General features: G+C 58.6%; 114 protein-coding genes and 11 pseudogenes (2 of these 125 running past the window's edge). 53 read left to right on the top strand and 72 right to left on the bottom strand.

Annotated features, from left to right (window positions below; translation table 11 throughout):
• The 5 genes from NKI68_RS00565 to NKI68_RS00585 form a co-directional block, all read left to right on the top strand.
• On the top strand, nucleotides 1–194 hold the 3' portion of the coding sequence (locus tag NKI68_RS00565; RefSeq protein ID WP_254544747.1) for an energy-coupling factor ABC transporter ATP-binding protein. It extends 661 nt beyond the left edge of the window; the window shows 194 of its 855 coding nt (coding positions 662–855); the start codon falls outside the window, past its left edge; it ends in the stop codon at nucleotides 192–194.
• Nucleotides 191–1180: an energy-coupling factor ABC transporter ATP-binding protein gene (locus tag NKI68_RS00570; protein WP_254544748.1), complete on the top strand. Its 990-nt coding sequence runs from the start codon at nucleotides 191–193 to the stop codon at nucleotides 1178–1180. The genes NKI68_RS00565 and NKI68_RS00570 overlap by 4 nt, the downstream gene beginning before the upstream one ends.
• Before the next feature lie 196 nt (nucleotides 1181–1376).
• On the top strand, nucleotides 1377–1886 hold the full coding sequence (locus NKI68_RS00575; RefSeq protein ID WP_254544749.1) for a hypothetical protein: 510 nt from the start codon (nucleotides 1377–1379) through the stop codon (nucleotides 1884–1886).
• A 4-nt stretch (nucleotides 1887–1890) separates the two neighbouring features.
• Complete coding sequence (locus NKI68_RS00580) at nucleotides 1891–2691, top strand: energy-coupling factor transporter transmembrane component T family protein (protein WP_254544750.1); 801 nt, start codon at nucleotides 1891–1893, stop codon at nucleotides 2689–2691.
• Nucleotides 2692–2767: 76 nt separating this feature from the next.
• A complete protein-coding gene (locus tag NKI68_RS00585) occupies nucleotides 2768–4006 on the top strand; it encodes a Zn-dependent hydrolase (protein WP_254544751.1) in 1239 nt (412 codons plus the stop codon).
• 37 nt (nucleotides 4007–4043) lie between these two features.
• Here NKI68_RS00585 and NKI68_RS00590 read toward each other — a convergent pair whose 3' ends face one another.
• Nucleotides 4044–5024 (bottom strand): quinone oxidoreductase family protein, encoded by a 981-nt coding sequence (locus tag NKI68_RS00590; protein WP_254544752.1) that lies wholly within the window; start codon nucleotides 5022–5024, stop codon nucleotides 4044–4046.
• Nucleotides 5025–5262: 238 nt separating this feature from the next.
• On the opposite strand from NKI68_RS00590, the gene NKI68_RS00595 reads away from it, so the two are divergent.
• Complete coding sequence (locus tag NKI68_RS00595) at nucleotides 5263–6021, top strand: IclR family transcriptional regulator (protein ID WP_254544753.1); 759 nt, start codon at nucleotides 5263–5265, stop codon at nucleotides 6019–6021.
• Nucleotides 6022–7465: 1444 nt separating this feature from the next.
• Here NKI68_RS00595 and NKI68_RS00600 read toward each other — a convergent pair.
• From NKI68_RS00600 to NKI68_RS00630, 7 genes are all read right to left on the bottom strand, one after another.
• Nucleotides 7466–8683 (bottom strand): acyl-CoA dehydrogenase family protein, encoded by a 1218-nt coding sequence (locus tag NKI68_RS00600; protein WP_254544754.1) that lies wholly within the window; start codon nucleotides 8681–8683, stop codon nucleotides 7466–7468.
• 123 nt (nucleotides 8684–8806) lie between these two features.
• The gene (locus tag NKI68_RS00605; RefSeq protein WP_254544755.1) at nucleotides 8807–9526 is read right to left on the bottom strand and encodes an ABC transporter ATP-binding protein; all 720 of its coding nucleotides are present in this window, start codon (nucleotides 9524–9526) and stop codon (nucleotides 8807–8809) included.
• Nucleotides 9526–10272: an ABC transporter ATP-binding protein gene (locus NKI68_RS00610; RefSeq protein ID WP_254544756.1), complete on the bottom strand. Its 747-nt coding sequence runs from the start codon at nucleotides 10270–10272 to the stop codon at nucleotides 9526–9528. The genes NKI68_RS00605 and NKI68_RS00610 overlap by 1 nt, the downstream gene beginning before the upstream one ends.
• Nucleotides 10269–11309: a branched-chain amino acid ABC transporter permease gene (locus NKI68_RS00615; protein ID WP_254544757.1), complete on the bottom strand. Its 1041-nt coding sequence runs from the start codon at nucleotides 11307–11309 to the stop codon at nucleotides 10269–10271. Before NKI68_RS00615 ends, NKI68_RS00610 begins: the two co-directional genes overlap by 4 nt.
• Nucleotides 11306–12229, bottom strand: a complete 924-nt coding sequence (locus NKI68_RS00620) for a branched-chain amino acid ABC transporter permease (RefSeq protein WP_254544758.1) — start codon at nucleotides 12227–12229, stop codon at nucleotides 11306–11308. Before NKI68_RS00620 ends, NKI68_RS00615 begins: the two co-directional genes overlap by 4 nt.
• 7 nt (nucleotides 12230–12236) lie before the next feature.
• Nucleotides 12237–13601, bottom strand: coding sequence for an ABC transporter substrate-binding protein (locus tag NKI68_RS00625; RefSeq protein ID WP_254544759.1), 1365 nt, complete (start codon nucleotides 13599–13601; stop codon nucleotides 12237–12239).
• 149 nt (nucleotides 13602–13750) lie between these two features.
• Nucleotides 13751–15439, bottom strand: coding sequence for an acetate--CoA ligase (locus NKI68_RS00630; protein WP_254544760.1), 1689 nt, complete (start codon nucleotides 15437–15439; stop codon nucleotides 13751–13753).
• A gap of 173 nt (nucleotides 15440–15612) precedes the next feature.
• Between NKI68_RS00630 and NKI68_RS00635 the strand changes: the two genes are divergently transcribed.
• From NKI68_RS00635 to NKI68_RS00645, 3 genes are all read left to right on the top strand, one after another.
• Nucleotides 15613–16587 (top strand): zinc-binding dehydrogenase, encoded by a 975-nt coding sequence (locus NKI68_RS00635; RefSeq protein ID WP_254544761.1) that lies wholly within the window; start codon nucleotides 15613–15615, stop codon nucleotides 16585–16587.
• Nucleotides 16588–16590: 3 nt separating this feature from the next.
• Entirely contained in the window at nucleotides 16591–17583 is a 993-nt protein-coding gene (locus NKI68_RS00640) for an FAS1-like dehydratase domain-containing protein (RefSeq protein WP_254544762.1), read from the top strand.
• Nucleotides 17584–17725: 142 nt separating this feature from the next.
• Nucleotides 17726–18787 carry a phosphotransferase family protein gene (locus NKI68_RS00645; RefSeq protein WP_254544763.1) on the top strand — a complete coding sequence of 354 codons (1062 nt, stop codon included), beginning with the start codon at nucleotides 17726–17728 and terminating at the stop codon, nucleotides 18785–18787.
• Here NKI68_RS00645 and NKI68_RS00650 read toward each other — a convergent pair.
• Both NKI68_RS00650 and NKI68_RS00655 read right to left on the bottom strand, forming a co-directional pair.
• Complete coding sequence (locus NKI68_RS00650) at nucleotides 18784–20388, bottom strand: class I adenylate-forming enzyme family protein (RefSeq protein ID WP_254544764.1); 1605 nt, start codon at nucleotides 20386–20388, stop codon at nucleotides 18784–18786. The genes NKI68_RS00645 and NKI68_RS00650 overlap by 4 nt on opposite strands.
• A 1-nt stretch (nucleotide 20389) precedes the next feature.
• Nucleotides 20390–21157: an IclR family transcriptional regulator gene (locus NKI68_RS00655; protein ID WP_254544765.1), complete on the bottom strand. Its 768-nt coding sequence runs from the start codon at nucleotides 21155–21157 to the stop codon at nucleotides 20390–20392.
• Nucleotides 21158–21585: 428 nt separating this feature from the next.
• Between NKI68_RS00655 and NKI68_RS00660 the strand changes: the two are divergent.
• A pseudogene (locus NKI68_RS00660) lies at nucleotides 21586–21830 on the top strand (transposase); the annotation flags it as partial.
• Between the two features lie 156 nt (nucleotides 21831–21986).
• Here the strand turns inward: NKI68_RS00660 and NKI68_RS00665 are convergent.
• A complete protein-coding gene (locus NKI68_RS00665) occupies nucleotides 21987–22325 on the bottom strand; it encodes a hypothetical protein (RefSeq protein WP_254544766.1) in 339 nt (112 codons plus the stop codon).
• A gap of 887 nt (nucleotides 22326–23212) precedes the next feature.
• Between NKI68_RS00665 and NKI68_RS00670 the strand changes: the two genes are divergently transcribed.
• The gene (locus tag NKI68_RS00670; RefSeq protein WP_254544767.1) at nucleotides 23213–24205 is read left to right on the top strand and encodes a ParA family protein; all 993 of its coding nucleotides are present in this window, start codon (nucleotides 23213–23215) and stop codon (nucleotides 24203–24205) included.
• Nucleotides 24202–24699: a DUF7970 domain-containing protein gene (locus NKI68_RS00675; RefSeq protein ID WP_254544768.1), complete on the top strand. Its 498-nt coding sequence runs from the start codon at nucleotides 24202–24204 to the stop codon at nucleotides 24697–24699. The genes NKI68_RS00670 and NKI68_RS00675 overlap by 4 nt, the downstream gene beginning before the upstream one ends.
• Nucleotides 24700–24827: 128 nt before the next feature.
• Here the strand turns inward: NKI68_RS00675 and NKI68_RS00680 are convergent.
• A pseudogene (locus tag NKI68_RS00680) lies at nucleotides 24828–26094 on the bottom strand (RNA-guided endonuclease InsQ/TnpB family protein).
• Between the two features lie 130 nt (nucleotides 26095–26224).
• Here NKI68_RS00680 and NKI68_RS23705 point away from each other — a divergent pair.
• Nucleotides 26225–26556: pseudogene (locus tag NKI68_RS23705) on the top strand (hypothetical protein); the annotation flags it as partial.
• A gap of 583 nt (nucleotides 26557–27139) precedes the next feature.
• Here NKI68_RS23705 and NKI68_RS00690 read toward each other — a convergent pair.
• The gene (locus NKI68_RS00690; RefSeq protein ID WP_254544770.1) at nucleotides 27140–27340 is read right to left on the bottom strand and encodes a hypothetical protein; all 201 of its coding nucleotides are present in this window, start codon (nucleotides 27338–27340) and stop codon (nucleotides 27140–27142) included.
• 249 nt (nucleotides 27341–27589) lie between these two features.
• Here NKI68_RS00690 and NKI68_RS00695 point away from each other — a divergent pair, with 249 nt between their 5' ends.
• On the top strand, nucleotides 27590–28042 hold the full coding sequence (locus tag NKI68_RS00695) for a protein-tyrosine phosphatase family protein (RefSeq protein ID WP_254544771.1): 453 nt from the start codon (nucleotides 27590–27592) through the stop codon (nucleotides 28040–28042).
• A gap of 215 nt (nucleotides 28043–28257) precedes the next feature.
• Entirely contained in the window at nucleotides 28258–28704 is a 447-nt protein-coding gene (locus NKI68_RS00700; protein ID WP_254544772.1) for a RidA family protein, read from the top strand.
• A gap of 225 nt (nucleotides 28705–28929) precedes the next feature.
• On the opposite strand, the gene NKI68_RS00705 is transcribed toward NKI68_RS00700, so the two are convergent.
• Nucleotides 28930–29214, bottom strand: a complete 285-nt coding sequence (locus NKI68_RS00705; RefSeq protein WP_254544773.1) for a hypothetical protein — start codon at nucleotides 29212–29214, stop codon at nucleotides 28930–28932.
• Nucleotides 29215–29332: 118 nt separating this feature from the next.
• Nucleotides 29333–30151 carry an IS5 family transposase gene (locus tag NKI68_RS00710; RefSeq protein WP_254544774.1) on the bottom strand — a complete coding sequence of 273 codons (819 nt, stop codon included), beginning with the start codon at nucleotides 30149–30151 and terminating at the stop codon, nucleotides 29333–29335.
• 73 nt (nucleotides 30152–30224) lie between these two features.
• On the opposite strand from NKI68_RS00710, the gene NKI68_RS23895 reads away from it, so the two are divergent.
• Nucleotides 30225–31037 carry an ATP-binding cassette domain-containing protein gene (locus NKI68_RS23895; RefSeq protein ID WP_254544775.1) on the top strand — a complete coding sequence of 271 codons (813 nt, stop codon included), beginning with the start codon at nucleotides 30225–30227 and terminating at the stop codon, nucleotides 31035–31037.
• Nucleotides 31034–32146: a flavin-containing monooxygenase gene (locus NKI68_RS00720; protein ID WP_254544776.1), complete on the top strand. Its 1113-nt coding sequence runs from the start codon at nucleotides 31034–31036 to the stop codon at nucleotides 32144–32146. The genes NKI68_RS23895 and NKI68_RS00720 overlap by 4 nt, the downstream gene beginning before the upstream one ends.
• Nucleotides 32147–32191: 45 nt before the next feature.
• On the opposite strand, the gene NKI68_RS00725 is transcribed toward NKI68_RS00720, so the two are convergent.
• The 4 genes from NKI68_RS00725 to NKI68_RS00740 are packed head-to-tail and all read right to left on the bottom strand — an operon-like array spanning nucleotide 32192 to nucleotide 34297.
• Nucleotides 32192–32809 (bottom strand): dihydrofolate reductase family protein, encoded by a 618-nt coding sequence (locus tag NKI68_RS00725; protein WP_254544777.1) that lies wholly within the window; start codon nucleotides 32807–32809, stop codon nucleotides 32192–32194.
• Nucleotides 32802–33371, bottom strand: coding sequence for a dihydrofolate reductase family protein (locus NKI68_RS00730; RefSeq protein WP_254544778.1), 570 nt, complete (start codon nucleotides 33369–33371; stop codon nucleotides 32802–32804). The genes NKI68_RS00725 and NKI68_RS00730 overlap by 8 nt, the downstream gene beginning before the upstream one ends.
• 3 nt (nucleotides 33372–33374) lie before the next feature.
• The gene (locus NKI68_RS00735; protein WP_254544779.1) at nucleotides 33375–33962 is read right to left on the bottom strand and encodes a dihydrofolate reductase family protein; all 588 of its coding nucleotides are present in this window, start codon (nucleotides 33960–33962) and stop codon (nucleotides 33375–33377) included.
• A complete protein-coding gene (locus NKI68_RS00740) occupies nucleotides 33959–34297 on the bottom strand; it encodes an ArsR/SmtB family transcription factor (RefSeq protein WP_254544780.1) in 339 nt (112 codons plus the stop codon). Before NKI68_RS00740 ends, NKI68_RS00735 begins: the two co-directional genes overlap by 4 nt.
• A gap of 157 nt (nucleotides 34298–34454) precedes the next feature.
• On the opposite strand from NKI68_RS00740, the pseudogene NKI68_RS00745 reads away from it, so the two are divergent.
• Nucleotides 34455–34774 (top strand): annotated as a pseudogene (locus NKI68_RS00745) (zinc ribbon domain-containing protein); the annotation flags it as partial.
• A gap of 488 nt (nucleotides 34775–35262) precedes the next feature.
• Here the strand turns inward: NKI68_RS00745 and NKI68_RS00750 are convergent.
• Nucleotides 35263–36597, bottom strand: coding sequence for a Cdc6/Cdc18 family protein (locus tag NKI68_RS00750; RefSeq protein ID WP_254544782.1), 1335 nt, complete (start codon nucleotides 36595–36597; stop codon nucleotides 35263–35265).
• Between the two features lie 777 nt (nucleotides 36598–37374).
• Here NKI68_RS00750 and NKI68_RS00755 point away from each other — a divergent pair.
• A complete protein-coding gene (locus NKI68_RS00755; protein WP_254544783.1) occupies nucleotides 37375–37893 on the top strand; it encodes a hypothetical protein in 519 nt (172 codons plus the stop codon).
• Nucleotides 37894–38558: 665 nt separating this feature from the next.
• Here the strand turns inward: NKI68_RS00755 and NKI68_RS00760 are convergent.
• Nucleotides 38559–38972 (bottom strand): winged helix-turn-helix domain-containing protein, encoded by a 414-nt coding sequence (locus NKI68_RS00760; RefSeq protein ID WP_254544784.1) that lies wholly within the window; start codon nucleotides 38970–38972, stop codon nucleotides 38559–38561.
• A 154-nt stretch (nucleotides 38973–39126) separates the two neighbouring features.
• On the opposite strand from NKI68_RS00760, the gene NKI68_RS00765 reads away from it, so the two are divergent.
• On the top strand, nucleotides 39127–39792 hold the full coding sequence (locus NKI68_RS00765) for a DUF7509 family protein (protein WP_254544785.1): 666 nt from the start codon (nucleotides 39127–39129) through the stop codon (nucleotides 39790–39792).
• Between the two features lie 383 nt (nucleotides 39793–40175).
• On the opposite strand, the gene NKI68_RS00770 is transcribed toward NKI68_RS00765, so the two are convergent.
• The 13 genes and pseudogenes from NKI68_RS00770 to NKI68_RS00830 all read right to left on the bottom strand — a co-directional run bounded on the left by NKI68_RS00770 (nucleotide 40176) and on the right by NKI68_RS00830 (nucleotide 46506).
• Nucleotides 40176–40406: a hypothetical protein gene (locus tag NKI68_RS00770; protein ID WP_254544786.1), complete on the bottom strand. Its 231-nt coding sequence runs from the start codon at nucleotides 40404–40406 to the stop codon at nucleotides 40176–40178.
• Nucleotides 40407–40826: 420 nt separating this feature from the next.
• Nucleotides 40827–41111, bottom strand: coding sequence for a hypothetical protein (locus NKI68_RS00775; protein ID WP_254544787.1), 285 nt, complete (start codon nucleotides 41109–41111; stop codon nucleotides 40827–40829).
• 130 nt (nucleotides 41112–41241) lie between these two features.
• A pseudogene (locus NKI68_RS00780) lies at nucleotides 41242–41742 on the bottom strand (zinc ribbon domain-containing protein); the annotation flags it as partial.
• 56 nt (nucleotides 41743–41798) lie between these two features.
• Nucleotides 41799–42359, bottom strand: a complete 561-nt coding sequence (locus tag NKI68_RS00785; RefSeq protein ID WP_254544788.1) for a hypothetical protein — start codon at nucleotides 42357–42359, stop codon at nucleotides 41799–41801.
• Between the two features lie 2 nt (nucleotides 42360–42361).
• Nucleotides 42362–42754, bottom strand: coding sequence for a hypothetical protein (locus NKI68_RS00790; protein WP_254544789.1), 393 nt, complete (start codon nucleotides 42752–42754; stop codon nucleotides 42362–42364).
• 331 nt (nucleotides 42755–43085) lie between these two features.
• Nucleotides 43086–43211: pseudogene (locus tag NKI68_RS00795) on the bottom strand (DUF955 domain-containing protein); the annotation flags it as partial.
• Between the two features lie 86 nt (nucleotides 43212–43297).
• Nucleotides 43298–43645 (bottom strand): DUF8013 domain-containing protein, encoded by a 348-nt coding sequence (locus NKI68_RS00800; protein WP_254544790.1) that lies wholly within the window; start codon nucleotides 43643–43645, stop codon nucleotides 43298–43300.
• Between the two features lie 42 nt (nucleotides 43646–43687).
• Nucleotides 43688–44698: a DUF6610 family protein gene (locus NKI68_RS00805; protein ID WP_368410894.1), complete on the bottom strand. Its 1011-nt coding sequence runs from the start codon at nucleotides 44696–44698 to the stop codon at nucleotides 43688–43690.
• 125 nt (nucleotides 44699–44823) lie between these two features.
• A pseudogene (locus NKI68_RS23720) lies at nucleotides 44824–45099 on the bottom strand (hypothetical protein); the annotation flags it as partial.
• A 55-nt stretch (nucleotides 45100–45154) separates the two neighbouring features.
• On the bottom strand, nucleotides 45155–45361 hold the full coding sequence (locus tag NKI68_RS00815; RefSeq protein ID WP_254544792.1) for a DUF8129 domain-containing protein: 207 nt from the start codon (nucleotides 45359–45361) through the stop codon (nucleotides 45155–45157).
• Between the two features lie 50 nt (nucleotides 45362–45411).
• A complete protein-coding gene (locus NKI68_RS00820; protein ID WP_254544793.1) occupies nucleotides 45412–45675 on the bottom strand; it encodes a DUF7389 domain-containing protein in 264 nt (87 codons plus the stop codon).
• A 62-nt stretch (nucleotides 45676–45737) separates the two neighbouring features.
• Nucleotides 45738–46157, bottom strand: coding sequence for an HVO_A0114 family putative DNA-binding protein (locus tag NKI68_RS00825; RefSeq protein WP_254544794.1), 420 nt, complete (start codon nucleotides 46155–46157; stop codon nucleotides 45738–45740).
• A 34-nt stretch (nucleotides 46158–46191) separates the two neighbouring features.
• Nucleotides 46192–46506, bottom strand: a complete 315-nt coding sequence (locus tag NKI68_RS00830; RefSeq protein WP_254544795.1) for a toxin-antitoxin system TumE family protein — start codon at nucleotides 46504–46506, stop codon at nucleotides 46192–46194.
• A gap of 101 nt (nucleotides 46507–46607) precedes the next feature.
• Between NKI68_RS00830 and NKI68_RS00835 the strand changes: the two genes are divergently transcribed.
• The 8 genes from NKI68_RS00835 (at nucleotide 46608) to NKI68_RS00870 (ending at nucleotide 51543) form a co-directional block, all read left to right on the top strand.
• On the top strand, nucleotides 46608–46760 hold the full coding sequence (locus NKI68_RS00835) for a hypothetical protein (RefSeq protein ID WP_254544796.1): 153 nt from the start codon (nucleotides 46608–46610) through the stop codon (nucleotides 46758–46760).
• Between the two features lie 240 nt (nucleotides 46761–47000).
• A complete protein-coding gene (locus NKI68_RS00840; protein ID WP_254544797.1) occupies nucleotides 47001–47600 on the top strand; it encodes an SRPBCC family protein in 600 nt (199 codons plus the stop codon).
• A 100-nt stretch (nucleotides 47601–47700) separates the two neighbouring features.
• A complete protein-coding gene (locus NKI68_RS00845) occupies nucleotides 47701–48309 on the top strand; it encodes a nitroreductase family protein (RefSeq protein ID WP_254544798.1) in 609 nt (202 codons plus the stop codon).
• Nucleotides 48310–48342: 33 nt separating this feature from the next.
• Nucleotides 48343–48708: a nitroreductase family protein gene (locus NKI68_RS00850; RefSeq protein ID WP_254544799.1), complete on the top strand. Its 366-nt coding sequence runs from the start codon at nucleotides 48343–48345 to the stop codon at nucleotides 48706–48708.
• Between the two features lie 222 nt (nucleotides 48709–48930).
• The gene (locus NKI68_RS00855) at nucleotides 48931–49089 is read left to right on the top strand and encodes a hypothetical protein (protein WP_254544800.1); all 159 of its coding nucleotides are present in this window, start codon (nucleotides 48931–48933) and stop codon (nucleotides 49087–49089) included.
• Between the two features lie 139 nt (nucleotides 49090–49228).
• Complete coding sequence (locus NKI68_RS00860) at nucleotides 49229–49834, top strand: flavodoxin domain-containing protein (protein ID WP_254544801.1); 606 nt, start codon at nucleotides 49229–49231, stop codon at nucleotides 49832–49834.
• Nucleotides 49816–50688 (top strand): hypothetical protein, encoded by an 873-nt coding sequence (locus tag NKI68_RS00865; RefSeq protein WP_254544802.1) that lies wholly within the window; start codon nucleotides 49816–49818, stop codon nucleotides 50686–50688. Before NKI68_RS00860 ends, NKI68_RS00865 begins: the two co-directional genes overlap by 19 nt.
• Nucleotides 50689–50694: 6 nt before the next feature.
• A complete protein-coding gene (locus NKI68_RS00870; RefSeq protein WP_254544803.1) occupies nucleotides 50695–51543 on the top strand; it encodes a DUF6920 family protein in 849 nt (282 codons plus the stop codon).
• A gap of 18 nt (nucleotides 51544–51561) precedes the next feature.
• Here the strand turns inward: NKI68_RS00870 and NKI68_RS00875 are convergent, their stop codons facing one another.
• A complete protein-coding gene (locus tag NKI68_RS00875; RefSeq protein ID WP_254544804.1) occupies nucleotides 51562–51957 on the bottom strand; it encodes a DUF7567 family protein in 396 nt (131 codons plus the stop codon).
• A 65-nt stretch (nucleotides 51958–52022) separates the two neighbouring features.
• Entirely contained in the window at nucleotides 52023–53369 is a 1347-nt protein-coding gene (locus NKI68_RS00880; RefSeq protein ID WP_254544805.1) for a hemolysin family protein, read from the bottom strand.
• 619 nt (nucleotides 53370–53988) lie between these two features.
• On the opposite strand from NKI68_RS00880, the gene NKI68_RS00885 reads away from it, so the two are divergent.
• A complete protein-coding gene (locus NKI68_RS00885) occupies nucleotides 53989–54849 on the top strand; it encodes a M48 family metallopeptidase (RefSeq protein WP_368410895.1) in 861 nt (286 codons plus the stop codon).
• Nucleotides 54850–55086: a DUF6199 family natural product biosynthesis protein gene (locus NKI68_RS00890; protein ID WP_254544807.1), complete on the top strand. Its 237-nt coding sequence runs from the start codon at nucleotides 54850–54852 to the stop codon at nucleotides 55084–55086.
• A 123-nt stretch (nucleotides 55087–55209) separates the two neighbouring features.
• Here NKI68_RS00890 and NKI68_RS00895 read toward each other — a convergent pair whose 3' ends face one another.
• The 7 genes and pseudogenes from NKI68_RS00895 to NKI68_RS23725 all read right to left on the bottom strand — a co-directional run bounded on the left by NKI68_RS00895 (nucleotide 55210) and on the right by NKI68_RS23725 (nucleotide 60084).
• The gene (locus tag NKI68_RS00895) at nucleotides 55210–55566 is read right to left on the bottom strand and encodes a DUF7568 family protein (RefSeq protein ID WP_254546457.1); all 357 of its coding nucleotides are present in this window, start codon (nucleotides 55564–55566) and stop codon (nucleotides 55210–55212) included.
• A 12-nt stretch (nucleotides 55567–55578) separates the two neighbouring features.
• On the bottom strand, nucleotides 55579–56070 hold the full coding sequence (locus NKI68_RS00900; protein WP_254544808.1) for a DUF7995 family protein: 492 nt from the start codon (nucleotides 56068–56070) through the stop codon (nucleotides 55579–55581).
• Nucleotides 56071–56416: 346 nt separating this feature from the next.
• Nucleotides 56417–57286 (bottom strand): hypothetical protein, encoded by an 870-nt coding sequence (locus NKI68_RS00905; RefSeq protein ID WP_254544809.1) that lies wholly within the window; start codon nucleotides 57284–57286, stop codon nucleotides 56417–56419.
• Nucleotides 57283–58233 (bottom strand): MarR family transcriptional regulator, encoded by a 951-nt coding sequence (locus NKI68_RS00910; protein WP_254544810.1) that lies wholly within the window; start codon nucleotides 58231–58233, stop codon nucleotides 57283–57285. Before NKI68_RS00910 ends, NKI68_RS00905 begins: the two co-directional genes overlap by 4 nt.
• A 61-nt stretch (nucleotides 58234–58294) precedes the next feature.
• A pseudogene (locus tag NKI68_RS00915) lies at nucleotides 58295–58862 on the bottom strand (hypothetical protein).
• Between the two features lie 69 nt (nucleotides 58863–58931).
• A complete protein-coding gene (locus NKI68_RS00920) occupies nucleotides 58932–59354 on the bottom strand; it encodes a DUF8025 family protein (RefSeq protein WP_254544812.1) in 423 nt (140 codons plus the stop codon).
• Between the two features lie 71 nt (nucleotides 59355–59425).
• A pseudogene (locus NKI68_RS23725) lies at nucleotides 59426–60084 on the bottom strand (DUF6735 family protein).
• Nucleotides 60085–60525: 441 nt separating this feature from the next.
• Between NKI68_RS23725 and tnpC the strand changes: the two are divergent.
• Complete coding sequence (gene tnpC, locus NKI68_RS00930) at nucleotides 60526–61959, top strand: IS66 family transposase (protein ID WP_254544814.1); 1434 nt, start codon at nucleotides 60526–60528, stop codon at nucleotides 61957–61959.
• 179 nt (nucleotides 61960–62138) lie between these two features.
• On the opposite strand, the gene NKI68_RS00935 is transcribed toward tnpC, so the two are convergent.
• Entirely contained in the window at nucleotides 62139–62510 is a 372-nt protein-coding gene (locus NKI68_RS00935; protein WP_254544815.1) for a hypothetical protein, read from the bottom strand.
• A gap of 223 nt (nucleotides 62511–62733) precedes the next feature.
• On the opposite strand from NKI68_RS00935, the gene NKI68_RS00940 reads away from it, so the two are divergent.
• From NKI68_RS00940 to tcmP, 5 genes are all read left to right on the top strand, one after another.
• Nucleotides 62734–62955, top strand: a complete 222-nt coding sequence (locus NKI68_RS00940; protein ID WP_254544816.1) for a hypothetical protein — start codon at nucleotides 62734–62736, stop codon at nucleotides 62953–62955.
• Between the two features lie 195 nt (nucleotides 62956–63150).
• Nucleotides 63151–63726: a hypothetical protein gene (locus NKI68_RS00945; protein ID WP_254544817.1), complete on the top strand. Its 576-nt coding sequence runs from the start codon at nucleotides 63151–63153 to the stop codon at nucleotides 63724–63726.
• Between the two features lie 64 nt (nucleotides 63727–63790).
• Nucleotides 63791–64024, top strand: a complete 234-nt coding sequence (locus tag NKI68_RS00950; protein WP_254544818.1) for a hypothetical protein — start codon at nucleotides 63791–63793, stop codon at nucleotides 64022–64024.
• 5 nt (nucleotides 64025–64029) lie between these two features.
• Entirely contained in the window at nucleotides 64030–64932 is a 903-nt protein-coding gene (locus tag NKI68_RS00955) for a hypothetical protein (protein ID WP_254544819.1), read from the top strand.
• Nucleotides 64933–65017: 85 nt separating this feature from the next.
• Nucleotides 65018–66052, top strand: a complete 1035-nt coding sequence (tcmP, locus tag NKI68_RS00960) for a three-Cys-motif partner protein TcmP (RefSeq protein WP_254544820.1) — start codon at nucleotides 65018–65020, stop codon at nucleotides 66050–66052.
• Here tcmP and NKI68_RS00965 read toward each other — a convergent pair.
• Together NKI68_RS00965 and NKI68_RS00970 are read right to left on the bottom strand one after the other, a co-directional pair.
• Nucleotides 66046–66909, bottom strand: a complete 864-nt coding sequence (locus NKI68_RS00965) for a radical SAM family protein (protein ID WP_254544821.1) — start codon at nucleotides 66907–66909, stop codon at nucleotides 66046–66048. The genes tcmP and NKI68_RS00965 overlap by 7 nt on opposite strands.
• Before the next feature lie 428 nt (nucleotides 66910–67337).
• A complete protein-coding gene (locus tag NKI68_RS00970) occupies nucleotides 67338–68327 on the bottom strand; it encodes a hypothetical protein (protein ID WP_254544822.1) in 990 nt (329 codons plus the stop codon).
• Nucleotides 68328–68680: 353 nt separating this feature from the next.
• Between NKI68_RS00970 and NKI68_RS00975 the strand changes: the two genes are divergently transcribed.
• Nucleotides 68681–68947, top strand: coding sequence for a hypothetical protein (locus NKI68_RS00975; protein WP_254544823.1), 267 nt, complete (start codon nucleotides 68681–68683; stop codon nucleotides 68945–68947).
• A gap of 202 nt (nucleotides 68948–69149) precedes the next feature.
• On the opposite strand, the gene NKI68_RS00980 is transcribed toward NKI68_RS00975, so the two are convergent.
• Entirely contained in the window at nucleotides 69150–69443 is a 294-nt protein-coding gene (locus NKI68_RS00980) for a hypothetical protein (RefSeq protein ID WP_254544824.1), read from the bottom strand.
• A gap of 147 nt (nucleotides 69444–69590) precedes the next feature.
• Here NKI68_RS00980 and NKI68_RS00985 point away from each other — a divergent pair, with 147 nt between their 5' ends.
• The 3 genes from NKI68_RS00985 (at nucleotide 69591) to NKI68_RS00995 (ending at nucleotide 72361) form a co-directional block, all read left to right on the top strand.
• Nucleotides 69591–69875, top strand: a complete 285-nt coding sequence (locus tag NKI68_RS00985; protein ID WP_254544825.1) for a hypothetical protein — start codon at nucleotides 69591–69593, stop codon at nucleotides 69873–69875.
• 420 nt (nucleotides 69876–70295) lie between these two features.
• Nucleotides 70296–70526 (top strand): hypothetical protein, encoded by a 231-nt coding sequence (locus NKI68_RS00990; RefSeq protein ID WP_254544826.1) that lies wholly within the window; start codon nucleotides 70296–70298, stop codon nucleotides 70524–70526.
• Nucleotides 70527–70939: 413 nt separating this feature from the next.
• Nucleotides 70940–72361 (top strand): ATP-binding protein, encoded by a 1422-nt coding sequence (locus tag NKI68_RS00995; RefSeq protein WP_254544827.1) that lies wholly within the window; start codon nucleotides 70940–70942, stop codon nucleotides 72359–72361.
• A 220-nt stretch (nucleotides 72362–72581) separates the two neighbouring features.
• Here the strand turns inward: NKI68_RS00995 and NKI68_RS01000 are convergent, their stop codons facing one another.
• Both NKI68_RS01000 and NKI68_RS01005 read right to left on the bottom strand, forming a co-directional pair.
• Nucleotides 72582–73547, bottom strand: a complete 966-nt coding sequence (locus NKI68_RS01000) for an alpha-ketoacid dehydrogenase subunit beta (protein WP_254544828.1) — start codon at nucleotides 73545–73547, stop codon at nucleotides 72582–72584.
• A gap of 2 nt (nucleotides 73548–73549) precedes the next feature.
• Nucleotides 73550–74536: a thiamine pyrophosphate-dependent dehydrogenase E1 component subunit alpha gene (locus NKI68_RS01005; protein WP_254544829.1), complete on the bottom strand. Its 987-nt coding sequence runs from the start codon at nucleotides 74534–74536 to the stop codon at nucleotides 73550–73552.
• A 154-nt stretch (nucleotides 74537–74690) separates the two neighbouring features.
• Between NKI68_RS01005 and NKI68_RS01010 the strand changes: the two genes are divergently transcribed.
• The 3 genes from NKI68_RS01010 (at nucleotide 74691) to NKI68_RS01020 (ending at nucleotide 78005) form a co-directional block, all read left to right on the top strand.
• Nucleotides 74691–75500 carry an SDR family NAD(P)-dependent oxidoreductase gene (locus NKI68_RS01010; protein WP_254544830.1) on the top strand — a complete coding sequence of 270 codons (810 nt, stop codon included), beginning with the start codon at nucleotides 74691–74693 and terminating at the stop codon, nucleotides 75498–75500.
• 168 nt (nucleotides 75501–75668) lie between these two features.
• On the top strand, nucleotides 75669–76892 hold the full coding sequence (locus NKI68_RS01015; protein WP_254544831.1) for a dihydrolipoamide acetyltransferase family protein: 1224 nt from the start codon (nucleotides 75669–75671) through the stop codon (nucleotides 76890–76892).
• Between the two features lie 111 nt (nucleotides 76893–77003).
• Entirely contained in the window at nucleotides 77004–78005 is a 1002-nt protein-coding gene (locus NKI68_RS01020; RefSeq protein WP_254544832.1) for an acetamidase/formamidase family protein, read from the top strand.
• Nucleotides 78006–78089: 84 nt separating this feature from the next.
• On the opposite strand, the gene NKI68_RS23900 is transcribed toward NKI68_RS01020, so the two are convergent.
• A complete protein-coding gene (locus NKI68_RS23900; protein WP_438267805.1) occupies nucleotides 78090–78344 on the bottom strand; it encodes a DUF7509 family protein in 255 nt (84 codons plus the stop codon).
• Between the two features lie 79 nt (nucleotides 78345–78423).
• On the opposite strand from NKI68_RS23900, the gene NKI68_RS01025 reads away from it, so the two are divergent.
• Complete coding sequence (locus NKI68_RS01025) at nucleotides 78424–79626, top strand: NAD(P)/FAD-dependent oxidoreductase (protein WP_254544833.1); 1203 nt, start codon at nucleotides 78424–78426, stop codon at nucleotides 79624–79626.
• Nucleotides 79627–80215: 589 nt separating this feature from the next.
• Here the strand turns inward: NKI68_RS01025 and NKI68_RS01030 are convergent.
• From NKI68_RS01030 to NKI68_RS01045, 4 genes are all read right to left on the bottom strand, one after another.
• Nucleotides 80216–81883 (bottom strand): sodium/proline symporter, encoded by a 1668-nt coding sequence (locus tag NKI68_RS01030; RefSeq protein WP_254544834.1) that lies wholly within the window; start codon nucleotides 81881–81883, stop codon nucleotides 80216–80218.
• 506 nt (nucleotides 81884–82389) lie between these two features.
• Nucleotides 82390–82677, bottom strand: a complete 288-nt coding sequence (locus NKI68_RS01035) for a hypothetical protein (protein ID WP_254544835.1) — start codon at nucleotides 82675–82677, stop codon at nucleotides 82390–82392.
• A 78-nt stretch (nucleotides 82678–82755) separates the two neighbouring features.
• Nucleotides 82756–83679 carry a zinc-binding metallopeptidase family protein gene (locus NKI68_RS01040; RefSeq protein WP_254544836.1) on the bottom strand — a complete coding sequence of 308 codons (924 nt, stop codon included), beginning with the start codon at nucleotides 83677–83679 and terminating at the stop codon, nucleotides 82756–82758.
• Between the two features lie 174 nt (nucleotides 83680–83853).
• Nucleotides 83854–84102, bottom strand: coding sequence for a hypothetical protein (locus tag NKI68_RS01045; RefSeq protein WP_254544837.1), 249 nt, complete (start codon nucleotides 84100–84102; stop codon nucleotides 83854–83856).
• Between the two features lie 541 nt (nucleotides 84103–84643).
• Here NKI68_RS01045 and NKI68_RS01050 point away from each other — a divergent pair.
• Complete coding sequence (locus NKI68_RS01050) at nucleotides 84644–84793, top strand: hypothetical protein (protein ID WP_254544838.1); 150 nt, start codon at nucleotides 84644–84646, stop codon at nucleotides 84791–84793.
• 546 nt (nucleotides 84794–85339) lie between these two features.
• Here the strand turns inward: NKI68_RS01050 and NKI68_RS01055 are convergent.
• A complete protein-coding gene (locus NKI68_RS01055; protein ID WP_254544839.1) occupies nucleotides 85340–86578 on the bottom strand; it encodes an MFS transporter in 1239 nt (412 codons plus the stop codon).
• 254 nt (nucleotides 86579–86832) lie between these two features.
• Between NKI68_RS01055 and NKI68_RS01060 the strand changes: the two genes are divergently transcribed.
• The 3 genes from NKI68_RS01060 to gdhB all read left to right on the top strand — a co-directional run bounded on the left by NKI68_RS01060 (nucleotide 86833) and on the right by gdhB (nucleotide 91275).
• Nucleotides 86833–89712, top strand: a complete 2880-nt coding sequence (locus tag NKI68_RS01060) for a bacterio-opsin activator domain-containing protein (RefSeq protein ID WP_254544840.1) — start codon at nucleotides 86833–86835, stop codon at nucleotides 89710–89712.
• 115 nt (nucleotides 89713–89827) lie between these two features.
• Nucleotides 89828–89971 (top strand): rubrerythrin-like domain-containing protein, encoded by a 144-nt coding sequence (locus NKI68_RS01065; RefSeq protein WP_254546458.1) that lies wholly within the window; start codon nucleotides 89828–89830, stop codon nucleotides 89969–89971.
• Between the two features lie 2 nt (nucleotides 89972–89973).
• Nucleotides 89974–91275 carry a glutamate dehydrogenase GdhB gene (gdhB, locus tag NKI68_RS01070; protein ID WP_254544841.1) on the top strand — a complete coding sequence of 434 codons (1302 nt, stop codon included), beginning with the start codon at nucleotides 89974–89976 and terminating at the stop codon, nucleotides 91273–91275.
• A 590-nt stretch (nucleotides 91276–91865) separates the two neighbouring features.
• On the opposite strand, the pseudogene NKI68_RS23730 reads toward gdhB, so the two are convergent.
• The 3 genes and pseudogenes from NKI68_RS23730 to NKI68_RS01080 form a co-directional block, all read right to left on the bottom strand.
• Nucleotides 91866–91952, bottom strand: a pseudogene (locus NKI68_RS23730) (hypothetical protein); the annotation flags it as partial.
• A gap of 17 nt (nucleotides 91953–91969) precedes the next feature.
• A pseudogene (locus tag NKI68_RS01075) lies at nucleotides 91970–92278 on the bottom strand (transcription initiation factor IIB); the annotation flags it as partial.
• 179 nt (nucleotides 92279–92457) lie between these two features.
• Complete coding sequence (locus NKI68_RS01080; protein ID WP_254544842.1) at nucleotides 92458–93429, bottom strand: deoxyhypusine synthase; 972 nt, start codon at nucleotides 93427–93429, stop codon at nucleotides 92458–92460.
• A 93-nt stretch (nucleotides 93430–93522) separates the two neighbouring features.
• Between NKI68_RS01080 and NKI68_RS01085 the strand changes: the two genes are divergently transcribed.
• Both NKI68_RS01085 and NKI68_RS01090 read left to right on the top strand, forming a co-directional pair.
• Nucleotides 93523–94266 (top strand): uroporphyrinogen-III synthase, encoded by a 744-nt coding sequence (locus tag NKI68_RS01085; protein ID WP_254544843.1) that lies wholly within the window; start codon nucleotides 93523–93525, stop codon nucleotides 94264–94266.
• A complete protein-coding gene (locus tag NKI68_RS01090) occupies nucleotides 94263–95495 on the top strand; it encodes an MFS transporter (RefSeq protein ID WP_368410896.1) in 1233 nt (410 codons plus the stop codon). Before NKI68_RS01085 ends, NKI68_RS01090 begins: the two co-directional genes overlap by 4 nt.
• Before the next feature lie 140 nt (nucleotides 95496–95635).
• On the opposite strand, the gene NKI68_RS01095 is transcribed toward NKI68_RS01090, so the two are convergent.
• Nucleotides 95636–96802 carry an MFS transporter gene (locus tag NKI68_RS01095; RefSeq protein WP_254544844.1) on the bottom strand — a complete coding sequence of 389 codons (1167 nt, stop codon included), beginning with the start codon at nucleotides 96800–96802 and terminating at the stop codon, nucleotides 95636–95638.
• 174 nt (nucleotides 96803–96976) lie between these two features.
• Entirely contained in the window at nucleotides 96977–97915 is a 939-nt protein-coding gene (locus NKI68_RS01100; RefSeq protein WP_254544845.1) for an NADP-dependent oxidoreductase, read from the bottom strand.
• Between the two features lie 201 nt (nucleotides 97916–98116).
• Between NKI68_RS01100 and NKI68_RS01105 the strand changes: the two genes are divergently transcribed.
• Entirely contained in the window at nucleotides 98117–99424 is a 1308-nt protein-coding gene (locus NKI68_RS01105) for an APC family permease (RefSeq protein ID WP_254544846.1), read from the top strand.
• Between the two features lie 137 nt (nucleotides 99425–99561).
• Here the strand turns inward: NKI68_RS01105 and NKI68_RS01110 are convergent, their stop codons facing one another.
• Genes NKI68_RS01110 through NKI68_RS23505 form a run of 4 tightly spaced genes read right to left on the bottom strand, consistent with a single transcriptional unit; the run spans nucleotide 99562 to nucleotide 102429 of the window.
• Nucleotides 99562–100434 carry a sulfurtransferase gene (locus NKI68_RS01110; protein WP_254544847.1) on the bottom strand — a complete coding sequence of 291 codons (873 nt, stop codon included), beginning with the start codon at nucleotides 100432–100434 and terminating at the stop codon, nucleotides 99562–99564.
• Nucleotides 100435–100489: 55 nt separating this feature from the next.
• On the bottom strand, nucleotides 100490–101227 hold the full coding sequence (locus NKI68_RS01115) for a helix-turn-helix domain-containing protein (RefSeq protein ID WP_254544848.1): 738 nt from the start codon (nucleotides 101225–101227) through the stop codon (nucleotides 100490–100492).
• A 43-nt stretch (nucleotides 101228–101270) separates the two neighbouring features.
• On the bottom strand, nucleotides 101271–102293 hold the full coding sequence (locus NKI68_RS01120; protein ID WP_254544849.1) for a YeiH family protein: 1023 nt from the start codon (nucleotides 102291–102293) through the stop codon (nucleotides 101271–101273).
• A 4-nt stretch (nucleotides 102294–102297) separates the two neighbouring features.
• Nucleotides 102298–102429 (bottom strand): hypothetical protein, encoded by a 132-nt coding sequence (locus NKI68_RS23505; protein WP_256562666.1) that lies wholly within the window; start codon nucleotides 102427–102429, stop codon nucleotides 102298–102300.
• 533 nt (nucleotides 102430–102962) lie between these two features.
• Between NKI68_RS23505 and NKI68_RS01125 the strand changes: the two genes are divergently transcribed.
• Entirely contained in the window at nucleotides 102963–103427 is a 465-nt protein-coding gene (locus tag NKI68_RS01125; protein ID WP_254544850.1) for a nucleoside deaminase, read from the top strand.
• Between the two features lie 28 nt (nucleotides 103428–103455).
• Here NKI68_RS01125 and sugE read toward each other — a convergent pair whose 3' ends face one another.
• The 3 genes from sugE to NKI68_RS01140 form a co-directional block, all read right to left on the bottom strand.
• The gene (gene sugE, locus NKI68_RS01130; protein ID WP_254544851.1) at nucleotides 103456–103779 is read right to left on the bottom strand and encodes a quaternary ammonium compound efflux SMR transporter SugE; all 324 of its coding nucleotides are present in this window, start codon (nucleotides 103777–103779) and stop codon (nucleotides 103456–103458) included.
• Between the two features lie 76 nt (nucleotides 103780–103855).
• Nucleotides 103856–104506: a phosphatase PAP2 family protein gene (locus tag NKI68_RS01135; RefSeq protein WP_254544852.1), complete on the bottom strand. Its 651-nt coding sequence runs from the start codon at nucleotides 104504–104506 to the stop codon at nucleotides 103856–103858.
• Nucleotides 104507–104550: 44 nt separating this feature from the next.
• Nucleotides 104551–104778: a hypothetical protein gene (locus tag NKI68_RS01140; protein WP_254544853.1), complete on the bottom strand. Its 228-nt coding sequence runs from the start codon at nucleotides 104776–104778 to the stop codon at nucleotides 104551–104553.
• 397 nt (nucleotides 104779–105175) lie between these two features.
• Here NKI68_RS01140 and NKI68_RS01145 point away from each other — a divergent pair, with 397 nt between their 5' ends.
• A complete protein-coding gene (locus tag NKI68_RS01145) occupies nucleotides 105176–105526 on the top strand; it encodes a DUF488 domain-containing protein (RefSeq protein WP_438267806.1) in 351 nt (116 codons plus the stop codon).
• 193 nt (nucleotides 105527–105719) lie between these two features.
• Here the strand turns inward: NKI68_RS01145 and NKI68_RS01150 are convergent, their stop codons facing one another.
• The 5 genes from NKI68_RS01150 to cydB all read right to left on the bottom strand — a co-directional run.
• Entirely contained in the window at nucleotides 105720–106412 is a 693-nt protein-coding gene (locus NKI68_RS01150; protein WP_254544854.1) for a ZIP family metal transporter, read from the bottom strand.
• A gap of 329 nt (nucleotides 106413–106741) precedes the next feature.
• Complete coding sequence (ddh, locus tag NKI68_RS01155) at nucleotides 106742–107677, bottom strand: D-2-hydroxyacid dehydrogenase (RefSeq protein ID WP_368410898.1); 936 nt, start codon at nucleotides 107675–107677, stop codon at nucleotides 106742–106744.
• A gap of 273 nt (nucleotides 107678–107950) precedes the next feature.
• Nucleotides 107951–108346 (bottom strand): hypothetical protein, encoded by a 396-nt coding sequence (locus NKI68_RS01160; protein ID WP_254544856.1) that lies wholly within the window; start codon nucleotides 108344–108346, stop codon nucleotides 107951–107953.
• 147 nt (nucleotides 108347–108493) lie between these two features.
• Nucleotides 108494–109657 carry a hypothetical protein gene (locus NKI68_RS01165; protein ID WP_254544857.1) on the bottom strand — a complete coding sequence of 388 codons (1164 nt, stop codon included), beginning with the start codon at nucleotides 109655–109657 and terminating at the stop codon, nucleotides 108494–108496.
• A 426-nt stretch (nucleotides 109658–110083) separates the two neighbouring features.
• On the bottom strand, nucleotides 110084–110333 hold the 3' end of the coding sequence (cydB, locus tag NKI68_RS01170) for a cytochrome d ubiquinol oxidase subunit II (RefSeq protein WP_254544858.1). It continues 752 nt past the right edge of the window; 250 of the gene's 1002 nt are visible here — the last part of the coding sequence; its start codon lies beyond the right edge, outside the window; its stop codon occupies nucleotides 110084–110086.

Here is a 110333-nt window from a genome sequence, read left to right on the forward strand (position 1 = left end):
GTGAACTGACCCACGTCGACGAGACGCGGGCGTTCTTCCTCGATGAGACGGACCACGGCGTTGCCCCACCGCAGGTCACCGAACTCGGTCTCGAACTGTCCCAGAACGGCGTCGACGGGTTCCGCATCCCGCTTACGCTCGACGAGGCCACCGTCGAATACGCCGGCGTGCTCCGCCGGGAGGCCACGCGATGATAGTGGACGGCGCGCGGAATCGGGCGCTCCGGTTCGACGAGGTCGAGTTCAGTTACGTACCCGGAACGAGAGTTCTACACGGGATCGATCTGACCGTCGACGCGGGCGAGTTCGTGACGATTATCGGCCAGAACGGGTCGGGGAAGTCGACGCTCGTCAAGCACATCAACGGGTTACTGACGCCGAACGCGGGCACCGTGGAGGTGACAGACCGCGACGGGACGACCTACTCGACCGCCGAACACCCGATGAACGTGCTCGCTCGGATCGTCGGCTACGTGTTCCAGAACCCGGACGACCAGATCTTCCACACCACGGTCCAGGAAGAGATCGAATACGGACTCAAGAACGTCGGCGTCCCGAAGTCGGAGCGTGTCGATCGCGTCGCGACGGTGCTCGACCGGGTCGGTCTCCCGGTCGACGGGAGCGAGAACCCCTTCAGCTTCAGCAAGGGTCAGCGCCAGCGGCTCGCGATCGCGTCCGTGCTGGCGATGCGTCCGCAGTTGATCTGCGTCGACGAGCCGACGACGGGCCAGGACCGGGCCGAGAGCGTCCGCATCATGGAAATCCTGCGCGATTACAACGAGCGAGGGCACACCGTCGTCGTCATCACGCACGACATCGCACTCGCGGCGGCTTACACGGATCGTGTGATCGCGATAAAGGACGGTCGCATCATCGCCGACGGACCGCCGGAGCGTGTGTTCCTCGACGCGGAGAACTTGGAGCAGACGAACATCCGTCCCCCCCAGATCACGCAGCTCGGACTCGCGCTCGCCGACGAAGCACCGCCGGGCGTGCTGGACGAGATGTGGCTGACGACCGGCGATGCGTTCGAGGACATCACGTCGTTTCTGGGACAGAGCGACCGGGGTGACCGGAGCGATCGGACCGACTCGGCCGACGTGACCGATCCGACGGTCCGAAACGGAACAACCGCGACTGATCGACAGCCGACCGAGCGCGCGGAGACGCGCGACGACTGAACCGACGACGAACACAACCGACGAACGTACACCAGACACGGAGACAATGAACGGAACTACCGACGTAGGAACCGAGGTACCGACTTCAGATAAGACGATCGCGGAAGGCACCGCACCAGGGCCACTCCCGGACAACCTCTACGGTCAGCTCCCGGACTGGGAGTTCAAGTTATGGCCCAGTTCGACCACGGTGATCATGGCGTCGCTGTTCCTGGCGCTCGGGTTCACCGTGAACATGCAGATCACGGAACGCATCGACACGGCGATGTGGGGAGGCATCTCCCCCCTGTGGGGACTGTTCTTCTTCTCGCTGTGGAACATGCCCGGGGCGATCTTCTTCGGTCTACCGGGGGCGCTCATCGTGGCCAACATCAACCCGATCGTCGCCAACCTGACCGCAACGAACCCGCTCGCGCCGACATTCTTCGCGACGAACACGCTGTACGCCGTCCCGATGGCACTGTGGGCGTGGTACTTCAAGCGTCCCGGGGAGGGACTCACCTTCACCCAGATATCGATCGCACACTTCCTGTCGATCCCACTCGCGGTCGTGCCGCTCGCGTTCATCTGGCTGTTCGTGCTGAACTTCACGATCGAGGTGATCGCGTTCTGGTTCGTCGCGTCCGCCGTGTTCGGCTGGGCCGGTATCTTCGTCTCGTACCCATTCGCGAAGAAGCTACTCGAATCCGGCGTCGTCCAGCGGTAGCGCGATGAAGTCACTGTTCCAATTTTCGGGCGGCGATTCGTTCCTCCATCGACTCGATCCACGTCCGAAATTCCTCCTGGTGCTCGCGGTGCTAGCGTACGTGCTGTTGTTCGAGCGACCGGTCTATATGCTCGCGGCATTCCTGATCGTCATCGGTATTATCTGGGCGTTCGGCCGTATCTCACCGCTGGCGTACGGGAAGCTATTGCTCCTGTTCACGCCGCTCATCGCGGCCGTCGCGCTGATCCAGGGGCTGACGCAGCACCCGCCAGACGCGACGACCGTGATCGGGATCGGCCCGGTCGGCCTCTCCGACGTCGGACTACTCCTCGGCGCGAGCATCGGCATGCGACTCGCCACGATGGGTCTGACGTTCATGATGTTCTCGATGACGACGACGCCAAAGGACGTCGGCCTCGCGATACACAAGATCGGCGTTCCATTCCGGTACGCATACCTGGCGACGTTCGGTCTGCGGTTCCTCCCGATGATGCAGGAGGACCTCCAGACGATACAGAACGCCCGGGCCGTCAGAGGGGACGTGGACGTGGGATCGCGAAACCCCTTACGGCGGTTGAAGAGCCTCCCGATGTCGTTCTTCCCGCTCGCGGCGAACTCGCTCAGGCAGAGCAGCGAGACGGCGAAGGCCCTCGAACTTCGGGGGTACGGTTCCTCCGAGCGACGAACGACAGTGTTCGACCTCTCGTTGACCGGCCGGGACTACGCGACAACGGGTGTCGCAGTCATCGTCATCGCGGCGGTCGTGTACGCCCGCGTCGTCCTCGGCCTGGGCGGACTCGGGTAATGGCTCCCCGGATCCGAACGCGGATAACGGAGACGGCAGCATGTAGCGAACGACGAACAGAACGGAAGCAGTAGACATGACGAACGAAATCGTGATACGAAAGGACCGGCTCTGGGATTCGATTCAGGCACTCGGTGAGATCGGGGAGGTCGACGGAGCGATGATGCGCGTGACGGGGAGCGACGCGGACAGGCGCGCGCGAGATCGGGTGGTCGGGTGGTTCGAGGCGGCGGACATGGACGTGGCCGTCGACGCGGTCGGAAACATCGTGGCACGCCGGGTGGGACGCGTCGACGCCCCGCCGGTCGTCACGGGGTCACACATCGATACGGTACCAGCGGGCGGGAAGTTCGACGGGACGGTCGGCGTACTCGGCCCATTGGAGATCGTGCGAGCGTGGAACGCGGCCAATGTCGAGACCGACCGACCGCTCCACGTAGTCGTCTTCACGGAGGAAGAGGGGACGAGATTCGGCACCGGCCTCCTGGGCAGTCTCGTCGCCACTGAACGGCTCCAGGCCGATAAGGCGCTGGCACTCGAGGACGAGGACGGAGTCACGCTCGCGGAAGCGTTGCGGTCGATCGGGTACGACGGGACAGCGGAGCTCGGGTTGGCCGATGCCGCCGCCTTCATCGAGATGCACGTCGAACAGGGCCCGATTCTCGATCGCAGCGATACTGCCGTGGGAATCGTGGAGACCGTTGCGGGCATCACCCACCACCGGGTGACCTTCGAGGGTGAGGCCGATCACGCCGGCAACACGCCGATGGCGATGCGCCGGGACGCGTACGTTGGGGCCGCCGAGTTCGCCCTCGAACTGGAACGGACCGCGCGCCGACACGCCGAAACGTCGAACACCGTCGGCACCGTTGGCAAGTCGAAGGTCACACCGAACGGGACGAACGTGATCCCAGGCCGTGTCGAACTCGGAGTCGACATCCGAGATACGGACGACGAACACCTCCACGAGACGGTTTCCTCGGCCAGGGAACACGCCCGGGCGATCGCGTCGAAACGGGAGTTGAGCCATCAGTGGCAATCGCTCTTGGAGGTCACCCCTACGGAATTGTCGCCGGACATCAGCAACCGACTCGTCGAAGCAGTGCAGAACTGTGGACACACGTACCGACGGATGCTATCGGGCGCGGGGCACGACGCGATGAACGTCGCCGCCGTCGCTCCTGCCGGCATGCTGTTCGTTCCGAGTAGAGACGGCATCAGCCACAGCCCCGAGGAGTACACGTCGCCCGAGGACGTCTACATGGGAACTCGGGTCCTCGAGGCGGCGTTGCGCGAGTTGACGAGGAGCGGGTAACTGTCGGCGGTCGCCCGCGGCGGCGGATCGGTGGACGCTACGGAACGAGTACGATTTTCCCGGCGAAGCTATCCTCGACGACGGCGCGCTGGGCCTCGGCACCGTCGTCGAGATCGTACGTCCGAGCGATGTTGACGGTCAATCGATCGGCGTCGAGGAGGCGAGCGAGTCGCTCGAGCACCTCATCGATGTTCGGTTCGTTGAACATGTCCATCGGCTGGATAGTGAGATCCTTTCCGATGGCTGCGGTGAGGTCCTGGATAACGGGTGAGTCGTAGTTACCGCCGATCGCGACGACCGTTCCCCCGTACGCGGAGACGTCGATGTCGAACTGCATGTACTCGCCGAGCATGTGATCGAGGACGACGTCGACGCCGCGCTCGGACGACTCGATCACTGCGTCCTGAAGGCCTCTCTGATCGTACTCTAGTACGACGTCGGCACCTAGACGCTCGACTATCGGCCTGTAATCGTCTGACGTGGTGGCTATGACGGTCGCACCGATGGTGGCAGCGAGCTGGACGGCGATGTGGCCGACCCCGCCACTTCCCCCGTGGATCAGGCAGGTCTGCCCAGGTTCGAGTTCACCGAAGTGAAAGAGTGCGCGCCACGCAGTGATGCCGACGAGACCGAGACCTGCTCCGATTTCGAACGATACTCCGTCAGGGAGTCGGGCCAGGCGGTCCTCGCGAGCGACGACGAACTCGGCGTAGGTCCCCTGACGGTCGCCACGAGCGCCGCTGACGTTCAGGTGTGGGATCGTCCCGAAGACTCGATCGCCGACATCGAATCGGGTGACGCGCTCACCGACCATTTCGACGACACCTGCCACGTCGGATCCGGGGATGAGCGGGAGTTCATCCCCCCAGAGCCCCTGCCGCCGCAACGTGTCGCACGGATTGACGCCGATGGCACGAGTCTCGACGAGTACTTCGTCGGCATCCGGCGTGAGCTGCTCTACATCTTCGAGTTCGAGGACGCTCGGGTCACCAAACTCGTGGTACCGAATGGCACGCATATGTGTAGACAGACGGCGAACGGACTTAGCGTTACGTGTCCAGAGGTCGCGGTGAATACGGACGACCCTCCGTTCGATCAGAGACTCCCGCTCGTCGCCGGAGATATCCGTTCGATAATATCGAACGGTCGTCTCTGCGGGATCGGGCGTATTCCCTCGAGAGAAGCCGATTCGTAACAGGACGCTGTCGCGATAGGACGGGAACAACTAATACACAGTGGGCACGAGTGGGTTTACCATGGAAACGAAGCGCACCATCAAGTCGGTCGAAACGATGTTCGATATACTCGAACTTCTACGAACTCAGAACGGCGCTCGACTGACCGACGTCGCAGACGAGTTAGGGATGGCGAAAAGTACCGTTCATCAGTACCTTACCACACTCGAGGTACGCGAGTTCGTGGTCAGGGAGGGGGACGAGTACCACGTCGGGTTGCGATTTCTGGATTACGGGGAGTTCGCGCGAAGTCGCAACCCGGTCTACGACCTGGCGAAAGAATCGGTGAGAGAGCTCGCCGAGCTGACCGAGGAGCGGGCGCAGTTCGTCATTGAGGAGCACGGGAGGGGCGTGTACGTCTACATGGCGGTCGGCGATCGAGCGGTCAAAACCGACTCTCGTATCGGCAAGCGGGTGTTCCTTCACGCCACTGCCGCCGGGAAAGCGATCCTCGCTCATCTTCCGGACCGACGGATCCGTGAGGTGTTCGACGCCCCCGGCTTGGAACCCGTAACGGAACACACGGTCGTCGACCCTGACGAACTCCGCGAGGAACTCGAGGAGATCCGCGACCGCGGTGTCGCCTACAACAATCAAGAGGACACGTTGCGACTGCGCGCGGTCGGTGTTCCGGTGATGGATGCGGACGGAACCGTTCTCGGGGCACTGAGCGTGTCCGGACCCACACACCGGTTCAAGGGTGAGGTTCTCGAGCGGGAGATCCCCGATCTCCTGCTCGGCATAGCCAACGAACTCGAACTCAACATCGAGTACATGTGAGGTGAACCCGCACCGTACGTGATAGAGGTTTTCATTATCTTACCACGCTACGGGAGTCTTCCGATTGATGGGTGCGGCAAATTCGCACGATTCGGCTCGTACTGTACCTGCTCGGTCGTCCTCGGACTGCGTTATCGCCCGATAAATGTAGTACATTTCAGAACAGATTGCAAAGATTTATTTCGACAATATCGAACTCCTATTTCTATTCCATTCGAATACCCGCCTCGCCTCGCCGACGGCCCGGACGATCTCCTCGCGTCTCCGCCGATAAGTTATCCCTCGTAAGACTATCCGTCGTTCCGTCGCCAGACTGACGATCGCGACCATCTCTGTGAAGGCGCTGTAATCGGTACTGTAGAGCATTGACGGTCGGATACGGTAAGACAGTCGCCCCCATCTAACGGATGGAATAACATTAGTATAGATGTTACGCAAATTCGTTCCCGTCTGGTTTCTATGGGGGCAGGTAGAATAGCTTGTCGTAGACAAAAGACGCTGTATCTGTGACGTTACGTGTTTCGGGTGAATCCTGGCCAGAGCGCCGTCGTGGGGCTGGTGTCGTCCGGCGTCCATCTACTCACACGTGCCGGTTCGGCTACCTGCTCGGCACCGGAGGGATGGGGTTCAAACAGCCCGGGATCTGCGTTGTGGGCAGTGGCGCACAGGCAGTAATCACGCTCTTCTACCCTCTCACCAGCCCCGGACCACGCCGGTTACCAGCGGCATTTCGCGTTAGAAGTCGTTGCTCTATCTATGAAACCGCTCGATCGAGCAACCACGCGCTCGAGGCCATGGGCAGAGACATCGCATGTGACCACAAATAAACCTAGATAACGGTGGTGTTTCAACATATGTCCAATCATATTAGGGATTGGATTGATTATTAACCACGGTAGATCACATGGCGTCGGGCGATCTCGCGTATACGAAGAGAGGGTGAATCGATATGGCCCTCCTCTGCGCGCCGGTGAGCCCTCCTACAATGCCACTTGTCAGCCTCGTATCGATCTTTCGTCTCCCAGATCCGGTCGTAATTCCTGTAGTAGCTCATCGGTTTACCGCTCCGTTAAAACAGCGTATTCATCTACTCACCGAGCAATTAGTAATAAGTTTACTACTGGCTTTGTACGCTCACGTGGCGCAGTGGGAAGATCCCTGGGGGCCACGAACCTCGAAGAGCGTCGCATGGCTTCGCCCGTATACGAACCACATCGGTAGAGCGAACGCTCATCGTTTCACTGAGGTCGCTTGACCACGATGCATCTTCGAGGACTCCATACCGTGTTGCCACACACTCACGGCGATACGGAATCGGCTCGCACAGCGTGAAAATACTGCTGTCTGAGTAGTGGCTCCAGATGTATCCGTGTTCTCGCCTGGAAGGACGAGTCGACTGGCAGCGCGGAACGAGTTCGCTCGAACCAACCCGGGGCTGATAATGCTACTTGTCGTAGGTGACGATCGGGTCGAGTTCCGCCGAATCAGGGTTCTCGAACGCCGCTCGCGCGATGGTGCGTTTGTGGACCTCGTCGGCCCCGTCGACGATGCGGAACTGTCGGACGGTCTCGTAGAAATCGGCGATCGGGAGGTCTCTCGTCATCCCGTTGGCCCCGCAGAACTGGAGCGCGTCGTCGATGGCGGCCTGCGTGACGTTCGCCGCGAACACCTTCGCCATCGACACCTCGATGCGTGCCTCGTGTCCGGCGGCGATACGGTCGGCGGCGGTCCGAACGAGCGAGCGGGCGGCTCCGATCTGCGCGTAGTGTTGGGCGATCCGATGGCGCGGGTCCTGCTTGTCCGCCAGCGACGACCCAAATCCCTCCCGTTCGGAGAGGTAGGCGACCGTGATGTCCAGCGCCCGCTCGGCCATTCCCGAAAAGCGCATGCAGTGGGTCAAGCGGGCCGGACCGAGTCGTTCCTGAACGTGTTTGAACCCCATCCCCTCGGTGCCGAGCAGGTGTTCCTCGGGCACGCGTACGTCGTTGTACTTGATCTCGGCGTGACCCTTTCCGACGAGTTCGCTGCCGAGGTGGGGGATGTTGCGCACGATTTCGACGCCATTGGCCTCTGCGGGAACGATGAACACCGAACAGGCCTCGTAGGGATGGGCGTCCAGGTCCGTCCGGGCGAACACCAGCAGGAAGTCGGCTCGGAGACCCTGCGTGGTGTACCACTTGTGGCCGTCGATGACCCACTCGTCGCCGTCCCGCTCGGCAGTCGTCCGTATCATCTTCGGGTCCGAGCCTGCGCCCTGCATCGGTTCGGTCATCGAGAAGGCAGACTTGACATTACCCGCGACCAGTGGGTCGAGGTACTGCTCTTTCTGGAGGTCGTTCCCCTGTAGTTCCAGCAGGTGCATGTTCCCCTCGTCTGGGGCGTCGATCTGCATCGCCACCGGTCCGAGCAGCGACCGGCCGGCCTGCTCGAAGACGGGGAGCGCGTCGCGGAAGTCGACCCCCATTCCGCCGTGTTCCTCGCCGATCTGCGGGCAGTAGACGCCGTACTCGCGGGCCGCCTCACGGAGGTCGGTGACCGTCCCCTCGGAGATCGTCGTCCCGCCCGTGAGTTCGCGCTCTCTCGGGAGGACTACCTCCTCCATTAACGCCTCCGCTCGCTCCGTTAGATCCCGCGCTTCCCTCGAATCGTTAAACGATATCACATCTCACGATTCAGGCACGTGGATAGTAAAGCCTACCGATACCTCGCTCAGGGAGGTCGACGTAGCACCGGACCCAGTTAAACGAGACGAAATGCCGACGCGCGTTGGCATTTCGGCGAGGACTCATCCTCCACCGATGATCTGCATCAGTTCCTCGTCCTCCTCGATCGAGCCCGGATCGTCCGTCTCGGCGATGATCTCGCCTCGTTCGATGACGTACAGCCGATCGACGACGCCCTGGACGTGGCTCAACTGAGATTCGGCGACGAACACCGACGCGCCGAGTTCGCTTCGAATGAGCCCGATGCTCTCGCGCAGGTCCTTCTTGATGCTGGGTGCGAGGCCCTCGAACGGCTCGTCGAGGAGCACGAGATCGGGCTGGGAGACGAGGGCGCGCGAGACCGCGACCATCTGCTGTTGACCGCCGGAGAGCTTCCCCGCGTCCCGGTCGAGGAACGCCTCCATCGCGGGAAAGACGTCGAGGACCATCGCGAGACGCTCGCCGGTGTCGATGTCGGACTCGTCGTCCGACCCCCACAGCGCCATCTCGATGTTCTCGCGGGCCGTCAGCTTCGAGATCAACTGTCGATCCTCCGGCGCGAACCCGATCCCGAGTCGCTTCCGTCTGTACGTCTCGTAGGTGGTGATGTCCTCGCCGCGGAACGTGACCGACCCGTGGTCGAGATCCCGGAGCCCCATCACCGTCCTGAACGTCGACGTCTTGCCCGCGCCGTTCCGTCCGACGATGGCGACGCTCTCCGCCTCGTCCACGTCGACGTGGACGTTTCGAAGGACCGAAACGTCCTCGATCGTCGCCTCGATGTCGTCGAGTTCGAGCAGCATCATTCCTCACCTCGGATTCGACGCTTCACCGTGGAGTCTTTGAGGACCTCCTCCGGCGTGCCGTCGACGAGCTTCCGTCCCTGGTCCATCGCGAGTACTCGTTCGGCGTACTGGGCGATGAGTTCCATGTCGTGTTCGATGAACAGAACTGCCGAGTCGGTCGTCTCGAAGTACTCCTGCAGCCGGTTCATGATCTCGTGTTTGTTGTCGGTGGCGACCCCGCTGGTCGGCTCGTCGAGGATGAGCAGCTTCGGCCGCATCGCGACGCTCATGCAGACGTCGAGGATCTTCTTGTCACCGTGGGGGATCGTCTCCGCCTTCGAGTTCCGGCGGTCGGCGAGGCCGAACCGCTCGAGCAACTCGATCGCCTCCGCCCGGCTCTCGTCCTCCCAGAGGAGCACGGAGAACATGGAGTTGTTCCGTCGCTCGCGAGAGAGTACCGCAGAACGAACGTTCTCTACCAGCGTTAGGTCGTTACACACCTGAGGGAGCTGGAACGACCGGACGAGTCCGCGCCTCGCGCGGTCGTGGACTGGGGCGTCGCCGAGCGTCTCGCCGGCGAAGATCACCTCGCCGTCCGTCGCTTCGAGAACGCCGGTAAGCAGGTTCACGAACGTCGTCTTCCCGGCCCCGTTCGGGCCGATGATACCGACGATCTCGCCGCGCCGTATCTCGAAATCCATCTGGTCGACGGCCGTGAGTTCACCGAACTTCTTGGTCAGTCCCCGCGTCTCGAGGACCGTCATTCTCGTTTCCTCCCTTCCATCAGTTCGCTCGCTTTCCGTCGAATCCGTCCAGTGATTCCCGCCACTCCGCCCGGTTCGAACACGATGATGAGAAACAGGATCAGTCCCATTACGAAGTGCCAGTACTCGGTGAACTGCTGGGCCTCCGAACGGATGAGGATGAACGCTCCCGCGCCCGCGATCGGCCCGAAGAACGACCCGATGCCGCCGAGGACAGCCATGAATGCCAGCTCGCCGGACTGGGACCAGTGGAGTACCGACCCCGGCGTGATGTGTCCATTGAGGAAGGCGTACATCGCACCGCCGACCCCGGTAAAGATACCCGAGACGATCGTCGCGTACCAACGGTACCGCACGACCGGAATCCCGATGGCACGGGCTCGGTCGGGACTGTCCCGAATCGTCTTGAGCGTCAGCCCGAACGGGGAGTTCATGAACACCCACATCAGCGCTATCGAGGCCAGAAACGACAGCAGGACGACGTAGTAGAGGACGCCCTGGAGGTAGCCGCTGTACCCCCAGACCGCGACGTAGTCGATACCGGCGACGGTCGGCGATGCGATCGGAACCCCGTCCGTCCCGCCGGTGTAGGTGTACAGTTTCACCGTAACGACGTACAGGAGGAAGCTCAGCGCGAGCATCAGCAGCGCGTAGTACACCTCGGTGTGCCTGACCGAGATGTACCCGATGACGACCGCCAACACGGCCGCCGCGAGGATTCCGATCGGGAGCAACACGAACAGTTCGCGAATCTCCGTGTACCGGAGAACCAGACCGATCGCGTACGCCGACCCGCCGAAGAATGCAGCGTGACCGAACGACAGCAGTCCGGTGTAGCCGAGGAGTACGTTGAACGCGACCGCGGCGATCGCGAACGCGAGTATCTGCGCCGTCAGGAAGACCTCGAACTGTCCCGTGACAGGGAGGTACGGCAGTACCAAAGCGAGCGCGACGAGGCAGGCGGTCACGAGGCCGAAGGGGGTCGTGAACCCGTCTCGAACGACGCCCGCGATTCCGGTGTCGGTGTCCTGGCTCATGCTTTGATGTCTCCGTACAGACCGGTCGGTTTGATCAACATCACGGCGGCCATCAGCAGGAACACGATCGCCAGCGCCAGTTGCGGAACGTAGTAGGTACCGAACGCCCGCATGAAGCCGATGAGCAGGGACGCCGCGATCGCCCCTTTCAGACTACCGAGTCCACCGATGACCAGCACCGCGAACGCCAGGATGACGAACTGGAGCGAGAGTCCGGTAGTCATGGACGCGTTCGGCAGGTACAGCGCGCCGCCCAGCCCCGCCAGCGCGACGCCGATGACGTACACCTTGAGGTGGACCGACCGCGTGTCGATGCCGGTGACCCCCACGATCTCGGCGTCTTCGGCCATCGCCAGCGTGATCTTGCCCAGGCGCGTCTCCTCGAAGAAGTAATAGAGGGTGACGGCTACCACGGCGGTTACGGCCGTCGCGAAGATCGGCCACAGCGGATAGGTGAAGCCGAACAGCGTGACGCCGCCGAGGAGGTCAGACGGTGCCGTCGCGCTCACCGGCTGACCGCCCCAGACGAACTTCATCCCGTCTTCCAGCATCAGGATGACGCCGAACGTCGCCAGCAGCTGGTAGTCGTCCTCGAGACCGTATATCGGCCTGAACATCGTCCGTTCCATCGTGAGTCCGACGATCGAGACGATCGCCGGAACAACGACGAGTAACCCGACGAGGAGTGCGACGAGCAGCACGCCACCGCCGACGGATCCGCCGAGCGCGCCGACGATTCGCGTGATGATCGTCGCGGACACGTAGGCACCGAGGACCAGAAACGCGGCGTGGGCGAGGTTCAGGAAGTTGAGCATCCCGTAGATTATCGAGAGACCGGTTCCGAGCAGGAACAGCACCGCCGCTAGGAACAGCGCGTTCAGGACGATCGGCAGCTGCTGTGTGAGTAGTTCGGTGACCATCGCCGGATCAGATGCTGTTGAGCCACTCGCCGGTCGTCTTGTTGACGGGCGGGTTCACCTCCTCCTTGGCGATCCAGACGGGATCTCGCAGCGAGATGTTCTCACCGCCGGTGTCCGAGAACCCCCAGAACGACGGTTCGACCGCGTTGTGACTCCCTCTGGGAACGCTGAGGAAGCCGCTGGCCGTGTCGAAGCCGATGCCTTCCATCGACTGGACCCACGCGTCCTTGTCGGGATACTCCCCGCTGAGCTTGTAGGCCCGCTCGACGGAGTGGACGTACGCGTACAGCGCCTGCCAGGCGTGAAAGGCACCGTGTGCGTACGGCGACGCGTTGTACCGTTTCTCGAAGCTGGCGACGAACTCCTCGTGGAGGGAGTTCCACCCCAGAATACCGTACGGGAAGTGTGGACCACGGGCCCCGAAGAGGAGGCCGTCCGGGACCTGATCCGGCGCGTCGGCGAAGATGTGCGTTCCGCCGCTGAAACAGGGGAGCGTGTCGTCGAACAGGCCTCGGCCGTTGGCCTGCGTTATGAAGTTCACCAGGTCACCCCCCCAGAGGCTGGAGAAGAGGAAGTCGGGGTTGCTGTCGTTGAGGGCAGTGATCGTCGAACTGAAGTCCTCGTTAGGGAATGGTGTGAACCGCGACTCGACGACCTTGACGTCGATGCTGAACGCCTCGATGGCCTTCGTGAACAGGTTCCAGTTGTTCCGGCCGTAGGCGTAGTCCTGGTTGACGCCGGCGACGGTCTTGACGTCTGGGAGCGCGTTCTTCAGGACTAACGCCGCGCCGACGGCGTCGGTCGAACTGCTCGCACACGTCCGGAACACGTACTTCGGGTCGGTGACTGCGCTGTCGAACAACTCCGTCGTCCCCGTGTCCCAGATGATCGTCGGCTGGCCGAGTTCTTCGGCGATCGGTCCCACCGTGAGGGCGTTCGCACTGGAGATGAACCCGACGATGACGTCATAGTTCTCCTGGGTGGCCAGTCGACGGTACAGTTGCGCGACGTTCTCGTTGTTCTCGTCGTGCTCGTCCATCTCGATCTTCTGCTTACCGAGGATCCCGCCGTTGCCGTTGATCTTGTCGACGATCATACGCGCCGCCTGCATCATCGGCTTGCCGAAGACGGCCGCCGGCCCGGAGGTGAATCCTACGCACGCCATCCGTAGCGGTTCGCTGGGTATCTCACCGCCGCCGCCGCCTCCACCGTCACCGCCCGTGTCTCCCGCCGGGTTGGAACAGCCCGCCATCGACGCTGCGATCGTCGCGGCACCGGCCCCCTTCAGGAACGTCCGTCGGTCGACGGGAGGGTCGAGAGGAGGGATTCCCCGCTTCACTATGTCGCCATCCGGCTTGAGCGATGGTCGCATAAAACATGGCTATGGTAGTATCGTTAATAAATGTTCCTTATGCTGAATTTACACGATCCGTGACAGCTCGATGAACCGAGCGTCAGCCGAATTCTATCGCCGAGCGGCCGGCTCGTGGACGGATGACGACGGTTCGTAGGGTGTCGGCGTCATCCCATCGTTCTCTCCCGCTCCTCGAGTGACGTCCGACGAACTTTCCCAGAGGTCGTCTTCGGGAGTTCGTCAATGAACTCGATGGCACGGGGGTACTCGTACTCGGCGAGACGATTCCGTACGTCCCGTCTGAGCCTCGCTTTGATGTCCTCGCTCGGTTCGTATCCCTCCGCGAGGACGACGAACGCCTTCGGCACCTCCCCGCGCTCGTCGTCGGGGATCCCGATGACGCCCGCGGCGGCGACCGCATCGTGAGTCGCCAGCGCCTCCTCGATCTCGACGGGACCGATGCGGTAGCCCGCACTGATGATGACCGTGTCCTTTCGGCTGTGAAACTCCACGTACCCCTCTTCGTCCATCGTACCGAGGTCTTCGGTGAGTAGCCATCCGTTTCGGACTTTTGTCGCCGTCTTCTCCGGCTTGTTCCAATACTCCTTGAAGCACACCGGGTTTCCCTCGTAGCGAACCGCGATCTCTCCGGTCTCGCCGGGGGCGACGGTCGGTTCCGCCGTCTGCGGATCGACGATCTCGAGGTCGTGACCCGGCGCTCGCCGGCCGATTTTCCCCTCACTGGATTCGACGAGCTTCGTGCAGTCTCCCGCGACCATGTTCGCTTCCGTCTGTCCGTACGCCTCGTGGACGACCGCACCCCCGAAGACGTCCTCGGCCCAGTCGACGATGCTCTGACCGAGTGACTCGCCACCGCTGGGGATACACCGGACACTGGAGACGTTCCACCGATCGGGGGCCTCCAGTTGCTCCATCATCCGCAGCGCCGTCGGTGGCGCGAAGTAATTCGTCACGTCGTACCGCTCGATGATCTCCATCGCCGTCTCCGGATCGAATTTCTCGTCGGCCGTGTAGGCGACGACGGGCTGACCGTAGAACAGCCCGGGGAAGACGACGTCGAACAGCGTCGCGACCCACGCCCACTCCGACGGCGTCCAGAACACGTCGCTATCGTGCAGTTCCAGATTACAGAATCCAGTGATGAACAGCGGGAGGGTCCCGAACAGGACCCGGTGGGCGTGCAGGACGCCTTTCGGGTCGCCGGTCGTCCCAGACGTGTAGATGATGATCGCGTCGTCCTCCGCGTCGGTCTGGACAGTCTCGAACGTCGAGGCGTGTGATCCAACCACGTCGTCGAAGGTCGCTTCGTCGCCCTCTGACGTGACGTCGCCGACGGCTACGATGGTTTCCAGCGACGGAACGTTATCGACGACTGTCCGAAGCGTGTCGACGTTGGACTCGTCCACGACGCACGCGCGTGCGCTCGCGTCGTCGAGCCGATACTCGAGAGCGTCGGTTCCGAACAGCGTACTCAGTGGGACGGAGACGGCCCCCACCTTCCAGGCAGCGACGTGCGCGACGACCGTTTCAGGACGCTGACGCGTGTTTATCCCGACACGGTCACCGCGTTCGACCCCTTGGTCCCGGAGGTAATTCGCGACCGCGTTGGCCGTCTCGCGGAGTTCCGAGAACGTATATGTCTCCTGCCCTCCGGCCCCATCGTCGGCGTAGAGCGCGACGCGGTCGCCGTCCTCGGTCGCCCAGCGGTCGCAGACGTACGTCGCCATGTTGAACGACGCCGGGACCTCCCACTCGAAGGCGTCGAGCAACTCGTCGTACGAGTCCCACTCCCGCTCGTAGAAGTGGTACGCGTCGATTCGAGATCGTTCCGGCATGCGTTAGCCAATGACGATCCGGATTATACAACTTCCGGTGACGCTTCCGCGGTACCGACGACGACCGTCGCCGACGTCACGGCGTAAGTATAAGTACCTGACCGGGTATTCTCGTTCAGAGGGTCATGCGAGCATCAGTCATACCCGAGACTGGCGGACCGGAGGTCGTGACGGTGAAGGACGTTCCAGTTCCCGACGTCGGTGACGACGACGTCCTGGTCGAGGTGAAGGCCAGCGCCGTCAATCACACCGATATCTGGATACGCCGCGGCTACGAGGGCGACCCGCCGATCGTCACCGGGATCGACGTCGCAGGTGAGATTGCCGAGGTCGGTGCGGACGTCGACGACTTCGCGCCCGGCGATCGCGTGGTACTGTACTGGAACACGACGTACTGCGGCGAGTGCGAGTTCTGCAACGACGGCGAGACGACGATGTGTCGCGACTACGGCGGCCTGGGCGTCAAACGCGACGGGGGGCACGCCGAGTACGTCGCCGTCGAGGCGAAGCACGCGGTTGAACTCCCCGACGGCGTCTCGTTCGAGAAGGCCGCCGCGGCCCCCTCGAACTTCGGGACCGCGTGGCGCGGGCTGCTCACCCGGGCCGGCGTCGGCCCGAGCGACGAGGTGCTCGTCCTCGGCGCGAGCGGTGGCGTCGGCCACGGGGCCGTCCAGATCGCTGCACACGCCGGGGCGACGGTCTACGCCGCCAGTTCCTCGGAGGAGAAGGCCGAACGGCTCCGCGATCTCGGTGCGGAGTACGTTATCGACTATACCGAGACGGACATCGACGACGCGATCGCGGACCTCACCGGTCGCCGCGGCGTCGACGTCGTCTTCGAGTCGGTCGGCGGCGAGACCTACGAACGGGCGGTGCGAAGCCTCGCCCGTGGCGGCCGACTGGTTACCATCGGCGCGACGACCGGCGACGCCGATCAGGCGATGCTCCCGCACGTGTTCTGGAAACAGCTCGAAGTAATCGGCGCGACCGGTGCGACGATGGGCGAGTTCGAGGATATGCTTGAGGCGTTCTTCGACGGCGACGTCGAACCGATCGTCGACTCGGTCATCTCGCTCGACGAGATACCGGCGGCCCACGAGCGACTGTCGAGAGGCGACGGATTCGGAACGATCGTCGTGAGGCCGTAGTCGATGCCGAATCGGACGCTAGACCGACTGGTTGATCGCGTCGGCGACACCGTCGAGTCGGTCGATGGACTGACGGTCGAGGCCGGTAAGGTCGCCGAGTTCGCGGCCGCGGTCGGCGACGATGATCCCGCGTTCCGCGACCCAGATGCCGCGACCGGCCGCGGGTTCGACCGGCGACCCGCACCGCCCACGTTCACCCGGTCGGCGATGTTCCCGCGATACCGTCCCGACGGCGTCGGTCGCCTCGGGTTCGACCTCGGGTTCGACATCCGGTACGAACTCCACGGCGAGCAGGCCTATGAGTTCGCGCGACCGGTGTTCGTCGGCGACACGCTGTCGGGGACGACGACGTTGACCGACGCGTACGAACGCGAGGGACGACAGGGCGGGACCATGACCTTCGCCGTCCTGGAGACCGAGTACGTCGACGAGAGCGGGGCGTTGGTCGTCACGGAGCGGGAGACGCTCATCGAAACGGACGGACCGGTGGTGGAGAACGATCACACGCGCGAACCGATCGAGCGGGACGCGACACCAGACGGGGCGAGCGTCCGGCAACCGGACCTCGGATTCAAACCGGTCGTATCGGTCGACGACGTCGAGGTCGGTGACGCCGGCCCGACGGTCATCGTGGAGGAACTGGTTCCTCAGGACTTCGTCCGGTACGCCGGGGCGAGCGGCGACTTCAACCCCATCCACTATGACGAACGGTACACGCGCACGCTCGGGAACCGGAGCGTGTTCGGCCAGGGGATGCTCGTGGCCGGCTACGCCGGTCACCTCGTCACCGACTGGTTCGGGGTCGCCGCGATCCGACGGTTCCGGACCCGGTTCACCGCCCGCGTCTGGCCGGGCGACACGCTGACCGTAAGCGGGGAAGTGACCGGCGTGGACGCGCCCGAGGTGACCGCTGAACTCACCGCGACCCGCCAGACGGGGCAGACGGTCCTGGTCGGAGACGTCACGGCGGCGATTCCGCCGACGGATCGCACGTGATGGCGCAGGTGTCGAGCCCCAAGCGTCGCTACGGTCGCACCCCACATAGTTTAGTGGACGGGGGGAGAGTCGGAGAGCAGACGTACGAGCATGTATCGAGTTACCTCACGGCAATCTGTACGTTCGTTCGACGGGATCGACCATGAGTGACGAGTACCTGGACAGGATCGTCGACGAGGCGGCCCTGTCCGAGTACCTGGATTCGGAACTCGGCTCCGAGACGCTATTTCAGGTGACTCGTCACCGGGCCGGCCACTCGAACGAGACACTGTTCGTCACGTGGGGCGAGCGCGAACTCGTCCTCCGTCGGCCGCCCCCTGGAGCGACGGCCGACACGGCCCACGACGTACTCCGTGAGTACCGGGTGGTAGATGCGCTCCAGGAGACCGACGTTCGCGTGCCGCGGACCGTACTCGGTTGCGACGATCACGACGTCATCGGGTGCGACTTCTACCTCATGGAGCGGGAACGGGGCGACGTTCTCCGGGAGGACGAGCCTCCTCGGTTCGCGACGCCGGATCACCGACGCCGTGTCGGGGAGGAACTCGTCGACCGGCTGGCGGAGGTCCACGCCGTCGACTACGAGGCGGTCGGGCTCGGCGACTTCGGGCGGCCCGAGACCTACATAGAACGGCAGGTCGACCGGTGGCACCGGCAGTTCGACTGGGCCTTCGACGTCACGGCGTCCGAGCGGGGCGTGCCGACGATTGAGGAGGTGGGGAGCTGGCTCGACGACAACGTCCCGGAGTCGTCACCGAACGCGCTCGTCCACGGGGACTACAAGCTCGACAACGTGCTGTTCGGGCTGGGCGTGCCGCCGAACATCGCCGGCATCTTCGACTGGGAACTCAGTACGCTCGGGGATCCGCGGTTCGACCTCGGCTGGTTGCTCACTTACTGGCGGGATCCAGGCGACTCCGAGGCGGCCATCCCGGAACTGATCCCGACGTTCACTGATCGGGACGGCTACCCGACCAAGGGGGACCTCGTCGAGCGATACGAGGACGCTACGGGAACCACGTTCGAGAACGGCCGTTTCTACCGCGTCCTCTCGGTATACAAGCTCACGGCGCTCTGCGAGATGTTCTTCCGCCGCCACCTGGAGGGGAACGCGGACAACCCGATGTACCCGAAGATGCGCGAGCGTGTCCCCGCGATGGCCGACTGGGCGATGCGGATCGCCGAGGGCGACGAGCCGATCTAGCGGTTCAGGTCGTACCCCCGCTCCCGATCCCAGACGTCCGCGGCTTCGGTGTCGAGAAGCTGATCTTTCCGAACCTTTCCCGCCGGGGACCGCGGCAGGTTCTCCCGGATCTCGACGTACCGGGGGAGCTTGTGGTACGTCAACTGCTTCTCGCAGTGCTCGCTGACGTCGATCGGACTCAGCCGCGCTCCCTCCTCCGGAACGACGACCGCTTTGATCGCCTCGTCGTCGTTCCCCGTCGCCACGCCGAAGACCGCCGACTCCCGGACTGCCGGATGGGTGTCGATGACGGTCTCGATCTCGAGCGAGGAGATGCGACCGGCGACGCGGCCGAGGTGGATGGTGTTCGTCTTGCTCGCGACGAAGTAGAGGTAGCCGTCCTCGTCGACGTAGCCGACGTCGTTCGTGTGGATCCACTGGTTCCGGCAGACCTCGACCGTCAGTTCGTCGTCCCCGTCGAACCCCCGTAACATGGTGTTCGGGGTAGTTGGACGGATGAGGATCTCGCCCGTCTGTCCCGTGGGGACTTCCCAGTCGTCCTCGTCGACGATCTTGATCTCCGCGTAGGACACTGGTTTACCGACGCTCCCCAGTCGCCGGTCGCCCGGTCGGTTCGACGTAGCTAGGGTCGAACTCGGCGTGATACCGTAGGCTTCGAGAACCGTCACGTCGAACCGCCGCTCGAAGTTCGCGATCATCGTCTCGTCGCTCCCGAAGCCGAACCCGTGACCGACGGCGTGCGTCACCGGGGTCTCATCGTCGCGCTCGTGCTCCTCTCGGTTGTACAAGACGGACAGCATCCGACCCAGGTAGAGGAACACGGTCGCGTCGTACTTCCGGGTCCACTCCCAGAACCGCTCGCCGTCGAACTGCTTCTGGAAGGCGAACGTAGCGCCACTGATCAGCGCTCCGGTGACGCCCATCTGCATCGGATAGCTACTGTAGAACGGAAGCGTCGTGAAGATACAGTCGTCGCGAGCGAGATCGAGGAGATCACGGCACGATTCCCTCCCGGTGTTGATGTAGGAGTAATGGGGAAGTGTGACGCCCTGCGGGTGCGTCCGCCGGTACCGCTGTACGTAGATGACCGAACAGGTATCCGACCCCCCGACGTCTACGTCGGGTGGCGCAGAACCGTCGCCCGAGAGCAACAGATCGAAATCGCGGTAGGGTTGGTCGGGATCCCCCTCTCCGGCAAAGAACTCGGTGCTGATCGTGGTCGTATCGCCTCTGACGTCCCGGTACGCCGACTCGGTGTCGGCGTCGAGAATCACTACATCGGCGTCGGTCGCCGAGAGGACGTACTCGAGCGTCTCTCCGGTGAACCGGGTGTCGATGGGGGCGGCGACGGCCCCGATCTTCGCGAGCGCGAAGACGGCGTACAGGTACTCCGGACGGTTGTACATGTAGAGACAGACCGCGTCTCCGGCGGTAACGCCGCTCGAGAGCAGTCGGTTTGCGATCGCGTTCGCTCGTGAGTCGATCTCTTCGTAGGAGAATTCCGTGTCCTGGTACCGGAAGAACGTCTCGTCGCCGTGCTCTGCTGCGCGTCGCTCCAGGAGTTCGCCGAGCGTCCGGACCGAATCCGATACGGCGGCCATCTCACTTCCCCTCGTTTTGAAGCCGTTGCTCGAGGTCGCCGACCGTCTCGACGAGCCTCTCGCCGAGGTTCTCCGGGTGGTTTCCCGCGAAGTTACGTGAATGACCGAAGACGCCGATCGCGTGGCGTCTGTCGTCCGCGTCGCGGAATCCGACGCCGACCGAGAGGATACCGAGTACCGCCTCCCCCTCGCTGACTGCGAAGCCGCGTTCGCGAACCGCCTCAAGTTCGACGAGGAGATCCCCGACGTCGGTCGTCGTCCGTCGCGTCTGCCCCGGGAGGCCATGGTGGTCGGCGACCCGTTCGACGTACTCGTCGGACGCACCGGCGAGAATCGCCTTCCCCAGCGCGTGCGTGTGGAGGTACGAACGCTTTCCGACGCGCCCGTACGTGGTGGTCGCGCCCTCCGGAGTCGCGTTCTCGATGAAGTATCCACGACCGAGTTCTTCGGTGACCCACCACGTCGACTGCGCTAACTCGTCTGCAACGGCCTGCACCGTCCCGACGACCGATCGCTTGATGCCGGTCATGTTCTTCGCCGCCGTTCCGTGGGTCAGAAAGCGGAGCCCGAGTCGATAGGTCCCGCCGTCGTTCACGAGGTACCCCTCCATCTCGAGCGTGGCCAGGTAGTTGTGAACCGAACTCTTCGATAGATCCAACTCTTCGGTCAGTTGCGCAGGTGTCGCACCGCCGAGTGCCTGCAGTCGGTTGATCAATTCAAACGCCGTCCGAACCGACTTGACCTGCCGTGATGGGGTGTTCGCGAGCATTGCACGATACATCGAGGCAGCGTATATATCACTTTTTCTAATCGTAAATAGATCTAGATAAGATGGGGGTATGAGCAGACAAATTAATCCACATATAGTAATAAGTTTCACTTCACGGTGTCTCACTGGAACGTGTATCGATCTGAAAACACAGTGCTCTTACTACGGGGCCCGTCCCACGACCGTTCGTCAGATCGTCTACTAATAGTGGATACGTCTGATATCGTACTGTATATAGTATCCGCATACACTGGACTCGGTTAATCTCTTCTCCGTCATTATTCGCGCGCCCTTTGACGGACGTATCGATCCATACAGGGCCTATACCGTGCGCATAACACACGTATTTTTGTTAGATCAATTCGCTCGGGCCGCAGCTCAGCGGTATATACAGTAACCATGACAAACCTTCGGCTGAGATAGTCAAGGAGTACAACTACTGCTGGGAAATCGGAAGCGGCTACCAGTCAATCTAGCGGTTCATAGCCCCCACAACCTCGAAGCACTTTGGGTTTCGATCTTCTATTTCGCCTGCGCCTGTCTGCTGTACTTGATCTGGCGAGCCGTCGATTTACCCGTGCAGGTAGAACAGACCGCCGAGTACAAGCATCCTCCGATCGTGACGACCGACAACACATTGACGTTGCTGAAGAAGGAGGCCGGGATCAGATAGCGAGAGTCTCAACCCGAGATAGCGTGATTTTCTGATTGGCAACGCTATTGGGGTCCTCAGAGAATCACTGACCTAGTCGTTAGCGCGAGACAGGAAGAAGCGAATGAGAGGTAATCTGGAGCCGTTCCCGCTCACTGATTCGCCCCAGACCGCACATCACAGCCCCGCTACACCCGCTGTAGCCGAAACTTCCGCAACTGACAGTTCTGGACGAAGCAAGACCGACAGGCCATCCTCCGCTACGTCGACCAGCAAGTAGACACCGTCCTCGACGAAGGCGACGACCCGTTCCCGGCGTTCCGCGACCGCGTGATCGTCTACGTTCTCGCCCTCTTGGGCGTCCGCGGCGCTGAAGTGTTCCGCGACCCCGCCGCCGACCGCCGCGAGGGGCTGCGCCACCAATCGGTCGAGACGACCCACCAGGCGTATCACGACGTCCAAGCGGAGGAGACCGCCCGTCCCGTCGACGACATCCTGAACAGTGAATAGCGACACACCGCGTTTCCGCTGTATTTGGGAAAGCGGAAATCCTTCGAGCTGGTATCAAGAGTGTGCCTTATACACCAATCTCGTGATCAGAGAAAACAGGAACCAATTATCAATCTCCATTTCGTAGACGGAAGCTACCGCTTGTACTGCGGTATAAACCGTATAAAGCTATACTATTCACCAACACCTCGTCAGAGGAGGGAGGCTCAATCACCATAAGCTGTCGTGGGAAGCTAAACTCGATGGTACGCAGCTGATTGGAGATGCACCTAACGAATCGACGAATGGGCTCATAGCCGTCTCTTTGTAGAGGTCAGCAAGATCATACGTGATGGGACGATCCTTCTCGGAATTCGTAGTCAGTTTGAACCACACCAAGTGGGAAGAGGTATTCAGAAGATAGTTACTTTCGAGGAGAAAGATCGACTGTCGTTGCCCTAATTTGCCCACCCTACAGCGAGAGGGCCATGTACCTCGTTGATTAGCCCAGAGATTAAAACAGATATCTGTTACAGATAGCTGTAACAGGAGTCAATAACAGATATTTCGCATCGATTAAAAATTCCGCATGCAATCAGTGCTGGGTTATGATTTTGAACCTCCTTCAATAGATAACAGATATCCGTTGCGTTACTTCGTACTGGAGATCTGTTCCGACAATCAGTATTACTAATCTATAGCAGAAATCAGATACAAAAGTCTGTTACAGAGAGCTATAACAGATGCCAGTGCTAAAAATATGGGATGAGTTACCGAGTCAGTCAACAGAACTAATCGCCATACAGGACGTAATACAGACGTTGAGGACAGATAACCGTACCAGATATCTGTTACAGACATGTGTGACTTACGTCTGACACAGATTTATGGCATCGTGAGTGTATCCAAGGAATATGATAACGGCCGTGGTCTACTCCGAATCAGGCGGGACGTTCAAAACCACAATGACGGCCAACATTGCGGTCGCATTAGAGCGAATGGGTCAGAACACGCTCGTGTTCGATCTTGATCCACAAGAGGGAAATCTCACGAGCCTCTTCGATGTTGGCAAGCATCGAAGTGACCCAGATGCAGACAACCTCGTTAAGCACATCCTCGAGATGCCGGACGGCGACTTTCACGATCTGATTGAAACCTCGGCGGAAGGCGTCGACATTATACCGAGTCACGACATGCTCGGGGACTTCACGTCAAACCTGGAGCAAAAGATCTCGTATGAGACGGGGATGAAGAACATGAGTCGTGACGAGTATCCCCGATTCGAACTCCTGTACAAGTTACTCTGGGAGCGACAACAGCTCCACGAACAATATGACGCTATCCTTATCGACCCGAACGCGCGAGCGGAAGATCTGCTCTACAACGCCATTTACGCACTACGGACACTCGTCGCACCCGTCAAGCCAGCGGGCAAGGGGAACCTGAGCCTGGAGGGCCTCGACGAACTCGTCGGGAACATGGAGAGGCAACTGGATATCGAGATCGGACTCTCGTGTGTCGTTCCCTCGGGCGTCGGTCAAACTAACGCCCACCGACAATACCAGAAGCAGTTCGAAGATACAGAGGAGTTCGCCACACCAGTCACGATCGGCAACCGCGAAAGTCTCATGGACGCAATGTGGGAAGCCCGAGGGTCGGCGTTCAAGGTAGTCGAGGAGCGCTGGAAGACCTTCGAAAGAGACGGCGAGATGGTGAGTGACCCCGGTCAACGACGAGTGCGTGACAGGGAGATCGAAACGCTACGGACGCTGTACGAACTTGCCTGGTTCATCGCGACCGAAACGTTCGGGGTCGACGTCGATCCCGTGCTGGAACTCGAGATTCAGGACTACGAGAAGAAGATCATCGATCTACGGGAGGACACACCGGAGGTGACACCTGCATGAGTAACTTCAAATCTGGATCTGGCAATCTCGATTTCGGTAGTAGCGACACGAAGAAAGATGATGACACCGCCACCGCGGAAACCACGCAGACACACGTCGAGGGAGATGAAGACCCCGAACCAACGCCAGCGGACCAACCCACATCAGCCTCGCAAGACGGAGCATCATCTGATCTGGGGAGCATGTCCGATCAACCAGCATCGGACCGAGTATCAACTGAAGAGTCGACAGCGTCTGAATCTCCTGTCGAGCAGTATCCGTACTTCGTCCGACGGAGTAACGTCGGGGATGAGCGCGACACGCGTCTTGAGATCCACGTTCGAGACAAAGTCGCCAACCAAGAAGCCACGTTCCGAAATGAACTCGCCGAACAACTCGGAGCAAGCGAGGTTTCGAAAACGGATGCCCGTGAGTTCGCCCTTCTCGCTGCGTTTCATCACCCCGAGCGCGTTGCTGAATTGATGCGGGATGAGGGGTTCGGCGCCCTCGGTTGAAATCAAGGAGGCATCGACACTTCGTTTGACACTGGGGGGGTTGAGGGGGATGGCTCCGTTTGTGATCTCGCCTTACTCCATTGACATCCACCCACGACTGAAGCCGTGGGATTCCTCTCGTGGGGGTCTCAGTCGGTCTGAGACACTCCTAGAGCGACATTCCCACTCGGTGCGGTACTCTGGTTTGTGTATTCCTCGTTGGCCGTTGTCTCCACGATGGAGGACGGGCTATGGTGCTCCCGCCAACTGTGATTGTTCCACTTGAGGTACACGGGCCGTGCCATCGACCCTACCGTGTTGTTCTGCCGTCCCAGGAACGATTCGCTCGCTACGAGGTCAGCGTGCCCCTCGAAACCACACGGACACGTCAACGAGTCCTCGTGGCGAACGGTTGCGTCGCGTTCGCCGCACTCGGGGCACTCTTGACTCGTCCACGACTCGGATTCTTCTTCGACCGTGATGCCGTATTCCTCACACACGTCTTCGAGGCGGTTGATGAATCGGCGGTACGCCCAGAAATTGTGTGTTTTCTCGTTCACACGCGGCGACCAGTGCGTCGAGAGAACACCCTTAATGTCCCCGACATACAACGTTGAAACGCCCTCGTCGTACAGGCGTTCTACGAGGTCGCGGACGAGGTTGTCCTGGGCGTGGTCGCGTCGGTTCGTGCGCTTCCGGTACAGGCGGTCAATGCGCTTGCTGGACTTGCGCTGATTTTCGAGAAGCGACTGGTAGTACGCGATTTGTTCCGTGGTTTCACGGAACTCCTCGAACAAGTCACGCCCCTCGTACAGGAGTTGTTGGCCGGTCGTTATCGTGCAGGCGACGAGGTTGTTCGCGCCAACGTCCAGGGCGGCTTCTTCTGAAGCCAGTGGTGAGTCCAGTCGAGACGTGTCGATAGTGACTGGTTGGAAAGCCCTGAACGTGTCTGCGAGTCTGTCGTACACGATTTCGAGTCGGCCCTGCTCACCGCTCCACTTCGGGTCGCCCGCAATTTCAACACGAAGGCGTTGATTCTTCGATGGTGTACTGGTCGTTTCGGACGTAGGTGCGAAGCACTCGTCCGTCTTCCTCGTTGCCCCAGTATCCCGGTGGTGACGGTTTCTCATCGAGTTTCCCGGCGTGGTATTTCTCATTGCTGGAGAAGAACGACCGCCATGCAGACGAGTTCTTGCGGATGATTTGTTGGGCGACACTACTGCTGAGGACGCCCTTGTATTTGCCTTCGAGACGACCGGTGTCGGCATCCCAGACGCTATTGTCTTCGAGGAAGGCTTGGCGGCGAGCATAGCTCGTCTCGTTCCAGAGACTTGCAGAAGCGTCCAACCAGCGTTTGAACACCTCTTGCTCCTTCGTGGAGCGAGGGTGGACGTTGAACTGGTTGGTTCGCTTCATTAACCAATAGTACGAAATGTTGGTTTGTAAAGGTATGGATTGACGTTGGAGACTCGGGCTTGCTATCGCTCGTGGGTTGTGTCGTTGTTTGTCGGATTCATCCCACGACTTTAGTCGTAGGCTTTCTCCTCAACTTTCTGTAAGCGGCGGGACGGTGAAGACCACCGCTCAAGTCATCGATGGTGCGGTACTTGTGGCTGCGAAACTCCATAGCGGGCGCGAGGCAGACCTCAGAGATGTCCTCGCAGTTGCCGAAGAAATCGACCTTGATACCGTCACGCCCATCTTCTTCGGGGCGACCGAGGTGCTCTTCGAGATCAACTGAAACACGGACTTTCGATCTTAGAAAGCGAAGATCTCAAGCACGGATTCAGAAGCGATTTCGGTGTGTCGACAATATCTACGGAAACCGTCGCGTCTCTCCGACAATATCTGTCGGAGCAGGTAGAGCGACTGGGTTAACGTATTTGATACCTGATTCGCGTCACGGTACGTGGAACTCAGTTTTACCCATTCTCGAAATCTGTACTCCGTCGGAACGAGACGTCCACTGATTGCTTATAAAGGCGAGATCCGGGTCTCAGAATTCCTATTTACACATCGATGACGGGGGGTGAGTTCGACGAGTATTACACTCCGACGGTGGAGGGGAGAATCCAGGGAGGGTTACACATCGACGACGGGGCGTCAGACGTGCGGCTTACACATCGATGACGGGGGGCGTGAACCTGATAATTGGTTGGAAATGGCCTTGTTAAAACCCTTGAGCAGTGAGAGGTATCAACGGTCGTGCTGCATACAGGGCGCGAGTCGGTCAATAGAGACGAATGGGGACCAAACCTGTCGAGAGGTCAGGAATCGGACTCGCGGACGAGCCCCGGGGCAAGCGCGACGTAGTGAAGCGTCCAACAGTCCGACCACTTTGTGCCCACCTCGTGCCCGTACTCGCAGAGAATGTTCGGGCCATCCAGCCCATCGAGTCCACAGCACCCCGAGGTCCGTTCTCGCTTCTCGTGGAGCCAGATATTGATCACATCGGCGTTGTTCAATATGAACTGCCCAACGTGGTCCTTACGGGGTTCTCGTCCGACGTTGCCACGGTGTAACTACCCACCGGTAGATAGTCTTCGCCCGCATACTCCTCGAGCGACGTTACCCACGGGTTCACGAGTACGGACGAGTCGGTGAGTTTGCTGACTGACGCTGTCAAAGCCGCCTCACACTCACCGCACTTGAAGACGACCATTGGTTAGACGGTTGTAGAATACGCGTGGATATATCTTGAGCGGGGGTAGGCTCGGGTAAATCTACCGAACTCTGAACGACTCATACACCGAATCCAAGGCTGCTGAATACAGCCTCTGAGTCGGTCACGGCATTCCTAACAGGAAAAAGCAGCTCTAACTACCCGTGCTGAATGTATAACGCGAGTCGGTCACACTCTACAGTGAATGGATATTTGTATTCTACCCGCCAGAACATCGAAAAAGAACGCATGTCCGAAATCACCGTTCGCCCCAAAGGGTACGTCGAAGACTGCCCCGTCATCCGTCAGATCGGCGAGCGAGACCTGTATCTCGGGAACAAGCACGCGGCAGATTCCGGGCAGCACAACCAGTCGTTCAGGTACGTCGTTTCGGTCTCGACAGACGACTATCCATTGACGACACATCATCATCCGCTGGACGACGGACCGGGTAACGACTGGACGGCATTTGAACGGGCTGTTGATACGGCGCTTACGCTCTACCAGCAAGACGGCTCGGTTCTGGTTCATTGCAAAGCGGGCATTTCCCGAAGCAGTACGGTTATCGCGACGGTGCTTGCTGCTGAGGAATCCCGACAGCTCCACGATGCGCTCTCGATTGTCCTGCAAGCCCGGCCAAGCGCAACGCTCCATCCTGCCCTCCACGAGCTGGCAGTCGTGTACCTAGCTGCCCGAACCTAAGTCCAATCTGCTGAACTCATCCCCTATATCTCGCACGGCACCTGTGACAGGGGCTGGTGAGGTTTCTACGACCGTGCTGAATAGAGAGCGCGTATCGGCCACTGGCCATTCGCCTTTTGGTGAGGAATCGGATTGATAGATACAGACGAGCGTTACAACGCTCAGCAATAGTTACTCAAATGGTTTTACCCTACGGAGCATTCACGGATGTATTGATGCGCAAAACGGTCGTTCTCCCGAAGTGGCGTGAGTCTCCGTCTGAGACGCTTGACGAGCCCAACAGCGCGTATGCCACTATCACACATCACGATGGCTACAGGCGCGTCATGTTCTCTGGGGGAGTGAGTGTTGACGGTGATCTAGCTGAACAGGTAAGAACCGTCTTAGAGCGCCGTCAAGCGGCGCTCCATGATTTCGGAGGGAGCATGGACGATATCGTAATTACCCGGTACTACGTGCGTGAAGACCACCTCAACCGGACAACACAGGCTTCGATTCACGAGGCCCGCGACGAGTTTTTCGATCGACCACACTACCCAGCCAGCACGATGATCGGGACTGGATCACTGCTGGTCGAGGACGCACTCGTCGAAATCGAAATCGAGGCAGAAATCCCTGACGAGGATTGGGAGACAGACGTGCTGACAGAGGAAGATCCTTGACAGAAGGTACACTTACCTACCGACAGATTCGTCGCTACCAGCCTGAAGCGAACGATGATCGTCTGCTGCATACACGCTCTGAGTGTTGCACGCGGCTACTGGCAGTGACTGGAGAGGTCTCTGTGGGAGTGCTGCATACAGGGCGCGAGTCGGTCAGGAGACGGCGCTCTCACTCAATGCATCGGCTCGGGAACCACGACCGGTAAATCGATCCACGATTGACGACTACGACTCGGGGGACGCCCCGACCGCGTCAGAGATCGCCTGGAGGTCGGCCTTCCTGAACGTGGAGTCGTCCGCCGCCTCCAGCGACTCTGCGACGCCGACCTGCGCTCGGACGAGTCGGCGCATCCGCGTCGTCGACGGTCGCCTCGCCTCGTCGACGTCGACCTCGAGCGCCTCACAGATTGCCTGTAGCTCCTCCTTCGTGAACGACGCCTTGAACTCCCGTTCGAAGCGACCCGTCGCCGCTCGAATCGCGTTCCGCATCTCGTGGACGGTCGGACTCATGAGTCCCCACTCTCCTGTTGCCACCCTCAAGCTTCCTACTCGGTAGCACCGAGCAGTGCAGAAGATGCAGATCGGATGTGATCGCTGACCATTGTTGGACGTATCCTCTGTTGAACGTTCAGAGTGCCTTGTCGATGTTGTGCGTGAGATAGCCAACAACGAGTTCACGGAACTGCTTCCACCAGTGTCGTGAGCGGACGAATGCGCCATATTTCCGTTTAATGCGGGAGTTCACCGTCTCGTTCTTACTACGTTGTCCGTAGAGATCGGCGTCCAGTCGAGCGTTCCACGCCTTAAGAAGCGACGAAAACTCGCAGTGCTTGATGAGCGGTCGAACACCAGTCTCACGGGCTAACGCGCGAACCTTCTGGTCGTCATATCCCTTATCTCCCGGGAGAATCGCTACTTCCCCGGTATTCCGCTTGATGAGCGACGGCGCGATTTGCGAGTCGTGTTTTCGTGCCGTCGTCACGTGTACGTCGAGAATCGCGTTCGACCTCGTGTCTACGAGAAGTGTGACTTCAGCTGCTGAATCGTCAGCTTCGTTCGCTTGGTGGTGTTTCGAGGCGTGACTACGGTCGACCCCGGAAGCGTCGATCCCGACGACACCGTTGGTTGGGAAGAGTGTGACCGAGAGATTGAGCAGGACGCGCCAAACCGCCATATCGAGCCGATTGAACGCCTTACATAGCGTTGAGGGTGACGGGAGTTCGTCCAGATTGATGGCTCTCCGAATCCGAGGCATCTCGATGAGTTCGTCTAGAAGCGTCCGGTACGTCGTATTGTTCCGAACCTTGAGACAGAGCAAGACGATATGCTGGTGGAGCGTGTACCGTCGTTTCGAGAACTTCGAAGAGTAACGAGCGACAGCTCGGCGTGCCAAGTGCATCGCTTGCTCAATAAACCGGAGCAACCGCGAATTCGGGAGGACTGCCATCCGGTCAGACTACCGGACCAACCTGTAACTCTCTGAGGATTTAAACAGATCCGTCTATATATATGGTCCCAGAATGAGGGGTGATGATGCCTTCCATACGGCTGTCGTACCGACAGTCGAGATGACTGAACCGCTGACGACGACTGACGTCGACAATAGGGCAGCGACTGACTCCAAGCGGGCGATTTCGGCGCCTGATCTTGAATTTACCTATCATAACGGGACGACAGCTATTCGGAACGTGACCCTCGATATTCGAAAAGGTGAGTTTTTCGGACTCCTCGGCCCCAACGGAGCGGGGAAAACCACGCTAATCAAGCAACTCGTCACGCTCCTGAAGCCAACTGTGGGTCGTGTAACTGTCAACGGCTTCGACGCCGTGGAGCAGCCCGTCGCCGTGCACAACACTGTCGGGTATACCGCGCAGGACACTAGCGTCGATCTTGGACTCACTGCCAGAGAGAACCTCCAGTATGCCTGTAAGATGTACCGACTCGGCGGGATCGTCGTGGTCATCCTGATCGCCGAGTTGTTTAGTTTCGTCTTCGTCGCGTTCTCGAACATCGTTGGGCTCGTGACGCACTGCTCGGACGCGACCGCGCTCATAAGCAACTTCATTGCGCTCCCGTTGGTGTTTCTGAGCTCGTCATTCATACCGAGGTCGCTCCTTCCAGCGTGGATCCAGACCCTTAGCGCGTTCAACCCCGTGACCTACGGAGTGACTACAATCCGCACCCTCATGCTCGATGGATGGATGTGGACGACGATCGGGCCAGCCATCGTCGTGCTCGTCGTGTTCGATCTCGTACTCGGAGGATTAGCTGTCGTGTTGCTCCGCCGCGCCACAGATAGCGAGACTACGCCGAGCGTACGGGGACACCGATGACGACGAGAGCCACACAACACGTCGAGACGGTCGTGATCGGTGGGGGACAGGCCGGGCTGGCCATGGGCTACTACCTCGCACAACACGACCACTCATTCGTGATCCTTGACGCTGGGAGCCGCGTGGGCGACGCCTGGCGCGATCGCTGGGATTCACTCCGGCTGTTCATTCCGGCCGGGCTCAGCAGCTTGCCGGGAATGCCGTTCCCCGCTGGGAACGCCTACTTCCCCACCAAAGACGAGATGGCCGACTACTTGGAGTCGTACGCCGACCAGTTCGACTTGCCGGTACAGCTCGACACGAGAGTCGAGTCGCTCACTCGCAACGGCGATCGCTACGTGCTGGATGCCGACACGCAGCGCATCACGGCGGATCGTGTCGTGGTGGCGACCGGGCCGTATCACTACCCAAACATCCCCGGGTTCGCACCGAAACTTGCCCCGTCGATTACCCACCTTCACTCGAGCGAGTATCGGAATCCCGACCAGCTGCCTGAGGGGGACGTGCTCGTCGTCGGTGCTGGCAACTCGGGGGCCGAGATTGCCATCGAACTCGCCGTTGACCGGCGTGTTTGGCTCTCCGGGCCGGACACCGGACATCTCCCGAAATGGGATGCCGATGATCTCCCTCGCTGGTTGTTCTGGTTCGACGGACGTATCTTCAGGTGGCTGTTCAGCGACCTCCTGACTGTTGACACGTGGCTCGGTCGAAAGCTAAAAGCGCGCGGTCAAAAGGGGGGCGATCCGTTGATTCGTCTCACACCCGATGACCTCGAACAGGCAGGCGTCGAGCGGGTCCCCCGAGTTGAGGGGGTGGTAGACGGCGCTCCGCGTCTCGACGATGGGCGACGCCTCGACGTGGACACCGTAATCTGGGCGACTGGTTTCCGCCCGGACTTTAGCTGGATCGAGGTCCCAGGGCTGAGCTGTGAGGCTGACGGCTCCCCCATCCACGACCGAGGCGTAGTGGAAGATGAACCGGGCCTGTACTTCCTCGGCCTGCCCTTCCAGCGGTCACTCCTCTCGGCCACGCTCGTCGGTGTCGGTGCTGATGTGCGGTATCTCGCCGCCCGCATCCGAACGCGGGCCGACGCTGGCGAGACCGAATGATCCATCTCGTACGCCTCAGCGTCGGTCAAGCGTCGGCGTCGTCGATCATTCGCCGTCTTCCTCCTCGGACGGCTCGTAGGTGAGCACGACGACACCCGAGCCGACCGCCGCCGTGTCGACGAGCTTCATCGTCGTCGGTGCGGTCGCGCCCCTGAAGAGGCGCTTGCCGCTGCCTTGGACAACCGGGTGGACCAGCAGCCGATACTCGTCGACGAGGTCGTGCTGCATCAGCGTGTCCAGCAGCGCTCCACTCCCGACCATCAGGATGTCCTGTCCGGGCTGTCGTTTCAGCGCCGCGACTTCGTCGGTGACGTTCTCCGTAATCAGGCGTGCGTTCCACTCCATCTCGTCCGTAGCCAGCGTCGTCGATACGATGTGCTTGGGGACGCTGTTAATCCAGTCGGCGTACCCAACGTCGTCCGTCATGGAGGGCCAGACGGCGGCTAGGCCCTGGTAGGTCACGCGTCCCAGCAGCAGTGCGTCGAACTCGGTGATGTGGGCTTTCGAGTGGCGCACCAGTTCATCTGGGTCCTCCCAGAACTGCATCTGCCACTCCGATTGCTTGTCGAAGATCCCATCGAGGGTGACCTTGTTTTCGACGACGAGTCTCCGTCCGTTTGACTGCTCACGTGTGCTCTCGTCGGTCGTCCCGGTCTCACGCATCGGCTTCCTCCACGTCCGTTGCTGCCGGCTGGTAGGTGAGCGAGACGACGCCCGTGTCAAACGTCTTCGAATCGGCCAGATTCAGCGCCGTCCGTTTACCGCCTGTCTCGAAGAGACGCTTCCCGTCCCCGAGTACCAGGGGATGGACATTGAGCACGAGTTCGTCGAGGAGGCCGTAGTCCAGCAGTGACCGGACGAGCGTGCGGCTGCCGACGATCCCGATTCCCTCACCTTCTCGTTGCTTCAGCTCGGCTATTTCTTCTTCGACGTTCCCGGCGATGAGCGTCGAGTTGTTCCATTCGACGTCCTCTAGCGTCGTCGAAACGACGTACTTTGGTACGTTGTTGATGAACTTCGCGATCGGATTGTCGTCGGGTTGCGTGGGCCAGAAGGCGACAAGTTCCTCGTATGTGACTCGTCCCAACAGTAACGCATCCGACGACGACATTCCCGCCGCGTTCGCCTCGTCCAGCTTTGGGGTCGAGTAGGGTGGCGACCACTCCTCGGGCGATTCCATCACGCCGTCTATGGACACGGCTTCGGTTGCGACTAACTTCCGCATCGTTCAGACCTCCTCCTCTGTGGCCGGCTCGTAGGTGAGTACGACGACGCCCGAGCTGAACGCCTTCGTGTCGACGAGGTTCATCGTCGTCGGCTCGCTCGCGCCCTCGAAGAGGCGCTTGCCGCTGCCCTGGACGACAGGGTGGACCATGAGGCGGTACTCGTCGACGAGGTCGTGTTCCACGAGCGTGTCCACGAGTTCCCCGCTCCCGTTGACGAGGATGTCCTGTCCGTCCTTCCGCTTCAGCGCGGCGACCTCCTCGGCGACGTCACCGTCGATGATCGTGGAGTTGTTCCACTCGGCCTCTTCGAGGCTCGTCGAGACGACGTACTTTGGGAGGCTGTTCATCCAGTCGGCGAAGCCCGTCTCGTCCTCTCGATCGGGCCAGGCGTCCGCGAACGACTCGTAGGTCGTCCGGCCCAGCAAGAGCGCCCCCGCGTCGAACAGTTCGGCGTGCTTGTACTCCTGTTGTTCTTCACTGAAGAACTGGAAGGACCACTCCTCCGGCGCCTCCATGACCCCATCGAGGGTCAAGAACTCGGAGACGATCAGGGTTCGCTGTGATTCGGTGTGGATGTTGCTGTCGGTCATTCTTCGTATTCCTCTAGATGGTCTGCGAGCGCGTCGAACCGGTCCTCCCAGAAGACACGGTATCGGGTGAGCCAGCCGAACGCGGCCGAAAGCGGCGCGGCGTTCAGGTGGGCGCGGCGAACGCGACCGTCCTTCTCGATGTCTATCAAGCCGGCGTCCTCCAGCACATGGAGGTGCTTCGAGACGGCGGCGAGTGAGACGTCGTGCGGCTCGGCCAGTTCGCTGACGCTCTCGGGCTCGTCGGCCACCTGTTCGAGGATAGCCCGACGGATCGGGTGCGCCAGCGCCTGAAAGACCGCGTCGAGATCGAGATCGTCCGGTAGTCGTTCAACCATCCAGTTGAATGGATGCTGGACGAATACTTAACTCTTCAGTTAAACGTCTCCATTAGGCCGTCTGTCAGTTTTTCTTGGAGTTGGTAATGTCTCCTTCGCATTGATTTCTGCGGGGCTATCTTTCTGCGAGGAGAGAATTCCGCCGTTTACGGCGGGCGTGAACCCGATGTACACGTCTCAGACGTGCCACTCGTGCCACCGCATCGGTCGGCGGGAGTCGCAGGCAGAGTTCCGGTGTCCGCACGCCGACTGCCACGTTACGACGTTTCAGGCCGACATCAACGCTTCCGCGAATATCGCACGACGGGTTGACCCGTGGGGAGAGAGCGTCCCGCTTGACAAGGCGGAACGCGATGACTCGCCTCGGGATGGGAGCGGTAGTGACACCGCCACGACTCACCGTGAGAGAGCGAGACATCCTCGCAGATGACGCTCACGGCGTTCCAAGAGTCGGAACCCTCTGCCAGCGACGACTGACTGGTATCCCCCATGCAGGGGAAGCCTCGCCGTTTACGGCGAGGAGGATGTCACCGATGCAGACTAGATCGATAGATCGACTGCCGACATTACGTTTGGTAGCGGGGGGTGTCCGCAATTCTTCTGTGAGTCGAAAGGGACCCACGAAGACTGTTCAAATATGTCTTTTGAACATCGTCAGACGGTCGTCAGACGGGGGGTGTCCGCAATTCCAGTCCCTGGCAGGAACGGGGGGCGTCCGCAATTATTCCCCTATTCAGGGCCTACCAAGCCGATTTCCGTGGTGGTAGAAGTAGTGACTGCAATATTCTTTCTTAGGCTAATCAAACAATAGTAATCGGACAACGGGGGGTGTCCGCAATTATTGGTATTGCAAGCCATACCGATCCTCCTTTCGTGGAGCGATGGAGCCAGTATAAAAAGTCGCCGCAGGATAACGGGGGGTGTCCGCAATTCTGGCGGGCTAGGTATCAACCAGGTGCTCTTGGTTATTGGGTTTCAGAGGCGATCTCCTTAGCGATATGCCCGTAGGTCGGTGCGTAATTGTCGTCGTTGAGTAGGATTTCGATCGTTTCGTCTATCGGAATCGATAGCGCGGCCTCCCACCGCTCGCCACCACGGCTACCACCCGTCACCTTATCCATATTGATCACGCCCGTCAACTTTAGATCTTGGAGTCTGTCACGCATCCGGCGCTGCACGAGGGGAGTTTCATCCACGGATTTGGCGTACGTCGAGTAATAATCGTGAATCTGGTTCGTCCGCGCTGGCGTTTTGCCCCGCGCTTCGAGATACAGCAAACCACACAATGTGAGGAGATCGTCCGAAGTATGGTCGTCAAGCATATTCTTGATATAGCTCTTGTTCACCTCTCGTTGGGCCTCCTCGACGTGGTCTATCGTGACATGTTCTGCTCGTTCGTTGTGCGCTATCGTTGCCGCTTGTCCGAGCAAATCGATCGCCTGTCTCGCCGACCCACGCTCACGCTCAGCGTTTTCTGCACACTTCTCAATAACTGACTCAGAGACGACTTCGCTCTCGATACTGACGAGCTGGCCATCTTCGTAGACGAGTTCAGTATTGGTGAGACCTTTCGCTGCTCGTCGATAGAGTATACTCTTTAACTGGTCAATGGTGTAGGGTGGGAAGTCCACCTCTGCCTCGTACAGAGCGTCCTTGATCCGAGGTGAGAGCTTCGATTTAAATCGTCGATCGTTCGAGATTCCGATGACTGAACATCCGATATTGTCGTCCAACTCTTCGGACGAATACGCTCGCGGAAGCTTATAGAGAATATTTAAATCATCGTCTTGATCGTCCCTGATTCTGTCAATTTCGTCAAGAATATAGATGTATGTCCCCCCACGCTCGTTCATAACGTCGAATAAGTCAGAGTAGAGGTTATCGAGCGTCTGTCCCCGAGGCTTCTTCCGCAGGCCTTTTAGCTCCTTCAACGCTGTTGTCAACACGTGATACGATTTATTTGCTGAATTGCACTCTATGTAGACAATAGTTACGTCTAGCTCCTGCTCTTCAGCGAATTCTGTGAACTGGTCACGTTTAAGTCGCACTGCTGCCGTCTTCCCTTGGCCGGGCTTCCCATAGATGAACAAATTGCGAGGGTTCTCTCCTCGAGCGGCTGGTTCTATCGCGCTATGGATCGAGTTGAGTTCAGACGTGCGTTCTGGCATCGTCTCGGGCTTCATCTTATCCCCCTGGAATACGTCACCATTTTTCAACACAGTTGATGTTGTTGAAAATTCTTTCAACCCGGTCTGCGAGGAGGACGTCTTTTGCGGGTCGGACGTATTCTGGTCAGCCATATACAGGTCATCGGGAGAGAGGTACATAAAATCTGGTGTCCGGAATGTCCGTATTGTCCGGGATTGGGCGATGTTTAATACGGGGGGACGGGGGGTGTCCGCAATTTTCAGCAGGCGGTACTACCACTATTTGGTAAGAGAAACTCCAGAGGAAGACAAGGGAAACAGAGAAGATTGCTAGTATAGAGATCTATACGCTAGGTATCGGTAGGTTAGACGAAGAGCCGTTTCTGGTCTAGAACTCCTTCTTCTAGTCTTCTAGAAAGAAAGCTAGTATAGTAGTAATATCGTTTATGGTATCGGTATTTATTGCTCCGAAAGACATCTAGAATCGCGTTCTAGTAGCTGAGGCTAGGCTAGTGTACAACGAAATTAGGGAGGTTCACGGCCTCTACGGGGCAGTAACTCTCATTCCATGAAATCAGCTACTGAGAACGACTGATGTGCCTCGTAAGGTACATCGTAAGACGCCAAATTGCGGACACCCCCCGTCCCTCCCTTTCCCTTCATCTACTAGTTCGTTTGATAAGTTAGGAATACGAACCGCCTCTGTCTGACGTACCCGTCTTGCCAGTCGCGTGTAGATCAGGACGGATCAGGCCATACAGCATGCAGATATCACGGGGATGTTCCGTGGACGAACAGAGGGCGGCTAGACGACTGCCGTCACATCGATCATCACGCATTGAACCCGTGTTCTAAGATGATCTCTCCCATCGAGTGATCCAGCAAAAACGTTGATAACTGGTGAATAGAACTATGACACTAACTCACTGTATGGCGTCACTTCACATCACTGACTGTGCTGACTACGATACCTTCGCCCGCTCGTGGCACGCCCACTCTCTCGACCGGGATGATGTGTCGCTGGCGCCCGCTCGCGATCGGGGGCTTATCAACGAGGACGAGACGCGATTGTTCTGGCAGTTACTCGGCCAGCTCGCTCCTGATGAGCTGTTGTTTCGCTTACCCGAGTGGCTGGCCGAGGAGAAAGTCGGCTTCGTCGAGGGAGGCGCACCGACGGTATTTGTTGGTCGGATCGAACGCGAGACGGACAAGGCGATTCTCGTCGCTGAATCAGCGGCCGCCCGCCCACTCGCGAAACTCGCCCATCGCATTCATCATCTTGAGGAAGCGCTCGAGACGCTCTCGGAGGCTGATCCAGAACGGCGGGCATGGTTGTCGAAACGCCGTGAGACAGCGCGACGAGAATTCGAGCAGCGTGAGGATGTCAGTGGTCTTCGCGAGGGATGGCTCCCAAAAAGCCAACTTTGTAACGTGATCAGACGGGTCTGACCGGACTTCATCTCCACCGATGGGACCGTCTTGAGCGACACTTCCTCGTCCTGGTCGGAGATGGGAAGCAAGCGTAGCGACTACCGGCCCCACGCCTCGTCGAAGTACTTGCTCACAACTGATCTGGATGTGGTCAGCGATGTCCCTACTCTGTGTGGAGATGAGAGCGCACGTGGAACGTTGCGTACTGCGTTTCGCCTATCTGGTTCCGACTTCGCTCACGAGCTGCTGAATCGCTTGTACTGTAAGTAGTGAGGAGGATCCTAGGATGACCCTAGGTTTCACCCTCTTGGACTGTCCTACCGTACGACTGTCCACAGTTGCACTGACGAGCCCTGATCGATGGTACTCTTGATCGTTTCGTCGGACAGGGTGCGTTCTTGAACCAGAAACACGTGCTCCGAGCATTCCTCATAACGGCCGTGCTAATGTACGAAACGGCCGACAAAGACACAGCTACAGATGAGGACGAGGGGGTTGGTTACGCAGGGAATCGACGAGCACCAGGGTCCAGCACACCGAGACAACTCGCTGGGTGACAACATACCCTCTACTTAGCGAATAGTTGATGAGTGGTTATTTCTAATATCAGTGTAGGGGCAGAAGAGTGCTTCTTCCGTCGTCGATAGATATTGGAACTCCAACACGATATCCTATGTCGTTGACTATTGATAGTCCTCGAAGACATCTTTTTCGTGGGTTATCGACGCAACCGCGAGATCGATGAGTCGCGCCCCGAGCCCACTGATCGCATAGTATGAGTAGGGCTGATGTCTGTCAGGATCGGTCTGCTTCCAATTCGTGATCAGGTTGGCCTCCACGAGCGTGTCGAGATGCGTATGGAGCGCGTTTCCGCTTCGCCCGGTGAGCGTCGAGAGTTCTTTTGCACTCATCCCATCGGCGTCACGTAGCCGATAGAGGATGGCGAACCGAAGTGGGTGAGCCAGCGCCTTGAACCGATCTATGAAATCAGCGAGTTCGTGTGGGTCACTGTCGTCGAGCAGCTCTGCGGTGACAGCAGCTATCAACTGCGCTGCTGCAGTTTCCTCCTCGTCGGCTTCCGCTTGGGTGCTTGCCATGTAGACTGATACACGGTCAATAGACAAGAAGGTAACGACTGTTACTTTCTTCAACACAGCCGGTCTACAGTGGTCGTAGCTCGAGAAACGAACAGATGGCTTTTTACTCGTATTCGCAGTAGTGGTTAGTATGCGTGAGTATGATGGACGGCCAATGCGAGAGGTTCTCCTCGAGCGGCTACCTGCCCCTGCCTTTGCGGACTTCCTTGTGTATCTCATGGGTCCCTACACGACATTCGAACTGGACTACGTTCTCGCACCAGAGACGGAGTCAGAGCATCTCAAGGCTGATCTCGGCGCGTTCACAGCTGCTGACCGGGCATTTATCGCGGAGCTCGAAGCGCTCTGTTCGGAGCTTCGTGCCGATCCAGGCGTGAATGCGTTCATCGCGACGGATCCTGCCATTCCACTCCCCGAGGATGAGAATGCGACCGCTGACACCCCGACGATGAACGCGATTGCGCAGTCGAAGGCCTTCGCTGAAGCCAGCAATGCGGTCGGGTTCATTCTCCCGATTGCTGGCGTCCGAGACGGCGTGAGCGCTGAAATCGGCGCCGTCTTGGAAGCGATGGATCTCGAAAACGATGATCCGAGCCCGCCGGTAAAGGATCCACGGCGCTTTCGCATCTTTGTCGAAACCGGGATCACGAGTACTACAATTCACGCGACAGAAGACGAGTACAGCGTGCCGATCGTCGAATACGAGACGAAAGGGCAACTGCGGAAAGAACTCCACGACTTTGTGACGGATGTCGCCACGCTCGAAGCCACGGGAATTCTCCCGTCGGTCCAGGACGAACTCACACGCGATCATGTCTAATCCGTGGCACTCGTCTGCTAGTGATGGGACTGACGTCGATACATCGCGCTCATTACTAATCCCCGAGTGAACAGCCAAAATGCAAAAATTCGTACTGGTTGGCGTGACGATACACGCGAACGATCGTCACTAACCAGCCGGCGACCTCAGTGAGAAGGCCCAGTGCAGCGGGATGAAGCACATCTACTTCTTGTACCGCCTTCGGCGTCGTGCCGACACTCCTCCTACACCGTGGTCATGGTCCTTCTCGAGAGTGTGCCTCTTCTCTCTATTGCACTCGCTCGCATTCGACTGTGCCTCTCTGAGAACGATCAACGGTGAGGCGTCGATGGACCCTCCGGATGAGCACGAGCGTAAGACCGCCGTCACTGGGGACGCCGGTATCAGCCCGGAGTGAGATAGAGGCGGTCGTTGACTTCGTAGAGATAGCCCCGACTGAGCAATTGCGTGAGCGCGACGTCCGCTTCCGCCTCGGTAAACCCCTGATTCTGCAGTACGTTGCGTGCAATCGCTTGACGCATCCCCTCGGTCTCTTGCATGGGCGCTTTGAGCTGCGCAAGTGCGTCGCTGGCGAGCGAGCCGAGTGGGGTTTGTCGTGATGAGGTAGGGTCCATGGGCGATCGTGGGGAGCGGGTAGATCGGCTAGTTAGATGATTGCGTACTGTACTCTCTCGGGCAACACGTCTTGAAGCTTTGGCCATCCACTACTCGCACACTGCGGCCCAGTAGGGCACGTTCTCACGGCTATCGTGTCATCCCGTCGATGTGTTCGTCCTCTCAGCCGTCTGTGGCGCTGCCGATCGCTCTCTGAGGGGTATGCGGACATGACGGGGGACCGTGTTGGTGACGGAGGTACCCCACGTTGCAAGCGAAAAACTGGCGAAAACGGTGGCATGAGCCAGTCTCTCTACGATCTAGAGACGGTGGCTGCGTCGTTACCTCCATAGGCTGTCGGCAGCCACGGATACTCATTCGGCCGTGACGGGCCTCAGACACACCCCCCACGTCCGCTGCGATGACGATAGTGGCCGTGGTCACTCGTACCTCCTAGTCAGTCGGTGCGCGAAGAACGCCGTTGTCCGCTTCTCAAGGTGCAGCTGGACGTCTTGCGGTTCACCGTCGATCTCAAGCCCGGCGGTATGAACCGTATACATCCCGCGGACGTGCTCAAGAAACGCCGAGCGCACTGCCTCGACCGACTCGAAGTCGGTTGCTGATCGACTCACGAGGAGGTTTCTGGCGTCGTGGAACGTCTGCTCGCGAACGGTCTCGAAATCAGGGTGCCGCTCCTCGTCGGCTGACGGCTTGTCTGCTCGCATGGGTACTACCGTTCACACTCTTCGTTGACATCCTCCCCGGCGTAAACGCCGGGAGACGCACGGCGTCTCCCGAGCCTCGCCTCACGTCGTTCAGCGAGACGCCGGGGGCTCCTCGCGGTGGGAATCTCGCTTACCGACCCACGGAGGCAACTTGCGGGTTCGTATGCTCCTCGTTGGGACAAGAGCGTGGTGACTCCGACCAGTTGTGGTCGTCCCACTTGAGGCATACAGGCCGTGCCATCGGCCGTGATACCGTCGTTTACCGTTCCAAGAACGTCTCGGACGTCCCGAGAACCGAAGGTTCTCGGGGGCACGCAAGACGCGTCGCGTCTTGCGTACGCCGTAAGGTCCGCGTGCCCCTCGAAGCCGCACGGACACGTCAGCGTATCGCGGTGGCGCGTCGTTCGGTCGGTCGAACTACAGTTCGGACACTCTTGGGAAGTCCACGCTTCGACCGGATTTCGACCGTGATGCCGAACTCCTCGGCAGTACAGGCGAGCCGCTTCACGAACGCCCAGATGTGGTGCGTCTTGGCGTTCATCTCCACCGTCTCGTGTGTGTCGAGTACGTCGTTGAGAGCGCCGACGTACACCGTGGAGGTGCCCTCGCCATGCAACCGTTCGAGGAGGTCGACTCCTTTTCGGAGTCGCGACAGAGGTTGCTCGTCTCTCACCTCTAACCAAGGATTCAATCAGGGAGATACTGTTGGCGCAACTGGGCCACGTACTGCGCGTCCCAGCTCTTGGTCTCGACGTAGTAGGTGAGGGCGGCCCTGACGTAGCCGACAGGCAGGATATCATGCGTTGCGAGCGTGCAGAGGATGTGCGGTGTCGTGAAGAGTATATTCCGGTCGTTGAGGGCGAGGGTGATGAAGAGGTAGTTAGTCGTGTTGAACTCGTCTGTGATGAACAGATCTGCCTCCAACTCGTTCGCTAGCCAGATCCCCTCGGATTCTCCGCGATCGAGTCCGTAGTCGAGTGGATCGTCGGTCCGGTTATCGACATCGTGTGTCGTCAGATGGTGTGCTGCCTGGAGGACGAGGTCGGCGGCTGCAGACAGGAGATCACCGCTTCCTGTTGCTTCGGTGATCTCTCCGAGGACACTCGCGGGTGTGTGGATGTCGTACGCGATGAGGAGTGCTTTGAGTGGATCTGCACCAGAGGGGGCCGTTAGACGGTTGTCGACGACGGGAGTGGCGAGATTCAACAATACATTGGTGTAAACAACGGCAACGGCGTTCTCCGACATCGTCAGGCGTGCGACTCGTCATCGGAGTCAGACGAGGGAGTGTCCGTCCATTCGGGGATCTCGCCGTCGTAGAAGACATCATCGCTCGGAAGGGTGTCCTCGAGCTGGGGTTCGGCAGGTGTCCGGTCGACCGACGCCCGGAGGAGTTTCATTCGCATTGCTTCCTCGCGCCCAAGGACCGCTTCGACGGTGTTGTAGTCGACGCGGTCATTGTAGTACGCGTCGCTAAGACGCCGACGGAACTCCTCGTCATGTGTGAGGGTTTCGAGTTCATCCTCGAGAGCGTCGATGAGAAGACGGGTCCGAGAGATATCGAGGATTTCAACGACACTGTCGGCACGCTCAATGAGAGATCTCGGGGCGTTGAAATCGACTCGTGTTTTCTCTTCAGCCATCATTCCATGTGTAGATTCTACACATACTTAATCTCGTTGCCGTCCGTCTCAACTGGCTCATCGTAGCCGTGAGTAAATAATTTCGGGAAACAGCTCAACGGCAATGTACTACAGGAGGACACCTCTAGTTCCAGTACCTCACAAAGTATCCTCGGCAAAAACGTAGCCCACATTCGAACTAGGAGTCGTCCCCTTGGTTTTCCGTGTCGAGTGTCCTGTCCGGGTGTACTTATACGGCCGCGTCGTAGCGAGCGCCATGACCGGCGACGATGAGCCAACCCAGCACTGTGAGATGGCTGCTCCTATCGATCTCGAGGGTGCGCTATCGAGGGCTGGCATCGAACACCTCGAGGTCGTCAACGAGGTCGTCGATCCATGCTTCGATCGTACTGTGCATCTCGTCTGTTCGCGTGTCGGTCTCCTCGAAGGAGGCCGACGAGTCGCTCGTCGTAGCCATGATGTTCTGAAAGTCGCCTTCCTGCGATTGCTTCGATTCAGCCCGCGCCGCACCCCTGACGGCGCATAAAAAACTCGTGACGGCGGTTAGCGGAGGGCGGCGTTCTCATCAGCGAAGCCGACTGTGACGAGGTAGTCGAGAAATGACTCGAACTGGTTGATGTCGCTGGGCCTGTCGGTCGCGAGGTGGCATACCCACTCGATGGCCCACTGGAACACCGGATCAGTGCCGCCCTTGCCGTGGATATACCACCAGCGGGCGGCCTTCAGCGCGACGAGCGGATTCGTCGGCGGCTGCTCGGTCGCGAGCGCCTGCGTAATCGACCGGGGTTCCTCGGGGACATCTTCTGGTTCGACCTCAGCTGACTGGCTGTTCGCTCCGTCGACTGGAATTGCATCGATCGAGACGTCGCTCGAATGCTGTTGTTGGCTCACGGAAATCACCATCTCGGAGGGCGCGAAAAACGGGTCGCTGCATCAGGCAGGCGGGAGGTAGACGCTCCGATCACCGGCGATCTCCTCGAGGTTGTTCCGATGCCGGTGCGAGAAGTAGCACTCGTAGCAGCAGTACCCACAGACTGCTCCTGTGTCGTACTCGGCGACGTATGGGCCACGATCAGTCGTCCAGACGTTGGCGCGGCACTCGGTACACGCCGCGCTCTCGATATCGCCTCGCGTGGGCCCGGAATAGGTGAGTTCGGTCTCGTCCGCCTGGGGTGTCGGATCGGGCCAGACGCCGTGGTCCTGCCAGAATTCTTTGAGCCGGCTGAGGCTATGCCGGACTGTCTTCCGGACCGTGACGTGGTCGGCGTCGCGACCGCTGTCGTCCCAGCCGTCGGCTGTCCAGAACTCGCCGAACTGCGCGCCGCGATGCAGACCATTCCAATCGAGGCCGACGATGTCAGCCGGCGGGTCACCCGTCAGCGTTGGCTGGGTGAGCTGCTCCACGACCTCGAGTTGCTTGGGTGGACTGCCACCAAGGATGTGGACCCGACGGCCACGCCAGTCGATGGGATCGGAGAACTCGCGTGCAGGTGTGTCCGCATACCCTCGCGAGTACCCAAGCACCATATCGTCGGGAACCGCCTCAATGGCGGCCCGGCATTTCGGGACGATGATGAACTCCGTCTCGGGCAGTCTCTCCTGGAGCTCTCGAATCGTGTCGACGTACGACTGTGCTTCTGCAGCGTCGTAGGCGTCACCGATGATACCCACGTCGGGTTCGTACTCGAGCGCCCGCTTGACGTACCGGTCGAGGTCTGGATTCCGAAAATCGTTATCGAGCATTCCGACCGGGCACTCGAGGGTCTCGAATTGCAACTGCTGATACGTGCAGTCCTCGCGAAACCCAGGGAGGAAGCCGAGGGTCAAAGCATCGAGCGCAAACGGAACCCGATGGAGGAACGCCACGTACACCGCTTGTCGGGCGTCAGAGTGTGTCTCAGTAGAACTGTTGCTAACTGGGTCTGCGCTGTCGCGAATAGCCATGAGGAGTTTCCTGCGGGACTCCGTCGCCCCGCAGGGCTCTCCGGGGCAAGATAGACCTCGCTAGTATTAACTAACGGAAGTAGTAAATGGTACTGCGTGTTGGTTAATCTCCGAACAGACTGCATCGCTGTCTTGTCATCTGTGAGCGTCTGTTGATCGGCGTCAGTATCCGCGAAGAGCGTCGACTGATCTCCTGTTGAGAAATGCGCTACTTCTGGCCGGTCGTCGACGCCGAACTCACTAGCCGCGGGGCGATCGAGCCGCGATTCGCGGTCGCGATGATCGACGTCTGCACCGAAGTCCTCGAGCGAGGTCTCGACGCTCGTCTCGGTCAGTTCGAGCTGGCCGTCCTCACCGAACGCAGTCTGTCGCTGAATCACAATCTCGGGTCGGTCGCTCATCTAGTTCGAAGCCTCCACCTCTGATGGCGTCGACAAACAGCCCGTGAGCGTCCATTTAGGTGTCTTCTGACCGAAGCTCGCTGGCTCGGTCATCGAGCCGGCGAAGGATTTGGAACCGTTGCTGGTGAGCGTTCTCGTAGGCAACGCACGCTCGCAGCGTCTCCATGTCGTTGATCGTCGCGATGCCGGCGTTGATGAGTCGTGTATTCGGTGGGTCGAGACGCTGTTCTGGGGACAGTTCGCTCGAATCTGGGTCGCTCACTCCTGGTCGCCTCCACGCCTCCTGAGGCGACGAAAAACAGCACCCGCCCGCTACTCGTCGTCTCCTGGTTGGATCTGGCGAGCGTCCTCGGCGAGGTCGTGGATGTACTCGCGGAGGGTTTCCATGTCCTCGAGCGTTTTCGCCTTCACTTTGGCCGTGAGTTTATCCTGATCGCGGGTGCCTGTACCGCGAGTGAGCTTCACGGTGAGTGAGACGCCGACATCGCTTCGTTCGACGTACTCGGTTCGGTTCGTGCGTTCTTCACTGGACGACGATTCAACTGCTCGACTTGGTTGTTGCTTCGAGTCAGACATTCGTTCTCCACGAGAGCCCTCTGACAGCTCTCACACCCCTTCAGAGGGTGAAAAACACGTGGCTAGTCTGCGCTAGCGGGAGTGCTGTCTACGTCGATGTCGTCGAGAAGGGGATAATCGATGTGCATCTCGATTTTATCGAAGGGGACAACTGGCTGGATCGCTCCCCCAGGGCCTCCCTCCTTGAGTTCGAGGATACCCAATACCTCCAGCTGTTTCAGGTCTGCATGGACATCAGAGACGTCGCGGTCGACGAGTCGTGCTGCCTCCCGCATACTTGAAGGGCGCTCTTTGGCGATCGCCTGAATGAGATTGAGGCGCAGTGGGGTGAGGCTGTCGACGAGATCATCATAGGTTCCGAACTGGAGTACTGCATGCTCATCGCTTTCGTCCAGTTCCTCAGCCTCGGCAGCCTGAATGAACTGGAGCGTATCCTCTCGGAGCTGTGCTCGGTCGCCGACGGTGATGTGAAGCGTGGTCATGTTCGGGTGTGTTGGATGTGTGTTTTGTCTTCTGTCAATAGGGACGTGGCGGGTTGCCACCAATGGTGTCCCAGTATTCGTCAGCACTGGCCCAGAACTCGACGACGAGTTCTTCCATACCGGGGAAATCGACGTCTGCGTCACCGGCAGCGGTGTGGAGTTCGTGGCCTTTGGTGTCTTCGTGGGCGTTGTCGTAGCGGATGAGCGTTAGGTCTTGCAGCGTTCCCAGATGAAGGGTGTACTTCCAGCCGGACGGGTAGACATCTGTATCGGTCGTCCGTCGGATGACGACGTTCTCGACGAGTCCGGCTTCGACGTGGGTGTAGCGGTGCGTGAGTTCGTGGCCCATCCCTCACCCGTTGGGTAGCCGCCCAACACTATAAGTGTGTTGGGAACATTCCCAACAGCTACTCAGACGATTGTGGGATATCACTATCCTGCTATGGGGCGATGGTCTCAGTGGTCGCTGGAGGGCTTCTCGCGACGTGGATCGTCGTCGAGATTCTCCTTCTCGATCAGCCCTCGTGGACGTTGACCGAGGCAGTCTACTTCGCGATCGGGGTAGCCATGGTGGCGCTCGGGGTCATTCATGGATGGACGTAGGCGAACAACACGATGTGAGGTCGTAGATTCCCGAACGACAGGAATCAGCGGCTAGATCAAGGGACGTTCCACACGTATTTCCACTCGAGACGAAAAATCATGAGAACAGCCCACGAATTCGGACGATTCAGGTCAGACACTCCGGGCTTGGATACGGCACGGCCATGGCGACGACGCATCCGCAGAACGGCCGGGGCTGCACTTCTCGGGGTCGCTTACTGGACGGTGGTCCGCCCGCGGATGATGAACTGGGGCGCGACGCCGGCGGAGGTCGAACGGTCACTCCCGGGCGACGACCTGCTCCCGGACGCTGACGCCGAATCGACAATGGCGATCAGTATCGAGGCGCCACCCACCGATATCTGGCCGTGGCTGCGCCAGCTCGGCCAGGAGCGTGGCGGGTTCTACAGCCACGAGTGGGCAGAGAACCTCGTCGGGCTCGACATCCACAACGCGGACACCATCGTCACGGAGTGGCAGGACTTAGCTGTGGGCGACACGATTCGGCTCGGCAGGGCCGATCGATACCCGGACGCGACGCTTGAGGTCGCCGCACTCGACCCCGAACGATCGCTCGTCCTACTGACGCCCGGCGACCCGGCGTGGTGGGTCTGGTCGTTCGTGTTAGAACCGGTCGACGAGACGACGACGCGACTGCTCGTCCGGTCGCGCATCCGCCTGCCGGAGAATAGACTGGTCCGCGTCGCTGCCCAGTCGGTGCTCGAGCCCGTTACGTTCGTGATGACACACGGGATGCTTCGAGGACTTCGATCGAGAGCCGAGCGACTCGCAGCATCGCAGACCAGGCCAGTCATCGCTACTCGGGACGTATCCACATGATACCTATCCCGTCAATAGTTCATGAGGCACCTGGCCATTCGCGTGTAACGAGAATCTCAGTGGGTATCTATCACGGTATACGACAGAGATTGTAGTACACATGAGCGCTACTGACCTCAGTACAGACGTTTGGGACGTCGATGAGAACGGATTCCCGGCCGATGCACCGTTCGAAGATCGTCTACGATTCCTGCTCCGATATTCGATCCTCGCGCCATCGAGCCACAACTCCCAGCCGTGGTCGTTCGCCGTCGACGGTGACACCATCCACATCCACGCAGATGACTCGCGCTGGCTCGAGGTCGCAGATGCGGGCAGGCGCGAGCTCCACATCAGCCTCGGCTGTGCCCTCGAGAATCTGTTGATCGCTGCTGCTCGGTTCGATTTCGGCTTCACCGTCGAATATGGGACAGACAAAAGCGACGCGGTCGTCTCCGTTCGATTCGACCCCGCCGTCGCCCCCGACCAGTCCGACGACGTAGCGCTCTTCGAGGCGATCACTACACGGCGGACGTCCCACCAGGTATTCCTGGACCGCGTGATTCCGTCGTCGACACTTGATCAGCTCCGAGCACTCGTTCGCGAGGACGACGTCGACCTCCTGCTGATCGATGATGAGACGCGGAAAGAGAAAATCGCTGAACTCCAAGTCGAAGCAGACGAACGGCAGATGGCCGATCCAGCGTATCGGCGGGAACTCGGTCACTAGGTTGGCATCGGTGCGCTCGGTGCCCCGTGGCTCATGGCCCGCATCGGACAGCTAGCCGTGACGTATCTCGACCTCGGCGAGCGGGAGGGAGCAAAGAATTCGAAGCTCATCACGAGCGCACCCACGGTCGCCCTACTGACGACACCCGACGACTCGGTCGAAGCACACGTCCGGACCGGGCAGGTCTTCGAGCGACTGATGCTCGCCGCCACGCGAAAGAGCGTGGCCGTCCACCCGATGAGTCAGATACTGGAGCGACCGGACCTGAAGCGCGAACTGGCCGAGGAACTCGAGATCACGGACGCGACCCCGCAACATCTGTTCCGGCTGGGATACGCCGAGGACGACGATGAGGAGACACACACGCCCCGCTGGCCGGTGACGACGGTGCTGCGATAGTACGGCGGACAAACTGTACTCCTCTCCCGAACCGGAACACAGATTCGGGATGGCAGATCAACGAGAGTCCGAACGTCCTCTCTCAGATGATCAGTCCCTCCCTCAACAGTTCGTCCCGATGGACTACTCCGTGTGACGCGTCCCCGAACGACGCCAGCGGTGGCTCCCGGTGGCGACCGTGTCCACGCCGGGACTGTAGTAGCAGATTGGATCGCTGTCCGGGTGGTCGAGGCGGATAGCTTCGGGCGGGTGCTGTTTGCTGGTTACACCTTCGAAGTCGCTGCGTTCACCTTCGTGGGCGAGGTGTTGCTGATTATCTGGCTGCTCGTCTACGGGCGTCGGATTCGCGGGGACGAGGAATCAACGTCCACGGTGCCCTGAGTCGGCTCGCTCGCTATAGAGAGTACACCTCAGTCAGGGCCCTCCCAACCAGATTGACATCTGAGTCCAGTTCTCCTACCCTGAGAATCGAGATGCTCGATTATAGTCATCTGAGTCCTATCAGACCCTAGTGAACGTTATGGCATCGATCCTCGTATTCTATGGAACCAGTCAAGGACAGACCGCCAAGATCGCCGACCGCATCGTCGGCGTCTTGCGTGACCGCGGCCACACCGCCGAGGCCATCGACGCCGGGCAGCTCTCTGACGACTTCGAACTCACCGAGTACGACGCCGTTCTCGTCGGCGCGTCCATCCACGGCGGCAAACACCAGCCCGAAGTCCGGACGTTGGTCACCACCGATCGCGAGGACCTGACCACGCGGCCGACGGGGTTCTGCCAAATGTGCCTGACTGCCACCCGACCGGATGAGGAGAGTCAGGCCGAGGCCGCAGGATACGTCACCGCGTTCGTCGAGGACACCGGCTGGCAGCCGGATCGAATCGTAATCTTCGGCGGCGCGCTTCGCTACTCGGAGTACGGGTTCCTCAAGCGGCTGGTGTTGAAACAGCTCACCAAGGACATCACCGGGGATACGGATACGTCCCGAGACTACGAGTACACCGACTGGGACGAGGTCGAGACGTTCGCCGCCGACTTCGCGACGTTCGTCGAGGAACAACTCGGCATCGTCGCGTCGGTTTCGGACGCCCAGAAGGGGGTCGAATGCCGACCGGTCGAGTGACAGTACCACGCCCGTACGTCCTCGGGTCGCTCGCAACCATCGCGCTGACGCTAATCGCGACGGTCGTCGGGCTGTTCGTGCCCAGCTTCTACCGTGATGCACCGGTGCTCCTTCCGCAGGTCTACGGGCAGGACCTCCTGACGCTCGTCGTGGCTGTGCCAGCACTCGCCGTCTCGCTGTACTTCGTCACACGTGGCTCGCTGCGAGCGTACGTCGTGTGGCTCGGGGTGACCGGCTACCTCCTGTACACCTACGCCTCCTACGCATTCATGACCGCGTTCAACGAGCTGTACCTCGTCTACGTCGCGTTGCTGTGGCTGACGCTGTTCACGTTCGTCGGCGGGATGGTCCGCCTTGACGCTTCCGTTGTGAAGCGAGCGGTCGGTGAGTTGCCAGTCCGGTCGTACGTGGCGTTCCAGCTGCTGCTGGTCGTCCTGATCGGGGTCCTCTGGCTGTCCGAGATTCTCCCAGCCACGTTCGCAGGGACCACCCCGCCGAGTATCACCGAGGCGGGGCTCCCGGTGAACGTCATCTACTCACTCGACCTCGGCATCGTCTTGCCCGCATTCGCCCTCTCTGCGTACTGGCTGTGGAAGAGACGGGCCTGGGGGTATGCCCTCACCGGCGTCCTCCTCGCGAAGATCGTGACGCTCGGCGGGGCGGTGCTAGCAATGGCCGTCTTCATGATTCGTGACGGTCAGACCGTCCCGCTGCCGCAGCTCGTTATTTTCGGGCTGCTGACCCTGGTGAGCCTCGTGCTGATGGCTCGGTTCATTCTGTCGATCGATACAGAACACAGTCCAGCCGCCACGAGGCCGTTCACCGAGCCCTCAAGTGAACCCGGGATGAGATAACGAATCATGCGGCTCAAATCGGTTCTGAGCGTGCTTGGTCTCCTCGTGGTCAGCGTCGTAGCTGTCGTCCTCGGCGGCAAGGCTCGTCTCGAGCGAGTTAACTCCCAACTCGTAGACGAACTGCTCGCTGCTGCCACCACGCGCTCTGATCACGTCTTCACGAAAGACGATCTCGACGGACTCCCCGAGCCCGTGCAGCGATACCTGGATACCGTCCTCACCGAAGGGCAGCCGTACGTCCGAGCGGTGCGCCTGCGGCAACACGGTGAGTTCCGCCTGGGCGACGCGGACGCACCGTGGAAACCACTCGAAGCGACCCAGCACGTCACGACCGCCCCACCAGGATTCCTCTGGGATGCTGTAATTGAGATGGCTCCACTAGTATCGGTTCGCGTTGTCGATATGTACAAGGATGGAACAGGCGCGTTACGCGCCAAGCTCCTCTCGACGGTTCCCGTTGCAAACGCCGACCCAAGCCCAGAGCTGGACGCTGGAGAGTTGATGCGGTACCTGGGCGAGAGCGTCTGGTATCCGACCGCTCTCTTGCCGAGTGAAGGGGTCGAGTGGGAGCCGATAGACGAGCGCTCGGCTAGGGCGACGCTCGAACATCGCGGAACGGCTGCCTCGCTGGTGTTTTATTTCAACGGTCGGAACGAAGTGGAGCGGGTATCCGCCGAACGGCCGTACCGGAAGGACGACGGCACGTACGAATCGACGCCATGGACCGGGTACTGGCGAAACTATCAGGTCAGAGATGGGGTTCGGATTCCGATCGACGGAGAAGTCGAATGGCATCTGCCGGAGGGCGATCTGCCCTATTGGCGAGCAACCGTAGAGGAAATCGAATACACGTGATAAGGTGGATATCGGCCGTTACGCCAAGTGAGACACGTCGGCAGGTTCTTCGATGTCAGCGAATTCACCGCGCTCGACCGGCTCCCAGTCGTCGCCGGGTTCGGGACTCCACCAATCGACCGTGTAGGCACCCGGTGCGCCGAGGATCTTCACCTGAGCCGACCCGTCAGGCAGGTCACGACGAAGTTTTTCGTCGACGTGGAGATTCCAGGTCGTGTCGGTATCGAAGCAGGCGAGGACGGCTTCCTCGTAGCCACGATCCTCATGTGATTCCTGGAGTTCAACCTGTGTGTTGCAGTCCCTGCAGAACACGCCCTCAAAGGGAATGTGGCTGAACACCTCGTGCCCGCAGACTGGACTCCAGAGGAACTCGAACAGTGCTTCGCTGTGGCGGTTGAGTACTTTGCGGGTCATTGTCAGAGCAGGCCTGGTTCACCCGGGACCTTCTTTGCCCGGATACAAACGACACCGCGTGAGGACTAGTCCTCTTCAGTGGTCTGTTTCTGAGATCGCTCTGGAGGTTGAATCACGAGCCGTTTAATTCGCGCGTTGTCGATGGCGTCGACGCGAAGGACGTACCCATTCTGCTCGATCTCATCAGCCATCTCGGGTTCTCGCCCGAGTCGGCTAAAGACGAACCCACCAATTGTCTCGACTTCATCGGTCTCGAACTCGACGCCAAGCCGTTCGTTCACTTCCCGGACTGGCACGCCGCCGTCGACGACGTACGTACCGTCGTCTCGTTCCTCGATTGTGGGACCCTGCGGTGCTGTGTCGAATTCGTCTCGGATGTCACCGACGATCTCTTCGAGAATGTCTTCGATCGTGACGATCCCCTCGAAGACGCCCCATTCGTCGATGACGACGGCGATCTGCCCCCCACCGTGCGTCTGAAACTCGGCGAGAATCGCGTCGATCCGTCGCGTTTCGGGAACGACGAGGACGTCGCGTGCGAGGTCGAGGGCAGTGACCGTGTCGTCGTGATCGGTGTCGGTTTCGCTCGCCTTCAGGATGTCCTTCGCGTGGACGAATCCGATCGGCTGCTCCCCGTCCTCGTCGAGCACGATATACCGCGTGTAGGTTCCGCTGGCGGCAACAGACCGGAGTTCCGAGAGAGTCATGGACGCAGAGACGGTCTCCACATCGGGGCGTGGCACCATGATTTCGCGGGCGATCGTGTCGCCGAGTTCGAAGACACTCTCGATCATCTCGACCTCATCGAGATCGATCTCTCCCGTCTCTTCGGAGCGAGTGAGAATCATCAGAATTTCTTCCTCGGAATGGGTCTCTTCGCCTTCTGCCGCTGGCGAGACACCAAACAAGCCAGTGAAGTAGTTGGCAGTACCGTTGAAGACGATGATACCCGGGATAAACACGTAATAAAAGAACTTCATGAGTGGGGCAACGAGGAACGCCACTCGCTCGGCTTCCTGAATGGCGAACGTCTTGGGGGCGAGTTCACCGAATACGACGTGGAGGAACGTGATGAAGCCGAATCCCAGCGCGAATGCAACAAGATGAATCGCCTCCGCGGGCAGGAGTTCACCGAGAATCGGTTCGATGAGTGCTGCCACAGCCGGCTCGCCGATCCACCCGAGGCCGAGTGACGAGAGCGTGATTCCGAGCTGACTGACTGCAAGATAGCCATCCAGATTCTCGATAGCATCCTGTACTATGCTCGCACCAGGCTTCCCGCGGTCGACGAGTGCGTTCACTCGGGTCGGCCGGAGCTTCACGAATGCGAACTCGGCGGCCACGAACACGCCGTTCATGATGACGAGGAAGAACGCGAGAAGCAACCCACCGACGGAGATCAGGTCTACCATACCCTTCATTGTCCTCTGAGTGACTTGTAGGGGATGGATACAGCGTCGCGCGACACGACTACGCTCACAAAGCGCTACTCGTCCGCTTATACGGATTAGGCGAGAAACCCCACGACTTGAGTCGTGGGATGAATCGCCGCACGGTTCGCAACCGCTGAAACCGCAAGGTTTGAGGTACCTCCGAGTCCTTCGCGGGAGAGGAGTAACGGGGGCGTGGCACTCCTAGCGGCGTGTCGGGTCGTCAACGTACGTTCCCAAACCAGCGTAAACGCGCGTGAGAAGCCCACGACTGAAGTCGTGGGAGAACATCACACACTCGAGGATTTCCCCCGGAATTACCGTGCTCGACAATGGATATGTGGACACGATCCTTCGACGACACAAGCATCACAACGGAGGCGTCTGGGATTTGAATTGAGGTAGAGTTCGAGCTCTGTCCCGAGTGCGGAAATCTTCAATATAGTAGTATCGCCCACCCCTGACGACCTATCCGAATGCGCAGTCTGTGGCGGCGATCTGAGTGACGTAGAGTCAGACAATCTAATCGAGTTGTGTAGCCGGTTTTATACACCCGCCTCTGTAATCAACCCATATGAGACATTTCGGGCTCAAGATCCGGATGGCATTCGTCGGCGCTATCCTCGCGGCGTTCTATCTCGTCGCCGTCACCGCGGCGATGGTGGTGTTCGGCCAGGGCGTCCTCCCGATCGCTATCGTCGGCAGTCTCCTCCTCGTCGGCATCCAGTACAAGATTGGGAAGTGGGCCGCACTACGGAGCGTCGGTGCCGAGGACCTCCCCGAGAGCCAGTACTCGCAGATCCACCAGTTCGTCGAGCAGGTCTGCCGCAACAAGAATATGGAGAAACCGTCGCTGAAAATCGCCAACATGGGCGTGCCGAACGCGTTCGCGGTCGGCCGCCGCGGCAACGGTACCGTCGTCATCTCCCGGGAGCTCATCCAACTGCTCGACCGCGACGAACTAGAGGGCGTCATCGCCCACGAACTCGCGCACATCGACAATCGCGACGTCGTCACCATGCAGCTCGGACAGGGCATCGCCTCGATCGTCGCCATCGTCGCCCAGTACGTCGTGCTCTTTACGGGCGATAATGATCTCGCGGACTTCTTCCTCGCCATCGTCGTCGGCAACATCGTTCAGTTCCTCGTGATGATCTTCGTGCTCGCCATCTCACGGTACCGCGAGTACGTCGCCGACGCCGACGCCAAGGACGTCATCGGGCAGGGCGAACCGCTCGCCCGTGCTCTTGAAAAAATCCAGCAGGGCAATCAGCACGCCCGCAAGTCACCCCGGAATACCCAGCGGCATCGCGGCCGCCCCCGCGGCAACCGGCGCGGCGACGCGAATGTCGACCAGCAGGTGAGCGCGCTCTGTATCTCCAGCCCCGACCGTGGTCTCCTCCAACGGATCGTCTCTACGCACCCGCCAATGGAGAAGCGCATCGAACGGCTTCGCTCGTAGATGCCCGGGATACGCGAACTCCTCGCGGTCGTCCTCGGCGCTGCGCTCGGCGTCGCGCTCCTCGCCGCGCCGCGAACCATGCTTCAGTTGTCCGTGTTCGTCAACCCGAATCGCCGACGCCGTGGTGACTACGGCACTGACGAAGCAATCCCTGACCGGTGGATGTGGGTCGCCCGTGGGCTTGGTGTCCTCTGTCTCACAATAGCTGCGTTCATCGCCTACCAGACGTACGCTTAACCACTCTGTCTACCAGTTTGGGGACGCGGATTGAAGACCTGTCTCGAGCTGTAAGTACGCCTCTTCCGATTTTTCCGTGTGGAATCGACCATCGACTCTCGCTAAATACTCATCAAGTACAGGTCACTGCTCGGCGCTGTAGACGATGCGCGAGGGCGCTTCGTAGCCACAGTCGGGGCAGTTGAACCATCGCTGCACGTTCGCCCCATCAGCTGCCTTCTCGCCGACGAGAACGTCGTCATTCGGGCACTCAGGACAGCCCAATTTGGGGGTTGGTCTGTCTCGAAGTGCGTCCCGAAATACTGTCTCCTGCTTCGTCTCGAAACCACGCGACCAGACCGGGTAGCCGTCGACGAGGATTGCTGCCCGCCACTTGTACCGGTATGAGTCCGGTACACGATGGAGAGTGGTTCGGGCTCCAGTCTCGGTGTTTCGATACGCGAGCGACGGGGTGCGACTCTCCCGTGTCCAGTTGGTGATTCGGGGCGTCGGTTAGAAGTGGACGTCGGCAGGCACGATCCAGAGGTTCTTGCTTTCCTCCAGGATTCGATCCAACTGCTCGCGATGGCGGATGCCGCTCGCGTGCTCGGTGTACAGGAAAATCGTCGGGCCGTCGTACGCACCGACCTGGTGGAAGGCGTGCCGGGCGAGGTTCTCATCGCGCATAATCTCCTGGTCTGAGAGTTCGTCGATGGCTTCCTTCACCCGTTCGAGATTGCGCTCGAACTCTTCTTTCGTCGCTTCCCACCCTCGGTCGAGTAGGTCCTGCCCGCCATCTGTGTCAACTGGTGCCGTGGTCGGGAGATCGCCCCACCGCGCCTTGCCCGCGACCGTCGTGTCCTCCTCGTCGAACGTTACATAATAGTCGAACACGGTGAAGGAATGCGGGTCCGCGCCCACCAAGCGGTCGAACACCGTCTTTCCGGTGGCCAATGCGTCGTCGTATGTCGATGCCTCTACCAGAGTGTAGATGACAATGTACATCTGCTTTTCACTTTTGCTGCCGACGACCGCGACTACGCTCCGCGTCACTGTACGCTGCGCCGATACCCCTTGCCGGCGCTCGAAAAACCTTGCAAGATTACACGCTCGCTAGGCGTCGTTTTGTTCCGCTCCAGTTACCTCCTCGACGGCGATTGTCAACTTCCCAATTCTGGGTTCCAAAGCAGTGCGTTTCGCAAAGTTGGCGGACAGCCTGTGAATCCGGTACGGTCGCACTAGTCGACGGTGTCGCTACTTGGAGTGTTACCCTACGTTGTTCTCGAGGGCATTTCCCTGCTGCCGCACCCCTCGTGAGACGGAAAACAACAACCGCGGCGGGCGCGCCTAGCTACCGGAGTCGAATCGTATCCCCGTTGCGCTCGAGAATCTGCTTTGCAACGAGTCGGGCAATCGCGTCGTCGACGGCACCTTCTGGATTGTCCGAAAGCGCTCGCACAGTCGCGAGGACTCGCTCCCGGATTGTTTCGACGTCGCCGATTCCATCGTCAACAGCCCCCAGCACAGTGTATTCGACTTCGAACTCTGTCGCGAACTCTGCAATACGAGCGGTGAACGTGTTTGGAAGCCCGGACAGTGAGGTCACCGCCATCTCGATCGCGAACAGCGGGTGCGAACGGTCACGAATCTGTCGTGCCTCCGTTGAGCCGGTATTGAACGATCGCTGTTCGTCAATTTCGGTCAGAATTACCTCGTAGTCCAACCCCCGCTGGGCGTACGTCCGCATGTCTTCGATATCGCGTCGACGACCACTCGCCAGGTCACCACCGGAGACTGCTTTCAGCAAAAACATATCCTCATCGGCGAGGACGAATGCCGTCGCGTGATTTCCTGCCCAGAACTCCTCCGCTCGGTCGTGCATCCGGTCGGTGATCCACACTTTCCCGACGACTTGCCGTTCGAAGATATCGATCTGGAAACCACGCTCCTTGTGATGCAACTCGACAGTTTTCCCGACACCATCGAATGATTCAGTTGGCTCGCCGACGACCGCGAATTCCTGCGACGTGAGCGTCTGGAATACGTGTTCGAACTCGGAGACGATTCCGAGCGCCAGATCGATATCCTCGGTCTGGTCCTTCAAGCCCCGAACTGTCATCGCAGACCCCCCGAGGAGGTACACCGTCACGGATTCCGAAAGCCAGCTGTCGAACTCCTCGAGAAACTCTTTGATCGCTTCGCCGCCTTTGAACACGGTCATGAAACTTCGTACTGCTCTTTGAGCGCCGTAAATTCTGCTTCACTCGGGAGGATGACAGGGGATTCCTCCGAGGCGTCGAACTCTCCCTCAAGTGGCCGATACATCGCAGCTACTGCAGATTCCAAATCGTACCACGTTGCAGTCTCCGTCAGCGTCTCCTGGTCGATGTCCAGCTTCTCGATCAAGAGCATTGCATAACTGACGCGGCGGGACCCGCTATCGAGGACGAGCGTGTGGCACACCACCTCGGCAGGTGTGAGTTCCTCGTTGGGGGCATACCAGAACGCGGGTTCGCCGGCGAGGAAGAACTGCAGGCCGTACGCTGCAAACCGAGCGAGTCCGGTCAGTTGCCAGTCGGAGGCGGACTCGAGTGCATCCGTATCCGTGGCTGTCTGGACGCGGACGAGTGCCCGCTTCGGATCACACCATTCGACGGTCGAACTCGGCGCGAGTGCCCGGACTCGCGACCGGTGTTCGTGTCGCACGACAGCGTGCGCGAACGCCAACAGCGGGGAGAGGTCCTCACTCAACGCGTACTCCGGGCCGGACGGGGACAACATCGCCCGATGCTTAAGCGGCGACAGGGCCTTGTGAACGCCCTGCCGAGTAATGTCGAGTCGCGCTGCGATCTCGGACACCGAACGGGGCTCGTCGAGATACCAGCACACCCGGAGCGTGGCCGGCGAGAGGAGGTCGGCCCACTCGACGTGGCCGAGTTCCGCCTGGAGGCTCCGGTACGCTTCGACGACCGAGTGATCCGCGACATGGACCTGCCGCTGGTTGTTGGGACCACGGCGTTCGACGAGAAGCCCTGCTTCCAGCAACTCATCGAGGACGTCGTAGAGGTGTATCTGCGAATACCCAGTGTCCGTCGCGAGCTCAGCTGCCGTCGCGTCCCGGCCGGTACTCAATGCGTCAATGACGGCGAGTCCGGCCTTGGTGAGCATCTGTGTCTACTCTAAATCCTATTCGTATAAATACGTTTCTGGATTTAGGTTGACGAATCTGTTATTCGGCGACGAGATCTGCGAGCGCGTTCTCTAGCGTCCCGTGGAACTGCCAGCTCGCCCGCTCGAAGGCCTCGTCGGTCGGGCCGTCCCAGCGGGGGACCCCGGAGTGGTCGCTCACCTTGATGGTCCACTCGGCCGGCTCGTCGAACGGGTTCTGCGTCGGAAGTTCCACGACGTAGAGGAACTCCTCGTCGCCGTGGATGCCGTTAGCTGGGTTCTCGACACCGTAGCCGAGCAGGAACACTGGTTGGTCCAGATGCTCCATGTTTGCCGGTTTGGGGAGATCCGCTGGCTGCGCTGCGTCGATCGTTCGCTCCGTCTCACCGTCTAGGTAGAGTCCCATCGTCGAGAGCTTGTCAAGGAATACGAACGTTGCAGCCGTGTAGCCCGGCCCGCGCTCGGTACAGGTTGCATCGAGGAGGTCTTTCAGCTGTGCGAGGTTCCGGAGGACGCTCGTCGGGTTAGCCGCCAGAATGGCGGTAGACTTGTGCAACGCGGTCGTCATGGGCTGGTTCGCTAGTCTGTTCGACTCGTTGGACAAATCGGAGTTGACTCTGTGTCGACATCGATTTTCCCAGCGCGTGTGCGCCGGCGATGGGTGCCGGCGCACAAAAACGAACTCGATGTACCCTATTTCAGGAGTCCACCAACCACTCGACGGTAATCGTCAGATTCCCCGACTCGTAGTCGGCCTCGAAGTCGACGGTAAACGCGTCCGATTTGGAGGCGGCGTGGTAGGCTCGATGAAACTTGAGTGAACCAGTCGCCTTGAAGTGAAAGAACGCGGCTGCGGTGTAGGGCTCGCTTCGGGTTTCGATCTGTGTCTCGACTGAGGCAGGGAGCGCGATCTGTGGCATGTCGGTGTCGATGCCTGCTGCGAACGCCTTCGCCTCCTCGACGGTCGCTTGCGAATGCGCTGGTGTCTGGCCGGTCAGCACGTCCACTGGTGTCTCTGTGTCGTCGGTGAACAGGACGTCTTCGAAGGTCTGTGTCCCGAGAACCGCGTCGGGGCCCAACTCGCAGTCGTGGAACGGATCGTCGGCTAGTTCCTCAGTCATGGAATCATGAGCCCACGAGGGCTCAGTCCTTCCAGCCCTCGAAAAACAGCAGCTGCGTCGAAGCAGGTTGTCTACGAGTGGGTCAGACTCGCCCTTTCGAACGTTGCTTCCCCAGTCGAGATGAGCAACTCCTGCCGATCGCCGACCCGTTCAGCGAGCTTCCGTTTTAGATACTGTCTCGCCGTCGACGGCGTGAACACACCCTTATCGATCATGTCGCCGACGACATCCTTGAGCGCCTGAAACTGCCCCTGCAGTTGGCCGTCACCGACTGGCTCACTATCGTCCCAGTGCACAGTGGCGAGTGCGCCGTTCCCGACCGTCTCGCCTTGCTCAATCATCCCTGAGTCGTACTGCAGACCGAACCACAGCGTCCGATACGCGGTCACCTCGAAGGTCGACGACACCACGAAGAACGCCTCGTGATGGAGGTAGTCGAGGTGGTCGGCCACGATCTCGTCGAGTGAGAGGCCTGTCGCTCGAGGCTTCGGCTCGACGACCGTCTATGGTTGGTCTTCGCCAGCGAGGTAGCCGTCGACAGCGTCTGTCTCGAGGCCATCGGCCAGTTCCGCGAGCAGCTGTTTCGCCCACTTGGTGTTTGTGTCGTCACCGCCGAATGGCGTCGCCGCCGTGATGCGGTGCTTCAGTTTGAGGTTCGCAGCTCCCCACTGAGAGTAGTGGAGTGTGTACGTGCCGTCGGTTCGTACGCAACGAGTGCACGATGTCCCATGGTAAAATCGCCTCACGGAACGATGCTCGTGTAGAGTCGCCCCGTACCTCTCTGGGAATGATAAATCAACAATAAAAGCTGATATTATTTTGATATTTACCGCGGGGATCTGCCCTGACTACTGATTCGAGCTATGGATCCTCAGAGAAATCGGGGTAGGAGATCGGGTCGTTGTTCAGCGGAAGAAGTGAATCAAGAGTATATAAATGAATTATCATTGTTTTTACCTAAACTGGCAGGCAGCGTCCGATTTTGACGAAACCTGAACCCTATGGGGTATGGTATGTGTTTAGCCCGAACTGATTTCGCCACTGTCTCATAGGAAGCGCACAAGCCGGGCTGTATGTACTGGCGGCAGGGTTTCGTGGTGATCCACAGGGATGGGCTCCGCGGCGGAGCCCATCCCGTCACCCCTGCTGTCATCGCTGGTAGGTGGGATCTGTGAACGGGGACGATCTCACCAAGGAGGAACTGCTTTCTCGCTTTCTTCAACTTGAGCAGCGGGTCGAAGAACTCGAACAGGAACTCACTCAGAAGAACAAGCGGATCGAAGAACAGAACGAGCAGATCGAGGAACTCGAAGCACGGCTTCGCAAGTACGAAAATCCACACACCCCGCCCAGCAAACGACGGTCGGCGACCCCTCGGTCGCCGACCTCGGACAGTGACGAGGACGACGATAACGTCCGTACTGACGGCGGAACACCGGGTCGGAACGACGGACACGATCCAGAGTGGCGAACAGTGTCTGATCCCGATGAGGAAGTTGAGGTCACCTGCGACTGCTGTCCAGAGTGTGGTGAGGATCTCGACGAGTCGGTGGGCGTCAGCCCCCGACTCGTCGAAGAGATTCCCGATCCACAGCCGCCTGTCGTCACCCGGTACAACCGTCACTGCTACGAGTGTGAGTCCTGTGGAACCGCAACTGTTGCCTCACACCCCGACTGCCCCGATGAGGGGCAGTTCGGGGTGAACGTCATCGCACAGGCCGCACTCTCCCGGTACGAGCAGCGACTTCCCTACCGGAAGATCGCTGATCGCTTCGAGCAGCTCTGTGGGTTGGAGCTTTCGGGCGCGTCCGCGTGGCACGCGACCGAGCGCGCTGCGCGCGGCGCTGCGATACAAAAAATCCGTCGCCACATCCAGGACGCTGATGTCGTCCACGTCGACGAAACCGGCGTCAAACGTGACGGTGACCAAGCGTGGATCTGGACGTTCAGGACGGCCGAGCACACGCTGTACGCCGTCAGAGAGAGCCGTGGTCATGATGTTCCCGCGGAAGTCCTCGGTGAGGACTTCGCGGGAACGGTCGTTTGTGACGGCTGGACGGCGTATCCGGCCTTCACCAGCAACCTCCAGCGGTGTTGGGCCCACTTGCTCCGTGAGGCCGAAGACGTCGCCGACGACCACAAGAAGGGAGAGCGGATTCACCGATCTCTCAGGCAGATGTACGTCGGTCTCCAGGCGTGGCTGGAGACCGACCCAACAGTCCGTGAACGGGCACAGATGCATCGGTCTGCCCGGGCCGAACTCACCTCGCTCGTTGAGCGGTCAGAGACCGACGGAGCAGTGGCAACACTGCTCGGGAAGATCGAAGGTGGGCTCGACCACTGGCTCACCTTCGTCGGTGAGCCAGCGGTCTCACCGACGAACAATGCTGCCGAGAACGCGCTTCGTGAGCCGGTCGTTCTCCGGAAAATCATCGGGACGCTCCGTAACGACCATGGAATGTTCGTCCACGAGACGTTGCTGTCCCTGCTGGCGACGTGGCGCCAGCAGGGACGCAACCCCTACGAGGAACTCAAGCGAGTTGCCCGAGACAACGAGATGATTTCACGGGCGCAAGCTGTGCCGGTTGTCGAGCCCTCGGGGTAAACACATACTCGTGGTTTAAATCGGGGGTCGAGGAAAATAGCGCGCGTCAGATGAAGAGTGAGATGAGGCCAAGAACGAGCGCGGTGTATACCACAGCGAACACGGCGAACGCGAGGATAGTCAGTGTCGTTCGAATGTGCGCTCTGGCGTGTTCTTGAATTGTCGCACTGTGCATATCTTCACTGAACACTGTCGGCTGTCGGGCCAACCCTGACTACTTTCCCTACAAATTCACTCCCGTCCTCTTCACCTTCTCCGTCGACTTTGAGTTTGATGTCCTTCCATTCCACTTCTCCGAAGCCACCTTCAGTGCAAACGATGGTTCCTGAATCTGAGGTGATAAAGCCACTTGCGTTGGTACTAGGTGACTCGCTCAGAGTGATGTCGTAGTATTCGCTAGCCGTTGGGTCTCCATTGAAGTACGTGTTTGTGGTGAAGTGGAACTCGATTATCTCACCCGAATCAAGTCTGAGGTGGTGGGGGTCTTGATACTGGCTTCGGTTGTGGTAGAGGTAGGCACGCTCCGCTCCAAAATCCCTGTCTCCCGTCATTGGTTAACTCTGACTAGGAAGGCTACTGTCATAAATCGATGATACGTATCGCCGTCGCGACTGCCTTCTCGACATCTTTGCTTCGAGTTTCTGTGTTCTCTGAGTGAACCAGTATCTCCGACTCCTCGGTTGTCTTCACTGCGGAAGTGTGGAGTGATGAGGTGTGCGGCAGTAGACGACACGTAATCCCATACCGTTGCTCGGTGTCGACCTTGTGGATGTCATGGCACAAGCGCGGTTCGCCGCGATGCATCAGCGCACGCTGGCGATACTCGAACAGCTCGCCTTCGAAGGGTTGGTCGAGAAGCGTGAGGTCCGGGCACGCGAGTACTTCGAGGGTAGAACCCACCAGTACGCCCCGCCAGACATGACATCCGAGGAGACAGCAGCGGCGTACGGGCTAACTGATGCTGGTCGCGAGTGGGTCTCTGAGCACGCTGACTGACCAGCCAGCGGACTTGCTGGCCAGCTTTTCGGCACGTAGCTCACGAAACGTCCTCTCTGTTCAGCACCGTGCTTTGAGCGCGTCACTGGGAGCGCCCAGATATTCGCATTCACGAGTGCGTCGGACAGTCCTCTACTTCGAGTAAAATCTCAACCGTTTGCGAAGCTTCATCCCGGTACTCCCACACACAGCAGTATGGCTCGCTGGGAGGAATATGAAGTTAGCATGACTGAGCTGCGGCTCCAGTCTTTCAATCGGCCAGAGCCCATCTTCATGCATCCGAGATTAGCCCCTCGGATAGACCGCATTGATGACTTGTACAAGCAATACGATGCTCTTGACAACTCCTTCTCCGACGAAGCCGCCGACCTCATCCGGACTCTTCAAGACGAACTTCGTTTGCTCTTCGTGGTCGCGAATGCCGCGTTCAAACACAACTGTGGGTGTATCGTCTACTGGGAGCTGTTTAGACCTGAACTCTGCACGAAGGAACTGTTAGACCAAATCACGAGTACACCGAGGCCTGAAACGCTTGAATCGATGCTGTATCAATCGGGGGTACTAGGTGGGAACATAGTTGGAGACATGAAGAAAATCAGAGGGACTCGTCACGGATTCGCCCATGATATGAGTGTTAATCTTGACTGGGATGGGGAGCTTCGGGAGATGGCTGTTCTTGCGATGCACATCATTGACATCCTATACAGCTTCGAACCGCGACAGCGAATTGATGATTCTGACTTCTCCTGGACGAATCCCGATAGCTGGTAAAATATACTCGCGCGTATATAGAAAGGCCGACACGTTTACTTCTGTGTAGTTCTCGTGTTGATGTATGAGCAACGAGGGAGCTCAGTTGGCACTCGGTATAGGCGTCCTCGGCGTGCTGGCGGTCTCGGGGGCGGGAGCAACGCTACTTGAAACAGGGGGGAGACTCTGGTCTGACCCGACCATCGGTCCACTGCTTCACTGGCTCGGGAACATCGTATTCCTGGCTGTGGTCTATAGCGTGATGGCTGTGGCAGTCGCCGGGATACTGTACGCCTTCGTCAAACCATCTGGGTGGTGAAACAGATGGAAACGCAATCGCCACTCTCCGAGGCAGTCGAGAACCTCCGGGGGGCGGCGAGAGAACTCGTCGATGGGGTCTCCTTTCGAGAGCTGCTGGGGCTGTTCGTCGTCATCCCAGGTATCCTCTTGGCAGTAGAAGGGGCTATCCAGAGTGATTACTGGCTGTTGGCGGGAGTTACTCGGTCGGATTTCTACTCCACGCTCATCGGCCAGCAACTGTTTTCAGTCGACACTATCGTCGAGGCGTACCTCTCCAGTGTCGCTCACCAAAACTGGGCGTCCCATCTGAAGGGGAACCTGATAGCGTATATTCTGTGCGTATCAGCACTCTATCCGATGGCAGTGTTGAGTCGAGAGAAGCGTCGAGTCGGTCAGGTGTTCGCCCTCGTGTTGGTGACTGCTCCGTTGTTCGTGAGCGTGATGAGCATCCTCTATCCGATGGGACGACAGTCCATCGGGTTCTCCGGGGTCTTGTCCGCCTTTTACGGAATGCTCCCCGTGGTGACCGTCGCCGCGATAGACGTCCGCGTCGATACGGACTTCGACGCGTTCTGGTCTCTCATCGTGATGTTCACCGTTTACACGCTGCTGTTGGTAATCGTGGGTAGCTTCGTGTACGCGGCTGGCGTCTTCGCGATTGTGGCCGGGCTTCTCGTCTGGTTCCTGGTTCGGGTTAAACTTGATGGCGCGATGGAGGTGCTACGGGTAGCGACCAGCCCCGAGTACCCGATGTTCATCTGGGCGGTTACTATCGCGATTACGGGGGTGGGTGCGATGTTCTATCAGCTCGCCCCTGGAACGAACGTGGTCGCCCATCTCGCGGGGTATATGTTCGGGTTCCTCGGAGCGTTCTTGTTACTCGGCGATGGAGGCATCAGCGATGCGCTGCCGTTTGAGTCGGTATGATGTTGCTCACTATCTGGAGCAGTGATGGTCTACAACATCACAACGACCGTGAACGTTATTATCGCTCACTCCACTCCACATGATAATGCGGCAACCGGACCAAGCGTGGATTCGCAACCAGCTCCGCCAACTCACTGACCACTCCGACACACTGTGTGAAATCGGCGATGAAGAGGTGGTTGATGCCACGTTCGGTCCCTGGACGGCGCTCAAGCTCGTCTCACTCACTGCGACTGTGGACGTCTATACGTCTATCATGGCGAACAACGGGTTCAACTACTACTACGTGGACGCCATGTCGGGTGGAGGCATCGTCAATCTCGACGGCTGCGACGGCGCGTTGGTGGGTTCACCTATCATTGCGGGCACTGTCCCTCGTGAACCGTTCGAGAAGCTGTACTTCGTCGAGGCGTCACGCGACCGGGCCGAAGCGCTCCGTGCCCGACTTGACTACGCAGTTGACGAGATTGATGCATTCAACCATACTCGCGACGACTGCGTGGTGATACACGGTGACGCGAACGAGGTCCTTCCAAAACTCCCACAGATGATAAAGGAAGACAACGGGGGGACGCTCACGGGGCGAAACGGGATGGGCGGCGCACATCACCTCGCATTCATCGATAACGAAAAATACGAGGTCAAGTTCGAGGCGATTCGGAAGCTCTCCACCATGCTAAACGACCTCCTCATCAATTACCAAGAGACATCTCTCAACCGGCAGTATGGCCGAATTCTCCGGGGCGACTGTGAATGGGACGACTTCCTCGCGTTCTTCGACAAACGCGGTGGGGTGAAACGGTTAGAAGCCCCCGAGGACCGCTTCGACTTCTACACGAGGTTGCTCGAAAACATCGACCGCTCAGAGTACCGCTCTCTCCAAGTAAGGGGCTCGAACGCCTACTCCTACGCCTATCGAATGGTGTACGCGACTCGGCTAACTGGCGGTGGCAGTGAGTACGCTCAGTTCATGGACGGTCAAAAGCGGAAAATCGAAGGCATCACTGGCGACGAAATCGGGACCGTTCTCGATACGATGCGTGGTGCGGGAACGACACTCGACCTCTGGTCTGCGGAAGAGAAAGCCGAGGACGGACAGAGCAAACTCGCTGACTACTGAGACGGCAGCTCGGGCATCGGCGTGTCTGGCGTCTCTCTTCCACCGAACGATTCTGGCGACTGGCGCTCACGCCACTCCGAGAGCCATTCGGACACACGACCGTCCGTGAGCTTCACGAGCTCTTTGTCCGGCCAGAGATGGATTGGAAGTCCCATCTCGTCGCCTATCTCTTGGACCGCCGAGAGGTGGGCGACCGCGTAGTCGACCCACTGCTCGACGTCGGTGAGCGTCTCCAGATGGTTCGCCAGCTCCGGTTCCCCGGCGTCACGAGCCGCCTGGATGCACATCTGGAAGTTGCCCGCGCGTGGGTTGATGGGTTCGTGGAACACGACCGAAGGGTCGCACTCGGCTACTCGACCGAGGAGCTCACGAAGGTCGCCTCGGTCCATCGTCGGATACGTCGGACTCATGGAAACGAACGTATTTACGCCGAGTTCGTTGAACTCGTCCAGCCCACGGAGTCGGTGCTCTGGTGAGGGCGCGCTCAGCTCGATAGCAGCGACCTCGTCGGCGTTGAGGGAGGGAATCGAAGACCCGATGGTGACGTACTCCCCAGCCGCTTCGAATGTAGGGTGGTCTTGGAGCGCGAGGATAGGGTTTCGAGTCAGCACTCGTGCGTACCTTTCGTGCTTCGCCAGTGCCTCAACGACTCCACGTGTGATGTCGCCCGCGCGCCCGTCCATGTAGCAGTCTGTGGAGAACGAGATGCCTACGACACCCGCTCCCTTCTCGGTCTCCTTCCACGTGTGCTTCCGACCGAGGTGAGCGTCGAGGCGCTCGTCGAGGCCGTCACGGTAGAGCACATACGAGCCCCACTCCTTCTGGGGGTTCTTCACTCCGGCCTCTTCTTCGAGCATGTCGGGTCGCGCGCGGATGTTGGGCGTGGAAGGGACGTAGCAGAACTTGCACCCGTGTCGGCAACCGGTGGCGACGTTCACGACGTAGTCGCAGAGGTGTTTACTACTGAGACTGGATTCGCTGAGTATGGCTTTGGTCGGGTCTTCCTCTGTCCGCACCCGACTATCGCGCTGGGTTTCTTGTGACATATGGAGTCCCCGATACCATTCGGTTAAGTGGCACTTCGTATTGCTTATATAAGTGCTCTTTCCTCGGAGTGTAGGTAAAGCGGTAGAGTCGGGCGGTTCGAGAGCCAGTAGAGGTTCCTCTTGACATCGGTCACGAGGAAACACTCCTGAGTGGTGTGCGGTGGGGTCTCATCAGCGACCCCTGAGGCAGAGTTGAACCTTGGAGTAATCATTCACACCAATTTGACGAACAGCGACACTCACTCGGTGGCTTGGTCAGTCTCGGTTTGGTCAGAGCCATTGAGCCATTCTTCCAGTCCATCCAACTCGCCAACCCATCGCTCTGTACCGCCTGCAACCCTTACTACTTCTTCTACATCCCACACACGCTCGCTAAGCTCGGAAACGTCACCACAAGAGTTGATGAGCGACTCGGCGGTGAACACCTGCTGAGACGGGAGAGATTGTAGCTCTGTCCGACGCTCTACCGGTCCAGTGTATATGAATGACTGTATCGGGGGGTGCGGGACGAGCTGAGGGTCGTTGATTCGAAGATAGATGTCATCTCCGAACTTATCAAGTCGACACCAGTACAACTCCTGTTCATCCGGTTCGTAGTACTCGTAGCGATATGCGTCGTCATCGTTGTCACAGAGGTAGGCTTGTCCTTGTGTGAACAGGCAGAAGTCACCGTAGGAGATACGACCCAGTAGATTTCGATAATACTCGTGTGGACACGCGCTTGATACTCGGGGGTCACCCCGTTGCAGACCCCGATAAGCCCTATCTACCACGAAACGTTTCGCGTTGACGTAGATACGCTGAAACTTTGTCTTCTGCTCTGTCTCTGTCTCTTTATAGAGGTCCTCTGCCTCTCGACAGACTGTCGTGCGCATTCGAAGACTTGGGCTGAGCGTCCTGTCAGAAGTCGCGTAATCACTCCATGCCTCAATCATGGCCGCCATCTGTTGTACCATCTCGACCGTGGCGTATTGGTGGCGTCTGTAGTGTTTTAATTCTTCAACAAAGTCTGCAACTTCGTCCTCCGAACGTCCATCCGAGTGTTTAACCTCCCACAAAATCCCTGCTGCCGTCCGTTGGACGTTCTCGTACCAGTCAAACTTGTTGCGTCGCTTTTTCAATCTGTAGCTCGCCATATCCCCGATGATGCGGCTCGCTACCCCACCGACGATGCCGCCGAGGACTCCTAGCACTGCCGGTTCAGTCAAGAGTTCGATTACATTCACCATCCGTTCAGGATTTGTCTTTCGTCGTCTCAGAGACTTCCGGCGCAGAACACGCGAAGCGGGGCATTATGGGACTACGTTCTCAAATATATGGAGTTAACCTTTCGATGTCACCCATCGAACCTATAGCGGACGAAACCGCTGTTCGACTCATATGCCAGGTCACCAACGACGAACTCACGATGTTTTATCTACCCTCCATCAACTCGGTGGCCAAGAACCTTCTTGTCGACTCAGGCAACCTCCTCACTCGTGACTAAGCACAAGTCTCCTGGATGGAGGCCCAGAGTACATCTTTCACAGCTCGACCCGGCTCATCTCCTTAATGATGTGGCTCTCACTCGGCTTGTGAAGGTATGGTTCGATGGCGCTATACGACGACCACCCACCCAAGTCCAACGTCGGTACCCGGCTGGATCGAGCAGGCCTACGAACGGCTCACTGCCGCCATCGATGGCCGACACGAGGGGTTCTCCCGCGCACAGGCACAGGAGTGGCTGCTGGCCGATGAGACCTTCGTCGACGAGCCGGCCGACGCCCGGTACGCCGTCGATCACCTCCTCAAGCAAGGATGGCTGTACGAGGCCAACGGAGAGCTGCACATTACCGATCCCGACTACTAATGTGGGAATCGGCTCCACCACGAGTGGGCAGTGTCCCCATCGGCCAGGCCAGGGCGTGACCGCAGGAGGCCGTCGAGACTGCCCTCTCGACCCTCACCTCTACCAACCGCAGTACGAGCTCTCTTGGAGCGGTTGCACAGTCAACAGGAGGCCATTCGGACCGCTGCTAGCGGTCGTGGGGCTGGCTAGGCTTGCTCGCTCCTTACTGACGAGGGATATCAGCGGCTGCCAGCAGCTCGTCGAGAAACGTCGAGAGGAGGTCGGCAGGATCGCGGTCGGGTGCATCTGCTGGTTCCTTCCAGAGTTCGACGTCGAATCGCTGGGTGGCCGTCGCCTCCCCCTCAGTGACGATCAGCATGAGAATGGCCGTCTGGTAGATTACCACCGTCCGCTGCTCGTCGACCTCGAGGTGTTCGATGCCAGCCCTCGACAGCGCACCCTCGAGATCGATGGGGGTAGCCACCTCACAGTGCTGGACTGGTTCGTCGCCGGTCATGGCACTCGCTACGACACGGCCGTATAAGTACACCCGGACAGGACACTCGACCCGGGCAACCGTTATTATTCAGGGTATCTAACGAATACCGTACGCACCGGTGGGATCACGGCTCAGCGTGGTCCCGATACCTTGATCAGCGTACCCATGCGAGCAAACAAGCACTCAGCCAGTGAGGAGAGACAGCCCGACTTCGAGACGGTCTGCGAGCAGACCATCCACGACGCCAGAAACCTCCTGGTGAGTCGACCAGCGACCGACTTCGAGTCAGTCGCGGCAGCGCGCTCGGCGTTTCTCGAGCACGTCCGGGGAATGTATACGGTTCATACCGCCGGGCTCGAGATCGACGGCGAACCACAAAACGTCCAGCAGCACCTCGAGGAGCGGGCAACGACGTTCTTCGACCACCAATTGGTCGACATGTATGAGTGATCGTAGTCAGTGCCGGCATCACCACAGCCATAGGGCGTTTCGAGATCCCGTCACGAACGAGTGAGCAACCATGGCTACCGACGGCGCACGGAGTTGACCACGCGACCATCGTCCCCAGACTGCAGAGTGACCGACTCCTACGATCGTTTTCGCCAGTTTTTCGCTTGCAACGTGGGGTACCTCCGTCACCGACACGGTCCCCCCGTCATGTCCGCATACCCCTCAGAGATCGATCGGCAGCGCCACAGACGGCTGATTAGGACGATTATATCTGATAGATGACAGGATAGCCGTGAGAACGGGCCCCGCTGGGCCGCAGCGTGAGAGCAACAGGTGGCCAAAGCTTCAAGACGTGTTGCCCAGGAGAATATACTACCCAATCATCTAACCAGCCGATCTACCCACTCACCACGATCGCCTATGGACCCTACCTCATCACGACAGACACCACTTGGCTCGCTCGCCAGCGACGCACTCGCGCAGCTCGAAGCGCCCATGCAAGAGACGGACGGGATGCGTCAAGCGATTGCACGCAACGTACTGCAGAACCAGGGGTTTACCGAGGCGGAAGCGGATGTCGCGCTCACGCAATTGCTCAGTCGGGGCTATCTCTACGAAGTCAACGACCGCCTCTATCTTACCCCTGGCTAACCCTGACGTCCTCGATGAACCGCAGCTTTCGACAGGAACTCTGCGATGATCACCGTCACGTCACCGTCGGTCGCTTAAGTAGGGGCATGCCACTGTGAGGGCCGTACCACGCGACCGTTGCCTCTCCCCCTGCCGGAAACTCAGGGTTATTCGTTAGTATTTCTGTCTCGTAAGGAAGATAGCGAGTAGCAACGATCGTCGGAGGATTAGTTCCTATGAAACTAGAAACTACGGATTCAAGAGCCGTATATGAGAGAACCACTAAACGGACGCTCGCTCAATCGTAAAGAGTTCTAACACAACTCTATGGGGTGTTTGGCACGTATGACACACGTGGTATCCGCAGCACACGAATAGAGTCGGTACGCCGAGGAAGCGATACTGTTTTGAATTCTGCACACGATCATATGATCATGCGCAGAACGTTTATCAACCGTGATCGGGAGTTCGAATTTCTCGATACACGATTCACCACTGGTGAACGGCAGTTGCTCGTCTTCTATGGACGCCGTCGCGTCGGGAAGACTGCACTCGTCACCGAGTTTCTCGAACGATGCTCGCGCGATCACGTCTACTTCCTCGCTGACCAGCGGGGTACGGACGCAAATGTGACCCGCTTCGCCCAGCAGTGTGCAGCCGCATTTGACGATATTCCGCCAGCAGTCGAGGGCTTTGACGATGCCTTCGAATACATCGTTCGGCGGATCGACGATGCGTTTGTCGTCGTGATCGATGAATTCTCCTATCTTGTCGAGGAAGACGAGTCGATCCCATCCGTGTTCCAACGGATTCACGACGACATCCTCGCGGAGACACAGGTGTCCGTGATACTGCTCGGCTCATCGATTTCGATGATGGAGGAGGGAGCACTCAGCCACGAGAGCCCACTCTACGGACGTCGAACGGGACAGTGGAAGCTGACACCACTGCGCTTCGTGGACGCATGTCGCTTTTTCCCGGCGTATTCAATCACCGATCTGATTCGCGTATACGCTGTCCTCGGTGGTGTGCCGGCCTACCTCGAGCAGTTCGATCCGGAGGCATCGGTGCCCGACAATATCCGTGAGCGCGTTCTCTCGAAAGGAACGTTTCTGTACGAAGAGCCAGAGTTCTTCCTCCGTCAGGAACTGCGTGAGCCAGCAACCTACATGGCGATTCTGGAGGCGATGGCGGCTGGCAACACGAGAGTCACCGAGATTGCGAACGCAATCGGTCGCGACGCCAGCGGCATGTCGCGATACCTGCAAAACCTGCAACGGTTAGAAGTCGTCGATAAACTCGTTCCCGTGACCGAGCCGAATCGAAAGCAAGGGATCTACACGATCTGCGATCACTTCTTCGAGTTCTGGTTTCGCTTCGCGTCGCCAAACCTCTCCGATCTCGAACAAGGGAACGTCGACCCGGTCGCTAAATCCGTGATGAGTGGCCTCAATGAACATACGAGTTGGGTCTTCGAGGATATCTGCCGGCAGGCAGTCCAGCATCCCAACTTCCCCATTTCCGTGTCCCGGACTGGGACATGGTGGTACGACGAAGAGGAGATCGATGTCGCCGCTGTCAGTGAGGACGATGAACGACTCGTCCTCGGTGAATGTAAATGGACGAGTTCGCCAGTCGACGACGGCCTTCTCACGGCTCTCGAAGGAAAAGCGTCGAGTGTTCGGTGGCGTGGAGTGAATCGAACTGAGTACCTCGTCTTGTTTTCGAAGAGCGGCTTCACTGAGTCGCTCCGAGAGACCGCGAACGAGCGGGACGATCTCTTGCTCTACGGTCTTCCAGAGCTGGTTACACTGTTCGATATCGAGACCACATCCGAGTCGGCACGGTCTACTTAAGCCAACGCTCTGGTGTAGACCATTGTTGGTACAGAGCCGTCCGGCGATGTTGCTGTGGATGGACTCGGTGAGAGGGCTCTCCAGAACAGGAGTGCGCCGGTCCAGCGGGAGGACCTACTGACCCGACTCAAAGTATGGGATCGTCAGCAACAATCTACTTCACAAGAGCGGTTCGAAAATAGGTGTTCCTTCGGGAGCCCCCTATGATAGTCTCGAAGAGCTAGAAGACAGATTTAATTCCAGCTCTGATGCGTTTCACGCTTGGTAGGACTTCTTGCTCCAGCGCGGGACTCACCGGAATCGGGACGTCCTTCACGCCGATAGTCTTCGGCGGCCCGTCAAGGCTGAAGAAATTATTCTCGACGATCTCGTTGGCGATGTACCCCTGCGTTCCGTAACGTTCGACGGTCTCGTCGACAACGACAAGGTGGCCCGTCTTCTCGACACTCTCGGCGATGGTGTCAGTATCGAGCGGGGCGAAGGTCCGGGGGTTGATGAGTTCGACATCCAGATCGAGGTCGGCTGCCGCCTCCTTCGCTCGGTGGAACATTACTTGCGTCGCCACGACCGTCACGTCTTCGCCTTCTTGTTCGACCACCGATTCCCCGAGAGGGAGGGTGTACTCCTCCTCTGGCACTTCCCCCTTCATCTCGCTCAGCATCTTATGCGGAAGGAAGAACACCGGGTTGTCGTCGCGTATCGAACTCTTGAGTAACCCCTTCGCGTCGTACGGCGTCGTGGCAGTGACGACGACCCAGCCGGGGACGTTCCCGATCCACGAGTGGACGGACTGGGAGTGCTGGGCACCGGCGCCGATACCCGCCCCCGACGGCGCGAAGATCGTGAGGGGGGCCGAGAGTCGACCCCCACTCACATAGGGCTGTTTCGGGATCTGGTTGAACACTTCGTCACCCGCGGTCGCGGCGAAGTCGGCGAACTGGAGTTCGGCGACTGGTCGAATTCCGCCAACGGCTGCGCCGAGCGCCATTCCGGCTATCCCGATCTCCGACAGCGGCGTGTTCCTGACGCGGTCACCACCGTATTTCTCGTGGAGGCCTGCAGTCTCACCGAAGTTGCCGCCGAACTCCTCGACGTCCTCACCGAAGAGAACGACGTCATCGTCCCGCTCGAGTTCCTCGCCGAGGGCTTCCGCAATCGCTTCGATGTATGTGATCTCTCTCGTCATGGTTACTCCCCCTGCCCATACAGCGGGGTCCGGTAGACGTTCTCGTAGGCCGTTTCGGGTTCCGGTTCGGGGCTCTCACGGGCGAACTCGATGGCTTCCTGTACTTCCGCGCGGATGGCCTCGATCATCTCGTCGATGTCCTGTTCCGTGACGACGCCGTCGTCGAGCAATTGCTTTCGGTAGTTCTTGAGTGGGTCTTTCAGCTCTCGCTCCTCTTCGAACTCGGTCTCGTCGCGGTACGTCTGCTTGTCACCCTCGAAGTGCGGGCCGAGCCGCGCGACGCGACTCTCGATAACCGACGGCCCTTCCCCGTTTCGGGCACGTTCAATTGCCTCAGAAACGGTTTCGTAGACCGTCTCTACGTTACTCCCGTCAATGCTCTCGTTAGGGATCTTGTGTGGAATCCCATAGTCTGAGAGGTTGTCGGGTGACAGTGCCGACGATGGGGTCGAAATCGCCCACTGGTTGTTCTCGATGACGAACACCACCGGGAGGTCCCAGTAGGACGCGAATACCAACGCTGTGTGGAACGATCCCCTGCTGGTCCCGCCGTCACCGATCGTCGTGACCGCGACGTTGTCCGTCCCTTTCATCTCCTCGGCGAACGCCAGCCCGACCGCTGGATTCTGCCCGGACCCGATCGTCGCGGCGTGTCCGTACAGCTTCCGCCCGACGTCCGAGACGTGCATCTGTCCGCCGTACCCCTTGTTCGACCCGCCGCTCTTGCCGTACAACTCGGCCATGATCTCACCGAGCGGGACGCCTTTCGCGACGTACTGGCCGACGAGTCGGGCCCCACCCACCGCCAACCAGTCGTCGTCCCGCATCGCCTGACTCATCCCTACGTGCGTTCCTTCGTGTCCGTAGTCCAGGTGGACGAACCCCGGAATCTCTCCTTCCTGAAACCGAGTCTTGATCTCGTCTTCGAACTCCCGAATTCGGAGCATTTCTCGAAGGAACCGTTTCGAGGTCTCCTCATCGATTGCCATTATCTATCACGGATTGCACTCCTCCGTGCCCCGCAATAAAAGTATCTCAGAACGGAGGTAAGAGCCCTACTACCCTGCACGGTATACAGTTCGGTTCTTCCCTATGCGTCGACGCCTGGGAAATATTTATACGGTAGATTAGTAACCACGGTTCATGGAGCTTGTTAGCAATCACGCGATCGTCACTGGTGGGGCACAGGGAATCGGTCGCGGTATCGCCGAATCATTCATGGCTCACGGGGCATCCGTGGCGCTCGCGGACATTGACGATGCGACTGCGACCGAGACGAGTGAGGAACTGACGGCCACACACGACGGCGAAGCGATCGCAGTTCAGTGCGACATAACGGACTCCGAGAGCGTCGAGGCGATGGTCGACCGCACTGTGGACCAATTCGGCGATGTCGGAATCCTCGTGAACAACGCTGGAGCAGCAGAACTCGCCCGGACGTGGGAGATGTCCGAGTCGGAGTGGCGGAAGACGGTTGATGTCTGTCTCAACGGGCCGTTCCTCTGCACGAAGGCCGTTCTCAACCACATCCTGGAGGTGGGTCACGATGGCTCCATCGTCAACGTCAGTTCCCTCAATTACATCGCTGCGACGGACGGCCTTCCCCACTACTCCGCGGCGAAAGCGGGCGTTAGTCAGTTCACGAAGGTCGTCGCCGCGGAGGCCGGTCGGTACGGCATTCGCGTTAACGCCGTCGCTCCCGGCTCAACTCGGACACCACTGACGGAAGGGAACGGCCTCTTAGAGGGGAAGATTGGCGAGGAGTTCGTGGATCGAACGCCCTTGGGCCGCATCGGTGAACCGGACGATATCGCCAAGGTAGTCACCTTCCTCTGCTCGGACTACGCACAGTGGGTAACGGGCGAGACGATCTGCGTTGACGGAGGGCAACACATCCGAGGACTCCACAGCTACTGGGACACACTCAACGAGATGGGACTTCTCGAGGAGTGACGCCACGGCGGTGCCGACATAGACTGATCTACGTCTCCCGCCGAGCTCGTAGAGTCCACGATAGAAACGACCGGATACGCGTTGAGCTAAGCGAATTATAGGTGCCACCTGGTGCGGTTAGTTCGACCGGGCGCAGTCTTCATTAGAGCGGGCTACGCGTAGGAAGCAATGGTAGCCATTGTCAGGATTCCCAAGCTAGGACTGAGCGATTCCGGTGAACTCGTCTCGTGGGAAGTCAACGTCGGGGACCCTGTGTCGGAGGGGCAGCTCGTCGCGGTGCTCGAATCAGAGAAGGCGAGTGCTGAGATCGAAGCACCGTCTGACGGCGTACTGCTGGCGACGTACGTCGACGAGGGTGAAGAGATCGCCATCGAAGTCGGTAGACCGCTGGCCGTCGTCGGCGCCGACGGTGAAGCCGTGCCCTCACTTGATGATATTGAGGGCGAGAGCGACGATAGCACGGAATCGGAAGCCGCGAAATCGGCAGTCACACCGGTGAGCGATGATGGATCGACGGATACGGAGAACGCGGACGTCAAAGCCACGCCGCGCGCACAACGGCGTGCGCAGGACGTTGATATCGACCTGAGTACGATAGAAGGAACGGGTCCACAGGGGGCGATCACGGAAGACGACATCGAACAGTATCTCGATGCGGGAGGAACCGAGGCAGACAATCAGGCCACTCCGGTTGGCAGGGAGCTGACAGTTACCGAGTCACGTGAACTCTCCGGCATCCGAAAAACGATCGCCGACCGTCTGAGTCAGAGCGCACGGGAGAAACCCCACGTGATGGGAACCCGGGAAGTGAGCATTGAACAGCTCGAACACGTCCCCAACCGCCTTAACGAGAAGTACGATGTTGCCATCTCGCTGAACGACCTGCTCCTATACTTCATCGGGGAGGTTCTGGAGGACCTCCCCGAGTTCAACGCCCATTTCGAGGACGGTACTCACAAATTGATCGACGAGATCAACGTCGGATACGCCGTCGACGGCCCGCGTGGTCTCGTCGTCCCCGTCATCCACGAGGTGCCGGATCACTCGCTCCCGGAGTTATCCGCGACGAGGCGAACGGTCGTCCAGCGCGTCCTCGACGACGACTTCGACTCTGCCGACCTCCAGGGGGGTACGTTCACCGTCACGAACGTGGGCGTCTTCGACATGGACGTCTCGTACTCGATCATCAATCCACCCGAGGTCGCCATTCTCGCACTCGGGCGGCGGAAGCACGCACCAGTCGAACGCGACGGAGACGTGAGCGTCGAGAAAGTGATCACGTTCAGCCTGACGATCGACCATCGAGTGCTGGACGGCGCTGATTCCGGTGCGTTCCTGGAGCGATTGGCCGAGTACGTCGAGTATCCGGAGGCGGCGCTAGACGCCTTCTAACTCGATGCTCCTCCCTGCTTTGCGAAACCACGTTACTCGACCCTACAACGGTTTATTAGAACAATACGCACCTAGCGGGTTTATCGTCGGTCACTCCGAGCACGATGTGGTATGCAGACGATCGACAGGGACGCGGCAACGAAGTACGAGTTCGGGCGGGACATGAAGCCGCTGTTGACGGTCGACCCCGGCGAATCGTTCCGGGTAGAGACGTGGGACGCGTTCGAGGGGGCGCTGTTCGATCACGGACTCGGCGAGTTCACGGCGGACGACGTCCCGGGACTACAGGCCCCGCCGCCGGCGTTCGACGGGAACCCGCTCGCCGGACCGGTTTACGTCGAAGGAGCAGAGCGAGGTGACACCCTGGCGGTAACCGTCGAGGCGATCCGTCCGGAGCGGGGGATGACGACGACCCTCGAGGAGTTCGGCTGTCTCGTCGGTCGAAGTGAGTGGGAGGAGTGTCAGGTCAACCTCGCCCACGAGGTCGACCTCGAACCGGGACCGAGCGGGACGACGGCCGATGGGAGCGCGCGAATGGACCTCGGCGAGCACGAGTGGACGTGGGATCTCAACCCCCACATCGGAACGATCGCCACAGCGCCCGGTCGAACGGTGCAGGATTCGGTCACCTCGCAGGGACCGTGGGGCGGAAATATGGACGTGCGGGATCTCGATCAGGGCAGCACGGTGTATCTGAACTCGTTCAACGAGGGGGGCCTCCTCTTCGTCGGCGACGTCCACGCCTCACAGAGTGACTCCGAGTACACCGGGATCGCCGTCGAGTCCATCGCTGAACTCGTCCTCAGCGTCGATATCGTCGACACGCCCGTCCCCGGCGTCTTCCGGATCGAGGACGACGACGCGATTATCCACGTCGACTCGGCCGTCAACGCGGGCAGCATCGAGGATGCGGTCAACGGCTGTTTCGAGGCGATGATGACCGAACTGGGGACCGACTACGGGGTGGGCAAGCGCGAGGCGTACGTGCAGATGAGTCTCAACCCAGCGATCACAGTTCGGCTCTACCAGTTCGTTCACCCGGGATTCGCGACGGTCGGCGTCAAACTCGATAAGACCTTCCTCGATCAGTTCACGGACACCAGAACCCCGTAATCGTTGCCTGTTGATAGCATGTGCGATTAGACGCTTAAAAGGGATTAGCCGGCTTCTTCTCGGCGCGCGCTTCAGTCGAAGCGGTCAAGTGAGCCAGAGCGCTCCTCGTTCAGGATATGGGTGTAGAACTGCGCGCACACAGCCGACAGCAGTCGATGGTATCAGTGAACGGCCGGACGCTCGTGTCCTAGCATGCACTGATCTGAGCATCACACTCCGCACCGACGGTTCGGTCGCGACCATCATCCGACGTGTGCGCTCTGGTGACGTGGCCTCGGCCGCCGGCCCTTGCATGCCGTCGCTCGACAGCAGGTCCTCAAGGACACTCCCAATCTCGATACTGACACCGAGATCGTCGCCGACTTGTGCTGTCGAGACTCATCCAAATATTAAAATAAACTGCAAACATGGTCGGCTCATGCTCGACAGAGACACTCTCCCAAGCCATTCTGACGTAGTGATCATCGGTGGCGGGATTATGGGTACTAGTACGGCGTTCTTCCTCTCTTCAGAGACGGATCTTGACGTCACGCTAGTGGAGAAGCGTGGAATCGCGACAGGGTCTACGGGTGATTCGTCTGCCATTCTCCGCCATCATTACGGAGGACAAGATATTTACAGCAGAATGGCGTGGTGGAGTCACCAGTTCTATCGGCAGTTCGAAGAACAAACAGGGGAAGTGATCGCCCACGAGGAGAACCCCTTAGTCAGGTTTGGGAACAATGACAAGGAAGGAGGCGCGTACGCCAAGGAAGGATACGAAGTTCTCTCATCTCTCGATATTCCCGTGACCAAGTACGAGAGCGAGGAACTGCCGGCTCAATATCCGATGATTGCTGACGTAGATGCGTACGATTTCGGGGTATCGGATGACACTGCCGGGTACTCAGATGGGGCGGATGCCGCAAACGGCTTTGCCCGTGCAGCACGGCAAAACGGAGCCACTGTGATTACTGGAACTAGCGTTGAATCAATCACCGTTGAGGAAGACTCCGTCGCCGGTGTTGAAACGGATGAAGGTGACGTAGCGTGCGATACAGTCGTCGTTGCAGCAGGACCGTGGACTCCTCGATTTGGAGCAGACATTGGCATTGAAATCCCGATTTCAGTGACGCGCGAGCAAATCCTCATCTTGGACCCACCGGGAGAATACAAAAACAAATACCCGTCATTGATTCCGACCACGGCCCTCCCAGGTGGCGAGTGGTATATTCGTCCTGACTTTGGCGACGGCATCTTAGTAGCAACGCATCATACCGCTGAAGAGGTCAACCCAGACTATTACGACAACAGTCCTGACGAGGATACGATCCTCGAACTTACTGAGAAACTCGGTGAGATGATCCCGGAACTACGAGACGCAGGAATTAGAGGTCAATACTGTGGCGTCTATTCATCGACCCCCGATCACGACTTCATTCTCGATCAGATCGGCCCTGACGGATGTTACTTCGCTTGTGGGTTCTCTGGCCACGGATTCAAGCAAGCTCCTGCGGTAGGGAGAATATTGACTGATCTTATCACCGAAGGCTCGACACAGTTGGTCGACGCAAGCTTCTTCTCATATGATCGATTTGAGGAATCACCCAGCGGCCATGGTCGAGCCTCGGACAACGTATAGACTCGTAATAACCAGGAAGAGACGATGCACGAAGTTAATGTAATTAAACCGAATCATTCCCTCGAACAGGTATTAGATACACACGATATAGCGACACCAACAGACCAGATCAGGGTTATTGGATTGCCTAAGCTGATATCCCAGCATGATGTCGAGATTGAACGGAAGATATTCGAAAACCGTGAAACCACACTGTCTGTTACCGTAGATCTCCTCACAGGAACGTGCGTAAAAAATGATATCTACCCCGAAATTGAGAGCCAGTCCTTCAATTCTACGTCTCTTTTGAATCCCCGAATAGATAGACAGACAGCCATGGAGACAGCACATTCGTATGTCCGACGACAAATAAATACATGGTATAAGTCGTTGAAAACCCCACAAATTACGGCTACAAACGACGAGACTGTCTTCCGACTATTTTGGATCGTTCCGTCAGCGACGCCATCAATCATACACCTAATTGACACAATCACTGGCGAGATCACGGCACGTAACGCTACAGTCGGTGCATATCTGCCGAATTCGTCCTCCAAATAGAAATCCAAGCACGCTCTCCTGGACTTGGCAACACAGTACGCGAATTAGTCTATTCCCGTATATTTTTGCTCGAGATAGGGGACTCGTTTGCAATAGAGAGTGATTCCAGTTCGACGTTCGAGAGATAGGTCGTAACGATGTTCTCCTCCGTTACGGCTAAAATCCGTTCTGCGTCTCGCTGTTCAAGGGCCGGAGTTGCCGAGGAGTGGCGGTCTCGTACAATATCAATCTCCTCCTGGAGGGGTTTTGCGATCTCGTTGAGTTCTCGCTCAATTTGCTTTTCGCCTCGCTCTGGTGGGCCAGACAGATAACTCCCGATAACGACGGCTAATAGCGCCAACGTGAACGCCGGTAATAGTTCGTAGATATCGAAGACCATGAATGGCCCACCCGACAGTTGATTCCACACAATCGTCGTAACGAGACCCGTCACCATCCCTGCAATCACACCTGTGCCCGTTGTTTTCTTCCAATACACAGACATCACGAGGGCGGGGCCAAGTCCTGCGCCGAGTCCTGCCCATGCGAACAATATCGTCGTATGAACTGAGCCAGGCGTGATCCACGCCCATGCTGCGGCGAGTACACCGATACCTAGGACGGCTACCCTATTCGCAAGGAGAACACTCTGATCACTGGCGTCCTGATTGATGATTCCACTATATACGTCTTCACCGAACGCACTCCCCGCAACGAGCAATTGGGAATCAGCAGTGCTCATTATAGCAGCAACGCCTCCTGCGAGGAGAAACCCTGCAAGCCACGGCGGAAGTGTTTCGAGAATCATCATTGGCGCAATCAAGTCCTGATTCTCAACACCGGGGAGCATGACGACACCTCCGAGGGCGATTATCGGAATACCGATCAACGCAATTAACATAAACACAATGGCGACGACCATCGCATATCCGGCTTTCGAGGGGCGTGCCATTCCCATGTATCGTACAACACCATGAGGTTGACCCAGTCCACCAAGCGCAATCACTGCGATAGTTGAGAAGATCAGGAACTCATACGGTGTTCGTCCACCGGTGAACGAGGTCATATTTTCTGATGCAGCGTTATTGAATTGGGTCATCAATTCGGTTGGTCCGCCAACCGCAATCAGTACGGCTATAGGAACGACGATGGCGAACGCCGTCATCAACAGAGCTTGAAGTACGTCCGTGTATGAGGAGGCAGTGAACCCGCCCATGACCGTATAGATGACAACGATACCGAGTGCGATCAGGAATCCGACATCGTAGGAGAGATCAAATCCCACGGCAATTGCACTCGCTGCAGCAAGTAGCTGTCCAGCGATATAACCCGTCATGAAGATTCCAATGACAAGTGTACTTGTTAGCCGAATAAGATGACGACTATCTCCGTGTCTTGCTGATAAAAATCCAGGTATGGTTAACGATTTCAGAACACGTGAATACCGCCCGATACGTTTCGCCAGAATCCCCCACGTTACAATGCCGAGTGGAATCTGCCAAACCATCCACCAGAGTGACGAAACCCCGTTTGCGTAAATTAACGCCGGGAATCCTACAACCAACCAGCCACTCCACAAACTCGCTTGTTCGCTGAGCGCTGCACTGAATAGGTTTAATTTCCGTCCGCCAAGGAGATAGTCCGATGCGGTCTCAGTAAGTCTCCCCCCATATGCACCAATGAGAAGGAGTGCGATCAGGTAAATCGCAAACTCCACATAAATAATGGTGCTAACCATGATCGGCACTCCTCTCGGAACTAGACTCCTCTTGGGCACTTCTTAGAACCGTTTCATCAGATTCGTGGAAGTAGTACACGTACAGCAATGCAGTGCCAAGCCACACTACGATGTTCGCTCCGAAGAAAAGCAGTAGTTCGGTCCATGTCAGCATAACTCGGACTATCCATTAGACCACGAAATAATTTCGGGTCGAACAGAGAATATTCGATTCTGATGGATTAACAGACGGGGGCTCGATCGACTCGTCTGAATGAATAGGGCAAAGAACGGCCGACACCCAACATTTAATCATCATCTATCAGAGGGACGTACTGCCAGCTAAAAACCACAATGAGGTCGATTTGAATTCGATCATGTTTTTCGCAGCCCAATCCCTCTAATCACGGACCTGATAGCGATCGTTAGCTGCAGTATCCTGTAGGGAGGGTTCAATCTCCGACCTAATGAATCGGGATACGAAACTATCCCGTGGAGACCCACCGCCGGGATGAAAGCCACATCGGCTACTCGGAGAACGGTTCGTTGAAGGCAGAGACCGGTTTGTTTCCGAGATTCAACACCATCTGTGCGAACGCGGTGATCTGCGCCCGCATCAGTGCGTAATCGTGGAACTCAGTCGTGACTACCTCGTCCGGGAAGCCGTAGCTCAACAGATAGTTCTCGCCGGTGATATACTGGATGAGTTCGGTCAGTTCAAGCCACTGATCACCAGCACCGAAGTAGAGAACCTCACTTGGAGGCACGAATAGGTGCTCGAACTGTTCGCCGAACGCGATACTCTCTTCGACCACCGCCTGACTGGAAGTGGTTGGGAGCAGCTGGAGCCCGGCATCGCCGGTCTGCTCAAAGGACCCGTCTGGCTGCTCGTTTCACTCCAATGCACCGAGATGCTCCAGCTCGATCGCCGCGAGTACGTTCTCCTTCACCTCGTCTTTATGATCGTCAAGGTATGCCCGTAGTCCAGCGTTGTGTCGGGCGAAGTGACCACCAGTGAGGATGACGCGAATCGTCACTGGTCGCCGTCCACGCGGCAACTGCCGGAAGTACTCGGCAAGCGCTAAAATTGCCACCGGCCCGTTGTCCTCGTTTGCGTTTGTACCGTCCGTATGCGTGCACAGGACGAGTTCCCGATCGGTAGGTGCAGGGATGACGCCAACGATGTTACGTGCGGTCGCCTGCTCGTCCACGGTTGCCTCAAGCCGGAGGCGTCCTGGAAGCGTCCCCCCGGCAGTGGCGAGCTCCTGTTTGAGCTGTCGTCCGGTGAATTGATCGACATACAATCCTGGGAGATCGGCGACGACACCTTCGAAGGGCGCATAGAGGTTGTTTGCAGCGTCCGGGCCGAACGGGAGGATCCCAACCATCCCTGCTGCATTCTGCGTTTCTAATGCGGCATGAATCTGAGGCACCGCGAGAAGTCCGGTGAACAAGGTCGGTGCGAGTGTCTCTGGAATCGAATCGTTCACGAAATAAAATTGCTCACGGAGGGACGACAGGGAGATCTCCGGGAGGGGGACATCGACAACGACGATCTTGTCCGCTACGTCGTATGCCGAGATGGCCTCACCGATTGGCACCCCGTCAAGTACGACGGTCGTCCCATCGTTCGAGAGCCCTGGTAGATACGTGACTGGTGCATCGTGACCCTTAGGTCCGGTCGTTCCGGAATACGGGATATACCCTGCCACCGGAAGCGGAGCCGAATCGTCCGTTGGATCTAGGATGAGCGACCAGTCAGTTGGTTCCCAGCGAGTGAACGTGAACTCCTCGAGCGTCACATCGTCGACGCCCACCTCTCGCAGTCGCTGTGCTAAAAGATCAACGTAGTTCTCGTGTGCTCGGCTTCCAGGCGGCATGAACCCCTTGTTGAATTGTGCTTTCTCCGCGACCCACTCCTCTAGCTGTCCACTAGTGCTGCTTCAGTCGTGAATCGCTAGTTTCCAGTCCTCCGTGTCTCCCGTTTGAATCTAGCAGTTAACGGCTGAAGGCCCACTAGAGACGATCTGAGATTCGTCGACCGTCTTCGGGGCGTTGGTCTTTCTGTTCTCACTGGGGTTCGAGGCGTGGGCGGTACGAGAAGGAGGAAACCGCTCGCCGTCACCACGCGTTGCGAGATACGGCAGACCAGCGAATGCGCCGGTCTTGAGAACCGACCGTCGGGAATGAAGATCGTGTGGAATCGATTCGTCGTCGATGTCATACTCGTCAGTCGTCATCGGACGATTGTTAGTCGGCAACACATAACAAATAGATTTGCCTGACCGGACGTATCCTCGGAGATTCTGTAACGTCCAGTAGCACCGCAAAGAACAGATCACTGTTCACAAGTACCGATCGACCGAGACGGATCGTGCCTACTATTTGTCTCCGGTGCTCTCGTTCGTCTCATTCCCCGAGGCAACACTGAACGATCCCGCGAGTGAGGGATCGCCCTCAGACGCACCCGAGAAAGAAAGGTACGTCACGAACGAGGCGACAACTCACATCGACAACCCACGTGGACAATCTATGTGCGGTTAGACACGCAGGTAGGTACGGTGTCCATGCCTTCGATAGCGGACTATGAAGGAAACAGAGTAAGAGGGAGAGACGGCCGTCCGAAACATCAAGACGTGTTGCCCAAAGAGTAAACCATCGCATCACCTGGCTGATCTACCCCTCTCCCCACGATCGCTCATGGACCCCACTTCAACCCGACAGACACCGCTTGGCTCACTCGCAAGCGACGCACTTGCACACCTCGAATCACCTCTACAGATGACCGAAGGGATGCGCCCAGCGATTGCACGTGAAATGCTGCGGGACCACGGATTCACCGAGGCGGAAGCGGATGTCGCGCTCACGCAATTGCTCAGTCGGGGCTATCTCTACGAGGTCGACGACCGCCTCTATCTCACTCCGGGCTGATGCCCGCGCCCCATGGACGGCGTTCTTACGCTCGTGCTCATCCGGAGGTTCCACCGACGCTCACCGACGATTTTTCGTTAGAGGGTGCAGGCTGATGTGAGCAAGTGCGGCGCGGGGAAACCTCCAATCTTGACACAGGACGTCGCTTTTACGTGACTGCAGGCGAGAAAGTCCCGCCCTTGAGGGCGGGGATGAATCGCCGTCATCGTCTGTTTCCGCTCGTCCCAACCGCTTACTACCCTGTCTGGCTGATGGGGTAGTAAGGCGGTCGGCGTCTGCCGGTGCGTTAGAGGGCAAGAACACGCCTGCGCAGGTGGCCACTGACGCCATCAGGACCGTCGAACAGGTAGGAAGGGGACGGTCCGAACCCAACGCCTGTGGAGACTGCGCTCTCTATGCCACGCACCGTGGTAAAAAAGCGCGTCGTGGAAGCAGGAAGCTCCGCCCTTCAGGGCGGGGTAGTTCACAACGTCGAACAAGCCGTCAAACAGTGAAATCAGTCGCCCTCCGCGGATTCAGTGAAACCGTCGATAACCGAAACGCCCACTACACGTTCGCCGGCTCCGGTGCTCGCCACGCTATCGCAATGCCGCAGAGAGCGAGGCCTCCAGCGAGCGTGAACGCGGTATCGAATCCAGCCAGATCAACGACAACGCCGCCCGCGATCGGCGCGAGAAACGCTCCCGCTAGTCCGATACTCGTCTGGAACGCGACTGCTGTGGCGGCGACCCGCGGGTCGACGACCTCCCGGACGTACGTGAAGGACAATCCCAGCGTTAGCTGGACCGCAAATCCGGCGAGGAGCAAGAGCGCAACGAGAAGTGGGAGTGAGCGAAACCGAGTAAAGGCGAGCACGAGCGGGGCTGCAACGCAGAACGAACCGAGGACGAGGGGCTGGCGGCGACCGCCAAAGACCCGATCGGACAGGAGCCCGCTACTGACCCGCGAGACGACACCAACTGCGGGGAACACTGCTACTAAGAGGCCACTCACTGCGAGCGAGAGGCCAAGCTCCTCGGTGAGGTACGACGAGCCCCAGCTATTCACGAACAGGTACAGCGCGTAGCCGAGAAACCCGAGGAGCCCGACCAACCACACGTTCCGGTTTCGGAGTACTGCGCCGAACTCCGAAACCGAGGGCGCTTCTCCCCGACTCCGTCCAAGTCCCCGACTTGCTGGCCAGAACACGACCAGCCCGACCAGTACGACCCCGGTAAATGCGAGAAAGATAGCGGGCCACCCGAACTGCTCGGCTATGAGCGGGCCGAGTCCCTGCCCAAGAGCGAATCCGATCGGACCACTCGCGGTGAAGATACCGACTGCAGTCGCCTGATTCGCAGCGCTCACAGCCCGGCTCACCAGATCGATGCCGGCGTTCCAGACGACGACGTACGCAACGCCACCGAGCGCTCGCGATGCGATCACTGATCGATAGTCGCCCTGACGACCTGCGATCCAGCCCCAGCTCCCAGCGACGAGGAGCGTAAGCACCGCAACTGCCATTGCGGTCCTGGAGTCCGTTCGATCGAGGACCGCGCCAGCCGGGAGGCTCGTAACGACCGCAGTACCGAACATTATCCCGACGAGGAGGCCCGCGATGGTCGGACCGATGTTCAACGAGTCACGAATGATGGGGGTGACACTCGCCGGAACGATCTCATAGGCGGCTAGGCCCGTCGAGATGAGGCTCGCTCCGACGACGAGTCCCCACGTCGTCCGGTTATCCTGTGACGGTTCATCAAGGCTCGGGTCTACCGATCGGGTGTCGTTGGTCCGATGAGTCATTAATCGAGAGGGGGAGTATCTGGTACGGAGGAATCGGGAATGGCTGTTTCGACCGCGACGATTCCCGATGATAGCGGTTCCTAGGTGTGCATCGGCAGCATTGTCCCTGTAGGTTACATAACGAACCTCTTTGTCCTTTGGCGGTTTGATAATAAACCGACCATGCCCGTACGTCTCCACCTAGTACAGCAGATACGGATCAGATCTCGAAGCGACACGGGGGAGAACGTCCACCCGACACTAGCGTTCGAATAATGGTGTCTTCTCCTACTATACTCGATTCGTCCTGTGTCTTGCTTGTCGGGGGGCGCGAGTGGATCGGGAGGTTCGCAGAGACGCTCGAGACCCGGACTGACGCGACTGTGCAAACGGTTAGAACCAAAGCAGAGGCGCTCGACATCGTCCGAATGAGGACACCGGACTGTCTCATTACAGAGTATATACTCGATGGGGCAACGGGCTTGGAACTCCTCAGAGAAATTCGCGACGAGACGACCGCTCTTCCCGTGATAGTTGGTACCGCCTCCGGAAGCGAAGCGATCGCCAGTGAAGCCATCGGAGCCGGCGTTACCGATTACATCGCACTGACGGAATCGGCCCAACAGATAACCGAGGAGCTACTGGACCGGACCGCACGTTCGATCCGGTCTGCACGGCGGTCGGCCACCCAGCGGGAGCGCGCCAGACAGTTCGACGCGATCTTCAACGATTCGCGGACGGCGATGTGGGTGCTCGATTCGGATGGCTCACTCGCCCGTGTCAACCAGACGGCGCGCGAGATGATCGACGAGAACGTCGAAACGATCGTCGGCGAACCCTTTTGGATGCTTCCGTGGTGGTCGCAGGCGGACGCAACGAAGGCGGACGTGCGCCACCTCGTGGAAACCGTCCTGGACGGGACGTTCGGTCACGCTGTCGTTCCACAGTCGCCCCAGATCGAGAACGCTCGTATCATCGATCTTTCCGTTCGTCCCGTCGAGAACGAACGCGGGGATCTCGTCTCGATCCTCGTCGAAGGCGTCGACATCACTGAACGGGTCAACCTCGAACGCGATCTCCGCCGATCCGAGGAACTCCACCGCGTCACGCTCAACAACATGGCCGACACCGTCCTCATCACGGACGAGGACGGCGAGTACACCTACGTCTGTCCGAACGTGCACTTCATCTTCGGGTACACTGTGGACGAGATTCGAGAGCGGGGGACAATCGACGACCTCCTCGATGAGGATCTCTTCGATCGGGCGGAGCTTGCGGAGAAGGGCGTTTTGAAAAACATCGAGTGTACGGCGACCGACAAAGCCGGGCGCGAGCACACACTCCTCGTCAATGTTCGTGAGGTGGCGATTCAGGACGGGACGCTCCTCTTCAGCTGTCGAGATATCACAAAACGCAAACAACACGAGGAGGCACTCGCGACACTCCACGAGACTGCCCGCGATTTCCTCTACACCGAAACTCACCAGGAAATCGCTCAACACGTCGTCGACGACACACCCAGCGTGCTCAATCTGGATGCAAGTGCGGTCTATCTCTTCGATGCCGATACCAACGATCTCCGACCCGCGGCCCACTCTGTGACGATGAGGGAGTTGAACGGCCCGCTCCCAACCGTGCACGCCGACGGCGAAACCCTCCCAAGCTATAGTTTCGTTGAGGATGAGCCACTGTTCTTCGACGATGTCCACGACGCAGATAGACTCGAAAACAGAGCGACTGACCTCCGGAGTGCGACCTACATTCCACTCGGCAATCACGGTGTGTTCATCGCGGGCTCGAACCAAGTCGGTGCCTTCGACGATGTGACACGGGAACTGGCCGACCTGCTCGCGGCAACCGCTGAGGCAGCCCTCGACCGCGTCACGCGGGAGACACGACTCCGCGAGCAAGACCGAACACTCCAAGAACAAAACGAGCAGCTGACCGCCTTGAATCGTATTAACGAGACGATTCGGGAGATCGATCAAGCCCTCGTGCAAGCGGAGACGCGCGAGGAAATCGACCACACAGTCTGTGAGCTGTTGACCGCCGATGATCGATTCCGATTTGCTTGGATCGGGACGGTCGATCCAACGACCGAGACCGTCGACCCCCGAACCTGGGCAGGAACTGAACAGGGGTATCTGGACAGCCAGTCGTTCCGAATTCAGGCATCAGGTACAGAACCGGCCGGCCAAACCGCGGCCACTGGCGACGTGACAATGGTATCGAACGTCGCCGCCGGTCTCCGCGACGAACAGTGGCGGAAGGACGCCATCTCTCGAGACTACCTTTCTGTGTTGAGCATTCCGCTCGTGTACAACGACCTCACACACGGTATATTGACGGTGTACGCACCGACCCGAGACGCGTTCGATGATACAGCGAAGGCAGTGTTGGCTGAACTCGGTGAAACCATCGCATCTGCGCTCAGTGCGATCGAGCGGAAGAACGCGCTGCTCACGACGGCTGTGACTCGCGTCGAGTTCGCTATCGACGACCCGACGTTCGTCCTCTCACGACTGGCCCAGGACGCAGCATGTACCATCTCGTATCAAGGAGGGGTCCAGCAATCCACAGAAGGTAGCTATGTGTTCGTGACCGTTGAAGGCGCGGCGGTGGATGATGTTACAGAAGCCGCCTCGCAGCTGGTCGCAATCGACGAGGTACAACGAATCAGCGCAGACGGTGAGGGTGGCGTCTTGCGGCTCCGGCTTACGCAGCCGTTTCTCGCCTTGGAGCTGGCCGATCACGGTGCCGTCTTTCGGGAGGCGACTGCTGATCCGACCACGACGACGCTCGTCATCGATATTCCGGACAGTATTGACGTTCGAACGATCATGCAGCTCGTCCGCGAGACGTTCTCCACTATCGAACTCCGCTCGAAGCAGACACTCGATCAGTCGATCGATCGTGACATCTATTCGGAGTTCCTCGAGAAGCTTACAGAGCGACAACTCGAGGTAATTCAAACGGCGTATTATAGCGGCTTCTTCGAGTCACCACGTGAGAGCACGGGTGAAGAGGTCGCGGAGACACTCGGAATTAGTCCGCCCGCCTTCTACAAGCATGCTCGCACCGTCCAGCGCAAACTGTTCGCCACGCTCTTCGAAGAGAACAACCTCTCGACCGCTGTACCTGCACAGACTGGTTAAATAACGAACCCACATAGCGAGTAGCGGTTTGGTAGTTAACCATTCAATATTCCCTTATACAGTTATTACGTTATGGTAGAGTGCCCTAGACAGTCTGTTGGCACTCAAACCAATCATGAGAGACGTCAAAATTGCCCCCGACGAGGAACGTCCATACGAGTGCTTCGAGTGTGGCAGCATCCTCATTGCAGAGAGTAACCCCGGCCAGTGTCCTGACTGTGGCGGACCGATGCGAAATCGACAGATGCCGCTCGAATAATCATGGCATCAACATCCGAGAGCAGCCATGGCGAATCCGGAGACGCCCCGACTGACACGACTGAATCAGAATCAGCGCTTGAAACAGCTCGACGCCAGCTCTACCATGCTGCGACTCACCTAGAGATCGACCCGAATATCGTCGAACGACTCCAGTATCCCAAGAAGGTCCACGAGGTAACGGTCCCCATCAAGCGGGATGACGGCACAGTCGAGGTGTTCACGGGCTATCGAGCGCAACACGATAGTGTCAGAGGGCCGTTTAAGGGGGGACTCCGATACCACCCCGATGTGACCAGAGATGAGTGTGTCGGGCTCGGCATGTGGATGACCTGGAAATGTGCCGTCATGGACCTCCCATTCGGAGGGGCCAAGGGAGGCGTTGCTGTCAACCCGAAGGAGCTGAGTTCAACGGAAAAAGAAAGGCTCACTCGACGGTTCGCACAGGAAATTCGCGACGTTATTGGCCCGAACCAGGATATTCCCGCCCCTGACATGGGAACGGACCCGCAGACGATGGCGTGGCTGATGGACGCGTACTCGATGCAAGAAGGCGAGACGACACCGGGCGTCGTCACCGGGAAGCCGCCGGTGGTCGGCGGCAGTGAAGGCCGTGAAGAGGCTCCGGGACGAAGCGTTGCGATCGTCACGCAATTGGTCTGCGAGTATTATGACCGCCAGCTCGAGGAGACGACGGTTGCAGTACAGGGCTATGGGAGTGTCGGTGCAAATGCTGCCCGTCTGCTCGACGAGTGGGGCGCGACAGTAGTCGCGATCAGCGACGTGAACGGAGCCATGTACGAACCAGAGGGGATCGATACGGCGTCTGTCCCGTCACATGACGAAGAACCGGAAGCCGTTACCAAATACGCGGACAACGTCATTTCGAACGACGAATTGCTCACGCTCGATGTCGACGTACTCATTCCAGCAGCACTAGGGAACGTGATCACTAAGGAGAACGCGGAAGCGATTGCCGCGGATTTCGTTGTCGAGGGTGCGAATGGCCCGACGACCTCGACAGCCGATTCGATTCTCGCGGAAAGGGATGTCGCCGTGATTCCAGATATTCTCGCCAACGCTGGCGGTGTCACTGTCAGCTACTTCGAGTGGCTCCAGGACATCAATCGGAGAGCGTGGTCGCTCGAACGGGTGAACGATGAACTCGAGGCAGAAATGCAGGCTGCCTGGGATGCGGTTCGAGTAGAGTTCGAGCAGCGTGATGTTACCTGGCGTGATGCAGCCTACATCGTCGCTCTCTCGCGGATCGCCGAAGCCCACGAGGCACGGGGGTTATGGCCGTAACAGATGAATCATCCTCCCTCTAGGCGAACACGGCAGCCATCCACTCCACTTGAACGAGGGTTCTATCGACTGTACCGGCTGTCGTCGTTGGGAAGTGCAGCCGCCATTATGTGCTTCATCGGGTACGTATTTGGAGGCTTCGGCCTGAACGTAGCTGGAGTCTACACACCTTCGTTTCCGGTCATGAGTCTGGCGGACCCAGTTTTTACGAGTTTGAGCTTCCTCGCCGGAGGTTCTATCTGTGCACTATCGGGATCACTTGCGGTTCTTACGATGTTGGTCGATTTGAATGACGCAAAGGCGGAATTCGTTATATTACTGAGTTTCATTGCTTTTGGATTTGGCGCAGCCACCATGCGAATCACGTTCGGCCACGTCCAAATATTCCTTGCCGGACTGACCGGGTCATAGCATATCGACGGTGAAGGCCACAAAATACGTCTGAAACACTCCTCATGTCCGATTGGAAGACGCGTGTCCGCCTTATCGAGGATTCCGAGCCGAAAACGACCAATACAGTGCTCACGGCGAAGCGCAACCTTGGGTCAAATCACGCGTTGAACGCTAGCTTGAATATCGAAGATGGGGCGTTATTTCAGCCTCATCATCTCAGTCTGTTCTTCATATCGGTTTCGAATAGTCACTTCAATTACTTGCGCCACGTCTGTCACCTCTTTTTGTGTTCGTTCTCGTTATTCCGCTCACCAGCATCCTTTGTCCGGATCCGCTCCTGCCATTTTCGCAGGCGATGCATCTGCGATCGCTTTTTTGACGAGATCGCGCGACCATACGCGTCTTTGTCCTTCCAGTCGATTTGGGTGGTCAGGCCCTTATCATGCATCGTGTTGGTGGTTGGAGCACCGACCCGCGACTTCTCCTGGCGTTCTTGGTGGCTGAATGCTCGCCACTCTGGGCCAGAGTCCACTAGCTCGTCTTCAATAACGAGTCCGCACTCCTCACAGATCCGTTCCCCTCGGCTAGACTGGTGGACGATCCTATCAGATCAGTATCCTGAACAGGTAGTACTCTCAGTTTAGTCGTCATATTGCTCTGTTTCGTGCGCTTCGTCGTCGAGCTGTACAGACCAAACCATCGGTTTTTAACAGAGAAGCCGCTGGGGCATGAAGTTTGAATCAAGTCTCTGATAACTCCTAATTGGAGTTGCCAAGACCAGGACGGCGGTTATCTGAAAGCTCCGGCCACAAGCAATGGGAAGACCAGTGTCGCCTCTGCTTCGACCTGCGTATAGTTCGCTCGCTCTTCCTTGATTTTCCCCCATGAGACTGCCTCGTTCGGCGGTGCGCCCGACAGCGACCCATCACCCTCCATCCCCGTCGAGATGTAAACGACGTAATCCGCCCCGCCGCGGAAGAGATTCGTCATGATCGCATGGTGTTTCGGGACGCCACCGCCGACAGCGATGAGCCCCGTCGTGTCTGCAAGCAACCCGTCCTCGATGAGTGCGTCGTAGTCGTCGAGTATCTCGATACCGACGTCTGAATCGTTGCCTTGGCGATAATAATAGAGGAAGTTCCCGACCTCAGCATCAGTCAGCGCCGGACAGTACACCGGCACGTCGTTGTCCGCTGCCTGCTTCAAGACCGAGTCCTCGTCGTCAATCGTCTTTCCTAACTCCCGTGCAAACGCCGTTGGTGTTCGGACCTTCTCATCCGCAAAGAAGTCGTCGAAGAAGTCGTTCAAATACTCCTCTAGCCACACATACCGATCAGATGGGACGAAGAGATTGCCGAGTCGATTGATGCCGCGCTCACGAAGTGCTGCCTCGTCTGCGTCCCATTCACCCATCTTGAACGGTTTGGCAGTCTTAATGACGTCTTCGGTCAGCGAACCGGATGTCGTGATGAGAACGTCAACGTATCCTTCTCGCACGAGATACGCGACGATTTCGCGCAGTCCCGAGGAAATGATGTTCGAGGTGAACGTGAGATAGACAGTGGCGTCCGCCTCCTGCATGCGGTTGGCGATATCGATGGCTTCCGCGAGTTGTGTCGCTTGGAATCCCGTCGTTGCGTAGGCATCGAGCATCTCGTAGAAGTCAAACTCGCCGCGAAAGTCGTAGCCTCGAACGTCAGGCGTATTGAGTTCCTCTTCACTCCCAGGGACGACATGGTCGTGCGAGTCGTCGTTGTCCATGCACTTGGATAACCAGACCGATGATTTGAAGAACTCGGATTCGGTCGCGCGATTCTCGGTACATCCAAGGCCATCACCGACGGAACATCTACTATGCCCAAGCCGACGGTGGCTGTCCTCCGCCCTGATGACACTCGTATTGAGGAGGCGATCCGCTATCTTCAATCACTGGGTGTTACACCAATCGCAGATCCGATGCTGACCATCTGTCCGACGGGAATGCAGCCTCGTGAGGCAGAGTATTGCATCTTCACCAGTACGACTGGAGTCGAACTCGCTGTAGAGCGTGGATGGGAGCCAGATGGGGAGACAGTGTGTGCAATCGGTCGACAGACCGCGACCGCACTACGAAATCGGGAGTATTCAGTCGATGTGGTCCCCTCGACGTTCACTTCCGCGGGACTCGTCGAGGAATTGGCAGACGAGGTTGAAGGGAAGACAGTCGAGATCGCTCGGAGTGCACATGGAAGCGATGTCTTGGTTCGAGGGCTGGAAGAAGCTGGTGCAGCTGTCCATGAAACCCAGTTGTACCGATTGGAGAGGCCGAACACAGCTGGTCGATCAGTCTCGCTCGCAATTGAGGGTCGATTAGATGGTATACTATTCACGTCACCGAGAACTGTCGATCACTTCTTTGAGATTGCTACGGAGCAAGATGATGCGGCGGAACTCAAACGTGGGTTAGAGGAAACTGTTATCGGAGCAATCGGCGCTCCGACGGCACGTGCGATACGTGGCACTGGACTGGAGCTCGATATCACACCGGAATCGGTGGACTTCGAGCAATTAGCTAGACTCACGGTCCAAGAGGTTAGAAATGAGGCATCAAGCAGATGAGTGGACTTGCTGACCGTGCACAAGAGATTCTTGGATTCTCTCGATGGTGGCAGATCGTCGCAGCAGCTGTCATGATGGCGCTGGTTAGCCCGTACCAGTACGTCTGGTCCTCCATTGAGGGACCACTAGCAGCGGACTTGTCCATCCCACTCCCAGCACTCGGACTCGTTTTTACGTTGTTCGTCGCTTTTCAATCACTCTCCCAATTCCCGGTCGGATGGTGGCGAGATAATCACGGTCCCCGTCGAATTAGTCTTCTTGGCGGCATTCTCGCCGGCGGCGGCTACCTCGGGCTCGCGTACGCGACTGCCATCTGGCAGATATATGTGCTGTATTCACTCGGCGCCGTAGGTGTCGGCATTGTATATACAGTCGCGATCAATTCCGCGCTGAAGTGGTTCCCCGATTATCGGGGACTCACGACGGGAATCGGAACCATGGCATTTGCTGCTGGAAGTGCCGTGTTTATTCCCTACGTCCGTGCGAATGCGACGTCAGCGGCGTATTCTAGCGTCCTCAGAAATATGGGCGTCCTCATCGGAGTCGGCGTTATCTGTGGCGCGGTCGTCCTCCGTGACCCACCAACTGGCTGGAGCGAAGAGACGTCGACCACGGCTGCGACAACTGAAGACCCAGTAACGACGGAGAACGGAGGGTTCACCTGGCGTGAGATGATCCGAACGTGGCAGTTTTGGACGTTACTGGGCATGTTTGCCTTTGTGAATACGGCGGGACTGATGCTGACTGCAAAGGTCGTTTCGTTCGCTCAGCAGTTTGGACTCACAGCAATTGTTGGAACTGCCTCAGCAACGGTACTCGCTCTTGTCGGCGGGATCAGTCGAATTGTAGTGGGCGGTATTTCCGATTGGGTCAACCGCAAGTGGGCGATCGCCGTTTCGTCGATCTTGACGGGAGTTGGCTTGTTCTTGCTCGTCTGGTTCGGACAGATTGGGTCCGGTCTGGGGTTCATTCTCGCCGTCATCATTGCGACGTTCTTCTGGAGCCCGCAGTTCGCCCTCTTTCCGAGCATCGTCGGTGACTACTACGGCCAAGCACACTCTTCGACCAACTATGCGCTGGTCTATCTCGGGAAAGTCGGCGGGGGCGTCGCCGGCGGTGTACTCGCTGGCGTCCTCATCACGATGACATCCTGGTCGATGACGTTCCTTGTAGGCGGTGTATTGGCGGTCGTTGCGGGATTCAGTGCATTTCTTCTTCGACCACCATAAGATGCGAAATGAATCAGATTCAGTGGGTACCGACGTGAAAGTAGTAATAGAAGTCTCCCAATACTACATTTCCAAACAACACCGTTCAGGGTTGGAATAGAGTTTCTCGTCTACAGGTGAACGAGTAGGTGTGAGAGAGATTACAAACGATTGACCGTGAACCAAGTTATTCCAATGACAAAGGCACCGGCGCCGGAAACCAATAGTGTTCGTTGATAGCCGAAGACGGCTGCAGCCCCGACACTAAGCGGCGGGCCGACCGTCGTGCCGAGTCGAAGCACGCTCGTTCGAACACTCATGATACTCCCGCGAAAGTCGTCCGGTGCTCGTTCGTTGAGTGCAGTATCCGTAATCGGTTCTGCGAGGCCCTGGCCGAGACCAAACAGTAAGAGTGCGCCAGCGACCACATAAATAGAGTCCGCGACGGCAACGATGACGAGTCCGACCCCGTAACTGACGAATCCGAGTGCAATCGATTGGAAGCTCGTGAGCGACCGAAGTACACGGTCACCTTGCATTGCAGTCAGACCCATCGTGACCGCAGGCAATCCTACGAGAAGGCCGATTCCGGCTGAAGAGAGGTGATATTCGTTGGCGAGCAGGAACGGAACAGCGGTGAGTTGCGCGCCATAGAGGATGACGAAGATCCCGAAGATTGCCAGATAGAGCACGACGAAGGGAGTCATCGGTGTAGGCCCAGTGAGGAACGCACGGATACTCGAATTTGAAGTATTTTCGTCCCGGTGTGGCTCCTCGAGTAAGGTAATGCCGGGAACAGCCACGAGCAGCGCGAGGAGAAAACACGCAAAGGGAGCCGACCAAGCGACTGTTGCGAGCGCACCGCCGAGTAGCGGATAGCCAGCAGCACCCACCGCGAGAATCGCCGCATTGGTCCCGATCAACACTCTTCGTTGTTCACCGGAATAGAGGTCCCCGAGGAGTGTGACCGTAAGCATCGCGATTGCACTGCTCGCCGCTCCCTGAATCGCTCTCAGTACCAAGATCAGGGTGAAATCGGAAGTGAAGATGATGCCGCCCCCACTGAGTCCGAAGACGACAAGCGCGGGAATTAAAATCGGTTTCCGACCGATTCGGTCGGTCAGCAATCCAATCGGGAGGGTGAGAAATATGCCGGGGAGCGTGAACGCCGACAACAACAGGCTGGCTTGTGCCTCCGAAATGTCCCATGCCTCCTGGACCGCTGGAAGTGCAGGACTGATAAGTGAGACACCCATGACAGCGACGAGCGTGCTCGCGAAAATCACGGCTGCTGCTGGCGAGTTCCGGAGTTTACGTATCCATTCCATTCGTTCTATTAGTTTCTCGGGAAGTGCGCCCCGTAAGTCATCCGCTACTAAGAGGTGGTCACGCTGAATCGGTGTTAGATGATATACTACTTCTATTCCATGTACTGATTGAGTGAAGTAGCAGCTTCCACCGATGGAGCCGATGGATCTCAATTCGATATACGATACGACGAATCAGGCAATGCTGAGAACGAGTTTCCCTTGGACGTGCTCTGTCTCACCTATTTCGTGTGCCTGAGCTGCATTTTCGAGTGGGAATTCAGCACTGATAGTGGGCCGCACCTCCCCAGCGTCAATCAATTCGCTAATGGTGGTTAGGAGCGATGGTGAATTCGAACGCCCACTTACCACTTCCACGTCGATATCGTGGTTGGTGGTGAGAGCGTCGGATGGTTGTCCAACAACTGAGACGAATACTCCCTCTTTCTTGAGTACGTCCACTGAGCGTGCGGGGATTTCACCCCCGACTGTATCCACCACGATATCGACATCGTCAATCACTGATTCGAAGCGCTCTTCGCGGTAGTTAACGAACTCATCGACGCCCAATTCTCGGAGATAGTCTTCACTGTACCCCGACGCCGTGGCGATTACGTCGGCCCCCTTCCATTTCGCCAATTGGACGGCCATGTGTCCAACACCACCGGCTGCGCCGTGGATGAGGACTCGCCGGTCGGCCGTGCAATCAGCATACTCGAATAGCGCTTGCCAGGCGGTCTGCGTGACGACCGGCACGCCAGCTGCCTCCTCGTGGTCGAGCGATTCAGGTTTCGGGGCTAGTTGCTCGGCAGGTGTGGCCGAATACTCTGCATAGGAACCTAACTCCGGGAAGCCATTGACACCGCACACGGCATCGCCCGTCTCGAATTCAGTGACTGACGCGCCAACTTCCTCAACGACGCCAGATACGTCCATCCCGAGAATGAGGGGAAAGGGATTCTCCGGCAGCATCGACACCAGCTGCATTCCCTGACGAATCCGCCAGTCGACTGGATTGACACCCGCTGCGTGAACTCGAACAAGAACGTCATCATCGAGCGGATCCGGACGGGGAGCATCCTCGTACCTGAGAACATCCGGCGAACCGAACTCGTGCATGCGAACAGCCTTCATCTCATTCAGAGTTCACTCCACCGCTCCATTAAACGCTCGAACAATTCCCCCTATCTATGCAGATGGAGATCGAAACGAGAAATCTCAAGGCAAGCGTCGAAGTTCTGGTTGGAATCGTCACGCTGACATCCGGTTCGTGTCGTGGTCAAGCGACTGCATGGGAAATTGAATTTATACCATGAGCGTGACTCTCATGACAGGATGTCATCCGATCAGATCTCGTTAGGCGAAGCACTCGCAATGGCGATCGGTGGGATGGTTGGAGGTGGGATTTTCGCGGTACTTGGTGTTGTCGCTGTCGAAGCCGGGCCTGCCGCATGGCTGGCGTTCGTCGCTTCTGGCGTCATTGCATTTTGCGCTGGTTACTCTGCGCTGCGGCTCAACGCACAGGCCGACGGGCAGTTGAATCCGATCGCCTACGTCGAGCAGTTTACCGGGAGTACGACGCTCGCTGGCATGACCGGCTGGACGTTCATTGCAGGGTACGTGGGAACGATGTCGCTGTACGCCTACGCCTTCGGCGGGTATTTCGCTGAATTGGTGGGTGTCGAATCGGTCGTCGGGCTTCCACTTCGCTCACTTATCACGCTGCTCGCTATCATCGTGTTTGTGGGTCTCAATCTCGCGGGGGCACACGCGTCAGGACGAACCGAAGACGTACTCGTCGGTCTCAAGGTGCTCATTCTGCTTGTGTTCGGTCTCGGCGGACTCTACTATGGATTTCAGCAGGGAATGATTCGGTCTGGGCTCGGAAACCTGGAAGTGAGCGCATTGCTGGCTGCTGCCATCGGATTTGTCGCGTTCGAAGGCTGGGAACTCCTCCTCTTTGATCAAAACAGCATCGAAAACCCCCAACAAACCATCAAGAAGGCGATTTACGGCTCGATTGTGGGGGCAACCGCACTCTACGTCATCGTCGCCGTCGTGACGACAAATCTGGTGAGTACACAGGTCATCCAGCAGAACTCTGAAACGGCCCTCGCAGTCGCCGCCGAACCGTTCCTCGGCCAATTCGGCTTTCTTCTGATTTCCGTAGCGGCGTTGTTTTCGACCGGGAGTGCGCTCAACGCGACGTTGTTCAGTGCCTCGCGTCTCTCGAAGATGCTCGTCGCGGACGATTTGCTCCCAAACGAACTCCATGGTAGCAATAGCGACGAGCCAGTCCGGCCACTGCTCGTACTCGGCGTACTGACAGCGCTGCTCAGCAGTTTGGGAAGCCTCAACGCAATCAGTTCGTTCGCGTCACTGTCGTTCATCAGCATCTTCGGCGGCCTCAGTCTGTTGGCGTTTCTCGAACGAGAGTCGTTCGTAACGGCCCTGCTCCCGGCGATCGGTTGCCTGGGAGCGAGTGGGGCTATCGTGGGCCTCCTGTACCACCTCGCAACGGCCGAACCAGCGGTGTTCGTCACAGTACTCGCCATTGCAGTTGCGGTCATCACCACAGAGTTGCTGTATTTCGAACGGTCGTCGATTCTCGCAGAAGCCCACGACCTCGAGCACCGTCTCTGAGTGGCAACCACTATGTTCTGTGTCGATTACGATATCAATCCACTAATCGGTAGGACAACAATCCCGCTACGTGACTGATTCATCTGCGAAGAAGAGGGACGTGAGCCTTCTTTAGGGTACACTTCCCCCGGTGTCGGTCAGTTCCTAAGGGACGTGCGTTTACCCTTCTCGATCGGTGCCCCCACGGTATTCCCCCACTCAACCCACGACCCGTAGTAGTTCCGGACATCTTCGTATCCGAGTATCTCGTGGAGAACAAACCACGTGAGTGCAGACCGTTCACCGATACGGCAGTACGTGATCACGTCCTCATTCCCGTCGATATCGTGTTCCTCGTACACCGCACGAAGTTCGTCTTCGGCTTTGAAGCAGCCGGTACTCTCGACGACCTGATTCCACGGAATGTTGTATGCACTGGGAATATGTCCACCGCGCTGGACACCCTCGTTCCACCCGGGCGGGGCGAGTATTTCACCACGATATTCCTCGGGCGTTCGGACATCGACAAGCGTCGTCTCCATCTCGAGTGCATCCATGACGTCAGGACGGTCAGCTCGGATCTCTGGTTTCCGAGCATCGACGGTATAGGACTGCGATGTGAACGACGGTACCTCTGTCGTGAACGGTGCATCGCGTTCTTCCCAAAAATCCCGTCCTCCGTCGAGTAGACGGACGTCCGCGTGCCCGTAGTACGTGAGGAGCCAGTAGGCGTGCGCGGCGAACCAGTTCATCATATCGCCGTAGATGACGACCGTCGAATTGGGGCGAATGCCAAGCGCACCCAGGAGTTCTTCGAACGCCGCTTCGGATGGCACATCGAAGGTCGTCGGGTCCTGAAGGTCGGTTCGCCAGTCGACCTTGCTCGCACCGGGGATATGTTCGTGCTCGTAGTTGCTGGGATCGATGTCGACTTCGAGTAAGCGTATCGACGGGTCGTCTTTCTGCACCTCGTCTAATCGGTCGACGAGCCACCCGGCAGAGACGACCGCGTCGGTGGGAGAAGTAGTCATATCCGGGGATTAGTCGGCGCACGCATTAATCTCCTGCTGTCACACACCGACGTAGCTATTCGAGCCACCGCGTGGTTTCGTCCCGATCGACGTATCGGTGGGTCAGGGTCGACTCAGCTTGTCGGAGCCGATAGGAGAGTGTCGACCGGGGGATGCCGAGTTCGACAGCGAGTTCGTCGAGCGTCGTTTCCCGAGGTGGGTCGTAATACCCCGCCGAAACGGCTGTGCGGAGTGCAATCTCCTGTTCTTCCGGAAGATTGACGCCCGCCATCTGCTTCCGTCGCCATTCGCTAGCATCCCGGAGGTGGCCCATTCTGAACGAGAGCCCGTTGTGGAGTCTCGCTCCGAGTTCATCGTAGAAGATGCCGATTTTCTCGTCCGAGCGCATGAGAACGCGCCACCAGCACGACTCTTCATGCCGCCGGGTCTCGAAAATCAGTCCATCGGGCAGATGTTTCCCGGCGAGCGTGTGAACGGACTCACACTGACGGATATCCGCCAGGTACGAGTACAGAACGAGTTCGTTCGTCGAATATTCTACGACGTCGTGATGGCGTTCAGCCACGCACCGCTGTTCGGTGATCGCTTCCCCGCAGCAACTGTCGTCGAACCGCACATTTTCGAGATGGTCGAGAGCTGTCTCGGGGCCGGTAACGTGCTCCATCCGCCAGAAGGCGTGTTCGTCGACGACCGCATCGAGCGAGTGCGCAGTGAGCGTCGAGTTCTCGATAAAGACATCCATGATAGGATCACTCCCGTGCTCATAGTCGATAGCGAACGTGAATTCCCGCATTACGTAACGATAACTGTCGTTCGACAAAACCGTTCCCGGTTTCTCAGAACAGCGCCTGTACGACGAAGAGCATCACCGTCGCGACGATCACTAAGCCGGTTAGCACCACGAGAATTGGCATGTATCCCGTAGACTGGAGATCGCTGACCTGGATTTCGAGTCCAAGTCCAGCGAACGCGATGAGGAACGCCCAATCAGAGAGATTCGACAGCGACGCGACCTGGGCGCTGCTCAGGACTCCGAGGTTCGCGACGATCATTACGGCAATAAAGCCGAGGACGAACTTCGGAAACGTGTCCCAGAGAAATCGCCACCCAACGGCGCTTTCAACAGTCCCACCGTCCGTTGTAGCCGTTTTCGATTCAGTGTTATCGGTCCTCCGGGCGTAGTAGAGGGCATAGGCGATGGCGACGAGACCGATGAGCGCGTTCCGGGTGAGTTTCACGAGCAACGCCCACTGACCGGCAGTGTTCGAGAACGCGAAGCCAGCGGCAGTAACAGGGCCGGTGCTGAACATCGTGAGACCGGCCCAGATTCCGAAGACGGTATCAGAGAGTCCAAGGACGTGGCCGACAAACGGATAGACGAAGAGGGTCGTCGCGTCGAAGAGGAGAACGGTCGCAGCGGCATACGCGATACGGCTATCGTCAGCGGCAATGCTCTCGGCAATCGCCACGACGGCCGACACGCCACAGACACCCGAACCGGCGGCGAGGAGCGAGCCGGTTTCTTCCTGAATGGCGAAGACGGTCCGTGCGAGGACCTCAACGGTGATGATCGTCGTCGCGACGGTGGCGACGACGAGCAGGAGGATCGTCGGACCGGCCGCGATGACGCGGTTGAGCGCTACGCTCGCCCCCATGACGACGATGCCGAGTTCGAGCCAGAGTTTGTGGGTTCCGACGGCGGTCCGCGCCCAGTCCGGAATCCCGTACAGATTCCCAATGACGAGCCCCAGACCGATCGTGACGATGAGGTGGTTCACCGGGATGATGGAAGCGGTGAACCGTCCGGTGAGTCCGATCACGAGGAGGAACGCGAGTCCAGGGAAGAGTGTTCGCTTCATTCGGTCACCAGGGAATCGGAACGCCAAGATAGACGACGATGAGTGCGAACAAGCCCAACAGAACTGCCTGCCAGCCACTCTCGAGGGTTGTCCACCACTGGGCAAGCGCTTCGGAGATGTATTTGCCGTCGATCACTGTATCACTCTCTCGGATGAGAACCAGAATGAAAATTCGGTTGTCGTAGGACAAATATTGTCGCACGACAAATGTAGACGACTGTTCGGTTTTGTTCGGGTCGGACAACCCGAGAGGTAAGAATAAGCCAAGCTCAATGGGATGATTGAGCACGGTCGGACTGGCGTTTCATTATGCTCTGGCGCGCTCCGACTCGCCGCCACGGCAATCGTCGCGTGGTTCCGCGAAAGGACACCCACGATACATGATTTCTGGAATCACGGAGGCGGTGACCGATAATTTGAGCAGATCCAGTTTCTGAAGGATACGGCAATGCTTGGAGCGGTTATTAAGCTCCTCACGCGAATTCGATCCGGAACCATCGGTGACGAGGATACGTAGCCAGCGAGTCACCACATATTTCGTTTTTGTTACGACAACCAACGACATCACCTCTCGAAGGATGGCCGCCCGACAGAGACTGTCGGCGGCCAAACGACACTTGAATTGCCGTTCCGAACAAGTACTTCATCCGGAAAGACAACCATCCAACTATGACAGCTCCCGAATTCGATGAGTTCGATCACGACGCACATATGCGCGAAACTTTCAAGCTTGCGCGCGAGGCTACCGCTCGTGGCGACAAACCGTTCGGCTCCGTGCTCGTCCGCGACGATACAGTCATCATGAACGATTCGAATCGTGAGATTACGGACGACGATATCCGGCGTCACCCCGAACTCCATCTCGCGTACCGTTCATGCCAAGAATACAGCGCTGATGAGCGAGCTGCGATGGTGATGTATACGAGCACTGAACCCTGTCCGATGTGTGCTGGCGGAATGGTGACAGCTGGGTTCGGGCGCGTCGTATATAGTGTCGGAAGTGATGAACTCACGGCGTTTACAGGGGTTGAGCCAACAGTCCGGTCCGCAGAAATCCTGGATGGTGTTAGTGACGTTGTCGGGCCCCTGTTGAATGAGGAAGGTCACCAGATTCATCAAGAGTACGACTGGTGACTAGGTCAATCCATTCAGAGGGATCGTCCTAGTGACCTCCGGAAACGAGGTGGAGGCCGACGATCCCGAAGATAATCACTGAGATAAATAGGAGGCGAGCACTCGTTGCTGGCTCGTCGAATAGCACGATGCCGAGTGAAGCAGTTCCGACAGCTCCAATGCCCGTCCAGACAGCGTACGCGGTTCCAATCGGCAGATCCTGAACCGCTCTCGCGAGCAGTACCATGCTAATGATGAGCGCAACGACTGTGCCCACTGTCGGTAGCGGTTCCGAGAGACCGTCAGAGTACTCCAGGCCAATTGCCCAGGCGATCTCGAACAGGCCAGCTATGAAGAGAACGACCCACGACATTAGGCGACTGTTGTTCCCTGATGGGACTATAAATTTCGAAATCACGTCGGACTGGTTCTCGCTCTCAGACGGCCGGTTAGGCTAATCGTTCGCCGAGGAGGGGAGCACTCACGGTAAGCCCAGTGGCCATGGCAGTTCCAAGAAAGGTGAGCGGATACGGGAGTCTAACTGCGTACGTGGCCCCAAAAATCACAGCTGCAAGCACTGCCACGACAAGTGCGACGAATACCTCATCAGTTTCTGTTGGATGAGTCGGTGTTGCTTCGGCGATTCGTCGCCACACCACCCACGCACCGACTGCACCGCCGACAGCAGCGACACTATCGAAATTCAGGTTCACAACGAGTCCAAGTACCCCAATCACAACTGCCACGAGTAAGACCCGTTCCGAATCAGCTCCGTGGTCAGCGAGCACATAGAGGCCGCCGAGGATGACAATACCGAGAAGGACGCCAGTGAGCACATCGACGACATAGTGCACACCGAGAATTAGCCGGGATACCGAAACAAGAGCAATGACTATTCCGGCGATTCCGACCCGGGTTCGAACTCGTCCACGGTCAATAACGAGTGCCAGTCCACCCCAAACCATCGTCGTTCCCAGCGCGTGTCCGCTCGGGAAGCCGGGGCCCTCTGCAGTCGTGATACTTCTGAAGAGTCCAGCAAATATCGATGGCACCCATCGAAGTGGCGGTGGCTCGGTCGCTCCCGGAGGCCGCGGAAGCAACAGTAGGTCTTTGAGAATCCCGATAAGCGCTAGATACGTGATGATCAGAGAATGATGAAGAGGCCTTCGCTCCGCTCGACTTGCAACCGCGGCAGGGCCTCGCCACCAATGTAGAGAACGCCTCCGAGGAGAAACAGGAACCAGACGTCACCTAACTGCGTGACGAGTGTGAATGAGACGATCACTATCCACGGCGCTTGGCCGTGCAGGAGTTCGGTAATCCCTATCCCTCGACTGATACCGACCAATGTCTCAGTTGTGGTAGTTCGCATATTTCGGGGTTTCGACTGCACCGCATCTCGCAAATAGAGTTCCGTCAAACGTGTGAGCAGCCGAGACGGAGGGGCGCTCACAGGTGCTTCCGTCCTGCTGCATCGACCAGTCTGGTGTTACTAGTGAGGTTTCTCAACAACCCTCTTCTAGCTGACTGATTCGACCAGACGCCTCGCGAATCGCTCCGATACGATCCAGCTACGCCAGCCCTCCTCACAGTCTCATACTATCAGTGAAAGTCAGCTGGCCGAGGACATACTTGTCTCCCGGTGGGTTGACTACGCTGGGCATCGAAGACTCAAGACAGTAATCGTGACTCCCTCCAGTCTCCTCGAGGATACGTACGTCGCAGGGCTACAGCATGACCTCGTAGACATTTCCTCGGAGGCCACGCTCGTGGGTGTAGTTCGACGGCCAACCGGCTGGTTCAGAACGGCGATTGACGAGAACTGTTCTGCACTCGGCCCTCCGGATGATCTCCTAGACGAGTTCAAACAGCGTCACGAGGATTTCAAGATGCAGGGGCTGTGTGACGAGGGAGCACATAATGCTGCCTGGGACGAGGTCGGTTTCGACGAGCGGTATCGAACACATCTCACCGAAGCTGCGGAAACCCAATCCGCAGTCGCTGAACTCACCGATCGTCTCCGTAACGAGGAACACCTCGTCTTGGTCTGTTTCGAGAACACCGACCAGAAACGGTGTCATCGAACGCTTCTCAAAGACTACATCGCTGACCAGCTGTAATCGCCAAGTCGATCGTGTGGCGGAACTCTCAACGCGTTCCGACGACGAAACAGCACATGAGGAGACCGTTGAAGATTACATGGAGACGCGAAAGGAACAGAACGCGCATGAACCATCTCAGTTGAAACAGGCCACCCACGACCGCAATGGAGGTGAGGCAGTTTTCCACACTCCAATCGAAAACGTTGACGGCCTAAATTACTGTCAGCGCAAACGTCATGAGAAAGCCAACGGCGGTGGCGACAGCGACCGCAGGGCCACCCTCTTCGAATGCGTCTGGCATCGTGGCGTCGGCAAGTGTGGCGAGAATAGCTCCGCCGGCAAACGATCGAACCACTGCGAGCGTCACAGAGGACACGCCTTGAAGGAACACGTTGCCAGCAACGACCGAGACGAAGAGTACGACCCCCGTCGCCGTCCAGAGCACGAGGATAGATGAGCGCGAAGAACCGGCCGACTGCATCTCGGAGGCCCCACCGATTCCCTCAGGGACATTGTTGACCACGATAGCTACAAACAACGGGAGTGTTTCGGTTCCACCGATGAACGTAATCCCGAGGACTACACTCTCGGGGATCCCATCGAAGAGTGAGCCAAGAAAGAGCGACATCCCATCGCTACCGCGCCCGATACGCTCTACGAACAGGATGGCGACGACGTAGACGATCGCTCCGGCCAGCAAACTTGCCCCAGGAAGGACAATACCTGCCGTCTCAACCGACTCAACAAACAGATCCGTAGCGAGTGCTGTTATAAACGCGCCGCTAGCGAATGCGAGGATCGTGGCTAACAGTTGCTGCGGCGGTATCCAGACCAATCCGAGGACGGCCCCAAATGTGAGCGAGCCCGAGGCGAGGGCCGCGATAAGGAGAAGCAACAGATCCATGTATGATGTTCAAAGAGTACGGTACTTGGTCCTACCGCGTGGGAATTATCCTGGTCGTACGGTCAATGGTCAGTTTTCCAGTCGTAGCGGTTATTTGGAAGTATGGGTCCGGTGAGTTCCTCCACCAGATCGCGAAAGTTCCCGATCTGGGCGGCCTCATTGAAGTACGTCAAAGACGGAAACGACTGGCCCAGGAGTGGAATCAGACCGCGAATACCGGCTGGTGCGACAGTAATGGAACCGGACATCAGGTAGCCAAGAAGGACCTTCCAAGCATCGCAACCTGTTGGTGGTACTTGCTTTGGGAAGAGCGATTGCGAGATATCCGCCTACACGATCCGATTGACGAATTCCTCGCCGGCGTCGATGCGGGCGAGGTTCTTCCGGACGAGTTCCGCGACGTTCCGATAGTAGTCCTTGGTAAACCCCGCACAGTGTGGTGTGACGAGAACCTCCTCGAACTCCCAGAGTGGGGACTCTTCGGGCAGCGGTTCCGCCTCGAAGACGTCGAGTGCAGCGCCACCGAGTTCCCCAGCTTCGAGGGCATCAACGAGCGCCTCCTGGTCGACTACAGGGCCACGCGCGACGTTGATCAGAATCGCGTCGTCTCGCATCGCGGCGAGTTCCTCGGTGGAGATAAGATGGCGAGTTTCGTCGACGAGCGGCACCGCGAGCACGACAAACTTCGAATCCCGGATCGCGGTATGGAGGTCGTCCGGTGGGTAGACTGTTTGGACTCCATCGAGCGGCTCACCCGTGCGACGAACGCCGACGACGTCGAGTCCGAGCGCAGACGCCCGCTCCACGATTCCCCGTCCGAGTGTCCCTAACCCGACAATGCAACACCGCTCGTCTGCCAGCGTATAGGCGTCGTCCCATACGGGTGGCGACCACTCCCGCTGGGTCTGCGATTTCACGGCCGGCAGCAGCCGACGTGCGAACGAAAGCATGTACCCCACGACGGTCTCGCCGACCGCCGGACCGTGGATGCCACTGCTGTTTGTAAGGATCACGCCGTGCTCGCGTAATTCGTCGAAGGGGAAGCGATCCACACCCGCCTGAATCGAGTGGATCCAGTTGACTCCCTCGAGGTAACTATCGTGGTAGACCATCGTGACGACGGCATCGTACGGTTCGAGAGAGTCAGCGCCAGCATCGATTATTCCCACGTCGACAGCATCCCCGAGGGCGCCTCGCAACTCTTCGGGGGGAAAGACGGCCGAGACGGACTCATCGACTGCGATGCTCGAGATCTCCATACTCATCGTGTTCGGTTGTACGCGTATTCAAGCGTCCGAAACCTACCGGAACAGGATTGTTCCTACAATCCAGTTCAGAATCCTACTGACTCCGGCTCTACTTTTCATCGAATTCATCGGTACGTGTCTTCAGCATCAATCGAGACGCTGACTATCGAATAGAGTTTCTCAACGTATCCGAGGTCATAGCAGGCCCAGCTCGGGTATCAACACAGCTCCGCTGGAGTGGTTGGAATGGGTTCACAACTCCTAGATGAATTTCACCGGTGAGATGATTGGTCACGGATTCGTCGCTGCACGCGTATCGCGGACGAATTGGATTACTGCGGCGAGGAGGACGAGACAGATGACGATCATCGCGCCCTGAGAGACGGCCGCGATAACCGAGTCGACTGAATCGCCAATGAGCAATGCGATAATCGCTGGAATCCCTCGCATCGAACCCAGCACACCGAGCACTGCCAGGAGCCCGATTCCGTAGGCAGCGAGCCGTTGCCGAGTCGGCTGCTGGCGTCCCACCACGCCCAAGATGGCGATGACACTGCCGAAGATGGCCGGAATGAGTGCCGTGATGCTTGCGAAGTCAGAAAGAACGTAGGCACCGACACCCAAGACGACGAGTACGATTCCGAGGACAATGCCCAGCATGAATGTGGGCGGACTGGAATTCGCCATATTTGGAACCCTGTGTGGGAGAGGCGTATAGGTTTCCACTCGTGACGAGCTGGCTCACCGCTCTTCGCTGTTTCGGGACGGATGGCAGCGACAGTTCGCAGTTACTCGTTGTCGACCGTCGGAGCGGGGATTCAGTTGTTGATGGGGTTAATCGGCTGGAGTGATCGACGAGGATTGTCCGGCCTGTTGTGCGGATTCGACTGAATAGATCAGGCTCCCTGCGAACAGCACGACACTCCCGATGATGAACAGGCTACTGACCGGGGAGGCGGAATCGACAAACACCCAGTACAACGGCGCGGCAATCGATGGCCCTGCCGCCAATACCGCAATTTTGGCAACGAGCGGCCCACAGCAACCACAGGTACACGAACCGACAATCGCTGCGCCTCCCGCAGTGCCTTCGGTCAGGCCTGCCCGTTCTTCGACTCGCCAGTAGCGGGCGATGAGCGCCGCATTCAATCCGATAAGCGTGCTCAGCATTCCGACGACGATGAGTTGCGCAGGTGAAATCGCTACGAAGAGAGGGATGTGGGGGAGATAGACCTCGAGGACGGGCCACGTCACGAGCTGGTAAATCGTCGGAATGACGACGACAATCCGCTCGTGAGGGAGGCCCTCTTCCGGGAAGAACGAGAGATAACCGGTGACAGAGACGAAGAAGAGCGTCATGACGACTCCCACACCGATTCCAAACCGCCGGACAACCGGATCCTGCAGAACCGAACGAAGCACGCTTCCGGCGTCCGTCCAGACAACGTAGCCCACGAGAACTGGTGTTCCCAGAACGATTGCATAGCCGAGCGGGTGTGAGTCACTCGCTGGCCCGGGGATGAGGTAGGGGTACGTAATCCACAACTCCATCAGGATGCCGAGGAAGGTATACCGTGGCCGGGTCGGCCAACGAAGCCACCCCACGACCACACTCATCAGCATGATCAGGAACCCGGTTGTGACCGACATCAGGGGATACCATGATCGCGGAAACGGCATCGAATGCGCCGTGTATGTGGGATCCGGTGACAACCCCTCGAAGAGGACAGCACCAAGCGCAGTCGCGGTGATGCCGACGAAGACGCCGTAGAGGGCGACTGTTGGTGAGACGTGATTCGTTCGTTTGAGCACGCTGGCTCCGCCGAGCAGTCCGACGCCGACGATGGCGAGAACGACGCCATGCCCCTGAGAGAGGCCGCTAGTCGCCGTCGACCCATGGGCGGATACTGTGGGCACCTGCGTCAGTCCGACAAGTACGCAGAGCAGAACGGAGAGCAGCCGACGAGAGCCACGAAGGAGGGGCCGTTCTGGATCCATTAGTGAACGTTGGCCGAGGAGCCATTTCTACCTGACTGATTCAGTCGTACCCGGTGAGGGTCGCGGATCCACATTGGGGTGCCTCAACCGGAATCAGTGTCTGAACGCAGTTCGTGTTCGATCCATCGTTTGATGAGTTCGTTCACGTTGTAGAAGAGAATCCCAAGTGAGAGGAGCGTCGTGACAAGATAGACGATCAGGCCCGGTGGACCCCCGACAGAGGTCCCAAGGACACCGCCTGTCAGACCGACGACCGTGACTTCGATCCAGGTCACGAGAATTCGTGACAACAACTGTGGCTCGGTATCGGATCGTGACGACGTCATTAATCCCACCCTCTCCCTCGCACAGTTCGGCCCCACCCTCCTCCGTGAACGGGTGTGAGAGTCAAGCGAACGGCGATTCTGAAACTTGGTTTTCGAGGCATCAATAGGTCTCACCGGCCTCGACAGGCCCACTGAACGCTGCGTAGAGTACGACGAAATACCCGAGAACGATTGGGATGAGCACGCTTGCCATGATCGACATGAGATTGAGCGGAAGCGTGGAGATGATCGCGTCCTGAACGGTGAGGCCTGCTGCACGGTTGATGTACGGGAACATGAGCGTGGCCACGAGCCCGACGAGCGCGAACACGAGCGCGGCCGCTGTGACGAATGCCACATAGAACCGACGC

Source organism: Halomarina pelagica, assembly GCF_024228315.1.
Taxonomy (GTDB): Archaea; Halobacteriota; Halobacteria; order Halobacteriales; family Haloarculaceae; genus Halomarina; species Halomarina pelagica.

What these genes read in the sequence shown, in the direction of transcription:
- NKI68_RS00590 (WP_254544752.1), bottom strand. Translation starts at nt 5,024, where the DNA reads ATGCGTGCCATTCGGTACCACGAGTTTGGTGACCCGAGCGTCCTCGAA.
- NKI68_RS00970 (WP_254544822.1), bottom strand. Translation starts at nt 68,327, where the DNA reads ATGGTGAATGTAATCGAACTCTTGACTGAACCGGCAGTGCTAGGAGTC.
- NKI68_RS01115 (WP_254544848.1), bottom strand. Translation starts at nt 101,227, where the DNA reads ATGCGGGAATTCACGTTCGCTATCGACTATGAGCACGGGAGTGATCCT.
- NKI68_RS00775 (WP_254544787.1), bottom strand. Translation starts at nt 41,111, where the DNA reads ATGCGAGCAGACAAGCCGTCAGCCGACGAGGAGCGGCACCCTGATTTC.
- NKI68_RS01045 (WP_254544837.1), bottom strand. Translation starts at nt 84,102, where the DNA reads ATGACGACTGACGAGTATGACATCGACGACGAATCGATTCCACACGAT.
- NKI68_RS00620 (WP_254544758.1), bottom strand. Translation starts at nt 12,229, where the DNA reads ATGGTCACCGAACTACTCACACAGCAGCTGCCGATCGTCCTGAACGCG.
- sugE (WP_254544851.1), bottom strand. Translation starts at nt 103,779, where the DNA reads ATGTCGTGGGTCGTTCTCTTCATAGCTGGCCTGTTCGAGATCGCCTGG.
- NKI68_RS00740 (WP_254544780.1), bottom strand. Translation starts at nt 34,297, where the DNA reads ATGGTTGAACGACTACCGGACGATCTCGATCTCGACGCGGTCTTTCAG.
- NKI68_RS00940 (WP_254544816.1), top strand. Translation starts at nt 62,734, where the DNA reads ATGGCACAAGCGCGGTTCGCCGCGATGCATCAGCGCACGCTGGCGATA.
- NKI68_RS01030 (WP_254544834.1), bottom strand. Translation starts at nt 81,883, where the DNA reads ATGGTTAGCACCATTATTTATGTGGAGTTTGCGATTTACCTGATCGCA.
- NKI68_RS00575 (WP_254544749.1), top strand. Translation starts at nt 1,377, where the DNA reads ATGGCGTCGCTGTTCCTGGCGCTCGGGTTCACCGTGAACATGCAGATC.
- NKI68_RS00950 (WP_254544818.1), top strand. Translation starts at nt 63,791, where the DNA reads ATGAGCAACGAGGGAGCTCAGTTGGCACTCGGTATAGGCGTCCTCGGC.
- NKI68_RS00670 (WP_254544767.1), top strand. Translation starts at nt 23,213, where the DNA reads ATGATAACGGCCGTGGTCTACTCCGAATCAGGCGGGACGTTCAAAACC.
- NKI68_RS01065 (WP_254546458.1), top strand. Translation starts at nt 89,828, where the DNA reads ATGAGAGACGTCAAAATTGCCCCCGACGAGGAACGTCCATACGAGTGC.
- NKI68_RS00860 (WP_254544801.1), top strand. Translation starts at nt 49,229, where the DNA reads ATGGCATCGATCCTCGTATTCTATGGAACCAGTCAAGGACAGACCGCC.
- NKI68_RS00655 (WP_254544765.1), bottom strand. Translation starts at nt 21,157, where the DNA reads ATGCTCGCGAACACCCCATCACGGCAGGTCAAGTCGGTTCGGACGGCG.
- NKI68_RS00870 (WP_254544803.1), top strand. Translation starts at nt 50,695, where the DNA reads ATGCGGCTCAAATCGGTTCTGAGCGTGCTTGGTCTCCTCGTGGTCAGC.
- NKI68_RS01055 (WP_254544839.1), bottom strand. Translation starts at nt 86,578, where the DNA reads ATGACTCATCGGACCAACGACACCCGATCGGTAGACCCGAGCCTTGAT.
- NKI68_RS00955 (WP_254544819.1), top strand. Translation starts at nt 64,030, where the DNA reads ATGGAAACGCAATCGCCACTCTCCGAGGCAGTCGAGAACCTCCGGGGG.
- NKI68_RS00785 (WP_254544788.1), bottom strand. Translation starts at nt 42,359, where the DNA reads ATGTCGGAGAACGCCGTTGCCGTTGTTTACACCAATGTATTGTTGAAT.
- NKI68_RS00645 (WP_254544763.1), top strand. Translation starts at nt 17,726, where the DNA reads ATGAGTGACGAGTACCTGGACAGGATCGTCGACGAGGCGGCCCTGTCC.
- NKI68_RS00910 (WP_254544810.1), bottom strand. Translation starts at nt 58,233, where the DNA reads ATGCTCACCAAGGCCGGACTCGCCGTCATTGACGCATTGAGTACCGGC.
- NKI68_RS00885 (WP_368410895.1), top strand. Translation starts at nt 53,989, where the DNA reads ATGGCATTCGTCGGCGCTATCCTCGCGGCGTTCTATCTCGTCGCCGTC.
- NKI68_RS00905 (WP_254544809.1), bottom strand. Translation starts at nt 57,286, where the DNA reads ATGACCGTGTTCAAAGGCGGCGAAGCGATCAAAGAGTTTCTCGAGGAG.
- NKI68_RS00735 (WP_254544779.1), bottom strand. Translation starts at nt 33,962, where the DNA reads ATGACCGACAGCAACATCCACACCGAATCACAGCGAACCCTGATCGTC.
- NKI68_RS00865 (WP_254544802.1), top strand. Translation starts at nt 49,816, where the DNA reads ATGCCGACCGGTCGAGTGACAGTACCACGCCCGTACGTCCTCGGGTCG.
- NKI68_RS01025 (WP_254544833.1), top strand. Translation starts at nt 78,424, where the DNA reads ATGCTCGACAGAGACACTCTCCCAAGCCATTCTGACGTAGTGATCATC.
- NKI68_RS00840 (WP_254544797.1), top strand. Translation starts at nt 47,001, where the DNA reads ATGATGAACTGGGGCGCGACGCCGGCGGAGGTCGAACGGTCACTCCCG.
- NKI68_RS00790 (WP_254544789.1), bottom strand. Translation starts at nt 42,754, where the DNA reads ATGGCTGAAGAGAAAACACGAGTCGATTTCAACGCCCCGAGATCTCTC.
- NKI68_RS00625 (WP_254544759.1), bottom strand. Translation starts at nt 13,601, where the DNA reads ATGCGACCATCGCTCAAGCCGGATGGCGACATAGTGAAGCGGGGAATC.
- NKI68_RS00945 (WP_254544817.1), top strand. Translation starts at nt 63,151, where the DNA reads ATGGCTCGCTGGGAGGAATATGAAGTTAGCATGACTGAGCTGCGGCTC.
- NKI68_RS01140 (WP_254544853.1), bottom strand. Translation starts at nt 104,778, where the DNA reads ATGCGAACTACCACAACTGAGACATTGGTCGGTATCAGTCGAGGGATA.
- NKI68_RS00890 (WP_254544807.1), top strand. Translation starts at nt 54,850, where the DNA reads ATGCCCGGGATACGCGAACTCCTCGCGGTCGTCCTCGGCGCTGCGCTC.
- NKI68_RS00690 (WP_254544770.1), bottom strand. Translation starts at nt 27,340, where the DNA reads ATGGTCGTCTTCAAGTGCGGTGAGTGTGAGGCGGCTTTGACAGCGTCA.
- NKI68_RS00700 (WP_254544772.1), top strand. Translation starts at nt 28,258, where the DNA reads ATGCGCAAAACGGTCGTTCTCCCGAAGTGGCGTGAGTCTCCGTCTGAG.
- ddh (WP_368410898.1), bottom strand. Translation starts at nt 107,677, where the DNA reads ATGAGTATGGAGATCTCGAGCATCGCAGTCGATGAGTCCGTCTCGGCC.
- NKI68_RS00570 (WP_254544748.1), top strand. Translation starts at nt 191, where the DNA reads ATGATAGTGGACGGCGCGCGGAATCGGGCGCTCCGGTTCGACGAGGTC.
- NKI68_RS00580 (WP_254544750.1), top strand. Translation starts at nt 1,891, where the DNA reads ATGAAGTCACTGTTCCAATTTTCGGGCGGCGATTCGTTCCTCCATCGA.
- NKI68_RS00875 (WP_254544804.1), bottom strand. Translation starts at nt 51,957, where the DNA reads ATGACCCGCAAAGTACTCAACCGCCACAGCGAAGCACTGTTCGAGTTC.
- NKI68_RS00605 (WP_254544755.1), bottom strand. Translation starts at nt 9,526, where the DNA reads ATGCTGCTCGAACTCGACGACATCGAGGCGACGATCGAGGACGTTTCG.
- NKI68_RS23895 (WP_254544775.1), top strand. Translation starts at nt 30,225, where the DNA reads ATGAGGGGTGATGATGCCTTCCATACGGCTGTCGTACCGACAGTCGAG.
- NKI68_RS00935 (WP_254544815.1), bottom strand. Translation starts at nt 62,510, where the DNA reads ATGACGGGAGACAGGGATTTTGGAGCGGAGCGTGCCTACCTCTACCAC.
- NKI68_RS00880 (WP_254544805.1), bottom strand. Translation starts at nt 53,369, where the DNA reads ATGGTAGACCTGATCTCCGTCGGTGGGTTGCTTCTCGCGTTCTTCCTC.
- NKI68_RS01005 (WP_254544829.1), bottom strand. Translation starts at nt 74,536, where the DNA reads ATGGCAATCGATGAGGAGACCTCGAAACGGTTCCTTCGAGAAATGCTC.
- gdhB (WP_254544841.1), top strand. Translation starts at nt 89,974, where the DNA reads ATGGCATCAACATCCGAGAGCAGCCATGGCGAATCCGGAGACGCCCCG.
- NKI68_RS00630 (WP_254544760.1), bottom strand. Translation starts at nt 15,439, where the DNA reads ATGCCGGAACGATCTCGAATCGACGCGTACCACTTCTACGAGCGGGAG.
- NKI68_RS01015 (WP_254544831.1), top strand. Translation starts at nt 75,669, where the DNA reads ATGGTAGCCATTGTCAGGATTCCCAAGCTAGGACTGAGCGATTCCGGT.
- NKI68_RS00920 (WP_254544812.1), bottom strand. Translation starts at nt 59,354, where the DNA reads ATGACTGAGGAACTAGCCGACGATCCGTTCCACGACTGCGAGTTGGGC.
- NKI68_RS01120 (WP_254544849.1), bottom strand. Translation starts at nt 102,293, where the DNA reads ATGAAGCGAACACTCTTCCCTGGACTCGCGTTCCTCCTCGTGATCGGA.
- NKI68_RS00980 (WP_254544824.1), bottom strand. Translation starts at nt 69,443, where the DNA reads ATGACCGGCGACGAACCAGTCCAGCACTGTGAGGTGGCTACCCCCATC.
- NKI68_RS00705 (WP_254544773.1), bottom strand. Translation starts at nt 29,214, where the DNA reads ATGAGTCCGACCGTCCACGAGATGCGGAACGCGATTCGAGCGGCGACG.
- NKI68_RS00755 (WP_254544783.1), top strand. Translation starts at nt 37,375, where the DNA reads ATGGCGTCACTTCACATCACTGACTGTGCTGACTACGATACCTTCGCC.
- NKI68_RS00835 (WP_254544796.1), top strand. Translation starts at nt 46,608, where the DNA reads ATGGTCTCAGTGGTCGCTGGAGGGCTTCTCGCGACGTGGATCGTCGTC.
- NKI68_RS00615 (WP_254544757.1), bottom strand. Translation starts at nt 11,309, where the DNA reads ATGAGCCAGGACACCGACACCGGAATCGCGGGCGTCGTTCGAGACGGG.
- NKI68_RS01095 (WP_254544844.1), bottom strand. Translation starts at nt 96,802, where the DNA reads ATGGAATGGATACGTAAACTCCGGAACTCGCCAGCAGCAGCCGTGATT.
- NKI68_RS00900 (WP_254544808.1), bottom strand. Translation starts at nt 56,070, where the DNA reads ATGTACATTGTCATCTACACTCTGGTAGAGGCATCGACATACGACGAC.
- NKI68_RS00650 (WP_254544764.1), bottom strand. Translation starts at nt 20,388, where the DNA reads ATGGCCGCCGTATCGGATTCGGTCCGGACGCTCGGCGAACTCCTGGAG.
- NKI68_RS00985 (WP_254544825.1), top strand. Translation starts at nt 69,591, where the DNA reads ATGCGAGCAAACAAGCACTCAGCCAGTGAGGAGAGACAGCCCGACTTC.
- NKI68_RS00765 (WP_254544785.1), top strand. Translation starts at nt 39,127, where the DNA reads ATGCGAGAGGTTCTCCTCGAGCGGCTACCTGCCCCTGCCTTTGCGGAC.
- NKI68_RS00965 (WP_254544821.1), bottom strand. Translation starts at nt 66,909, where the DNA reads ATGCTCGAAGAAGAGGCCGGAGTGAAGAACCCCCAGAAGGAGTGGGGC.
- NKI68_RS00610 (WP_254544756.1), bottom strand. Translation starts at nt 10,272, where the DNA reads ATGACGGTCCTCGAGACGCGGGGACTGACCAAGAAGTTCGGTGAACTC.
- NKI68_RS01090 (WP_368410896.1), top strand. Translation starts at nt 94,263, where the DNA reads ATGAGTGGACTTGCTGACCGTGCACAAGAGATTCTTGGATTCTCTCGA.
- NKI68_RS00595 (WP_254544753.1), top strand. Translation starts at nt 5,263, where the DNA reads ATGGAAACGAAGCGCACCATCAAGTCGGTCGAAACGATGTTCGATATA.
- NKI68_RS01125 (WP_254544850.1), top strand. Translation starts at nt 102,963, where the DNA reads ATGACAGCTCCCGAATTCGATGAGTTCGATCACGACGCACATATGCGC.
- NKI68_RS01105 (WP_254544846.1), top strand. Translation starts at nt 98,117, where the DNA reads ATGTCATCCGATCAGATCTCGTTAGGCGAAGCACTCGCAATGGCGATC.
- NKI68_RS01110 (WP_254544847.1), bottom strand. Translation starts at nt 100,434, where the DNA reads ATGACTACTTCTCCCACCGACGCGGTCGTCTCTGCCGGGTGGCTCGTC.
- NKI68_RS00820 (WP_254544793.1), bottom strand. Translation starts at nt 45,675, where the DNA reads ATGTCTGACTCGAAGCAACAACCAAGTCGAGCAGTTGAATCGTCGTCC.
- NKI68_RS00730 (WP_254544778.1), bottom strand. Translation starts at nt 33,371, where the DNA reads ATGCGGAAGTTAGTCGCAACCGAAGCCGTGTCCATAGACGGCGTGATG.
- NKI68_RS00770 (WP_254544786.1), bottom strand. Translation starts at nt 40,406, where the DNA reads ATGGACCCTACCTCATCACGACAAACCCCACTCGGCTCGCTCGCCAGC.
- NKI68_RS01000 (WP_254544828.1), bottom strand. Translation starts at nt 73,547, where the DNA reads ATGACGAGAGAGATCACATACATCGAAGCGATTGCGGAAGCCCTCGGC.
- NKI68_RS01160 (WP_254544856.1), bottom strand. Translation starts at nt 108,346, where the DNA reads ATGGCGAATTCCAGTCCGCCCACATTCATGCTGGGCATTGTCCTCGGA.
- NKI68_RS00845 (WP_254544798.1), top strand. Translation starts at nt 47,701, where the DNA reads ATGAGCGCTACTGACCTCAGTACAGACGTTTGGGACGTCGATGAGAAC.
- NKI68_RS00640 (WP_254544762.1), top strand. Translation starts at nt 16,591, where the DNA reads ATGCCGAATCGGACGCTAGACCGACTGGTTGATCGCGTCGGCGACACC.
- NKI68_RS00830 (WP_254544795.1), bottom strand. Translation starts at nt 46,506, where the DNA reads ATGGGCCACGAACTCACGCACCGCTACACCCACGTCGAAGCCGGACTC.
- NKI68_RS00585 (WP_254544751.1), top strand. Translation starts at nt 2,768, where the DNA reads ATGACGAACGAAATCGTGATACGAAAGGACCGGCTCTGGGATTCGATT.
- NKI68_RS00750 (WP_254544782.1), bottom strand. Translation starts at nt 36,597, where the DNA reads ATGGCTGACCAGAATACGTCCGACCCGCAAAAGACGTCCTCCTCGCAG.
- NKI68_RS01060 (WP_254544840.1), top strand. Translation starts at nt 86,833, where the DNA reads ATGGTGTCTTCTCCTACTATACTCGATTCGTCCTGTGTCTTGCTTGTC.
- NKI68_RS00990 (WP_254544826.1), top strand. Translation starts at nt 70,296, where the DNA reads ATGGACCCTACCTCATCACGACAGACACCACTTGGCTCGCTCGCCAGC.
- NKI68_RS00720 (WP_254544776.1), top strand. Translation starts at nt 31,034, where the DNA reads ATGACGACGAGAGCCACACAACACGTCGAGACGGTCGTGATCGGTGGG.
- NKI68_RS01080 (WP_254544842.1), bottom strand. Translation starts at nt 93,429, where the DNA reads ATGGACAACGACGACTCGCACGACCATGTCGTCCCTGGGAGTGAAGAG.
- NKI68_RS00805 (WP_368410894.1), bottom strand. Translation starts at nt 44,698, where the DNA reads ATGGCTATTCGCGACAGCGCAGACCCAGTTAGCAACAGTTCTACTGAG.
- NKI68_RS00675 (WP_254544768.1), top strand. Translation starts at nt 24,202, where the DNA reads ATGAGTAACTTCAAATCTGGATCTGGCAATCTCGATTTCGGTAGTAGC.
- NKI68_RS00975 (WP_254544823.1), top strand. Translation starts at nt 68,681, where the DNA reads ATGGTTCGATGGCGCTATACGACGACCACCCACCCAAGTCCAACGTCG.
- NKI68_RS00725 (WP_254544777.1), bottom strand. Translation starts at nt 32,809, where the DNA reads ATGCGTGAGACCGGGACGACCGACGAGAGCACACGTGAGCAGTCAAAC.
- NKI68_RS01085 (WP_254544843.1), top strand. Translation starts at nt 93,523, where the DNA reads ATGCCCAAGCCGACGGTGGCTGTCCTCCGCCCTGATGACACTCGTATT.
- NKI68_RS01050 (WP_254544838.1), top strand. Translation starts at nt 84,644, where the DNA reads ATGACCGAAGGGATGCGCCCAGCGATTGCACGTGAAATGCTGCGGGAC.
- NKI68_RS00825 (WP_254544794.1), bottom strand. Translation starts at nt 46,157, where the DNA reads ATGACCACGCTTCACATCACCGTCGGCGACCGAGCACAGCTCCGAGAG.
- NKI68_RS01020 (WP_254544832.1), top strand. Translation starts at nt 77,004, where the DNA reads ATGCAGACGATCGACAGGGACGCGGCAACGAAGTACGAGTTCGGGCGG.
- tcmP (WP_254544820.1), top strand. Translation starts at nt 65,018, where the DNA reads ATGCGGCAACCGGACCAAGCGTGGATTCGCAACCAGCTCCGCCAACTC.
- NKI68_RS01010 (WP_254544830.1), top strand. Translation starts at nt 74,691, where the DNA reads ATGGAGCTTGTTAGCAATCACGCGATCGTCACTGGTGGGGCACAGGGA.
- NKI68_RS01150 (WP_254544854.1), bottom strand. Translation starts at nt 106,412, where the DNA reads ATGGATCTGTTGCTTCTCCTTATCGCGGCCCTCGCCTCGGGCTCGCTC.
- NKI68_RS00710 (WP_254544774.1), bottom strand. Translation starts at nt 30,151, where the DNA reads ATGGCAGTCCTCCCGAATTCGCGGTTGCTCCGGTTTATTGAGCAAGCG.
- NKI68_RS00995 (WP_254544827.1), top strand. Translation starts at nt 70,940, where the DNA reads ATGCGCAGAACGTTTATCAACCGTGATCGGGAGTTCGAATTTCTCGAT.
- NKI68_RS00850 (WP_254544799.1), top strand. Translation starts at nt 48,343, where the DNA reads ATGGCCCGCATCGGACAGCTAGCCGTGACGTATCTCGACCTCGGCGAG.
- NKI68_RS00760 (WP_254544784.1), bottom strand. Translation starts at nt 38,972, where the DNA reads ATGGCAAGCACCCAAGCGGAAGCCGACGAGGAGGAAACTGCAGCAGCG.
- NKI68_RS01165 (WP_254544857.1), bottom strand. Translation starts at nt 109,657, where the DNA reads ATGGATCCAGAACGGCCCCTCCTTCGTGGCTCTCGTCGGCTGCTCTCC.
- NKI68_RS00695 (WP_254544771.1), top strand. Translation starts at nt 27,590, where the DNA reads ATGTCCGAAATCACCGTTCGCCCCAAAGGGTACGTCGAAGACTGCCCC.
- NKI68_RS01100 (WP_254544845.1), bottom strand. Translation starts at nt 97,915, where the DNA reads ATGAAGGCTGTTCGCATGCACGAGTTCGGTTCGCCGGATGTTCTCAGG.